This window comes from Chitinophaga sancti (assembly GCF_034087045.1).
Classification (GTDB): Bacteria; Bacteroidota; Bacteroidia; order Chitinophagales; family Chitinophagaceae; genus Chitinophaga; species Chitinophaga sancti_B.
The window spans coordinates 3,738,670-3,854,012 of sequence record NZ_CP139247.1 but is presented as its reverse complement, the minus strand read 5'-3'; the positions used below and the strand labels follow the sequence as shown (position 1 = coordinate 3,854,012).

Below are 115,343 nucleotides of genomic sequence, written 5' to 3'. Positions count from 1 at the left end.
CCATGGCACTACTTCAAAAACCATCCTGGTAAAAGTCGATTCTCTTTTACAACTCACACCTCCCATGGGCTGGAATAGCTGGAACTGCTGGGGCCTGAGCGTAAGCGAAGACAAAGTAAAAAGCGCTGCACAGGCATTGATTGACAAAGGCCTCGCAGATCATGGCTGGTCTTATATCAACATTGACGATGGCTGGCAGGCAGCAACACGTAATACAGATGGGAGTCTATCACCCAATGAAAAGTTTGGAGATATGAAAGGACTCGGTGACTGGCTACACAATCAAGGCTTGAAATTCGGTATCTACTCCTCCCCCGGCCCACTGACCTGTGGTGGTTATCTGGGTTCATATCAACATGAATTAGCCGATGCAAATGCCTATGATGCATGGGGAGTCGATTATTTAAAATATGACTGGTGTAGTTATGTACAAACAGATACGTCGCAGGCAGCTTATATCTATCCGTTCAAAATCATGCAACAGGCATTGGCGTCGCAAAACAGGGATATTGTGTACAATCTCTGCCAATACGGAATGAAACGTGTATGGGAATGGGGACCTTCAGTAGGTGCACAAAGCTGGCGTACGACAGAAGATATCGATGATACATGGGAGAGCTTATATAATATCGGGTTTAGCCAGGGACCACTGGCATCGTATGCAGGACCAGGTAAATGGAATGATCCGGATATGATGATCGTAGGTCAGGTAGGTTGGGGAGAAAGCCTACATCCATCCAGACTAACACCTGATGAGCAATATACCCATGTAAGTTTGTGGAGTTTGTTATCCGCACCGTTGTTGATTGGTTGTGATATTCGCAAACTGGATAGCTTTACGTTGAATTTATTGACGAATGATGAAGTGATTGCCATAGATCAGGATACATTAGGGAAGCAGGCGATACGGGTGAAAGTTAATATATGGGTGAAGGAATTATCTGATGGTAGCAAAGCAATTGGAATATTTAATTTGGATACCGTATATCGTGATATCACCTTATCATTTAAAGATGTAGGACTGCCATCAAAAGTATTATTACATAATGTATGGAGACAGCGTGATGAAAGATTTTGCACAGATAGCTTTCATACTAGAATACCACCGCATGGGGTAAAATTGCTAAAAGCCATTCCTGTTATACAAAGTACAATTGAGATTAAAAGTGTACGCTCTAAAGATACGATCCCGTCTACCTTACATGGCATCTTTTTTGAGGAAATCAGTCATGCAGGAGAAGGGGGATTATATGCAGAAATGATTCAGAACAGGGGATTTGAAGAGAGTCGGATACCAGCGGGGACTAAACTGGTAAATGGCATGTTGGAAGCGCCGCCTACAGCATGGAAAATGGAATGGCCGTATAAGAATGACTGGCCGGCGTGGTCTGTGAAAAGGGATAGTCATGACGACAAGTTAGTATCCGGGACTGATTCAAAATTAATTTCACCCAATGTTTCCCTGACTGTAGATCACCCTTTATCAGCTGCTACACCACACTCATTAAAACTACAAGGCCCTGCCACCTTAATCAATGAAGGCTTTTGGGGTATCGCTGTAAAAGCTGGTGAAAGCTATCAACTATCATTCTATTTAAGAGGGTATAAAGGTACTGTCACAGCGGGTATATCATCCCACGATCATATTATCGCTTCACATCAATTTGATATTGCTGCTAATGATGACTGGCAAAAATACGAATGTGTACTTGTGCCTGACAGCACTGTTGACAAAGCAAAATTTGTTTTAAACTTTGGCTCGAAAGGCACCGCATATGTAGATTTCGTGTCGCTATTCCCTATCAACACCTTTCACAACAGACCTAATGGTTTACGCAATGATATTGCTACCCTCATCGACAGTCTGCATCCATCCTTTGTAAGATGGCCGGGGGGCTGCTTCGTAGAAGGCATCACCATCGAAAGTGCGCCTAACTGGAAAAACACCATCGGTAAATTAGAAAATCGCCCTGGTACATTTAGTCCCTGGGGATATTGGAGCAGTGATGGATTTGGTTACCATGAATACCTGCAATTCTGTGAAGATATCCATGCAGATGCATTGTTTGTGTTCAACGCAGGTACATCCTGCGAATACCGTAGCGGCACATCAGTACCAGATTCATTATTACAACCCTACATCCAGGATGCACTGGATGCAATAGAATATGCCACCGGCCCGGTTACTTCCAAATGGGGAGCATTAAGGGCTTCCAACGGGCACCCCGCTCCTTTTCCATTGAAATATGTAGAAGTGGGCAATGAACAACATGGCCCTGTTTATGCAAAGCGATATAATCGTTTTTATGATGCCATACATGCAAAGTATCCAAACATTACCATTTTAGCCAGCATGGGCATTGGTGATGTAAACAGGCATACCTTAGACAGTATGCAACATGTACAACGGGTAGATGAACATGCTTACAAAGATGCTTATTGGAGTATGCGGAATTTCGATCACTTTGATAAATACAAACGTGGTGACTGGGATATGTACGTAGGCGAATACGCTACTAATGCAGGCGTAGGCACAGGTAATATGCAGGCAGCGATAAGTGATGCGATTTATGTACTCAGCATGGAGAAGAATGCAGACCTGGTAAAAATGTCATCCTACGCTCCGTTATTAGTAAATGAAAACGATGTAGACTGGCCGGTAAACCTGATCCATTTTGATGCAGCGAATAGTTATGCGCGTATTTCTTATTATGCTATTAAATTACTCGCAGATAATAAAGCGGATTTCAATTTACCTACCTCAGTTACTGTTGCTGCTGATAATGACGCCCCACTTTATTCAGGAGGTATTGGTGCAGGCACCTGGGATACAGAAGCTGAATTCAAAGATATCAAAGTAAATGGTCAGGCATTTGAGCTTTCAGAATGGTCATTCCCAAGAGGCACCTGGAAAGTTACTGATTCTTCTATTGCGCAAACTGCGGAAGGTGCTCAGCAACTGGCAGTATTAAAAAACCACGCTTTCGATAGTTACACATTAACACTGAAGGCACGCAAAACAGGTGGGGTCAATGCGTTCATGATCCCGTTTGCAGTATTGGATAGTAATACTTATTTACGGGCACATATTGGTTCCTGGTGGAATAGTCATTGTGTATTTGAAAGTGTTACGAATGGGTATGATGTGGCTGGTATTTCAGATCAAAAGAAAATGACTCCTTTGGAAACCGGGCGTTGGTATGATGTAAAATTGGACGTGGGCAAGGATACGGTGAAGTGCTTTTTAAATGATACATTGATTATGCAATATATCCCGCCGCAGAAATTCTATAGTATAGCGGGGAAGGCGAAGAATGGGGATGTTATTGTAAAAGCGGTAAATGGGTATGCTTCATCAGTAATGGCGGATATTAAACTGGAAACAGCGGGGAAGCATGTTTTATTAATTAGTTCCTTATCGGCTCCTGCGAATGCGGAGAATAGTATGGAAGCGCCGTTGGAATATGTACCGGAGACGGTGGTGGGAGATTCTTTGCGAGTGGTATTAAAGCCGAATTCGGTGAATGTAATCAGGATATTACATTAGTCAAGACTGGTACTATCCTGTGCTTATAAGAAATCTTCCGCCATAATTATATGGAATCAAAATAATTAAAGCCTCGCCGAACAGCGGGGCTTTAATTATAATATATTATCCACCTTAATACTGGCAAGCGTAAATACTTTCGCCTGCGACCTTAGCAACACTATTTAACCTTTAGTAACTCCACCGGCACAGGATTGTTCTTCATGAACTCCTTTGCCTTCTCAAACTGTTTAATAAAAAACGGGCACTTCTGTGGATCGGCAAGAGCTATCTCCTTTTGAGGGGATAAAGATTCGTCCGCTTTTATATAAGAAGATTTCTCTGTATTCATAGTATTACAAATGTAGGATTACTAATAATCTGTTCCTTATTCATTTTCATTCATTATGGTGAGGAACCTGTTGGAATTGGGTTAATAAAATTTGTATCTTTGTGCCATATACCTATGCATATTGACTCCACTCTTCAAATAGGCGCTTATCATTTACAACACTGCGAAGATTATTTATTCCATGATCATATCGGTACCGACAGATTGCTATGTGCAGTCATGGATGGATGCACGATGGGTACGGATAGTTATTTCATTTCTACTTTAGTAGGGAAATTGCTACGTAAGATTGTAAAAGAACGACATTATCTTGAGTTTTTTCAGCCATCACAATTGTCTTTGCGTTTACAATTAAAAAGTATTGTACAGCAATTATTTAATGAGCTGAAATTATTGAAGAATCAATTGCAATTGTCGAAAGAGGAAATGTTGACAACACTTATTATTGTCCTGGTGGACCCGGATGATGGAGTAGGTTTGGTGGTTGGCGATGGAGTGGTGAGTATAGATGGTCAGGTAACTGAATTTGAGCAGGATAATAAGCCGGATTATTTAGGTTATCATTTGCAGGAAGATTTTGATGGCTGGTATGGTAAGCAGGCGTTTTTATCAATTACTAACTGGCAGGATATCAGCATCTCCACAGATGGTATCAGTTCTTTTATGGCATTAGAAGGCGGAGAGACGGATCTGGATCCCGTTTCTTATTTATTATCTGATACCAGGTTGTTGGAGAAGAAATTGAAATACCTCGAACATGAGGCAGGATTGAGACCTACGGATGATCTGGCAATCATTAGAGTGCGCAATTCTCGTGATAGTCTACCAGCTGAATAGGTTTGGATAAAATCAGATCCGACTAACTCCTTGAAATGGTCCAGCCATCATCAAAGTGCGCAATTCTCATGATAATTTACCAGCTGAATAGGTTTGTTTTCAAATTCAAATCCCTTATAAGCAACCAGTATTTCATCCAATACCAGCTCTATTTCTTCGTGAATAATGGATGATACCAACCGCTTGCGCAACTCCTGAAAATCCGGCAACCCTTTCAAATAAGTAGCCATGTGTTTCCGCATGGCAAATACCCCCATTTGCGGCCCTCTCCATTCGATGGATTTACGTAACTGAAGCTTACAGGCGGCGATTCTTTCTGCGAGATCCGGACCGGGTAGTAATTCGCCCGTGTTAATATAGTGCTTTACCTCTCTGAAAATCCATGGATACCCGATGGCCGCACGGCCAATCATTATCCCATCAATTCCATAGCGATTTTTATATTCCAATGCTTTCTGCGGACTATCAATATCCCCGTTTCCAAAGATCGGGATCCTGATCCGTGGGTTATTTTTCACCTTGCCAATCAGTTCCCAGTTGGCCTCCCCTTTATACAACTGACACCGAGTCCTGCCATGAATGGCGAGGGCTTTCACCCCTACATCCTGCAGGCGTTCCGCCACTTCCTCAATATTTTTTGAATCTTCATCCCATCCAAGGCGGGTCTTTACCGTTACCGGCAGATGGGTGGCTTTTACACAAGCTTCCGTGAGGCGCACCATAAGGTCGATATTTTTTAATACCCCTGATCCTGCTCCCCTGTTCACAATCCCCTTGATCGGACAGCCAAAGTTGATATCCAGCAGGTCTGGCTGGGTCATATCGACGATTTTAGCCGCCATAGCGAGCTTGTCCTCATCCCCCCCAAAGATCTGTACGCCAACCGGTCTTTCCTCTCCAAATATGGCCAGCCGACGACGGCATTTCTCGGTATCCTTTACCAGCCCTTCGCTGGAAATGAATTCCGTGTACATCAGGTCGGCACCATTCTCTTTACACACCACGCGAAATGGCGGGTCGCTCACGTCTTCCATAGGCGCAAGAAGCAAAGGGAAATCGGGCAGCACTATTTGATCGATCTTAACCATAGGGTGCAAAGGTACAAAATACGTCGTGACTATAATACCAAAACGACATCATAAGGTCATTACAAGTACATCTATATATCGATTCGATATTGAGGTGAACATTTAGTGATGTATTAGTACTCATTTGGTATTATAGTCTCACTATAGATCCAGCCTATGTATTAATATTGTTCTTATAATCCCAAAATTGTTTGTTATGGCACTTGTAAAAGACAACATACTCCTCCAACTCGTGCGAGGCACGCTCGGCGATCAAATCACGATTTACGAAAGGAACGGGCAGATAATCATGGCGAAGAAACGAGGCCCGTCAAAGAAAAAGCCAACGAAAAAACAGCTGGAAGCAAGGTATAAGATGACAATTGCGGCGGCTTATGCCAAGGTAATCCTGCAGGATCCGGCGCTAAAGGCTTATTATCAATCGCTTGCAGGACCTGGCCAGAATGCTTATAATATGGCTGTGAAGGATGCTTTCCGGTCTCCGGAGATTCAGAATATCCGCCTGGAAGAGATGGATGTGGTGGTGACGGCGAAGGATGAATTCAGGGTGGCGGAAGTGGAGGTACGGGTACTCGATGCTGCAGGCAGCATATCAGAAGGAGGCAAGGCGGTATTGGGCCGGAATGGCGTGGATTGGTATTATAAAACGACGGGGTTACCGCCTGGTGGTAAGGTGGTAGTAGTAGCAGTGGATCTGCCGGGAAATGGTACGGTCAGGGAGCTGTTGCTTGAATAATGCGGGTGAATGCGGACGATGGTGATCACCACTACAATAAGAGAAGACTATTTTATTAGCCATCTCATTTCGACACCGTAGATCCATCTATCCTTTTCCACGCCCCCGTCTTCACATCTATCGTCCAGGGCTGAGGCTCCGGCAGGAATAGCTTTCCATCACCTATCTGCAATGGCATCCAAAGGTAAGCGGAATTCCATTGTTCTTTAGGCTTCCAGATATCTCCCATAAATATCACCGTGGTATCTACTTTCAATAACATCGTAGATTGTGAGCCGTACGTTTTCTTTTCTGGTGGTGCGATGTCTTTAAACTCCGTCCACGGACCTTCCAGGGTCGGTGCAGTAGCGTATTTATTGGGATTAGGGTCCCAGCCTGTGAGCCGTGAACCAATGGAATAATACAGTCCTTTATAATGTACAATCGCCCCACCTTCCATTGGTGCTTTCACCAGGCTCATATCCTTCTCCACATCCATGTAATCATCCGACAACTTCGCAATGTGAAAGCCATTCGGCCTGTCTTCAAACACTATATACGCCGTACCATCATCATCGATGAACTGCCCGATATCACGACTTTCGAAACCCAGCGGGCGAAAGCTCTTTACGTAAGTATAATTGCCATCGGGTTTATTGCTCACCGCAATTCCCACACGGGCGAATTTATAACTACGATCATCGAGGTGAAAGTACATGACGTACTTTTTAGATTTCTTATTGTAATATACTTTCGGTCTTTCCAATACCCAATGATGTCCGAGGTGCTCAGGATCAGACAATTTTAACACATCCCCTTTGGAAGTCCAGTGCATCAGGTCTTTACTTGCATAACAACTCACATAACGATGCCCGGTATCCAGTCCCTGCCGCCTTTCTTCGCCATACCAATAGTAAGTATCTTTGATCCTGATAATACCACCACCATGTGCCTGAATATGATTGCCATTGTTATCCGGCCATGGAGCAGCAGGGTGGATCTGTGCATGCAATGATGTTGTCAGCGTGAGGAGGATACAGGTAAATAAATGTCTCATGGATTATAATTGTCAGTAAGACAAATATACCACAAATAAAATTCACACCATAGTGCTTCACCCAATATAAAAAATTTCACAAGGTAAAAAACACCGCACTATCTATAAAAAACCAGGATAACCACCCATCCACCAATTCCCCTGTGGCACTGGTTTTCATCACCTGAAGAGATAAAGAAAATGATACTACATGATGCCCATAGTTTGTAAAACAGATTGCCCGTATTTTAGCTGAATCTTCTTAAAATTTGATAAATATAAACAAGGAAGCTTTGCTTTTATTATTTTTATATAAGCAAAAGACGCACTAATTTTTTTATCCAACTATAGTACCTGAACTATTGAACTTATCATTTGATTAAAACGTAAATGTCAACCAAACCGGCGAAATGATGATCCTGTTATTTTGTTATTCAATCACATGTGAATGATGTCTTGGCTATACCCATGCTGACCGGGTATAAGCAAATTTGTATTTAAAAGATTGCAAAACAACTATTGAAAGTGACGCGGCAACGCGCCTTATTGTGATGCTTATTAGCTACCGCGATTCCCACTCTGAATCGCGGAGAGGAACTTATTGCCAACACCTACTCAGGTTCTTTTTTTAAACCAAAATCTAAATTCAGACAATTATGAAAGGAAAATTACCCGCGCTCCTTTTGATCTTTCTATTGAAGATCAGTCTCCTCGTGGCCCAGGACACCAGAAAAATTACCGGAAAGGTCGTCGGTATTGATGATGAACCTATACCGGGAGTTACCGTCGGTGTAGTCGGAACATCCTTTGGTACCGTCACCGGTCCGGATGGCACATTCTCCATCAGTGTGCCTTCTAAAGCTAAAACACTGGTATTACGCAGTGTTGGTTTTAAAACGGAAAATATCCAGATCACAGCAACTGCACAACTCAATGTTGTGATGAAGCCCGCTGCCAGCGATTTGTCAGAGATCCTTGTATCGGGAGCTTATGGCACACAACAATCTAAACGGTCTACTTCCTACAATGCACAGGTAGTAACCGGTGAACAGATTAATACTATCCGGCAAAGCGATTTTAGCAATGCACTAGCCGGTAAAGTAGCTGGGTTGCAGGTCAGGAGCCAGTCTGCCGCCAAACTGGGATCTAATGCTTCTATCCGGTTAAGAGGTGTTACCGGCTTTTCAACCGGTTCAGACAATTCACCCATTTACATTGTGGATGGTACAATTATTTCAAACATCAATAGTATCAACCAGGATGAGATACAGGATGTGAGCATTCTGCAAGGCCCTGCAGCCGGTGCATTGTACGGTTCAAGAGGTGCGAATGGTGCGGTAGTGATCACTATGAAAAAAGGCGCTAAAGGTAATGGAGTGGGTGTACAGGTGAATATGGGGATCCAGGTAGACAATGTTATGAACTTGCCGCGTTATCAGAATGAATATGCCGGTGGATCTTCTGATACACTTATTCAATACCATTATACAACAGGGCAACCGGAAGCATGGCAGGCGCTGGATGGCAAGTATTATCATGACTATGCAGATGATGCCAGCTGGGGTCCGAAGATGAGCGGGCAGGAATATATTCCCTGGTATGCATGGTATGGTGGCACTAAATACTCCTACAAGACAGCCGCCCTTACACCACAGCCGAACAATGCAAAGAACTTTTTTAACAAAGGGATTACTGCCAATAACAGTGTATCATTTTCGAACAACAGTGATAAGCTGAACTTTAAACTGGCTTATCAAAACCAGTACATCAAAGGTATGGTACCTACGCAATATCAAAAGCGCAACAACCTGAATGCGACTGGTACCTATGCCATTAATAACCACTTTTCGGTAGCTGCAAATATTACCTATGATAATACTTTTCTTTTTGGCGAAGTGAGTGATGGTTATGCCAATGCAACGACGGGAAGTTTTAACCAGTGGTTTCACAGGGACCTGGATATTGGTATTATGAAGGAACTGCAAAACCTGAAAACTGATAACGGGGTATATGCCAGCTGGAACCACCTGAATCCAACATCTTACAGTGCTTCAGATCCGGATAATTTCTATTCAGGCAACTACTGGTATAACCCTTATACCTATCTGAAAAATGTCAACTATAATAAAAATACTGATCGCATTTTTGGGAATGCTTCCTTTACTTATGAAGTAAATAAGGACCTGAAATTCACAGCTACCTACCGCAAACAACAAGAGATACTTTGGATAGAAAATATGCGTAGCTCAGACCTGGCTATGAGTGGTGGACAGACGGGAGAGGTCGGTTATTATTATACCTATAGCGAAAATAATAACAGGCGCAATATCGAATTGCAGGGTAGTTACAATAAAAAGATCCATGATTTCTCTATCAATGCGATGGCGGGTGCTGACTTTTACAAGTACCTCATTAAAACAAACTATGCTGCTACGAATGGAGGATTATCCATTTATAATCTATACACGATCAGCAACTCTGTCAACACGGCATCATCCGGCAATGGCAGATCAGAAGAAAAATACCGTGCTTTTTTCGGCAACCTGAACCTGGGGTATAAGAACTTCCTGTTTTTGAATGCGACTGCCAGAAACGACTATTTCAGTACACTACCTGCTGATGATAATAGTGTATTCTCTAAATCAATCGGGGGCTCATTTGTATTTTCTGAATTTACTAAAAGCGCGTTGCCATTCCTTAACTATGGTAAGGTAAGAGCCTCCTGGGGTGAAGTACCCAAAGCATTAGGCACTACCAGTGAAACATTTGGTGCTTACAGGTATCCGGGATCACTATATGGTATTCTGAATAACAAATGGAATGGTAACCTGCTCATGTATACGAACGCAGCATTGGTAGATTCAAAGATTCACGGGGCTGCTTCGCAATCATTTGAAGTGGGCATGGATCTGGGTTTCCTCAAAGACAGGATCACCGTTGCCGCTACTTATTTCAAAACAAAGGATAAGGACTTTCCTTATACAGTGACCATCAATGGCGCCAGCGGATATGTATCTATGTTGACGAATATAGGCGCTGTTGAACGTAGCGGGATGGAATTTAGTTTGAATGTGATACCCGTGTCTACAAAGAATTTAAAATGGTACCTGACATCTAACTGGTCTCCACTTATTAAGAACGATGTGGTGGAAATCAGTAAGGAATACAATATTAATCAAACGGCGAGTCAGGGTACGATATGGAGTACCAGTTTCCCTTCACTGTACCATGTGGCGGGTAAGCGCTGGGGACAACTGATTGGCGGTGGTAAAGCGTATGATGCCAAAGGCCGCCCGTTGGTAAATGCCAGTGGAACGTCATTTGTAAATAATTCTACCTACAATTATGGAAGTGTTTTGCCTACACATACAGGGGGTGTACAGAACTCATTTACGATCATGAAAAACTTTACGCTCAGTTTTAATATAGACTGGCAATTGGGTGGCAAATTCGTTTCCTTATCTGAAGTGTGGGGTACGTTCAGTGGTTTGACGGCAAGAACTGCCGGGCTGAATGACAGGGGAAAGGCTAAAAGAGATGCGGTGGAAGATGGCGGAGGCATGCATCTGAAAGGGTATACAGCTGATGGAACCGAAGTAGATACTTATGTAGATACACATACCTACTATCAGAACATGTTCAATAATAAAATCTTTAATGAATTTGTATACGACCTGACGTTTGTGAAGCTGCGTGAAATTTCTGTTGGTTATAATGTACCCTTGAAAAAGCTGGGACTAGACAAAGTATTTAACAGCGCCAATGTATCGCTGGTGGCACGTAACTTATGGTTGCTGTATAGCAAGACAGGTGGTGACTTTGATCCTTCAGAGATTGCCAATGTGTATGGGGAAACAGCTAACCTGCCTGGCAGCAGAAGTTATGGAATGAATGTGACACTGAACTTTTAATTCAAAATCGACAACAATGACAAAGTATATATATTGTTTTTTGATAGCCGGTTTGTTTTCCTGTAGTAAAGTAAAAGACTTCGGAGATACGAACGAAAACCCAACGGCGGTGAATACAGGAGATGCGGGAGGTTTTCTGACCTATACGCTGGCATATACTGCATCGACTAATACTACTCCGGGGATTTATGTGCAGTATGCCATGGAGTCACAATACCCGGGTACTTGTTATTATTCAGACAACTCTTCTTCTTTCACCGGGTATTATTCTGCTTACCTGAATTATTTGCAGCAGATTATCCGAATGGGGTATGCTGGCAAAACGACTAATAATATGGTGCAGGTCGCTAAGATCATGCAACAGTATTATTATTTGAATATTACGAATTACTGGGGGGATGTACCGTATAGTGAAGCATTGCAGGGGGATGCGAATACTAAGCCGGCTTACGATAAGCAGGAGGATATTTATAGCGGTATTATCAGTACGATCAGAGGTGCGGTAGATTCTATTGATGCATCGACCATTGATGGGGACATTGCATTTGATGGTGATCCTGATGCATGGAAGCGGGTCGGTAATTCTATTATTATGCTGGCAACGATACAATTATCGAAGCGCTACCCGGAAGCAAGTGGGGTGGCCGCGACAGCTTTTAATACAGCGCTTGGCAATGCAGGTGGGTATATATCTGCAAATGATGAGAATTTCAGAATTGTTTATCCGGGAGATGCTTATCAGAATATTTGGTACCAGGCATATTATTCCCGTTCAGATTATGGGGAGAGTGAAACGATGACAGACCTGATGGCATCGTTAGGAGATACGCGTCAGCATGCTTTTGGTGGTGCGACGACGACTGCGGGGGATACGACATCGTCTGCTTTGGGATTGCCTTATGGTGTAACGAGGACGGAGATTGTGAACTGGACGGCGGCGCATACGGGTTATGCGAGGATATTACGGGGAGATCTGCGATTGCAGACAAGTCCGATAGTATTGATATCAGCGGCATACATCACGCTGGTTCGGGCAGAAGCAGCGAATCTGGGTTGGACGACAGAGAGTGCGGGGGCTTTATATGCTGCGGGGATACAGTTGTCTTTTGATGATTGGGGGGAGGATATGCCGGGTGAGTATTTATTGCAGGAAGGAGTTGCATGGGGCACTGATAATGTGAAAAAGATAGCGATACAGCAGTTTATAGCGGTGTATCCGAATGGTTTGTATGCGTGGAATATATGGCGGAAGACGGGGTACCCGGTGTTGACACCTTCGGTCAATGCATCGAATGAGAGTGGGGAGATACCGAGGCGGATTAAGTATGCGACATCAGAGGCGACGACGAATCCGGATAATCTGGCAATTGCGGTGGAGCGGTTGGATGGCGGGAATACGGATGTAGCGAGGATGTGGTGGGATAAAGAATAACGCAGTACGATTTAGATAAAATGACGAAAATGGAATCAGTCCTGCCAGTCGTGGCGGGACTTTTTTTGGGGTTATTCAGGGTCACCACTTGCCAAAGTAGCATTCGTGTTTATTTATATTTATCGTGCAGACCGATACCTTGTGCTATGAGTGTGGCTACTTTTTCTAATCTTGCCTGTTTGGTTTTTTCTTGTTTTGCGGTGGCGATGTGTTCTGCGAAATCCCGTTGATTGGTTTTATTTAGTTTTTCAAATTTCTCCTTTAGTGTGGGGTTTGTGTTTAACAGGTCTTGCAGTTCTTTTGGAATAATCAGCGGCTTGTTTTTATCAGCAGTTATTTTGATGCCTTTGGCTTCATTGGTCACTGCTTCGGCTACGTAATCTTTGATCAGTTTTTCATCAATTTCTTTTACGGAGGCGAAGCGCATGGAGCGCATGGCTTTGGTACCTTCCTGGGCGTTGATCAATACATTTGCTTTGTCTGCTAATAAGGCTCCCTGGAAAAACCAGAGTCCGCAGTAGGATTTGAAGTCGCTGATGCCTACGATGTTTTTGCCATTGGAAGTGTAGGTAGGTTTGCCCCATTTGAAGGTTTCTTCCAGGCCGGTTTTGAGTAGGATCCTGCGTAGGGTGAGCAGTTCATCTTTCCATTGGGAGAGGTGTGCGAAGAATTCATCAGGGGTGTTGATGGACATGACAAGATATTTATGTAAATATAAAAATATTTTTGTGTTGATATTTATAGTACCTACAGGAAGCCAATCTTTTCTGAGCTGGCCAAATTTGCGTAGCATAACTACCATATAACTAATGCGACTAATAGTATTATTAAAATTTTCCTCAAACTACCATTAGGTTTCAAACCTAGATCTTAGTTTTGCAAATTCGATAAATTCAATTGAATTGGTAGGTGGTGGGGTTTCTACCGTCATACAGGTGATGGTAGTGTTGAGGAAGGACTTTATGTCATAATGAATTCTAAGATTCTCTCTCAGATCATGATAATTGCCAATTGCAGAGATACCCAATACCATTTTAGCATCATCCGTGTAAGATAAAATAGCGTGGGTAATGAGGGAATTTACATCCAGATTTGTTAAATAAATAATTTCCTTTTCATTTGGATAATGTTCGTAGAATTTTAGAACGATTTCAATATCTTTTCCATCGATATTGTTTATTGAGGGGATGAAATAATCGGCGCTTGTAGGTTCCCTTTCCGGCAGGTACCTGTCCAGAAATTGGGTAACGAATAGAGCGTCGCGTCTATCTACTAAAAAATATTGATCTATTAATTCGGGCATTAGAATAAAATCAGATCTAAATTACATAGAACTTTATTGAGGAAAAAACCTATTTGTTTTCCATTGAGGGCTTGAGAAATTCCGTGAGGCAATGCATATCGATGGTATCCAGATTGGTGAACATAGTTGGATAATGGGGTGAGTTAATTGAATCCTGTAACTGCGGGGACGTATATGGGTGTACTACGTAGATAAACTCAATGGCTTTTGTATGGAAACTATTGGAGTTATCCTGATATATGTTCATACTTTTTTTGGAAAGTACTTACAGACTCTTGCTCAGCAGTGGATGTATTTGTACTGCTGGCAGGAAGTGATAAACAAAAAGCTGCTAAATCCGGCTATAGAGTTGGGTCATATACAAAACAAATGGTACACTGTTAGCGTACCATTTTTATATATTTCATTCTGAAAATCAATTTATTTTCTCAGCATCCCTAATTTAATATCTTCTCGGCGATCCACTTCAGATCTGCATCTTCTTCTCTCTGCGTCGGGTTATCCCTCATTCTCCTGATCACCATTTCCAGTTCCTCATCCAGTTTAATAGGCGCCTGTTTTATCAAGCCGGCCATAATACTAAACTTCCATTCATCATCATTGGTCGAAAAGACCTGCAATATTTCATCTTTGATCTCATTCACATGTGGCGCCAGATATTCTCCAATTGGTCTTGATACATGCCAGCGAAGATCCTGCACCCATTCCAGTAGTCTTGTTACGTCCATGCGGACAACTTCAAATGGTAACTCTTCCAAAATGCTAACGGCCTGAAGGTCATCTTTTGCCTTAGGAATATAACTTTTCATGATTGGGTTATTTTTTATTCCAATGTCTTTTACTGGTTATAGTATAAGAGCGTCGACAACGAGAATGCTTAGAAAGCGATTCCGATCAGAAGGAGGGTGTACTTTCCTCCTTCTGTGAATTTTTCTTCGGCAATAGGTTTAGTATGACAAATACTATTGTAACCCGGTAAAAGAAACATCACAAAAATAACAAGGATATTAGTGGGGGAAAAAGTACTTAGTAATGGTATGGTATGATTCTCGTCATGAAAATATTCAAAATTTTGATAATCAGGAATCAGATGTCAATAAGGCCCCATTATTGTGGTACTCCCTCGGGTAAAAATGACCTTTAATAATTAAAAATGCTGTGAGGATAAGATTACGGACTTACCTGGCATCGGATTGAAAGGAAAACAGTCATATCATATCTATACGATTTTGTACTTAAGGTACACATATGTGTGTGTTTAGTTACTCCATTTACTATTATCATAGTCAATGCTATACCGCGTCCCTCCAGGAGCAATCCCTTTCAGGAGAAGATACTTCCCTTCTACCCGCTCGATTTTATTACCTACTACTTTCAGGATCCCTAAGGTATCCATTCCGTGGTCGTTTTCAAATATATTCAGCAGGCAGAGTGCGTTATCACCTGTATATTCACCAAAGGCATTCGGTGATGTACATTTTGTATATCCCAGGCAAAAAGGGATAATATTTTCTTTATTGGTAATGTCAAAAAGATACAACAGCTCACAGTATTCAGTATGATTTCCGTAGAATGAGTTGCCTAAAAGGGTTACGACGTAGCGCTTATCATTTTTGCAGGTAAGGGAGTAAAAACTGACAGATTCAATGAAGATCGGATTTGATGAAGAGGTCAATTCCCTGCCATAGTAAAGGCTATCCGGATTAAACCTGAAGGCACCTATTCCTATGTACTTGCGCTGCCCCTCCTCATCGTAGGGACGAAGGACTATAGGTATATCATACTTATATGTCAGGACTGGTCCGCCTGGTTGGTTATGAAAATTGTTTGCCGTATCTACTTTAATTGTATCTACTTTAATTGAACCATGAGAGAAGATCTTATTATTGATATCATAGGTAATGAAGAGCGTATCCTCATTCTGATTGTGAATCTTATTGCGCTCACAGGCAACAAAAGGAATGAGTAAAATGATTAATAATTCTTTCATGTACTAATTTGTATAGATCATTCATAATGCACTATAATCTTTGTTTCTATAGACTATTTTTCATGTAAAGTAACCCTTTCTTGAATAAATCAATATAATGCTCTATCGGCTCAGCCGTACCTACCCCCAAACCTTTCCGCTTACTCTATCAACAATATAAGCAGTATTACCAATTATCAGATCGGAATAATCACGTGATTCATAAAACTTTTTTGAGTTATAAGAAAAGGGGATTGCGGTGTTTCCTCTTTATTATTTGATCAGGTTATTCATCATAGAAGTCGCTTATAGGCATTACTACAAATTTCCCCACACTGCTTTCCATTCTTTGAACTGCGAAGGCCGGATCCAATAACGGGCAAAATTCCCGTCATGCAGCGATAGTAATTCTGTATCGACAGTTTCTACAAACTTTTCCCGATCTCCTTGCAGAAGTCTGGCCGCTCTTTCATTAATTAAAATTCGTGCTTTTTCAGGCGGCAGTGCGTTCACAACTATATCACTCACCAGGCCACGGATATCATCACGATATTTAAGTCTGAATGTATCGGGTTCACCTAAAGACTGGCGTAAAGCCGCATAACGAAGCGCAGAACGTTCATAGGCCCACATAAATACATCCTTTAACAGCTCCACCCGATTCAGTTCATACACTCCCAGCGTGCCCTGTATATAAAGCTCATTGGGTACATCCACAAACGCCAGTGGAGATAAATTATGTTTATTCAATGGTAAGTTAGCAGTAAGACGCGAAACGCGTTTATTTACATCGTCAAAAGGTTGGAGATAAGGTAAGTGTACCATGATGAAGAATGCCTGTTCAAAAGGATTCTCAATTGCATCTGCCTTTTTAAGAATCGCTTCTAACATCTCTTCAATTTGCTGTGGAATACCCAGCGGAGTAAAAACAGAATGCCCAATAGCTACACTATTTTTCTACTTTAGCCTTCGGATATATTCAAATCATAGAACTACTATGCGTCTTGATTCTAAATACAGAGCCACAATGCCAGACATATTTCTGAACCGATGTTTGTCGGCCATGGATACGTTCTTGTGACCATGACCTATAAATGCCACTCAAAAATTTGTATCTTATTTCCTGTAACCCTTCTTAATATTTCTATTGCCTTCAAAACATCCTTTTTAAAAATTTGTGTCATTAATATTTTTTCGGTTCCATCTTTAAGTTTAAATCGAATAGTATTCGTTACTGTGTACCTTACAAACAAGCTACCAATCATCTCTATCAATATGAAATTAGCGCCATCTCTTTTAAGATCCATTTCAATAGATTCTATATCACTAAACAATATTGAAGTCCTATGGGAAAACAGATCAACAGGATGTTTAAAAGTATGTTCACTACTATCTCTATTGACCCTTATTTGAGAATAACTATTATTATAAAAAGCAATTAAAAAAACTAAGAGAACTATAGTTATTAGAACCGGATTCGCACTAAAATCTTTGCCGACATAAATAGTTGCCCATAATATTATAGTGTAGTTTAAAAAGGTTTTTAATTTATCTAAAGATGATTCAATGAAAAAAAGTGGTTCTCTATTTTCTGACATTTATTGTAGTTTTTGTGTTATCTGTTTTAGCGTTCTGATTATTATTCATTTGACTCGTCAAATTTAATGATTGAGCCTTAAGATCGTTACCATTAACAAAAAGAAAATTAAACTATTTATCACATCTGTTTTAAGTTGGCTCGTTGCTAAGTTTACCATCGCATCATTATGTCCTGAAACAGAAGCATCGCCAGTAGGTACGGCATTAAGCACATATCCAAGTAACCCAGCTATCTTTGGCAAGCCAGCTTTAAGGCTAACTCCCAAAACTGCAATTCTATTACCGTTCCTGTGTATTCCAGCACAATTTTCACATCGAAATGTGGATCATATTAAAGCTACCAATTCGCAATTCGCGCTCTTTTAACTTCTTGACTTCTTTCAATGGATACAAATAGATCATATCATTAGAACAATAATAACCGTTTATTTCTAGAACTGATTTCATAAATACAATTAAGATTTTTTTGAGATCTTTATGGCATGTCAAACCGCGAAAACATAACTGATGATCAATGATCTTTAATAAGTCCGCTTACACCAGTTTCACAGATACGCGAAGATGGTAAGGACATCCACGTATACACAGTTGTCTGGAGGTTATCAATGGTATCCTATGGATACCTAGAACCAGAGCCTCATGGATTGATCTACCAGAACGTTTTCAATCTTCGTCTACCTGCTTCAGGCGTTTCAGCCACTGGAGTAAGACTGGCGTATTTCGAAAGATCCTCGAAACGCTGGCACAGGATCTTGAATCTCGAGGAGGAATCAACTTATCAGAATGTTTTGAGATGGCACCTTTGCAGGTAAACATTCGATCTGGAGTGTCTTCCCAAAGTGTTTAATAGATGCTACATTTGCATCCAGCGACACCCAATTTTCCTATCTGAAACAGTAGCGAGAACATTACCCAAGTGGTTCGTTAACTCAAAGAACTTCTTACTTCTTCTAAATGTGATATTTTTCACATACCTACCCCAATGATACTAGTTGTCGGTGATGGTATTGCATCTTGTACATTAGATACCAATGTTGGCATCCCTAGGCTGCTTGAACTATTCCATTATTAAAAGAAAGAAAAAGGGGAAGGCATTCATTTTATTTATGAGACGCCTTCTTGTTAATTTTTAATCATTTAATTCCTTGAATTACCTGACTAAATGGTATTTCACCCGTCGTTTCAATTCCTTTTTGGGAAATGACATGGGAAGTAGTATCAAGTTCTAAAAGTAAGTTATACCAATAATCACCTCCCATACTTGACACTAGATTCATTTTTATTAAAAGAAAAGTTCGGTCTGATTTTTTAAAAATCCCAAGACTAGTAGGTAACATTAAATCTCTATCGGTTATCTTCGAGGCCAACTTAACATTAGACCCATTTACTATCAATATTTCCTTATCATCCTCATTTTTAAATAGGTTCAAAAAATTAATTGGCTTTCTTGTAGAATCAACTACATCAATTTCACTTTTAATGTATAAACTACAAAAGTTGCCATGAATTGAATCTTCAAAATACAGCACCTCACTTGTATCATTTAAAGGATATACGGCAGGGTACAATTTTTTTTCGGTGTATGACTTATCATACGTACCACTTTTTGTAGTATCTGGCATTTCTACATCAGTATTAGCACCCTTAGAATTGCTATTAACATCCGTAGTATCAACTATAATGCTATCTTTTGAATTCATGTCTGAACTTTGTCTATTGCCAGAACAAGAAATAATGCCAATAAAACATCCCAATAAACTGATAATAAAGCGTATCCTCATAATTTACCTGTTGGACTAATTGATAATGAATAGTTTGTCGACTTATAAAATAATGTAAAGCCAAGATAGTATTCCTGGGCAGAAGTAATAACCGGATTATAACTGCTCATACTTGAAGTATCGAGTGACATTCCTATTTTCCTGTCCGAACCTTTAGCAAGAACGTTACCCAAGTGGTTAGTTAACTCAAAGAATTTCTTTCCTCTTGTAAATGTAATATTTTCTCTATAACCTAACCCAATGATACTGTTTGTAGGTAATGGTTTTGCATCCTGTAAATTAGTTGCCATCCCTAAACGGCTTGAACCATAGGGATTAGCTTGTATCTAAGTGAATTGCCATTATTAAATGATGTATCACGATAAGTATAGGTAATCAGTATATTTCCCGTAGCGCCACGTAAATAGAAATTTTGAACTGAAGCTTTCGTTTGCTGATCACTGAATTACTGATCCAATTTCCAGATGTATCATAGGCATAGACGATAGAAGTGGTGTCATGCTTATATTTTGGGCCTATTTTACCATATACATTCTACTTAATACGATCGCCCCGGCACGGATATCAGGAACCATTACCAATATTGGGGTACTTATAAATGCCTTTACCTCTTAAGTTTACGCAGTTCCTTTACGTGGTACTTCAGTTCAGGAAACTTTTTCACCAAGGTTAAGATCAGAAAGAGGGTTTAATAAAACGGTTCCACATCTATTACATTTACACATTTCAAAGTCAGGAAGCTCCTCCCTCCAAACATTTTCACATATTGGACATTCTAATTCAAACTCTTCTTTTAAAAATGCTATAGCTTATCCGGGAACACCAGATTAGTGCTCTCTAAGCCTTTATCAATAAACGGTTACATTGTCTTATGCGCCTGACTCCATAAATACTGGCAACTGCATTTCGTTTTCCAGTAAATACCGGCAATTGCTACCCCATTTCTTGAATACCCAGTTTTTGATTCCGCCCTGGTATATGCATAATCATTAGGAATTTGTACTATAAATACACTGGCAATGTTATTTTTACAGGTACTAACCTATCTCTACACCTTCCGGATTTCCATTTAGGCATTTTACATACCACCTTTAACAACTCCTTTTCTGCCAATGTTAAGTCACTTTGCTTTTTGCCTTTAATTCGGGCAGCAATTATCGAACCTTGTTTATTGACTACAAATTGAATTTGGAAAGAACCCTGAAAATCATCTTGATTGGGGTAATGAAAATTCTTTGCTATAAATTTCATTAATTCAGGGGAACCTCCAGGATATTCGGGCTCTTTATCTACATAGGTATAAACAATCATCTTTGCTAAACTATCGTACTCGTGTGGGCAAGCTATCGCTCTTTGCTTTTCATGGCTATTATCGAACATATTATCCGATATAAATAACGGTAATAAGAAAATAATGCATAATTCTTTCATATAGACTATTCATTTTTTGTTTGGTACAGCCTCTCCAGGCGAATTATACCAATAATTATCTTAATATTTTCCAGCTTGCTTCAGATTTTCTTCCATCAAAGTGAGTTTGGACGTCAGGTTATGCCCAGTATAGAACAGATTGTGCGTGCAGCGATTTATAATGAGATGAAAGGCTTGGATTACCGGGAATTGGGAATATGCACAAAGCGATTCACGTATTTGCGAGCAGTTTGTAAAGCTTGATTACCAACAAGGATTCCTTATTTGTTTCCATACTTTTTGCCGGATTGCAATGTTTATTCTCTATGATTTGCTCGGGTTATTCATCATAGAAGTCGCTTATAGGCATTACTACAAATTTCCCCACACTGCTTTCCATTCTTTGAACTGCGAAGGCCGGATCAAATAACGGGCAAAATTCCCGTCATGCAGCGACAGTAATTCTGTATCGACAGTTTCTACAAACTTTTCCCGATCTCCTTGTGGAAGTCTGGCCGCTCTTTCATTAATTAAAATTCGTGCTTTTTCAGGCGGCAGTGCGTTCACTACTATATCACTGACCAGGCCCCGGATATCATCACGATATTTAAGTCTGTTCACCTAAAGACTGGCGTAAAGCCGCATCACGAAGTGCTGAACGTTCATAGGCCCTCATAAATACATCCTTTAGCAGCTCCACCCGATTCAGCTCATACACATCCAGCGTGCCCTGTATATAAAGCTCATTGGGTACATCCACAAACGCCAGTGGAGATAAATTATGTTTATTCAATGGTAAGTTAGCAGTAAGACGCGAAACGCGTGTATTTACATCGTCAAAAGGTTGGAGATAAGGTAAGTGTACCATGATGAAAAATGCCTGTTCATAAGGATTCTCAATTGCATCTGCCTTTTTAAGAATCGCCTCAAACATCTCTTCAATTTGCTGTGGGTATGAATTACGACAAATTTACGACATTCTAGGACTAAATGTGTCGTAAAACAGGTTTATACGACAATTCTTCTTCCTAAATTGTCGTATAAAGCTTGCTTTCGGAACGCTTATTATTAATAATATTAATATTTGGCGTAAATTAAAGGAGACCATAGCGAATGCTATGGTCTCCTTATATGCTTGAAAGCCCCTCTCTTGTCCTTCGTATCCTTATCAAATGTGATCCTGTTTACCATTTCCCGCATCCGGCTTCTCACTTCTTTCCCGTATTTTTTTTCAATCGCATCAGGATTTAACGACGATGTGATATGGGTAAAGGTACCGTAGCGTGTGAACAACTCATGTCTTCCTAACAGGATCTTTTTCATTACCTCGCAGGTAATACGATAGTAATGTCCGGGTTCTTCCATGCCCAGATCATCGAAGCAGCATATACGGTGGTTATAACTATCTTTTCTTTCAGGGTCACCGATGTATTTGTCCAGGATAACAGGACCTTGTCTATTAAATGCGGCACTGACCCTGTCGCAGTTTTGTAATTCGTAGTTTAGCGGCGCCGGAACCAGGAGTTGCATTAAGCGCATGATGTGTGTTTTGCCTACTCCTACCGGCCCACCTAGAAAGATGCCTTTATGCAGGTCGATGTTAAATTCGTTGGCCACTTCTTCATCACGGAGCATCCAGGCGATGATGGGTATCAATACAGGGAGGTCTTCGTTGTTTATATGGAAGTGTTTCCCGAATTGTTCCCTGCCTTTTTCAGCCAGCAGGTGCAGGATTTGTTTGTAGTTAAAAAGACTGGTCGTAATCCTCATTGTTGTTGTTAGATTTTGAGACGTTTAACATCCATTTATGCGCGAGTGGTTGCCAGTGTTGCACCGGGGTATTGCCGGTGAGCCAGCTGGTGGCTTCATGGTGATACCAGAATTTTAGTGCCTCTTCTCTCGGATAATTGTGTGTCGAGAAAAACTTCAGTACTTCTTCCAGATTGGGAAGACCATTTGACACATCATTTGATATAGTTTTTATATTAGTTTGTAATAAGTGTCCTTCCAGAGAGACCATAGCATTCTCCATTTTCGTGTTTTGTGGTCTGTTTAACAGTTCTGTGAGTCCATCTAATGGAATCATGGATATAGTGGCCGGGCATTGTCTTTGCGCAGACGGATAATAGACCAGGTATTGATGTGCATGCAGTTCCTTGATGCAGCGGTAATAGGTAGATTTTGCTTTGATCTTTGCTGCGGACATTATTTCGTCGCGCCGGATGTGAAATGTTTTTCTAAACCCCAGTTTATTCCAGGTGTTAAAGAGTGCCATGTAAAGGGAATAGTGGTATGATACCATCCATTTCTCCTTTGCGGCCTTATCTAAAAAGGCATTGAGATGAATGATGTAATTCATGGGATGTATGTTGATGGTTTTAGGATTGCAGTTCTTCCAGTTGGCCTTGCAGCCAGCGTCGTAGCATTTTAGTGATGGGTGGATTTCCCGGATCAAAGATCACGTCGTTTCTGACCAGGATATCTTTTGTTGTGCTCTCCATATTTTTCAGAATCTTTATTTTTTCATCTGTCAACACCGTACTTTCAATCTCTGCCGTGATGGAGGAGGTGAGGTGGTGCATAAAAGTGATTTCATTAAAATTGAGGTAAAACAAAAGCCCGTATACCTGATCTTTATGCAGGTTTTCTCCCTGTGTGTTAATGAGAGCCATTAGTTGGGTAACCAGGTTCCAGATATAGTCATGTTCGTGATAACTAAATCGGGTATTCACCTGATTCCATAATTTGCAGATGGCGGCATACATAATGCGCCATAGTTTTTGTAAGTGTTTTCCTTTCTCTTCCATCCATTGTGCGATGAGGAGCACCTTGTGGTGATACATTGATTTTTCAATTTCTATATAGATCAATGGTGGTGCACTGGTTTTGTCGAAATGGGATGGATATTGAAGCTGCATTTCCTTTAGCAGGCGAAAACATTCATAGCATACATTCTTATTTCTGGCAGCAGGGTCATCATATGCAGATGGTTCTTGTGGATCCAGATCACCGAGCCATGATAGTGGGACCTGGTCGAATATTTGTCTGACCTGCTCCTGCCAGGTACGCATGTATCTTCTTAATACAGCATCATCTTTAGCGGATAGCATAAAGTCGGCTATTGCGTCTTGCATAAATGTGAGCGTCTCCTGGAGATTATCATATGCTGCGTCTTTGAGTTCATCGGACTCACAGAGGTATTCTTCCACACTGACGCGTAAGTCGTGGAGGGGGAAAAATGGAAAATTCATGGTGTTTGTGTTTGTGTATAAGTTTGGGGTTGGGTTTAAATTTGGGCATTCGTTTGCGCTTGAATTTGTGTTTGTGTTTTAGGGTTTGCGTTTTCTACATGAATGATTTTTACGGACTGACAGTATACCGGGATACCTGGTTCTGCTATTTCTCCATTTATGAATGAGAGGCCAAGCAGGATAACGATGGGTTCTCCAACAGGTTGGGGCATTGGTATTGTCAGATTAAAAGCATTTACAGGATCGCGGTTCAATGGAATAAGCGAAGACTGTGTTGATTGCATGTAGGCTGAATAGCTATAAAAATCCAATGCTGCAGCTACCGCTATTATTCTGCAATGTGTAGCATTGGTGGGAATTATTACCTGTGCGGCCGGAATAAAAGACGATATGTCAATCATAATTTTTGTGTAGTCCTGCACATTAATTGTATAATAGACATCAAAAAAATCTGACAGGGCATACTGCGGATCCAGGTCATAGCCTATCAAAGGACGCAGGCCTGACATACTTATATGTCGTTTTCCTGAAGTATTGGACGAATCATTTTTGAGTACTTCCCGGTAAAGAAATCTTTGAAGTAATCTAAATCTGCTGCGGTCAGGTTGCATATAGACAGGGCCGCAATAACATACGGTGAGAATGAGTTTGGATGCACGGGCAATGTGAATCAATTCTCTATTCATTTTTCTTTTTTTGGATACACGTTTCCCCTTACGCCTGTTGAGGCGTTGATCGTTTTTTAGCATAGCGTAATTGTAAATTTTTGTGATTTAAAAAAGTTGTGATATGAGGTGTATTGAATTATCCGGACAGTGTATTTGTTTAGGTTAAAGTATTAGATTAATTCTATAGAATAGAGAAACATGTTTTGATGCTATGCCTACACAAACCTAATAAAAAAGATTCATGCGCGCAGCGCATACCTATTTTTCTTTTTTTTGCTTCTTTTTTTTCTTAAAACCACAACGCCTTAGAAACACTTATCCACATTGGCTTTTAGCCATTATTACATAGATGCTTTTGTAGGATAAATCATTATCTTTGTTTTGCCGGAAAGAAGCGGAATCAGGCGCTGCAGAGGTGCAACCTGCCAGGAATATTTCCGGACATCGGAGCATTATAGTTCTTTGAATAACAGACATAGCCGCCAGCAAAAAGAGCATTACGTTAACTATCTGTATAATTATCGTTATTAAGTGCATATCGCCGATATATTAGCTTTATCGTCATTAATTTCATGTTGCTAGTTTTTGTTCAAATACATTTGGTGATAAATATCCAAGTGACGAGTGCAATCGTTTGGGATTGTAATACATTTCGATATACTCGAAAATTTCGGTACGGGAATCTTCAGCAGATTCAAATGCACCACCTTCCATTAGTTCTGCCTTAAATCGGCCAAAATAGGATTCCATGTGGGCATTATCATACGGGTTATCAGCATCACTCATACTTTGGATGAGTTTATGTTTATTGATAAGCTGACGAAATTTAGTCCCGGCATATTGACCACCCCGATCAGAGTGTATGATCATTCCTTCGGGAATCGGTCGTCCTTTAAGGGCCTTTTTTAGCGATGTGATTACCAGAGACTCTTTCATGTGGTCCTGCTCTTCCCAGCCCACTATTTTACGTGAGTATAAGTCCATCCATACAGACAAGTAACGGAAGCTTCCATCTGCCATCGGAATGTAGGTAATGTCACCAACCCAGGTTTCATTTATCTTACCTGGGAAGCCTCGTTGTTTATATACGTTCGGACTTATTAAGTAAGGATGACGACTATCGGTGGTTTTAGGCACAAAAGATCGCGGTTGAATTGCTTTTAATCCGTTCTTCAACATTGTCTTTCTGATCTTAAAAACGCTCGTTTTAACGCCTTCCTGGTTAAGAGCTTTGAGGATTCTTCGAGTGCCGTATCGACGCCTGTTTTCTTTAAAAACACTTACTATCTGCTCCTCTAACCTCTTGCTGTCAGGGTTTGGTTGATAGGTCTTCTCTTTCTTCCATTCGTAATAACAACTTCGGCTTATTGACAACACATCGCAGAGCAATTGAAGTGGATATTGGCCTTTTAAAGTATCAATAAACGCATAGATCTTTACTGATTCCCCCGGCTGAAAATTCCCAAGGCTTTTTTTAGAATATCGCGCTCCTGTTCAGCGCGACGTAGCTCTGCTTTCAATCGCTCATTTTCCGATAATAAGTCTGGTTGGCCTGATACCTCGTTGCCGCCCTCTCTGGGCGTTTGACGGGTGGCCTTCTCTGCATTCTTCCATTGATAGACCAGGTTCTCCCCAATACCCATGGCTTGGGCTACATCAGAAACTGAACGTCCTGAGGATACCATTTTGATCACTTCTGCCTTGAAGGTGGCATCATACTTCCTACGCGTCTTTTTTGTCTTTTTCGTTGTCATTGCTTCGTAAAGTTAAGCAAATTGACTGTCCGGTTTTACTGGTGCATCTCAATAAGGTCATTTATTTTTATATTTGTGCTGCCACGTAAATTAAACCCTAAATAAAAATAAGCATGAAAATTAAGAACTATTGCAAAGTGGCGTTAATGTCGCAATTGTCGTTAATGACGAAATTGCACGTATAATAGATTCAGCGATACATCCTTGTGATATCGCAAAATTAACTGATCAATCTCTTCGTAATGCGCAAAGGCTATTCAAGGATTATCGTGACGGCAATCATAAACCGAAGAAGTATAAACCTACTTTACGCGAGTACTGTAATTTTTATACTGAGCATGACCCGGCTTATCTTGCTTATCGATTGCTGATGCTTAATTCGAAGAGATAAAAACCCCCATTTATTTATGACTGTAGATTTATTTGTTCGCAAAAGTAAAGGGCTTTTCACGAAGGTGAGTAGCCAAGTCGTCATACTGGTAGAGGCCAGTGGCGGATGTTCCAGGATCATTACAAGAGAGGGTACTTACCTGGTAAGTAGTAACCTCAGCCAACTGGAGGAACAGCTACCCGTGGCACTCTTTTGCCGTGTACATCGTAGTTACATTGTGGCATTAAAGTCTATCACCAGTGTGACTGAAAATAGTGTTAAAGTTCTTGACAGGGAAATTCCCCTGTCAAGAACTTATGCGGAACAGTTATTTAGCCGTTTGTTGATTATTTTGTAACGCCCTCCTTTCGTTTAACTCCTCTTTCTATAATTGCCAACTGTTAATTTTCCCTTCGTCAAAAGATTTTTCATTTTGGTGTGGATTGTCGTGTTAATATTGTTGTCGTAAGGCGATAGTGATCCAGGCTGTGCCCGGGATGAAGGAGAGGCACCTTTTGTTCCACTGGATGACTGTTCGTCGAACAAGCATCGAAGAAGCGTCGAAGACGTGTCGAAGGATGATCGAAGAAAGGTCGAAGAACATTCGAAGCGCATTCGAAGAATGGCCTTTCATTATTGTTGAACCTCAAAAAAAATTTTATGGCAAAGACAGATAACCTCTTATTGAAGGAGTCTTCCGGATCTATTGGGAAGATTATGACGATCACACAGAAAAAATCAGGTAAGATGCTGATAGGGAAACACAGAGGGAGCAGCTCTGTGCCACCTTCGGAAAAGCAGCTGGGAGTGCAGGCAAAGTTTAAGGAAGGTATCATCTACGGTAAAGCGGTGATGGCGGATCCGGCTTTGAAAGCACTGTATGCGGCAGCGGTGAAGGGTGATCAGTCAGCGTATAATCTTGCAGTGAGGGATGCTTATAAAGCACCGGAGATCACGAAGATTAGTACGGATCTGTATACAGGTTTGATTGGGTCTACTATCACGGTACGTGCAGTAGATGATTTTAAGGTGGCAAGTGTGAGAGTGGCGATTTATTCTGCTGTGGGTGATTTGATGGAGCAGGGTGATGCGGTGTTGGAGGCGAATGGGTTGGATTGGTTGTATACGGCGACAGTGGCGAATGATGCGATAGCAGGGTGTAGAGTGAGAGCGGTAGCGAAGGATCTGCCGGCGAACGAGGCGGTGTATGATGTGACGGTGGAGTAAATAGGAAAGGCGTCTCGCTGGTGCGAGACGCCTTCCTTATTTCCAAAAATAATTAGCAATATTCCATCTAATTTTATTTCCCTGCTATTATAGAATCAAATGCTATTTAGAACTAATTTCATAAATGGTATTTAGATTTTTGAGATCTTTATATCATGTCAAGACGGGAAAATTTAACTGATGATCAATGGGCTTTAATAAAGCCTCTTATTCCAATAGTAGCAGTACGTGAAGATGGGAAAGGCCGTCCTCGTATACATAGCGACAGAGAGGTTCTGAATGGAATCCTTTGGATTCTAAGAACTGGGGCTTCATGGATTGATCTGCCAGGACGATTCCCTTCTGGTTCAACTTGTTTCAGGCGATTTAGTAGCTGGAGTAAAAATGGATTATTTCGACTAATCCTTGAAACCCTGGCCCAGGACCTTGAAACAAGAGGAGGAATCGATTTATCAGAATGTTTTATAGATGGCACCTTTGCGGTGGCAAAAAAGGGGGCCCAGGTGTTGGAAAGACCAAGCGCGGCAAAGGTACGAAGCTCATGGTTATTACTGACGCTAATGGTCTTCCACTCGCCGTGCACACGACTTCTGCTAGCCCACATGAAGTCACCCTTGTCGAAGCTACCATCAATGAAACTTTTACGGTGGGACAGCCCACAAGAATTATCGGGGATCGTGCCTATGACAGTGATCCGCTCGATGAAAAACTTGCATTGAAAGGTATTGAGCTGATTGCACCACATAAAGATAACAGAGTCAAACCTGCAACCCAGGATGGGCGGCAACTTAGAAGATATAAAAGAAGATGGAAAATTGAACGATTCTTTGCCTGGTTGAATAAATTCAAGAGAGTTATTACTCGATATGATAGAGCTATTGAACATTACGAATCCTTTGTCCATATAGCTTTCATTAAAATTATTCTAAGAAGGTATTTATGAAATTAGTTCTATTTATTCGAATCTGATCAAATAGAGTTAAATGGAATAACTATTACTTGAATACTTTTCACAGGTTTTCCATTCATTAATGCAGCCCGCCTGGGTTTTATTTTATTTACAAGGTCTATTGCAGATGTGGTGCATTCAGGACAAACGTCAATAGCTTTTATTACCCTTTTTTCAATGATATTCCCTGTCTCATCAATGTACATTGCAATAAAGATCTTCCCCATTATATCCTTATTTGTTTTCCATATTAGGTTCTCATCCAAAAAATATAAGAATTCCTTCTTCTCTTCAAAGAGTAACGCCTGCTTTTCTGGCGCTTTACATACTTCAATCTTGTTTCCTAGCGAATCAATATAAAAAACAGCCTTCAGCTTTCCCTCCTTTAAACAGTTTATCATATACACATTTTCATAAATATCCTTCATTTCCTGACAAACCGATGCGTCAGATTTATTCTGAGCATTACAGGAAAATGCAAACAAACACATCAGGATAAAACTACTTTTGATGCAGGTCGTAATTTCGTTCAGCTTCATTTTCCCTATTTTTAATTTGAATTTCAAGCATCTTGTTATTTTCAGGTGAATCAGACTTCAGGGATTTTATACTTCCATGAGAATGCGGTAACTTTCTGATCTTGAAAAGAGTATGTCCATATGCTTCGTGAGCAAAAGTAGAGGCCATCTTTTTGGGTGCTTTTTTCTCATCAACTGCCGTTACATCATTTACAACAACCTGCACATGGCCATTTACCGAAGTACCCTGTACGTCTGCCCCTTCATCTGGATATAATGTCACTCCGAACCACCCACTCCATTCCTTTTCAGTGGAATAGGAAGGATATGCTTTTGCAACTTGCTCCTTTGTCACTCCTTTACCCATAATCTCATATATCTGTTCAAACTCACTTTGATACGTTGCTATACCCATATCCTTTATTCCTCTGGATGTTTCAAAGGTACGACTTACTATTACGTCAATAATTCTTTCATCATTTACCAACTCTATCAGGGAAGAATAATTTCCTCCTACAGTTCCCAGTTTTTCCATCCCTTGTTTCAAATAAGCACCATCGATAAATCCTTTATCATTCAGTCTGACAAAACCAGCTTCTTTAGGAGTAAGTCCTGTAACAATTATATTTAATGCAGCTTTATTAGCAGGTTTGACTTCCTTTCCATCCGGGTCAACGAAAGCCATAGGAATTTAAACAAAATGTGTAAGGTGAAACAGAACTGTATTTCTCAACTAATGGATCTACACTCAAAAACTTCCCTATCCTCGGATCATATCCCCTGGCTCCAAAATCTAACTGATTCCCTTCTCCCTTAACCTCATTATCATTCTCCTTGCCATTAAACCCATACCTATACCCCTTCGCTGCTATACCATAACTTATTCCACTTTCAGTTCCAGGATCGGCACTTGTCTGATCTACAAACAGCGTAGTAAACTCATCACTAGTTCCACTTGCAAACTCCCCTTCAAAACTTATCACCTGCGTAGCCATATAAGTTCCGGGAGTATTATTTGTCCGCTGAGTGACTGTCAGGGTCGCAGGGATGGTATCTCCATTCATTACAACAGTACTACCCGCAACATTCTTTCCTGTGCCTATATGCCCGCCTCTACCAGGCATCAACATACCAAAAGGATAGTATTCCTGGGCAGAAGAAATAACCGGGTTATAATTACTTATTCTGGAACTATCAAGGGACAATCCAATCTTCCTGTCAGAAACAGTAGCGAGAACGTTACCCAGGTGGTTAGTTAACTCAAAGAACTTCTTGCCTCTTGTAAATGTAATATTTTCCCCATAACCTAACCCTATGATACTAGTTGTCGGTGTTGGTGTTGCATCCTGTACATTAGTTGCCAAGGTTGTCATCCCTAAACGGCTGGAACCATACAGATTGGCTTCTATCTGACTTAACTGGCCACTATTAACTGATGTATCCCGATAAGTATACGTACTCAGTATATTGCCCGTAGCGTCACGTATATAAAATGTCTGGACAGTATCTTGCGTTTTGCTGATTACTGACTTACTGATCCGGTTTCCAGCTGCATCATAGGCATAGACAATAGAAGTAGCATCATGCTTATATTTTGGCTATTTTACCATACACATTCCACTTGATACTATCCACCCCGGCGCGAACATCAGAAACCATATTACCAATACTATCGTACTTGTAATTACCAATTGACTGATTGGCTTCTATCTGACTTAACTGGCCACTATTAACTGATGTATCCCGATAAGCGTAGGTACTCTGTATATTTCCCGTAGCGTCACGTATATATAATGTCTGGACAGTATCTTGCGTCTTGCTGATTACTGACTTACTGATCCGATTTCCAGCTGCATCATAGGCATAGACTATAGAAGTGGTATCATGCTTATATATTTTGGCTATTTTACCATATAAATTCCAGAACAGTTCATCATTTGATAATGATAAACAAAATGCATTCATCGCAATATAGTTCCCGCTAGCATCGGCTTAAAACAAAAGAGTGTAATTGCCTTATTCAAAAGGCCATGGTGAATATGTCACCGTGACCCGTCCACAAAAATTGCAACTAATGACATTTCCTGACCCAGTTTAAACTATCCGGAAACGGCATATTTATTTGCTGAAAATTTTCTGGCACCAGTAATAATTCACAATTGGAGGGATTTTCTTTTTCATAAATTACAGGAAAGGTTTTTCCTACAAAATCATCCGCATATGCTCTATTTACCTCACGTACAACCTGTGAAAAACTATATTTTACCCCACCAACATAAAAGCGACAAATAAAATTGGTAGCTGACGACCTGGCAACCATTGTGTAGTCGTAAATTTCACCTGTCGTAAATATTTTATTATTAAATAACCGTTTTCTGTCCTGCTGCACATAATAATAAGCTATAGCACCCAATAATACTATAACTACTACAGGAAAAATTTTTCCCGGACGTCCATGGTTTATTTTATCAATAAATTTCAAAAAGCCCATATATTCGTGGATTTGATTTGCCACCTCAATACCCTTCCTTATATCCAGTTTAGGTTTGTAGGTTCGAACTTTTGCCGCCGGCTTCTTTCAGATTCTACCTCACGGTGGACACCCTTGCCATGGGCTAACACTTCCTACTGTAAACCGTGTTCGGAACTTCCACCATAGAGCTGACAAACATGCCTAACACAAAAAATAAGCGCCCCGCTGTGGCGAGGCGCTCTACAGGTTAAATCGGTTAACTAAATTTAGCATTCATTATCCGATCTTTATACTCTATCTAAATACTTATTTAGGCTTCAGAAGCAGCTATTTACTCTAAAGATGTCATTTAAATGTACAAGCAAACTGTTTAAACAGCAAATCATCGTAATTATCCCAATAAATAAAAGGACTATTCCAGCTCCACTTCCTCTTATTATATATTCTTTATCTCTAGCCGCACGGGCAATTTCGGAATTAACAAAATACCTTACTAACCTAATCTTTCTATAAAGAATTAATTTTTCAGGTTTTACCTTAAAAACATGGATCATTGCTAAAATCCATCCAGCGAATAAACAACTTGTCGCGAATAAGATAAAAATAAAAATATCATTCCATTTTAAGGGAATTATTGACCATTCTTTCATAGATAAGCATCTATACGAGAAGCAGGGTTTTTCTTGGCCGTAAACCAGCTGCCCTCCGCTGCATTAAATGTTATAGCATCTCTGCCTGTTTATCGCGCATAATAATACCATTGGCCTTCAAGACTCTTATAAGGTGTAGATGCTATGAAAGCACTGTCTATTGGTTGAAATAGATATGCAAAATAAAAATTCCTTTTTTTAAAAATAATTCCATTTAAAGAAGGTGAATAAGCCACATAATCAACTTTTAATTTAAAATAAGCTTTTACAACATCAAAACCATTTATTGAGGGAAAATATGCATCATCTACATCCTGCAAAAGCTTAATCTTATCCAGCCCATTTCGTGATATTGTTCTCACGAAAATGTTATTTCCTTCTTCGTAACTGATAAAGTCGTATAAAACTCTATTAGAATAAATGTAATGGAAACTTACTGAGTTAGAACGGTCTGTATTGGCAATCTCCCAATCTCTGAATAATAATGGATTGGTCACTTTAATTCTATTATAGACTTCATTCAAGTTCTCTTTTGATCTAATTTGACTACATGAGTAAATAAACCCAATAAGACAAAAAATGTATTTACATTTTTTCATAGGAAAAGATTTATTTTTTCTTGGGCCATTCGAATCCTAAATGGATAGAAAATTGATCGTCATCAGAATCCAATTCAAACCCATGTGTAAGTATATTATTAGCATTTGCTCCAAACTTAGCCATCCTTTCACCGAACCCTAACTTATTCGCACCCGCGCCCCAAAGGAAGTTACCAAAATTGAATCTATTATGTGCGTAAGTCCCTGTTTGAGTACTTGTTATATATAAATAGCCATCTCGTAACCTACTCAATACCGGTTTCCCATCGTCCTGGAAATGAACCTTTGCTGATACAGAATAGTCCGTCGTGCTTCCTTTTGAGCCAGCACCATTACTTTGTTCCCGCATATAAGAATACTTTCTATCTTGGTTTGCCTTATTGTAAACACCTGATTCTTTAAGTATCTCAAAAATATCCTTATCAGGTACGATGATTACCAATGTTATGTTTCGCGCCAATATGTCACCAGGATCATGTTCTGGATCAGCAAATTTAAAATTTAATGGATTTTCATAATACGTTTTCCCATTTTTAGTATATTCTTTTCTATATATAAGTCCGGTGTTCTCCCTTTTTCCATCATCTGCAATTCTTAAAAGAGTGCCATTCGGCTTGAATCGAAAGCTTGTATCCCCCAAAGGATCACCAAGTAAAACAGGGTTATTAAAAAATGTGACATAGCTACTTACGGATATGTCTGGCTTAGGGTCCAAATTCCATCTTCTTGCAATCCTCGGATCATACTCCCAAAACTCGGCTGTATAGCTATTCCCTTCTCCTTTCATCTCATCACTTCTTTCTTGCCCATTGAACCCATACCGATACCCCTTCGCTACTATACCATAACTTATTCCACTCTCAGTCCCAGGATCAGCACTCGTCTGATCCACAAACAGCGTAGTAAACTCATCACCAGTCCCACTTGCAAACTCCCCTTCAAAACTTATCACCTGCGTAGCCATATAGGTTCCCGGAGTATTATTTGTCCGCTGAGTGACTGTCAGTGTCGCAGGGATGGTATCCCCATTCATTACTACAGTACTACCCGCAACATTCCTTCCTGTCCCTATATGACCTCCTCTTCCAGGCATCAGCATACCGAAAGGATAGTATTCCTGAGCAGAAGTAATAACGGGATTATAACTACTTATACTGGAACTATCAAGGGACACCCCAATCTTCCTGTCCGAAACAGTTGCAAGGACATTACCCAAATGGTTCGTTAACTCAAAGAACTTCTTTCCTCTTGTAAATGTAATATTTTCTCCATAACCTAAACCTATAATACTCGTAGTCGGTGTTGTTGTTGCATCCTGTACATTAGTTGCCAATGTTGTCATCCCTAAACGGCTGGAACCATACAAATTGGCTTCTATCTGACTTAACTGGCCACTATTAACTGATGTATCCCGATAAGTATACGTACTCAGTATATTGCCCGTAGCGTCACGTATATAGAATGTCTGAACAGTATCTTGCGTCTTGCTGATTACTGACTTACTGATCCGGTTTCCTGCTGCATCATAGGCATAGACGATAGAAGTGGTATCATGCTTATATATTTTGGCTATTTTACCATATACATTCCACTTAATACTATCCACACCGGCACGAACATCAGAAACCATATTACCAATACTATCGTACTTGTAATTACCAACGGACTGATTATCAATATCATTTCCATAATTAGCTCCTCTTACTAAGTCTGTTACATAAGAAAGCTTATTTGTACCAGGACGATAATGATAAGTCAGGCTATCCATTCCTAAAGGCGAACCTGCAAAGGTTTTATTACCATTACGATTATAAGTCAGGATATTACCATTTCCATCATAGGTAACCGCTTCTTTGAAATCTGAAAGCGCTGTGAAGGCATTGGTCCAGGAGTTGTTTAAACTATCCAGCCCTTTATTGGCGACCATACCTGTAAGGCGGTTGAGGACGTCGTAGGAATAAGTATATTCCAACGGGGTGCCAAGTGTTGAAATGCTTTGGCTGATAGCAGAGATATTACCATTGAATAACGGACTATTGCCAACTGCCGCAGCAAATGGCTTAACGGAGGTACTAACAGGTGTATATTCTCTATTACCAAAGTAGTGGATACCGAATCCAAATGCATCCTTCGCTACCAGGCTACCACTGGCACCGTCACCTCCTATATCAAATGTTGGTGTGAGCGCGGTACTGTTTATCCCTTTCAGCCACCCTTGTAATGTATATGCATAATCAATACCCTGTACCTGTTGCTGACCTATCACTGCACGAGCCAGCGGACCATGCTTATAGTATTCATACCAGGCGTCATTTTCCCAATAGATACTATCATGACTGGTTTCAACATTGGTCAGGCGGTTTTCCGCATCATAGCTATAACGATGATAAAAGGCATCCTTCTTCCCTGGCTCATACGCTACAAAATTAACCTTACCACTAATTAAATCATACTCATAATTAATAGTCTTGAAGCGGTTACCATTTATAAGCATATTTCCATGCTTGTAGTCCTGTAACAGGGACTTCACATTACCATGGATATCATAACTATAGAATGTACCATTCGAATAATCTAATCCATCTGTAGTATTCAGAGATGCAGCATCATCAAACATGGCCATCCACGAAACCCTGTTTCTGAGATTATCCTGCACCAGCACGGTATCAGATGCATAATAAGCAATATCATAAACCGTTTTTGTAATCTGCTTACGGGTAGCTGCCGCAGCGTTCAACCAGCTTGCTAAACTTTGCTCACTTCGGCTAATTGTACTAGTCATGGCTGTAGCACTCGTTAGCTCTCCTACCTCAATCGGCCTACCCAGTGCATCAAAGTTTGTATAACTATAGTTTTTTGCTAAAGATTGTTTCGCATTCTGAGAAACAACCGCTCTACCTAATTTATCATACCAGTAATTAGTAATACTATCATCAGGTGTTTTCTTTGAGGCAATCTGATTCAACGTATTATACCTATACTCCGTCGCCATCTGATGCGCAGGCACGAACCGTGTACCCGCCCTTCTTGCCGCTGCCAGATTTGCCTTCCATGTCGCACTCCGATCTATCACCACACCCGCTGGCGGAATTGTCCTCGTCAGGTTCCCCGCCTGGTCATAATAATACAAAGTATACTGATACTCACTGGTACCATATCCTAATGTAAACAACTCACGCAGCCCGCCAGCAATCGCCGTATCACGATAAATCTTATCAAAATTATTCTTCAGGACATCCTTGTAATTATTGTATAGATCATACCCCTTGCTATATACCAGGAATGCACTATCAGAACAATTGTTGATTGTATCCTTGACTGTTGTAAAGATAGTCACTGACTTTCCACATAATAATATAGTATCAGCAACTGGATCAGAGACATTAGAAACCCTTGCTATGACAGTACCTCCGCCGCCTGTCGTATCACTGATCTGGCACTGGTTAGTCCTGAAGTCCATATACTCCCAATAATGCTTATTAAAGCCCAGTCTCACGTTCATATAGTTTTCGAACAACTGGTTCTTCTTCATCTGCACGCTATCTGTTGTCTCTCTTACTGGGGCATTACCCGGATATTTGGCTATATAACTATTATACATTGTATCAATTACCTTACAACCTATACAGATATCTCCCGTATAGCACTGTAATGCCGGTGGAATAGTAACAGGAGAGGTAAGGCTGATGCACGTGCGGGTACCATTACATGAGCTCAACAAGGAATCCAGGTTCGCCTGGGTCATATGGATACCTCTCGTAGCCGTCAGGTAAGCTGCAAATGTGAGGTTTGTTCCTTTTGCTGTGTATTCACTCTTCAGCGCATTCAACTTAGTACACTGACAATCGGCTGGTTTGCTGTATAAGGTGATGTCGTAATAAGCGGGCTGCTGATCGTAAGGTGCCGGTGAGGTAATCTGGTAAGCATTGCAGGTATAAGCAGGGAGGTTTTTACCCGCATAATAGGCATCCAATACTGCCTGGAAACTTTTGTATGTATTACACCTAAAATTCTATGATTTTCTCATTTTAAGTTGGCTCAATTTTTAGTATCATTGGATTGAAATACAATAATGACATTAAACTCAAAATATGCTCAATTACAAATTCATTTTAAAACTCTCTCTCTTTCCATTAATAATGCTCTATGCTTGTGGGGGCGTTTTAGGACACATTGAAAGATATAAATTTGAAAACATTTCACCTTCACGACTACAAACGGTTGTTGCTAACTACCTGTCTATTCATAAAGAATATTCAAGTGATAAATTTAAATCTGTTGAAATTGTACCCGATACTTACGAATATTACATTACTATCAGGGATGGCTCATCAGTATACAAAATGGCTTATATCTTTCCCAAATATGATCCTCCTTATGACACAATAGCAGAAATAACATTAACAACTGCAGGACCAATAGATAAACCACTTAAACTATCCGGGGATTTGGGATTTTTCGAAAAAAGAAAGTATCAAAAATTATTTAAAGAGTACTTTATTGAAAAAATAAAAAGAGAGTTATAAAAAGGGGCAGATTATTCAATCTGCCCCTTTTTATTTTTGCCATTTTATGGAACTAAATTCATAGATGATCGAAGTATTCTGTCCTGCTCGCTGGCTGGCATTTTAGGAACGTCTCCTTTAAAGATCCACCAACTATTAATCATCCCAAAGAACGTAGATACTTTTGAAGCCCGACCAGCAGTTCTCTCTGTTACTGGTTTTCCAGTAACATCATCTGTTTGGCCACTTTTTTGCTTTTCCACTACTTTATTCGAACTATTTATCAGTTTTCGGTCTGCGCTTTTAACATTCATATTAAAAAATGCATCCGGGGCTCCGGCAGCACCAGCTTTGTCATAATTCACATCATGCTCCAAAGCAGCTGCATCAGTTTCATCACTAGGTTCTCTACGATAATCAGGATACTCATTTCCATCAGCTCCTATATATTTAGGGTTCGTGCCCCCTATGTAAATTGAACCAAAAAGGTTTTTATAAAAAATAGGCATAAATTCATTATCTCCTTTTACATACGCCCCTGTATAATCCCTGCGAATATCCAGTCGATTTCCTTTTTCATCAAAATACTGGTATTGCACCATTCCTTTATCTTTTGGAGACATTAATTTATTAGTCCTCTTATCATAGATCTGTACTTTAAATGGAGTTTGACCATTCTTCTCCGAATTTGAAGAATATTGCAAGACCATCTGTTTATTATCAATAAGTTTTAAGAAAGTGGCATGTCCATTTTCAAATTTGTATTGTATAATCAATTCTTCTAAACCATCAAGATCTGTAGCCCAAATTGGCTTATTACCTGCAAACTGATAGGGTGTATAAAATGGATATTCTTTAATGAGTGGATCCTGGCTAAGGAATTTACCTATCCTTGTATCATAAATTCTCATCCCATAATCCTGTTCATTTCCTTCACCCTTGACCTCATTATCATTCTCCTTCCCATTAAACCCATACCGATACCCCTTCGCAGCTATACCATAACTTATTCCACTTTCAGTACCAGGATCCGCACTCGTCTGATCTACAAAAAGCGTCGTAAACTCATCACCAGTTCCACTTGCAAACTCTCCTTCAAAACTTATCACCTGCGTAGCCATATAGGTTCCGGGAGTATTATTTGTCCGCTGAGTGACTGTCAGTGTCGCAGGGATGGTATCTCCATTCATTACAACAGTACTACCCGCAACATTCTTTCCTGTCCCTATATGACCTCCTCTTCCAGGCATCAGCATACCGAAAGGATAGTATTCCTGGGCAGAAGAAATAACCGGGTTATAATGACTTATTCTGGAACTATCAAGGGACAATCCAATCTTCCTATCTGAAACAGTAGCGAGAACGTTACCCAGGTGGTTCGTTAACTCAAAGAACTTCTTTCCTATTGTAAATGTAATGTTTTCTCCATAACCTAACCCTATGATACTAGTTGTCGGTGTTGGTGTTGCATCCTGTACATTAGTTGCCAGGGTTGTCATCCCCAGACGGCTGGAACCATACAAATTGGCTTCTATCTGACTTAACTGGCCACTATTTACGGATGTATCCCGATAAGTATACGTACTCAGTATATTGCCCGTAGCGTCACGTACATAGAATGTCTGGACAGTATCTTGCGTCTTGCTGATCACTGACTTACTGATCCGGTTTCCAACTGCATCATAGGCATAGACTATAGAAGTGGTATCATGTTTATATATTTTGGCTATTTTACCATATACATTCCACTTGATGCTATCCACACCGGCACGAACATCAGAAACCATATTACCAATACTATCGTACTTGTAATTACCAACGGACTGATTATCAATATCATTTCCATAATTAGCTCCTCTTACTAAGTCTGTTACATAAGAAAGCTTATTTGTACCAGGACGATAATGATAAGTCAGGCTATCCATTCCTAAAGGCGAACCTGCAAAGGTTTTATTACATTTGTAGTCTGAGCAGTACTATCGCACAGCGCATTACAGGCATCGATGGCTGCTTCATAAGCCGTCCATGCAGCACCCCGGCTGGCGGCAGTATCCTGGATCTGACCAATGCTCATATAATTAGCCCGGAAGTTATCCCAGCTACCAATACTTACAAAACATGCCTGGCAGGATGGTAAACATTCCGTTGTAGACTGCAATGCTCTTTGATCATTGATAAAATCATCCAGCGTTTTACATAGGGATTTGGCCATGTAAATATTGTCCCGGTAATAAGCAAGTGCATCACTGTTCACTACAAGACGCTTCGTGATCAGGTAAGATCCCGAAGTCAACGCCAATGAATCAGTTACATCGATATTTTGTACTGTTGAATTTGCAGTGGGATCTGTACCTGCTGTATAGTTACGGAATACTCTTTCATAGGCTTTTTTACCAGGTAAACGCTGGTTATTTGCGTCGTCCGTGATAGTAATATACAGATCGTATCGTACAGGATAGTTAACGATGACACCATTGCAATCCGGCATCTTTACAGAAGGTGTGTTCAAATTGTAGTGGAACGTATAAGTAGCATCAACTGATACTACCTTGCTCTCAACTATTTCAAGTGCCAGGTCTTTGAGTTGATTACTACCCTGACGTGACAATGTATCCAGGTAAGTCAGCGGTGTAACACCTGGCAATGCGGAAAGATTTGCACTATCCGGACTTCCTGCCAGCGCTGTTGCAATTGTTCGGCCATGCATGTCAACATACGTTATTGCAACATTTTTGTGAATGTCAAGGACCATTATAAAATCTGAGAGGCTAACTAAATAGCTAGCCTCTTTTCCCTAAAAAAAACTTGTAATATTATAGTTTTATCATTCCGATTTACCCTTCAAACTATCTAACCATTTGATATAATATGCATGTTGCTCATCAACTGTAGCTACAATACTTACATCATCAACCGGATCAAATATTTTACATATATTTTCCTTAGTTACAGGCTTACCCAACACAAGTTTGTATGCATTTATACCTATCATCATACCACTTGAAGGATAAACATCTAACCTAGCGCCATTGCACATCAATTTTATTTCTAGCAATTCTAATTCTCGCCTCAATTTTATCAATGCTAAAAAAGGGTAATATTCATGTGTTCTGATATTAAAATCTTTTGATTTAAATGTCAATTCCACCTGTTGATTAACATTGGAAAAAAATAAATTAGATTCAAAAAAATCTTTTCCATTAAAGTATTTAATTGAATAGTATTTCATATAATTATTCAAGTAGCATATTAGCTAATACCAGGATCAACAACTGGATCTAAATTCCATCGTCTTGCTACCCTTGGATCATATTCCCAAAATTGTGCAGTGTAACTATTTCCCTCTCCTTTTATATCATCATCTTTTTCCGGCCCATTAAATCCATACCGATAACCCTTCGCTGCTATACCATAACTTATTCCACTTTCAGTCCCTGGATCGGCACTCGTCTGATCTACAAAAAGCGTCGTAAACTCATCACCAGTTCCACTTGCAATCTCCCCTTCAAAACTTATTACCTGCGTAGCCATATAGGTTCCAGGAGTATTATTCGTCCGCTGAGTGACTGTCAGTGTCGCAAGGATGGTTTCTCCATTCATTACAACGGTACTACCCGCAACATTCCTTCCTGTACCTATATGCCCGCCTCTACCAGGCATCAACATACCGAAAGGATAGTATTCCTGCGCAGAAGTAATAACCGGATTATAACTGATTATACTGGAACTATCAAGTGACACTCCAATTTTCCTGTCCGAAACAGTTGCAAGGACATTACCCAGATGTTTCGGATCAATGATAATGGGTTAGAAATCCAGCCTATATCCTTCTGCCTCATCTCATGTCCATCACTATCCTTCTAAAATATTTTGTAGGAAACGCCAGCTTTGTTCAGTTCCAATATACTAACGAAAAAATTGGTAGTCCAGAATTTCATATTGTCCTTTATCTGGCCAAATTGCAATACAGACACTATTATTATATTTCTGAATTTGTAAATCGTAACAGCAAGCATCAGTAAGGTTTTGCCATAAACCGGCTCCTGAAAATCAATAAACATTTTATTACCGCTGGCAATGCCCCTGATAGCGGTGGTATCCTCACGTTTTACTGCCCTGGCTAATTCCGAGGCAGGTGTATCCTTAAACAACCTGTAATCCGAACCCAACAGCGTACCGGAAGCATCCCAACAAGCTGACAACATAGAAATTAATATTGTTAAAGCAAATAATCCTTTTACCATTGTAATGCATTACACTTAACCTTGAAGAAATCACAAGCTATTAAATAGCATTCTAAGACAACTGACAAATCAATTTATCCAGGTACTTATTAACACCCACATCTTTCCATTCACCACGCTCTTTGAGATTCACCAATTTTAATATAAATTCCTCTCTATCTTTCCAATAGGGTAAATTCATTTTATCAATATGGGCAAAGTTCATCTTGTGTAAGTATTCATTTACATCTGAAGTCAAATAATCGATAAAAATATGATTCTCATACTTAGTGATAAGATTACCTCCTATTATACAAACTCTGTTTAATGGCTTAATACTTTCCATAAACAAATTTGCATATTTTACAGCAATCCCTCCCCCCTTTGTATTCTCCAAACATCGTAGGTGAAAACTCGCATCACTAAAACCATAAAGTGGATCATTAACATTAATTACAAAAGCTGGAAATGAATAAGCCTCATTTTCGCTTTCTATTTCAAGATTACAAATAGGACACCTAGTTGTGCCCGGGATCAATATACTCATTCTTCATTATTTTATTTTGGTCTTACAACACTTATTTCTCCTCCATGATAAACATATTGTTTAGTTTGGCCTAATTCTGTTAAAGCTGTGGCGTCGGTACTACTTGGTGGAGCAGAAGTAGGATGGGTATGTCCAAATAATAATTTAACCTCGCTGCGCTTAAATATTATACCACCAGGTCCACCACTTACTAAAGCACGTTCTCCATTTGTCAATGTGACAACAGCATGTTCATTTCCTGTAGTCCAGGTAAGACCCTTTGCTTCATTAACAATATCTTCTAATTTTTCTCCTCGTTTAATGATTCTCTCAATACTCATAGGAGCGCTCTTCCCTCCTGCGGCACTTGCTACTGAAACAGAGGCTTCAATACCACTAACTTTTGAAAAGCTAAAAACTTTCAGAAGTCCGGCACTACGAAATAAACCATATCCGCCCTCAATAACTGCGGCAGTAGCAGTAGCTGTATTAACTCCATCCTCCAATTTAGAAAACGCATTTCTAACATTCACATACTTTTCTAACTCATAATCAGCTTTGTTACCACTGACAGAAAGAAAGGGAACTATTGATGGATTGCGTTGAACAAACTTTGCTAATGTAGTAGCATCAACATCACGAACATCACCTAAAAGCCCCATATCTGTTCTCGTCAATCCACTATGCGACTTTGGGTTATGAGGAAAAAATTCACGATGAACTTCTTCAAGTTTATGATTATTAATTTGATAAATTGTAACAAAGTAACGATTTCTACCTGGTGCAGGTTTATATACCCAATTACTCGTCAATAAATTAAAATAAATTTCATCATTTCCATCAGCATCTATATTAATTATAGGATCGTTTTTCCCATATTGATACGGCGATAAATCCGATTTTACAACCTTATCTACGGAAAACCATTTTCCTATCCGTGGATCATATACTCTTGCGCCAAAGTTTAACTGGTTCCCCTCTCCCTTCACCTCATTATCATTCTCCTTGCCATTAAATCCATATCGATATCCTTTAGATGCTATACCATAACTTATTCCACTCTCAGTCCCAGGATCGGCACTCGTCTGATCTACAAACAGCGTAGTTAACTCATCACCAGCCCCACTTGCAAACTCCCCTTCAAAACTTATCACCTGCGTAGCCATATAGGTTCCCGGAGTATTATTCGTCCGCTGAGTGACTGTCAGTGTCGCAGGGATGGTATCTCCATTCATTACTACAGTACTACCCGCAACATTCCTTCCTGTCCCTATATGCCCTCCTCTACCAGGCATCAACATACCGAAAGGATAGTATTCCTGGGCAAAAGTAATAACCGGGTTATAATGACTTATTCTGGAACTATCAAGGGACAATCCAATCTTCCTATCTGAAACAGTAGCGAGAACGTTACCCAGGTGGTTCGTTAACTCAAAGAACTTCTTTCCTCTTGTAAATGTAATGTTTTCTCCATAACCTAACCCTATGATACTAGTTGTCGGTGTTGGTGTTGCATCCTGTACATTAGTTGCCAAGGTTGTCATCCCTAAACGGCTGGAACCATACAAATTGGCTTCTATCTGACTTAACTGGCCACTATTTACGGATGTATCCCGATAAGTATACGTACTCAGTATATTGCCCGTAGCGTCACGTACATAGAATGTCTGGACAGTATCTTGCGTTTTGCTGATTACTGACTTACTGATCCGGTTTCCAGCGGCATCATAGGCATAAACGATAGAAGTGGTGTCATGCTTGTATATCCTGGCTATTTTACCATATACATTCCACTTGATACTATCCACACCGGCACGAACATCAGAAACCATATTACCAATACTATCGTACTTGTAATTGCCAATTGACTGATTATCAATATCATTTCCATAATTAGCGCCTCTGACCAGGTCTGTTACATAGGAAAGCTTATTTGTACCAAAACGATAATGATAAGTCAGGCTATCCATTCCTAAAGGTGAGCCTGCAAAGGTTTTATTACCATTACGATTATAAGTCAGGATATTACCATTTCCATCATAGGTAACCGCTTCTTTGAAATCTGAAAGCGCTGTGAAGGCATTGGTCCAGGAGTTATTTATACTATCCAACCCTTTATTGGCGACCATACCTGTAAGGCGGTTAAGGACGTCGTAGGAATAAGTGTATTCCAACGGGGTGCCAAGCGTTGAAATGCTTTGGCTGATAGCAGAGATATTACCATTGAATAACGGGCTATTGCCAACTGCCGCAGCAAATGGCTTAACGGAAGTATTAACAGGTGTATATTCTCTATTTTAAGATTATCCTGCACCAGCACGGTATCAGATGCATAATAAGCAATATCATAAACCGTTTTTATAATTTGTGTACGGGTAGCCGCTGCTGCATTCAACCAGCTTGCTAAACTTAGCTCACTTCGGCTAATTTGATATAATAGCTTATGGATAAAATGGCTAAAACATATACTCTTACCCATTTTATCTTTAATAGTAATAAAAAAATTTAGTTCTTAACGATTAGGTTGTCATGGCTTATAAATTTCCTCCATAAAAAATTCGATTTCAGCTAAATTTAATTCACCATCATATTTAAATATTGCTATGCACTTGTCAGTCGTGAAGAGATGATCTACCTTCTGATAATTACCTATGGCAATATATACGTGACATTGAAACCCAGCTTGCAGATCATCAACTACCCTATAAGTATATATTGTCAGTTTTTCATTTGGAGAAACAATATAAGGCTCCTTTTTCTGCAGACTATTGTTATAAGCCCAAACCTCATACTTAGCTCCCACTTTAATCAAATTTAATCCATCTTCCTTTAATGATAGATATTCAATTAGGTCACTTTTCATTTTATCAATCTCAAAAGTCTCTTTCAAAATATGCTGAATTACTTCAAAATGCTGTAGCATACTAACAATAATTGATTTAATTCCTTTTTAAAAAAGTATCAGGAATGCAAAAACAATCCTGATACAAAATATTATTAAGTTATTGAGATATTAGACTGTATCGAAATTAAGATTTATAACATTCATGAATTGTAAATACAACATCATACAAACTTAAATCGTCATTAAATTTAAATAGTGCTAAGCATTTGTCAATGGTAAATCCAAAATCATTTTCTTTAAAATGACCAATAGCGACATGGATATGGTAGTAAAAATCGATATCATATTCATAGAGAGCTTTATACTGAAAAATCGTGAAATTATCATCTAACGAAATTTTGAATATTTCGTTTTGCTGAGAAGTTAAATTATAAGCTAGCAATTCATAATCCATATCGACTTTTAAAATTGCATAATCATCTTCCATCTTCGATAAATATTCAAACAACATACGTTTCAAATTATTTACCTCAAATTTTTCTCTAATAACTTTTTGAATTATTTTAAGATTCTCTTTCATAGTTACCAATGAGTCATTCTACTCCCCTAAATACAATAATCGGTATTTCTTTGCCATTTTCAACATAAGTTTCCAAATTTCCATAAAGACGATAGTCCATCCAGACAGACAAATAATGGAAGCTCCCATCAGCCATCGGAATGTAGGTAATGTTGCCCACCCAGGTTTCATTTAACTTCTCTGGGAAGCCGCGTTGTTTATGTAGGTTTGGACTTATTAAGTATGGATGACGGCTATCAGTAGTTTTAGGTACGAAAGACTTAGGCTGAATTGCCTTCAATCCATTTTTTAACAATGTTTTCCTGACCTTATAACCGCTCGTTTTAATCACCTGATGGTGGAGGGCCTTAACCACCCTTCGAGTGCCAAATCGACGCCTGTTTTCCTTAAAAATGCCTACGATCTGTTCTTCTATCGTCTTTCTGCCAGGATTGGATTGATATGTCTTGTTATTTTTCCAATTATAATGGCAGCTACGGCTAACCGACAATACGTCGCATAGAATTTGAACAGGATATTCGCTTTTCAGGTTATCAATGAACGAATAAATTCTCACTGATTCCCGCGGCTGAAAATTCCCAAGGCTTTTTTTAAGATCTCGCGTTCTTGCTCTGTACGACGTAGTTCTGCCCTCAGACGTTCATTTTTCTGATAATAAATCTAATTGGGTAGGTCCATCGTTGATAACATTAATTGTAGCTTGCCTGGAAGCCTTATCTGCATTCTTCCATTGATATACTAGGTTTTCCCCAATACCCATGGCCTCGGCGATTTCAGATACTGAACGGCCGGAAGCTACCACTTTCATTACTTCTGCTTTGAAGGTCGCGTCATACTTCCTGCGTATCTGTTTTGTTCTTTTTGTCGTCATTGCTTTGTAAAGTTAAGCAAATTGACTGTCTGGTTTTACTGTTGCATCTCATCCATCGAATACTGAACTGTCAATTCTTTTCTTGGAAACTGAGCTAACAATACTATTATTTTCCTTTTCTCACCTTGCTTATCATTTGTATTCCAATGACCAACACAATGTAATGAGGCATACCTATGTATTTAATGGTAAAAATAACTCCTCAAAAATACTACACCTCTCAACGCTATTATATTTTACCAATGGGGAAATCTGCACATCTTATTAACAGCCTATACAACTTTTTTTGGAATAAATGACCTCTGAGGAATATGGGGATGCCCGAAGGTTTACGTACATAGAATGTCTGAACAGTATCTTGCGTCTTGCTGATCACTGACTTACTGATCCGGTTTCCAGCTGCATCATAGGCATAGACGATAGAAGTAGTGTCATGCTTATATATTTTAGCTATTTTCACAATACATTCCACCCGGAAAGGTGTCAAAAAAATGGACCATGCCAATTAAAAATTGGTGCATGGTCCTGAATCAGTTGCTAATTATATTTGGGGATAGAGTAAAAACCTAAATGAGTCTATAACCTCGATTTTGAAATTTACACATTTAATAAAATAATCCTTCTCTTTATATCACTATGCTAGTTCAATTACTTTGTTATTGTCGTTTGTTTGTAAAGACAGCACATTGCCCTTAATACTAAAATCGTCTATCAGGTCAAATAGTTCGCTCTTTAGAATCTGACCTCTGTAATCTATCACTCGCATATAGGCTTCTTCTAATAAAAGTAACCTTTCATCGTTAATTAAATAAAGCCCGACTAACGATGTGGTAATCTCGAAAGAAGTCTTAATGCTAAGATTTTCATCTATTAAATAAATATTCCTACCTGTATCCAATACAATCATACTATTCCAAAACAGGAAATTTAAATTATCTTCACTCTTATCACTACTAAAAGATAAAACAAACTGCTTTTCCCTCGTTAGTGAATGACAGCAAACATAACAGTAATAATTATCACCAGACCCGTCCTCAATAGATAAACTTCTTTCAACTTTTTGGTTATTATAAAAGGTTGTGGCTTCTTCGACAGAGGAAAATCCAAACGCTTTTAAATATCTATTTTCAATGATTTGTTTCATATTATTTCCCGCCAATTAATTTAACAGTTATTAATTTATTTCCATCCCATATACTTTCTACTAAAATACCTCCGCGGGGGCCCATTAATAAAGATTCTCGCAAGTAACGACCATTAGCTTGAAGTATTGCTTTACTACTATAATAAGCTCCTTGTAAATGGGCATTCAGTAAAGACCGTCCTGCTGCATTATCAAAAACACCTATACTTTCAAGTTGTCGTAACATCCCTGTTGAACGTTCAATATTATGTGCATTCCCTGTTGCCTTACCAAATACGTATTCTAACTTCGTTCCTATCTGTGCTTCCGTATTAGAGTAAACACCTGCAGGTGCAGCAAAATCCTTTGTAAATTGCCATGCACCAATAATAGCCTGTCCTCTTCTATGTCCACCAGCTCTAATATCTTCTCCCCAGTCTTTCAAAGAAGTAATTATTCCTGTCCCTATGAAACCCGCAACTCCATACCCACCACCATTATCTTTATATTGCTGATAGTTTTCCCGGGTATCTTTAAGCGGAGTTCCATCTAAAACGTTTTTTGCTGCCTCCGACATTGGTTTTCCTGTACTACTTGAAACCCAACCATAAATGTCAAAAATAAAATTTTGGCTATACTCTGCTCCTTTAGAGTTTAAATACCATTTCTTATCATTATCCCATGTATAGGCACCATCTTTATTTTTAAACCCAGATATTACCCAATTAGGCTGCCCATCATTTCCAGTATTAGTATAGTTCAATGTCGCCCCTTTTCCAGCGAGAACAAAACCACCTGTTGGCGTAGTTCCGCCTATATCTACTTCACTATGAGTATCTCCTGGCTTTCCATTTTTAGGGCAGGTTGCACAATCCCCATTAGGATCACTCATTGTAATAGGATTACTGTTAAAAGTAGCATATTGGCTAATACCAGGATCAACAACTGGATCTAAATTCCATCGTCTTGCTACCCTTGGATCATATTCCCAAAATTGTGCAGTGTAACTATTTCCCTCTCCTTTTATATCATCATCTTTTTCCTGCCCATTAAATCCATACCTATACCCCTTCGCAGCTATACCATAACTCACTCCCGTTTCAGTACCAGGATCCGTATTTGTCTGATCTACAAACAAAGTTGTAAATTCATCTGCTGTCCCACTTGCAAACTCCCCTTCAAAACTTATCACCTGCGTAGCCATATAGGTTCCCGGAGTATTATTCGTCCGCTGAGTGACTGTCAGTGTCGCAGGGATGGTATCTCCATTCATTACAACAGTACTACCCGCAACATTCTTTCCTGTGCCTATATGACCACCTCTACCAGGCATCAACATACCGAATGGATAGTATTCCTGGGCAGAAGTAATAACAGGATTATAACTACTTATTCTGGAACTATCAAGGGACACCCCCGTTTTCCTGTCCGAAACAGTTGCAAGGACATTTCCCAGATGGTTCGTTAACTCAAAGAACTTCTTTCCTCTTGTAAATGTAATGTTTTTCCCATAACCTAAACCAATGATACTAGTTGTCGGTGTTGGTGTTGCATCCTGTACATTAGTTGCCAATGTTGTCATCCCTAAACGGCTGGAACCATACAGATTGGCTTCTATCTGACTTAACTGACCACTATTTACGGATGTATCCCGATAAGTATACGTACTCAGTATATTGCCCGTAGCGTCACGTACATAGAATGTCTGAACAGTATCTTGCGTCTTGCTGATCACTGACTTACTGATCCGGTTTCCTGCTGCATCATAGGCATAGACTATAGAAGTGGTATCATGCTTATATATTTTGGCTATTTTACCATATACATTCCACTTAATACTATCCACACCGGCACGGACATCAGAAACCATATTACCAATACTATCGTACTTGTAATTACCAATTGACTGATTATCAATATCATTTCCATAATTAGCACCTCTTACCAGGTCTGTTACATAAGAAAGCTTATTTGTACCAGGACGGTAATGATAAGTCAGGCTATCCATTCCTAAAGGCGAACCTGCAAAGGTTTTATTACCATTACGATTGTAAGTCAGGATATTACCATTTCCATCATAGGTAACTGCTTCTTTGAAATCTGAAAGCGCGGTGAAGGCATTGGTCCAGGAGTTGTTTAAACTATCCAGCCCCTTATTGGCGACCATACCTGTAAGGCGGTTGAGGACATCGTAGGAATAAGTGTATTCCAGCGGGGTGCCAAGCGTTGAAATGCTTTGGCTGATAGCAGAGATATTACCATTGAATAACGGACTATTGCCAACTGCCGCAGCAAATGGCTTAACGGAGGTACTGACAGGTGTATATTCTCTATTACCAAAATAGTGGATACCGAATCCAAATGCATCTTTTGCTACCAGGCTACCACTGGCACCGTCTCCTCCCATATCAAATGATGGTGTGAGCGCGGTACTGTTTATCCCTTTCAGCCACCCTTGTAAGGTATATGCATAATCAATACCCTGTACCTGTTGCTGACCTATCACTGCACGAGCCAGCGGACCATGCTTATAGTATTCATACCAGGCATCATTCTCCCAATAGATACTATCGTGACTGGTTTCAACGTTGGTCAGGCGGTTTTCAGCATCATAGCTATAACGATGATAAAAGGCATCCTTCTTCCCTGGCTCATACGCTACAAAATTAACCTTACCACTAATTAAATCATATTGATAATTAATAGTCTTGAAGCGGTTACCATTTATAAGCATATTTCCATGCTTGTAGTCCTGTAACAAGGACTTAACATTACCATGGATATCATAACTATAGAATGTACCACTCGAATAATCCAATCCATCTGTAGTATTTAGCGACGCAGCAGCATCAAACATGGCCATCCACGAAACCCTGTTTCTGAGATTATCCTGCACCAGCACGGTATCAGATGCATAATAAGCAATATCATAAACCGTTTTTGTAATCTGCGTACGGGTAGCTGCCGCAGCGTTCAACCAGCTTGCTAAACTTTGCTCACTTCGGCTAATTGTACTAGCCATCGCTGTAGCACTCGTTAGCTCTCCTACCTCAATCGGCCTGCCCAGTGCATCAAAGTTTGTATAACTATAGTTTTTAGCTAATGATTGTTTCACATTCTGAGAAACAACCGCCCTACCTAATTTATCATACCAGTAATTTGTAATACTATCATCCGGCGTTTTCTTTGATACAACCATACCCAGCGTATTATACCTATACTCCGTCGCCATCTGATGTCCCGGCACGAACCGTGTACCCGCTCTTCTCGCTGCTGCCAGATTCGCCTTCCAGGTTGCACTCCGATCTATCACCACTCCCGCTGGCGGAATCGTCCTGGTCAGGTTCCCCGCCTGATCATAATAATACAAAGTATACTGATACTCACTGGTCCCATATCCTAATGTAAACAACTCACGCAGCCCGCCTGCAATCGCCGTATCACGATACACCTTATCAAAATTATTCTTCAGCACATCCTTGTAATTATTGTATAGATCATACCCCTTACTATATACCAGGAATGAACTATCAGAACAATTGTTGATTGTATCCTTGACTGTTGTAAAGATAGTCACTGACTTTCCACATAATAATATAGTATCAGCAACTGGATCAGAAACATTTGAAACCCTCGCTATGACAGTACCTCCGCCGCCTGTCGTATCACTGATCTGGCATTGGTTAGTCCTGAAGTCCATATACTCCCAATAATGCTTATTAAAGCCCAGTCTCACATTCATATAGTTTTCGAACAACTGGTTCTTCTTCATCTGCACGCTATCTGTTGTCTCTCTTACTGGGGCATTACCCGGATATTTGGCTATATAACTATTATACATTGTATCAATTACCTTACAACCTATACAGATATCGCCCGTATAGCACTGTAATGCCGGTGGAATAGTAATAGGAGATGTAAGGCTGACACACGTGCTATTACCATTACATGAGCTCAACAAGGAATCCAGGTTCGCCTGGGTCATATGGATACCTCTCGTAGCCGTCAGGTAAGCAGCAAATGTGAGGCTTGTTCCTTTCGCTGTGTATTCGCTCTTCAGCGCATTCAACTTAGTACACTGACAATCGTCTGGTTTGCTGTATAATGTGATGTCGTAATAAGCCGGCTGCTGATCGTAAAGAGATTGTATATGATGTAAAGGTTGGATAAGGAAATAAGGCGCCTCGTAGGTTGCGAGTCGCCTTAAAAAAGATAATAAGACCTGATTAATTGGGTTTTATTATCTATAAGTTATTATTTTTTATCTCGGAAATCAATTCAACCGTTTAACAACAAGACTATCAATTGCAATTTTCTTGATGTAGTTACTTGTTTTTTATCGTATGTTTCAACAAATAAACATTTCTCTATTCTGAAAGATTATTTCAAGCGGATTTTTATTCCCTGTACTTTCCTATGATATGGCCATATCATAGGAAATAGATTTAATTTCCTTCAGAAACCAAATTGGATGATAAAAGCCTTCCTTGATCATATTCATCTATTTTCATGAGCTTACCATGACTATCATAATATTTCCATATACCTGTTTTTATAGGTTTAAATTCTCCTCTTTTTATCAGTCTACGATCCAATGTTACAGGATCGGTGGCCCAAACATCAATCGTATCCTGCTTTATTGCGTCCTGATAATACCCACTAAAAACAATTTTTTCGCTTGCCTTTCTATATCTCTCAAGATACATAGCACCCTTACAACTTTTTACAACTACTTTTATGTAATAGGCTTCTCCTTCTTCTATAATAGCTGTATCTAAAGACGTTTCTAACTTAAAATCACTGCCGATTTCTTCAAGAAGTATATGTTGCGAACAAGGCTTAACATTAGTTTGAGCCATTGATATATTAACAAATCCAAATAAAAATAAAAACTTTCCCATAATTTAAAGATAAAACATTAATAATATGAAACCAGGAATATTGCATACAAATATAATATCCTCCGCTTACGGATCTCCATCCACTTAAAAAATCATCAATTTGATTTTTGGATCCATCATAAGAATCTAACTAGTTAAATGTCACACTATATCCTCCTCCTTTAGGCGATGATCGAATCCGAGTTGTATATCCAGGAAGCTGTATGTGGCTTAGTAATAAGAACACTCTTATAAATTTGCATCTCTTATTGGAATAATAAAAGCAGGTTCCAAGGAACCTGCCTTATTGATAATTAATATTCAATTTTTTAGTCTATGCCGGAATCCATGTTAATTTATTACCTGCAGCAGCCTTTAATTCTGCGTATCTATTCTTCGCAGTAGCAGCATCTAAATTAGCCTTTTTTAATGTTTGCTGAATTTCTCCTTTAGCCAATAAAGCGAATTAAGTAAAAAATCAATAATCTTTATTAAAAAACTAAAGTCCGTCACATGTACTGGTGTCGGCAGGATTGTTTTCGATGAATTTTTAAGCCAAGTAAGTACAAGCAAAATTTGATGCTTATTATTCCAGTAACTTATTTCAAACCAATCTTATTGAATCAAATTCCTCTGCTACAATATAAGTTTTTCCTATAAACATTACGGTAAGAGGAGATAAATTCAGTTCCCGGTTAGACAATATATTTGTTTTAACACTATGCTTTTCTAGTAACTCCGCATATTTTGACATAAGCCGTTGAGGCCCTTTCGCAAAAAGTCCTGCGCCTGATTTCAATAACTCATCGAAGTTTACATTTTGATGATTTAAAAACCTATCTACCTCCACATAATTTTCAAATAATTCATTATGTACCAGTGTCAAATCCCAATACAACTTAAATACATCTGCCGGCACTCCACTAAAATATAAATTCGAAAGTGGATCCTGATGTTCCCACAGTAATGCATGTTCTGTTTCAAATCCAACATTAATAGAGGTCTCTGCTGAAACAATGGCTACCTTAAATCCTTTCAAATTTACTTGCCATCTCTGATCTACCCAATCCTTCTCATCAATGTAGTTGACGTATTTAAATCGAATGATCACATAAGGTATCTCTGCTTTAAAATCAACTTCCTCTATAAATATGGTCCTATCATCAGGATAGTATTTATTTAACTCATTTAATAATTCCATTTTCTTTTATTTTCCATAGTTAGGCAATTTGGATTGTGGATCATATAACCACTAACCACCAACTGTTTTCTTTACAATTATTGCGATCTTTGCTAACTGATATTTTTTATTTACCCCATGAATCACCCAATAGCAAAGATGTAGTACTTCCTGCCATAGACTCTATAAACTAAAGTGTTGATAGATAAAACAAGGAAGCAAAGTGCTATGGGCGTAATCAAAGAACAATACATTACAGTAGCGGTGAAAGTAAATGGGATAATAATGGAGCGACTGAAACTCAGACGTGTAATTTACAAATCTAAAGACAGGAAAGTATATGTATATATTACTAATGATTTTACGTTACCAGCCTCTAAAATCGCCACCATTTATAAAAATCGCTGGATGATAGAATTGTTATTCAAACAGATTAAGCAAAACTTTCCGCTACGATATTTCTGGGGTGAAAGCGATAATGCCATAAAAACTCAGGTATACTGTGTACTGATCGCTCAATTGCTGATGATCGTAATCAGAAAGAAAGCGGCAACGAAAAAGTCATTTGCTAATATGATTACAGTTATCAGATTGCATCTGATGAGCTATGTAGAGCTGTTGGATTTTATTAAGGATACCTACAAAGCGTGGAGAAAAACGCACAGTGCATCGCTAGTCTTTTCTCCATAGTAAAATCTGGGGGGAGCTCCCCTTTGTTTTGAAACATTCAATTTTTAACCTGCAACCTTTGTTGATAAAGGGATCCGGATTATTTTAACCCGACTTTAGTCGGACAATAATGATTAATAATTAATAATATAAAACTAATCTAACCTTTCAAATATCTACTTCCAAAATACTATTATTGTCTAAAAGTAGCAGTGATTTTTTGTGCGGTATGCGCTTTTCTCTGGGGAACGGTTGTCTTTATCTGGCTAGACTTAACACCATTCGCTATAAGCCTTTGCTTTATATATTCCGCTCGCCTTCTAGCCAATTCCCCATATGTAATATTTGTCAATGGAACAATATCCGTAAGTTTATCATTCGGTCCCATTAAAGCATAGCCTTTAATCTCAATTCTTATATTTGTCCCGGAAATTTGTCTGGCAATATTGAATGCTATGGTTTATGACTGATTAAAGTTTACACCTGCCGCTCTAATCCTTTCTTCTTTTAATGCCTGAGAAGTTTTGTCTGCTGTCAGACTGGAGCTTTCCGCGACAATGACCAAACTTATTTCGTAACCTTAATATCAGCCCTTAAAATATCAAGCATTCCGTCGCAAGTATTTGACAACGGGAAATCAATACTAGAATCGTAAAAATCTTTTAGCACATAATGAATAAAATAGAGATTTCTGTTGGGTAACTTTAAATAAGGTTGCCATGTAGTGTTATCACTTGCCAACTCCATTACCCAAATAGCTTTTTCATGTGTAACAAAATATTCCCCCACAACGGCGATAAAACAAAGAAAGTAATTATCAAAAAAATCCTGATTCCTATTTTTTCTTATCACCTTGTCAACCTCCATAATCAAAGCCTTTCCATCAAGATTATCACTAATACCAAATCTGTGCTTAAAATCCAATACTAAGCTATTAACATGTTCAGGAAATCTATCTCCATATGGGTTTTTATCAGATAACAATTCTTTGGAAGTTGACATCCCTATTTTTGAAATTGTATATAGCAATAGAGCTTTATCCGGATAAATCGCATAATTTCCAGATTGAGCCACAACAATCCTACTATCAGAAAGTTGATATGTTACCAGATTATATTGTTCATAAATTTCTTTCACAAATCCTTCAGATTGACTATTAGTTAAAGAATCAAATTGTTCTTTACTAATAGGAAAAACCTCATAGAAATTACCATCAGCACCTTTAATTTTAAATGGCTTTTTTTTCATAATAGATTCTTTTTTACTTCTCATCTCTTTTAACCCTGTTTGATTTACACTTCCATTGCATCCCAAAAATATCATAATTACACAAAAAAGAATCGATGATTTACAAATCATAATTTTACAATTTTTTCCAATTTACATTAACAGCCTTTCCATCAAAGTCATCATCTCCGAATAACTTCCTATCGGGATCCAAACTAGGAACTAAACTTTTGGGTTTGTACAAATGGATAGATTGAGTCACTTTAAGAGTTATATCATTTGGATTCGTAAGTCCCATATTCGTATCGGTATCAACAGTAAACCTTTGAGAAACAGCTACATTCTTTGATTTCGCATAATTTATTATATCTTTAGAAATTACTACATCCCAAGGTGTAACAAGTACCAGCTTTGCGGCACCATAGTCTGCTGCTTTTCTTCCAGTTGGCCTTCCATTCAATGTTACACCACCTACTTCAGAAAGAAAATCGATAAATCCAACTATCTGATCGTCATTGAATTCGGGTTTTAAAGAAATTCTACCTGTGGTTGTATATTTAATATCCGTAATCACAGAATTAGGAAATTCATACACATCCTTATCATACATAGAGTTGTCAACATAAGCTATCTGGCCATCAATTGCATCTGGTACAAAATATTTATCTGGTGCTGTAATAAGGTATGGATATATCTTTTTGGATTTTCCCGCCAAATCTAATGACCTTAGTGCTGCATCTTCAAATATTCTTCCAAGCCGAGGTAAATAATTTGGATTGACATTATTATCCTTTGCTACCCGCCTAAACTCTTCGCTAGTTACTGACCCATTCCCATACAATGTTAACTCCTTCAATGCCAGCCAAAACGGAGGATAGTCCGGTGCCATTCCATCAACATCGACAAATATCACGGGGCTATTAGCAGCGAATGAATATGGTGTATTATGGTACTTCTGAGACAGAGGGTCCACACTTAAGAAGCGTCCGATCCTCGGATCATAAATTCTTGCTCCGAAGTCCTGCTCATTCCCCTCACCCTTCACCTCATTATCATTCTCCTTCCCATTAAACCCATACCTATACCCCTTCGCAGCTATACCATAACTTATTCCAGTCTCACTCCCTGGATCCGCACTCGTCTGATCTACAAACAGCGTAGTAAACTCATCACCAGTCCCACTTGCAAACTCCCCTTCAAAACTTATCACCTGCGTAGCCATATAAGTTCCCGGAGTATTATTTGTCCGCTGAGTGACTGTCAGTGTCGCAGGGATAGTATCTCCATTCATTACAACGCTATTACCCACAACATTCCTTCCTGTCCCTATATGCCCGCCTCTACCAGGCATCAACATACCGAATGGATAGTATTCCTGGGCAAAAGTAATAACCGGGTTATAATTACTTATTCTGGAACTATCAAGGGACACCCCAATTTTCCTGTCCGAAACAGTAGCGAGAACGTTACCCAAATGATTCGTTAACTCAAAGAACTTCTTTCCTCTTGTAAATGTAATATTTTCTCCATAACCTAACCCTATGATACTAGTTGTCGGTGATGGTGTTGCATCCTGTACATTAGTTGCCAAGGTTGTCATCCCTAAACGGCTGGAACCATACAAATTGGCTTCTATCTGACTTAACTGGCCACTATTAACGGATGTATCCCGATAAGTATAGGTACTCAGTATATTTCCCGTAGCGTCACGTATATAGAATGTCTGGACAGTATCTTGCGTTTTGCTGATTACTGACTTACTGATCCGGTTTCCAGCTGCATCATAGGCATAGACAATAGAAGTGGTGTCATGCTTATATATTTTGGCTATTTTACCATATACATTCCACTTGATACTATCCACACCGGCACGGACATCAGAAACTATATTACCAATACTGTCGTACTTGTAATTACCAATTGACTGATTATCAATATCATTTCCATAATTAGCGCCTCTGACCAGGTCTGTCACATAGGAAAGCTTATTGGTACCAGGACGGTAATGATAAGTCAGGCTATCCATTCCCAAAGGTGAGCCTGCAAAGGTTTTATTACCATTACGATTATAAGTCAGGATGTTACCATTTCCATCATAGGTAACCGCTTCTTTGAAATCTGAAAGCGCTGTGAAGGCATTGGTCCAGGAGTTGGTTAAACTATCCAACCCCTTATTGGCGACCATACCTGTAAGGCGGTTGAGGACATCGTAGGAATAAGTATATTCCAGCGGGGTGCCAAGCGTTGAAATGCTTTGGCTGATAGCAGAGATATTACCATTGAATAACGGGCTATTGCCAACTGCCGCAGCAAATGGCTTAACAGAGGCACTGACAGGTGTATATTCTCTATTACCAAAATAGTGGATACCGAATCCAAATGCATCTTTCGCTACCTGGCTACCACTGGCACCGTCACCTCCTATATCAAATGTTGGTGTAAGCGCGGTACTGTTTACCCCTTTCAGCCACCCTTGTAAGGTATATGCATAATCAATACCCTGTACCTGTTGCTGACCTATCACTGCACGAGCCAGCGGACCATGCTTATAGTATTCATACCAGGCATCATTCTCCCAATAGATACTATCATGACTGGTTTCAACGTTGGTCAGGCGGTTTTCCGCATCATAGCTATAACGATGATAAAAGGCATCCTTCTTCCCTGGCTCATACGATACAAAATTAACCTTACCACTAATTAAATCATATTGATAATTAATAGTCTTGAAGCGGTTACCATTTATAAGCATATTTCCATGCTTGTAGTCCTGTAACAGGGACTTAACATTACCATGGATATCATAACTATAGAATGTACCACTCGAATAATCTAATCCATCTGTAGTATTCAGAGATGCAGCATCATCAAACATTGCCATCCACGAAACCCTGTTTCTAAGATTATCCTGCACCAGCACGGTATCAGATGCATAATAAGCAATATCATAAACCGTTTTTGTAATCTGCGTACGGGTAGCTGCCGCCGCATTCAACCAGCTTGCTAAACTTTGCTCACTTCGGCTAATTGTACTAGTCATGGCTGTAGCACTTGTTAGCTCTCCTACCTCAATCGGCCTACCCAGTGCATCAAAGTTTGTATAACTATAGTTTTTAGCTAATGATTGTTTCACATTCTGAGAAACAACCGCCCTACCTAATTTATCATACCAGTAATTAGTAATACTATCATCAGGTGTTTTCTTTGAGGCTATCTGATTCAGCGTATTATACCTATACTCCGTCGCCATCTGATGCGCCGGCACGAACCGTGTACCCGCCCTTCTTGCCGCTGCCAGATTCGCCTTCCACGTTGCACTTCGATCTATCACCACTCCCGCTGGCGGAATTGTCCTCGTCAGGTTCCCCGCCTGGTCATAATAATACAAAGTATACTGATACTCACTGGTGCCATACCCTAATGTAAACAACTCACGCAGCCCACCAGCAATCGCCGTATCACGATAAATCTTATCAAAATTATTCTTCAGGACATCCTTGTAATTATTGTATAAGTCATACCCCTGACTATATACCAGGAAGGCACTATCAGAACAATTGTTGATTGTATCCTTGACTGTAGTAAAGATAGTCACTGACTTTCCACATAACAATATAGTATCAGCAACAGGATCAGAGACATTAGAAACCCTCGCTATAACAGTACCTCCGCCGCCTGTCGTATCACTGATCTGGCACTGGTAAGTCCTGAAGTCCATATACTCCCAATAATGCTTATTAAAGCCCAGTCTCACGTTCATATAGTTTTCGAACAACTGGTTCTTCTTCATCTGCACACTATCTGTTGTCTCTCTTACTGGTGCATTACCCGGATATTTGGAAATATAACTATTATACAATGTATCAATTACCTTACAACCTATACAGATATCGCCCGTATAGCACTGTAATGCCGGTGGAATAGTAATAGGAGATGTAAGGCTGACACACGTGCTATTACCATTACATGAGCTCAACAAGGAATCCAGGTTCGCCTGGGTCATATGGATACCTCTCGTAGCCGTCAGATAAGCAGCAAATGTGAGGCTTGTTCCTTTTGCTGTGTATTCGCTCTTCAGCGCATTCAACTTAGTACACTGACAATCGTCTGGTTTGCTGTATAATGTGATGTCGTAATAAGCCGGCTGCTGATCGTAAGGTGCCGGAGAGGTAATCTGGTAAGCATTGCAGGTATAAGCCGGGAGGTTTTTACCAGCATAATATGCATCCAATACTGCCTGGAAACTTTTGTATGTATAAGTGCTACCTGGTGCTACTGTACTCGAGCCAAATGGATGGGATATATCAGAACCCTGTTTACATACTTCTACTAACCTTGGTAAGATCACGTTAGTAAGAGTAGCTGAATCAATACAACCAATCAATTTACTATACCAATCTGCAATGTAAGCTCTACAATTCTGGGCATAAGATGAATCCATAGACACACGTACTGAATCTGAACCCTGATTTTGATTCAGGTAAGAAGGACCCTGCTCGCTGACTGCCTTATCTGCTACATAAAAAACTGGTTGGAATCCTGATGCAATGAGTGTAGCAGATGATATCTTTGGGGTACCGGAACAGGAAGCTGCATCAATCACTGCATCAATCAGGTTATGCTTTTCTGTCTTATAGCTCTCCCTGAATGCACGCCATGCCATATCCAGATCTGCAGTACAGGTCAGCAAACCAAAAGCAGTTGTTGGATGAATACCGGTCTGATAACACGTTCCATCGGAAGGACACTTCACACGAACCATCGCCATAGTATACATGCTTACAGCAGCGGGATTGCTCTTCATGTAGTTTTGCATCCGGCTATTCAAACCATCCTTAATACTGGTATATTTTATCGGATCGACATTAGCGGTAACGATTGTAAAATTACCGGTAGAGGAGTCTCCCAATGGGTTCAGGTATCCCGCTGCTACTGCATCCGCATAGGTATCTATTTTTGAAACTTTATCATCCCAGTCATAACTTGACTTATACTTAATATAAGTAAGGTATTTACAATATTCAGGGTGATATTTCAATAATGAATTTGCCCAGGAAGACTTAAACTTACTTCCAAACTGTGTGGCAGTCAGTTTTTGCGGAATTACCCATGCTCCTGTCTGTTCATCATATACTGTATCCTTTTTACCATTCTCATCCAGATATACAATCAGGGTATCCTGGTATGGAGGCAGTTTAACATCGGAATCACTATAGAAGATGGAGTAGATATTTTCACTCTTTTCCGGCACTGCATATTGTCCTGACGGTGCTGTTACATCCAGCAACATCTGCTTCAATACATTTGTAGTCTGAGCAGTACTATCGCACAGCGCATTACAGGCATCGATGGCTGCTTCATAAGCCGTCCATGCAGCACCCCGGCTGGCGGCAGTATCCTGGATCTGGCCAATGCTCATATAATTAGCCCGGAAGTTATCCCAGCTACCAATGCTTACAAAACATGCCTGGCAGGATGGTAAACATTCCGTTGTAGACTGCAATGCTCTTTGATCATTGATAAAGTCATCCAGTGTTTTACACAGGGATTGGGCCATGTAAATATTGTCCCGGTAATAAGCAAGTGCATCACTGTTCACGACAAGACGTTTCGTGATCAGGTAAGATCCTGAAGTCAACGCCAATGAATCAGTTACATCGATATTTTGTACTGTTGAATTTGCAGTGGGATCTGTACCTGCTGTATAGTTACGGAATACCCTTTCATAGGCTTTTTTACCAGGTAAACGCTGGTTATTTGCGTCGTCCGTGATAGTAATATACAGATCGTATCGTACAGGATAGTTAACGATGACACCATTACAATCCGGCATCTTTACAGAAGGTGTGTTCAAATTGTAGTGGAACGTATAAGTAGCATCAACAGATACTACCTTGCTCTCAACTGTTTCAAGTGTCAGGTCTTTGATTTGATTACTACCCTGACGTGACAATGTATCCAGGTAAGTCAGCGGTGTAACACCCGGCAATGCGGAAAGATTTGCACTATCCGGACTTCCTGCCAGTGCTGTTGCAATTGTTCGGCCATGCATGTCAACATACGTTATTGCAACCTGGCCATTTGCATCCTTTACGGAATTTTTAAAATAGTGTGTTTTATCTCCTACATCCGTACCAAATAATAAATCCAGTTCCTCCTGGCTTGGGCTGCCGTATTGGTAACGGGTCTCATGATTGCTACCCAATTTAAATACATCGCCTACCCCGCTCTGCCTGCTGATCCTGCCTGTATTATCCTGTGTATATTCTGTCTGGGTAAATGCATATCCATTCGAGTTTGGCAGGTAACGGTTCACGCCCTGGTTGCTCTCAGGGTTGTTTGCAGAATAATACTGGTTAGCACCTGATAAAGAAGACATCGCTGCTGCACCGCCAGTCAGATAGTCACTGGCGCTAGCCAGGGAATCATATTGGTTCTTGTCATACTCAGCTCCATTTGCAGCGTTATTAAAACTCCTGAAATATTTTACTGCATTACTTAATGTAGGTGCAGGCATTACCTGGATAGCAGGCCGCCCCTGGTAATCATACATTGTCTCTGCTACGATAGCCGTATTCGTACTATTATCTTTGGTAACCGTCTGACGACTGTGTAAGCTACCATCATAATAATTGACTACGACCTTACGTTTTCCTTCTTCTGCAAAGCTGATGGCAGATTGCCAGTTGAGAGAGCGTTCGTGTCCGCTATAACCAAATTTTCCGAATCCAGCACTGTATTTGGAACTCCATACAGTTTCCATTCTCACGTTATTGGATCTTTCCTGCACAGACCTTACCCTATAAAATATAATACCCGGCTCGTCGAACATGAGTGGTATATTATAGCTGGTGCCTGAAATGGTCACACGGGTAGCGTTGTTACGGAATACCGCCTCTGTATCCAGTGGTGTACCATATCTGAACAATGCGGTAGAATCAATATGGGTCCATTCCAGGTCATAAGCATCTGCTCCTTCCACTGCTGACCATTGCACCGTCAGCTCATCACTGGTATCCACCAACTGGGCGCCATTATTTGAAACACTGGTGACCGCATCCGTACAAGCCAGTTTATATACGGGGCGAACGTACATCTCATTTTCCAGTGTCAATGCAGGAAGAATGTCCTTCTCCGCAGTAATAGTTACACTCAATACCTCCACCTTTACCTTATGCGCATTGCTGAATACAAAGCTGGACCTGCTGGTATAAGCATCGGTAGATTTGTAGTTAATGGTCAGCGTCTGTGAAAGGGTATCGGTTTTAAAGTCTGGTTTGGTATATGTAATCCTCACCTTCACAGAAGCTGTAAACTCCGAAGGAAGGTAAAGTTTTGAATATTCATTGATCTTTAAGGTAACGACGTTTTTTACGCTATAAGGCGTATCTAGTTTTGGTAGTTTAGTTACGTCGAAATATGTGGCATCTGTCACCACAATGCTATCATTCACAGCGATCTTGTTGCTATCCAGTGTTTGCCGGAGCACGGTGACTGACTGGGCATGGCTATCCATTGCTGTGATCAGCAATAATAGTAGCACGCTAAAGATGCCGGTATATTTTTGCAATAATTGTCGCATAGGGCTATTCTTTTAACAGGGCGTTTCTGCTTTCTGAAATTGTTTTTATTCCTCTTTCCGTTTCTTTCTTTTGACGAATCAATGTACCATCATCATCATACTCAAAGAAGGTTGCATAGTTATTTTCGTCCAGTTCGGCCATCAGCCTTAAATTACCCGGATCGTATGCAAAGGATTTCATGTTCGCATTGTATGGGTGAATGCGGAGGTCATCCAGGTATACGACTGTACTATTCAACGATTTCAAATAGATGGATAAGGTGGTACTTCCGGCAGGCAGGGATACGACCTGCTCATAACGCTGCCAACCTTCGATGATAGCGCCTTTAGGAATAGCAGTATAAGTAGTATCACTATTGCCGGCACGTTTTACTACAATGGAAAGGCGATTGTTCACATAGGTCTCGCCAGTACATGGTTGTGCTTCTTTTACCCAGCAACTTACTACGATCTGTTTGCCTGCTATTGGTGAGAAGATTGGCAACAGGGCATCCTGGGTCGCCTTTACACTTTTTAAAATATTCGTACTGGTGCAGAGATTCGTGCCTGTATTAAAAGTCAGTCCAAGGGAAGTACTATCGGCCTGTTCAACGGAGGCACTGATACCAATTGTTGAGTCTTTGGGTATACGTATGCTGTATTTGCCGGTATGTGGCGCTTCGGTAGTGATATATGATTTATACCCCGAAAAGTCCAGGTTACGACCTATGCTACAGCCTTCATCACAAGCAGGTACTCCATAATAATAGTCTTCAAAGCCTTCGTAGGTGGCTTCTCTGTAGCGCGCATTTTGAGTAGCGGCAATGATCATGGCGTCCTGGTAACCGTACAGGCCAGCGGTATATCTGTTTAAAGGATCTCTTGTTTCCAGTTCCAGCCCTTTTTTGTTATAGAGGGTTGTCTGGCTATTCCACACCCAACGGGTAGTATCCTGCTGAGCAGTCAATTTTTTGTTAACGACTTTCCAGAATGGAGCAAAGGCAGATATAGTTCCCCCGGTTCTGAGCACTACTTCGGTTGTTGTATTTGTTTCAGCACGATTACCATAGTAGACATAGCTTTTGGAGGGACGCCAGTTACCTGCCAGCCCATAAGTATACGCATTCACACTGGTGTCGGTGACAGCACTGTAACAGAGGGCGGAAGCGGCTGTTGTGCAGGTGTAACAATTGCCAATGGATAGTGTAGCGATGGTGGTAGTACTACCGGAAAGATGGTAGGTCACTGTTTCGCCGGTGCCGGTGCAGGCATTACTTAGCAGATTATTGAAAGTTACAGAGCTGGTAGCGTTAATATTGACTTCACAATCACCTATTCTGGCATTATAAGTGGTGCCGGAAGTAGCTGTAGAGGTAGCGTAGAAGTACTTATTAATGTTCTTATATAGGATTGCACACCTGGTATAAGAGACATCGTAACCAGCAAGCCTTGCATCTCTGAGGAGAGATGCAAGGATGATGTGGTCCGTTTCTTTTGTTTGGAGACGGTTGGATGCGATCAGATAGTCGAACAGTGGCTTGAGGCATTCGCAGGTACAGGAGGATTGTCCGTACAGGTTGGTGCCTGCCAGTATTAAACAACTATAGATCAGTATGAGAATATATCGTTTCATATGTTTAATCAGGAGTGTTAAGAATTTAATTACGGATTCCAAATTTCAATGGTAATTGGCGGGCCGGTGATATGCCATGTTTTCCCATTACTATCAAAAGTTTCCGTAGCACCTCCATTTATAGATACATTTGAAGTACCAGACATAGTTTTCAGGGTAATTGTCCACATCGCCTGACTAAGAGGAATAGTTAATTGAACATCGTCAAAAATCTTCGTAGTCGCAGTCCCTCCTTCGGTTTGATAAGTGATACTGCTATAAGTTGAAGTACTATTCGCCTTTGTTCTCATTACCAGATGTGTTGCATCCAGACATATCCCCTGCGCATTCGCTGTGGCTTGCAAAGCGCTCAAAGAACTGGCACCTGCTTTATCCTGAGCATCTAACTGAGACACATAAGAATAAGCCAGATTTGCAGCTATCTGTTTTGAAACTGTTGATCCTACATAGCCTGAATCACAGCCCTGTTTGGTGGCATAGAGCGAAAATGCATTGTTATATATCCGTCCATTCCTTGACACTGCTATATTTATTGGCGTCGTCGTCGTAAATGATGAATCGGTAGTACCACTGGTAAGTGTATGTTGTACAGAATCCTTCGTAAATGCATAACATTGTTCCATGGCAGACATATACACGGTGTAAGATCCCTCAGGAATTGCCTTACATATTGGGAACTGTGTCACCTGTTCACCACCACCTAAAGTATAAGACACACCTGTTTGATTGTTTCTAGCAATCATCTGGAATGATGGCATATCCTCAGAATCCGGCTTCTTATTTACAAAGAAGTTACAAGTCAGGCAGTTTCCATGTGCATTTGCATAAGCCTGTCCATTCGCGGCCGTATCAGCTGCAGCATCTGCATCAGCCTGCGCCTGGGTAGTTTCACGATACGTATCATACGCCACTGTATAAGTGGTTGTATCCGGTACTGTACCTGAAGGACAATTATTCCTCACATAGTTTCTGCTCATAGCGGCATTCGGATACAAACATGGACTAAACCTGGAAGCATACACAGGGCCAAGAGAATCCAGTGCTTTCTTTGCAGAATCATTTGCAGCCTGCTGACTAACGGTAGAAGAATACATATCACGGTCGATATGATAGTATACATAATTGGACACTCTACCAGTGGCACACTGTGCCTTGTACCACGCGCCGGTACTATCGTTACCGTATACATGTACGCCACAGGAATCCTTACTATACAATGCATAAGATTGCGTTATACAACTTGTAACTGAGTCCTTTTTCTTTTTATCCGCCACTTTCCAGAACTGACTGAATTCCGTAGCAGTTGCATTTAACACACCAGCGTTAGCATTAATGACCAATGCAGTATCACCAACGATTGGATTATTCAGCATCGTTATTTCTCCTGCTACTGCAGCGATATTCCTTCTGCCGGAACGGGTCACTTTCATCGTTACTTTGTTGCCGGTAAATGGTGCTCCATCCTTCGTTACAAAGTAAAGATCCGGCGTACCACCGCTTATCGCATTTGCATCAACAGCATAGAGTCTGCTTAAAGCGGGCCATGTTGCGATTTCAGGATCACAATCCGTACCACCTGTCTTTTGACGGGTATATACCAGGATCTCATCACCTGCTGCAAAATATTTGACAATAGTTGTATCAGGTAACCCGGATACGATTTTACCCTCGCGGATAGTTACGTTATCGGCGGTAGCACCAATATTCTTATAGGCGCCACTCATACCATCATACGCCCAACCCGCAGGAACTGAAAAATGATATACCGGATCATTAAATTCATTTTGTGAACTTGTCAATACCACATCACCCGTTTCGCCATCATAAACAAGATTGCGGCTTACGACCCGGCTTCCCTTGTCTTTTACAACCACACTATCCAGCAGGCCATGTCGGTTCACTATTTTTGTGGTACCGAGTACACGGAAGATCGTTTCTTCCCGTTGAGCGATATTGAGTAAGCTCGGTATTATAGCAAAGAAAGCTCCTACCAACCAGCCGTCGGAGTTAATATTCAAATTGTAGGCATTGGTAACTGAACGTTGCTGACGCATACTCATCATGAGCTCCACATCTTTACCTACAGATGCAGAAGCATCAATAAAACCCGTATCATTAATGACCTTTACGGTATTATTTAAATGCTTGAAAGTTGCTGACTGATCATCTACATGATAATAATTCTCAGTGTAGGAAATTTCGTGATCAGGGTCAGCTTCACCATACACTGCCTGAGATTTTATCTTACCCTTCATGTCATTCAACTCAACTTTGAAACCCTGACTGACACCCATATAGTGCTTGGCATCAATTTTCAATAAGTTGGCCAATGTTGGCTTAAACCTCTTCTTATTATCTCCTATTGGCGTCTTATCTGTGAGAGTCGGGAAATCGTAACTGGTATAGAAACGGGTTTCCGCATACCCATTAGCTGAACGTTTATTTTTGGTGTTGATAGACCGTACTCTTACTTTACTATAACCTACAGCAGGAGCAGGGAAAAAAGATTCGCCCAGTGGCCTTTCTACATATCCGCTGCTCACAGGCGCTAATACTGCCGCCTGTTCCTTGTATTGCATAGGTAAGCGCCATGGGTTTTCCTCACTACCAATTGAAGGCTCCCAGGTGGCTACACCACTACTGATAGTCACTGAATCGCCAACTCCCCTAATAGACCGGGTAGTTGTATAGATATATTCCTGTCCATACACTGCCTCTTTTTGTTTGGTCATCGCATTCCAGTTGTCAAAGATGGAGACTCTCTTTACACGCAGGCCACCTCCATATTTCTTCAGATACGGGTTAGCCAGGCGAATAAAGGATCTGGAAGTATCAAAAGATTTCGCCCAACCTTTTATTCTTGCATCTGTATCAAAACCTGTGAGCATCTCTGTGAGATTAGTCACCTGTGACAGTAACATTTTGGCCCCATCCAATGGCGTCAGGTTATCACCTGTCTGAGAGCCAGGATATGCTTTGGATGGGAGGTTCAGACGAAGGAACTGCATAGCGGCTTTTGCTACCGGATTATAACCACCAGACACTACTTCCCCTGCTTTGTTGACTGTTTGCAGCTTCAACCAAATGGAGAACCCATTATTATAATAGCCATAATTACCTGGCTCTATCGTAGCATAACAGTTTACGTATTCACTACCACTACCAAATTTATCGGTAGGCATTTTTACAAATACCTTAAAGAACAATGTATCCATTCCTTCCAGGTAGCGGCTATATAGTTCCTGATTACTGCTCACTGGTTTGGGAACGTTGATTCCTACATATGTAGGTTCATTGGTAAGACTATACAATTCATTTTTCAGACTGCTCTGGGAGCCTGGTATACCAGCACTGAAACCTGCAATCCGGAATAACTGAGCGGCACGCCTGTTCTGAACAAATGCATAATCGTCACTTTCGTAATCAACTTTCATTGTTGCACCAGAAGGAAGCTTGATCTGATCCAGTGTCCACGCAGCAGCATTTGTAGCAGCCTGTGTACTGTCCTGCAGTGCATACGGATATTCTGCATTATTGAGTGCCCCGGGATTCTGGGAAGGATTTTTATAGTTCCCCCAGCGATCGTAATAGTTAGTCTGATAGGCCGGATTATTGGAATTATACTTAAATACATAAGCATTTTTATCCTTTCGCTGATTACCATTATAGGTAAACCATAAACTATCAAGTGTTAGTTTCCCATTGGCATTATTGGGGTTCACGCCTTTACAAAGGGAATAACTATACCTGAAGTGTACCGTTTTGATAGCTAATGCATTGTTGCCATAGCTCAGGTAATCTGATTTAGAATATAACTTGATAGAATCTAATTTCTTATGCTGACCAACTGCCTGCACATTTCCATTCTCATCCATACCCGGCAGGTCTTCGCGATTAGACACCCAAAAAATAGCCATCATATTCTTGGACTCAATAGAGTTCAGATACCACAATTCTTTCTCACCATATAAATAGCTACCCTTATCATCCCTGTTATCTGTTTGTAAACCCTGGTTATAATTTGCTTTATTATTATAAGGTATACGCCATTTTTCAGGGTTATTCTTATCGGCTATTTTCGTATAGTTAAAGCGAATGGCATCTCCCGGGTCATCAGGTGTAATGCCATCTCCGGTAAGGTCGACATAATCAGGTGAGAGGATCGCTGATAGCAGGAAGCTATGTGGATAAGCAGGCATTTCTTCCTTACTGAAGTAATTATCATTACCATTCGGATTGCCGACTGCATTATCTACATTAGGTACATAACCTACCAAACCAGATGCCTTATCCCCTTTGTTTGCATCTACAGAAAAAGTGACGTCCTTTTGCAGGAAATTGTATACAGGTACACCATATATATAACGGCGGCCATCTGCATTTAGCACATCTATTTCGGAGATATGATTTTTCTTGCGGAAAGTATTTACACGTTTTTCTCTTACTATGGCACCATCACTGGTTGGGAAAGAAGTCTTCGTCGATTCCAGGTATAAATTCGGCGTTGGAATAGCCTGTGTAGCCTGGCCAGCAAATCTCCATTGCAATCTGGCAATTGCTTTCTCCTTCTTCTGGAAATATTCCATTACTAACTTGTAGTTTTCCCCTGCTACCAGGTTTACTACAGCGGTATCTTCATAGTCAGCAGGTTTACCTGTCCAGTTCTTAATGATGAGAGAGTCATTGAGGTATAAGCGAATCCCATCATCAGTCCTGGTAGAAAACACATATCTGCCTGTGACATCTGTTTTCAATCTGCCGGTCCAGCGAACAGAGAAATTAGTATTTACTTTAGGTGCTCCTGTAGGTTCTGACGCCTGAAACTCGATGGTTGAACCATAGTTGACAATCTTATCAGTTTTGGAGAATAAAAAACGTTCAAAACCTTGTCCGCTGTAGTAGTCTCCTCTCAATCCCTGTGAATCAAGATCAGAAGGATAGGTCATATCGCAACTCTGCAGCGGGAACTTGTTTTCACCGTAGTTATCAATATATTTAGATAATCCTGCAGTACTGGCTTCTTCGGCTGTCAGGTAAGAAATAACCTGTGTACGTTTATCACGTACTGCTCTACTGGAAGAACGGCTGGTTACAGTAACTGTTTCTTTCAGAGAATCGTTCCTGTATTTATCCAGCAGATTTTTTGCGTAAATATCAGGATCACTTTTGCTGGATTGGTATAATCTGGTCACGACTACATCATCCCCACCTAATGCATTCTGCCAGCTCTTATCGTTTACTGTAGTTTCACCCGGGTTTCTGAAATAAGAAGCTTCGTATAATCCGTTTGAATTTTTAAATGGGGCAACGGCTGCCATCGCATTCAACGCCGTCCATGGACCATTTTCAGAGTTGGCACGTGTAAGGTTAAAATCGGCTCCCCAGTGGAATGTTTGTCCAAAACCAAGATCGATGCTACCACTGATGGACCCATCCTTTGTTTTCATCTGGTGATCATACACATAACCGATATCACCTCTATATGCGCGGAACATTCCACCTGTGCCCTCCCCGGAAATGGCAAATACATCATATGTGTAAGCTGGAATACCAATGGTCGGAATTGCCGGCTTTTCACGATAAGGCATTTCCTTTTCGATGTTATAATCCAGGAGTGAGCTGGGTTTACCATTAGCATTCTGATAGTTCAGGTAACCGAATGCGGGCAATATAAGGGCAGTATCTGCACCTGCAATTTCCTGCTTAGCATGGTTATAGGCTGCACGGATATATGGGTGATATGATATTGCTACAGAACCCACCTTTGCGGTAAAACTAAAGGCAGTACTTGTATAAGGGAAAGTAATTTGTGGGGTGTATGCCTGACGGGCAAAAGATATACTTGACTGAAAAGCGCCACTGGTACCTTTAGTAGGATTATTTTTACCGGTTGTGCGGTATAACCTGTCTCCTACGGAAAATTGCAGGTCTTTTAACCCTGCACGGGTATTATAAGACCCAGATACGGAGGCTGTCGCAGCAGCACCGGTATTCGTTTGGCTTGCCTCTTTTACACCTTGCTGATAGAACAGAGATACCCCTGATGTAAGACCATCTGTAGAGCTATTCGTCAGGGATAATCCCCCTGACAGTCCGGGGAATGTCTTTGAACCCGCGTTCAATCCGGGGGAAATAGAAGATTCTATTCCATATCCCCTATAGTTGTTATAAGTAAAGGCTATGCCGAAATCCAAAGTTCCAATAGATGAAGCGTCACTGGCTGACCTGGCTTGATCACTAGGTGTTCCAAATAATTCATACCCTGCTCCCAGGTTTACACCCCAGGATTCTGTTTCCTTCATATATTGTACTTTTCGAACACTATCGGCACCGTTAAATTCATCCGGTAATCCACGCATGTTACGTGTGATAGTACCTGGATTGACGTTCCAGCCCAATCCAACCCAACTTGGTTCCTGGTCCATGGAGATGCCACTGTTATATCCCAGTGCTATCGGGTAACCGCCTACATCCATCAAAGGCACCTTGTAGGAGAAATCGCCGGAAAAGAGATCTACTAAATTATCTCCATTCACAGAGGTGAATGCCTGGGTTTCAGGTTGGCCGGGACCGCCGATATCTTCAGGTTTAGGTTGCAAACCTTCTGAACGTGGTTGCATTCCTTCTGCCTTCGGTTCAAGGACTTTTGAATTTGTCTGAATGATCGCCGGGTGGTGTGGGGCATTATTAACGACCACCGGCATTAACTTCTTATTGGCCTTGTCGGGAACAGGGACAATGGCTCTGACAGGGTACCCACTTCTTACCGCCGCCAGTGCATTCATTGGCAGTACTGTCTCAATGTACAGCAGGGCCAGCATGACTGCAGCAAATGTCTTTTTCCCCCTTGCAGCTACTTCCAGAATCATGATTGATAATTATTTCTTAGGTATAGTATTTTAAAATTTATAGTCCAGGTGTGCCTACGAAAATGCTATAGTCTTCATATTCAGGCGTCACTTTAAATGCATCCCCATCTTTATAAAAGAAAGCCTTCTCATCAAAACGGCTGCTATTCAATGGTATGTCTTTATAATTAAAGAAGCTCGCTTTCACCTGTGCATATTCCTCATATCCTTCCGGCACTTCATTCTTCATCTCGTCACCCATCAACAAGGTTGTTTTCAGGATATACTGCATGGATAACAATCTTTGTGAGACGGTATCTATTGTTATAGATAACTGTTTGCAATTGCCTCCGGCAGGAAACGAAACATTGATAATTGTATTTCGTTTCTGATAACTGAATGTACTATTAGTCGCTCCTTTCAGTAATGCATTCAATGTCTCCAGCGGATCAGCAGGAGAAGCTGATTTACTGTTCGCGGCCAGGTACATGAGCTTATCCTCTTTAAATAGTACAATGCTATATTTAGCATTCCGAATCGTCTCAGTATTATCCAGCGTACTACGATAGTTCTCTCCGCTTATCTCTATCTTTCCCTTCAGACTATCCAGCAATGTTCCGGGTGTAGACTCATTGGAATAAGTATAATTCACTTCAAAACTTACCGGTTGTTGCTGGCTTTTGGCCTGCACCCGACGAAAGATATTGATCGCTTTCGCAATAGCTGCAGTATCCTGTGCCTGTACAGACAGAGCAGCAGCTATACTAATAATTAGTGTAAGGAAGTACCTCATTTATAAACAAATTTTATCTGCCAGTATTCACGTCTGCCGTTCTTTAAACGGAACAGGTAGGACTGACCAGTGGTGAGACTTACTTTTTTCAGGTCTACTTTTAAGTTGTTCATACCACGGTCTAATGAGAGAGTGGCTGTCTTCACAACACGCTGACCTGCATCTAAGGAAATGATTTCATATGTCACGGTAGTATCGCCGGCATCGTTGCTATAGCCGAACTGTAATGCGCCGGAGCAGGCTACACTTGAGCCATCCAGTTCCCTTTTCAGTTGTACATAGGCATCCTGCGTCACTACTATTTTTTCATTGGGTACACCCTTGATCTTAAATGTCCAGATGTCCGTTTGCGCGGCGAACTGTGTGTTGTTCTTTACAACCACTGTCCAGGCATAGTTCTTCGCTGTATCCAGTGCTATGGCGGAAGCAGGGTAGTTTAAGAACTGATCTTTTAAATGAGTGGTGTGGTACACCGGAATATTTGATTGGATCGCCTCGGCAGGAGATTGACCATTCCTTAATTCTACGATCGTGAAATCGTAGTTCAGATCACTGAAGATCGTGATTGGAGCAGGAGGTATCCAGGTGAACTGGGGTAAATTCCCTTCTACTACACTTTGGTCTGCCGGATTATTCAACAACGGCGGACTTACCGGTTCCACGGCGAATGGCAGACAATCCTCTGCAATCAGGGAATATGCATCACCTGATACCAGGAATACACTGTAACAGGCGGTGTAAGTGCCTGCCATGAGCAGACCATTCGCATTTCTGTCAGCAGTAGGTGACAGGTATTCGTAGGTAACAGGCGTTACATCTGCTACCTGTAATTGTTTGGCACCTTTGTTTAACATTATATTACGGCTTACACCTGTCAATACCGGTTGGTTGGACTGGGCGTCTGTGACACGTAATTCAACACGCACCCAGATGGATGAAGAGGAAGCAGATACCAGTAAGATATTCCATAACTGTGCTTTTTGCATCACACCGGTTGGGGGTAACTGCACTGTCATGTTTACCTGAGCGGTTGCCTGAAGAGATAGCAACACCAGGGCTATCAGGATAAAATGTCTCATTTAAAATGTTTTAGTATAGGTGATTCGACCAGTATTATTTGAAACCAATCGCTTTTCAGCTCCTGGGATAAATCCTTTATCTGCCATGACCTCTATCTGTCCGAAATATGGGATAGCGACACGAGCCGTACCGGTATAGCCCACATTCCTGAGTTCATAGGTTGTTTGATAACTATATTTCAAGCCTGCGCCAATGTCCAGCCAGCTTTTGACTTTATACAACACAGTACCATCCGCACCATACAGGTCATAGTCGCCATTCATAGCCGCTGAACCAGTGCCCTGTACGGTAAATTTGCCCATGAACATCGTATGATTCAGCAACAGGTTCTTTGTGTTGTAGTATACATAGCTGCTATCATCCTGCTTGTTGTAGAAGCGGGTGTAGGAGAGCATTGTATTCATCATGACACTATGTACCTTGTAGAAATGGCTCATTGTTCCAACCATCGTGTAGAAAGTACTTTCTATATAAGTACCGTCACTGAGTTTTGTCAGCTGAGAGGTGGGATAATATCCCACACTCACTACAGGGTAGTGTTTGATCCTTAATGTAGCCTGTATGCTTTTGAAAATGGTATTGCTTTTATAATCGGCCTGCTGGTACTGACTCGTATAATCATTTCTGCGTACAGAGGCGGTGACTAACAATTGCTGTTTAAAGAAAGGCTGATCTACACGCACGGTCCATGCGATTTGTTTGGAGCCTGTTGTATAAAGGCTGAAGGACTGAAACCCTGCTCCCATTACCTTGTATACACCGGTGAGTTTAGTACCTGTCTTTGTTATCAGTGAATTCGCGCTCAGGGAATAAGCTTCATTGGTATGATCACTGAACATACTATGGCCGGATTGCTGATAATAGGGTAAAGAAGACTTTGCCACTTCTCCGGTCATATAGGTGTGCTTCGTGATCTGCCAGCGGCCTTCTACAGCAACACCCATGATATGATAGTTAGGAGTGCTCGTACTATCTGCACTGGTATTCAGGTTGTAGAGTTGCTTTTTACCCATGTAATAGGTAAAGAACAGGTGATTGCCTTCTTTCATGCCGTAACCGGCTCTTATCAAAGCCAGGTATTGACGGGGAGCACCGCTATTTACAACGTAATTTCTGAAACGATAATCGATCGTACCAGCAGCAACTGCCACATAATAAGATGGGTTGAACTCTGCCTGCACACCGGTGATACTAATGCCTTTGGCAGTTAGTTCAGAGTAGTCAGCCATGGTACGGCCGAGGCCTATAGAGCGAATCGCCAATAAAGTCTTGTAGCCTTTAGGCAACACGGTGTCTGGCAGGTTCATTTCTTTCAGACGTTGAGAAAGTTCCGCATTGTTTTTACTGCTCATCAGCTTTTCAATCACATCTCCTTTGAGGTTACCTGCCTGTGCCTCGTGAGCATGATAAGTGCTATCCATGATGCGCAGGCGGTTCTGCAGGGAATCTAACTGACGTTGGCGGGCTGCGTAATAGTTTTCAAAACTTGAGTCGGAAGGCAGATGGTTAGTGGCGCTGTCTTTCGTATCCAGGCGGCCCTTATAACGAAGCAGTACATCCCAGGAAGGTGCTTCCGGCAATGAAGGCACCTTTGGAAGGGAATCCAACCCAGGTGTGGGCAGGGTATCTCTTCTTCCGTATAACTTCCGCTCGCGTGCTTCTACTAACCGTTGTAACTGGGCAGGAGAAGATAGCCAGTCTTTTAACTGGTACAATTCCAGGGATTTTGCATTCAGCTGTTCCTTTTCTAATTGTAATTGTTGCAACTGGCTTATTTGGGAGGCATCCCATTTTTGCAGTTTATCATACAACAGGTTCTTGAAATCCCGGTTAGTGTATTGCATATTCACGCCTGTGATATTGCGGAACAGGGTAGAATTGCCCCTGGCAGTGGTAAATGCAACACGCACGGGGTATTGATCCCTGATAGTGAGGTCCAGATAGGTCTGTACAGTATGCTGGTAAATATCTTTTTGCTGATATGGGGTATCAACGCCGGATTGGTAGTAATAGTCATACATAACATTCCCATGCACCTTCAGGAAAGGCTTGCGGGGTGGTAGCGACCGGGTGGTGGTGTCATAGTGTTTATTACCATATAAGGGTATCAGGTTAACATTGCCACCGGTGTCAGTTGCCATTATATAAGACACTTCGCCGGAAGATTGTTTAATACCACGGGGGAAAGCAACTATGGGTCCTTTACCTGGAGCTCCGGGCAGACTGGTACTACGTTGTAATTGAGCATAAGTTACCAGGCTCCCTGCCGTGAGGAAGAATAATATAAGGTATAGTAATTTCAACTTGTTTACTTAAACAGTTGTGATTGGGAATACGAACATATAGGTATTCTTAAATCAGAATGGGTATTAATGCGTTCTCGATTGGGTAAAAATTATGACATAGATATTTTTTTGGATTAAAAAATGGGTTAAGTAATTCACTGACAGATAAAGGTTAAAATGGAATGCTGTGTGACAAAATTAGAGAATAAATGGAGAATACAAAATTTATTGGGAGGAATTTTATTAATGATTGATGGTGGGGGCCGGAAGTGGAGAGTTTTACTTATAATAGTGTGCACGCAAAGCATACACACTATTATAAGTATTATATTGTAATGACATTACCTTTGAATCAATTTTTTCAATTCATCTATTGTTTTTTGCTGTTCTATCAGATACAAGGTTAGTTCCTCCACCTTCTGTAACAACAGCATATTCATTTCACCCACATCAACTCCATTTTCCTTTACCTCTTTTTCGGTAGGGATTTCCGGCAGGTGGCGATTTTCTTTTATGTACCTGTCTACTTCATACAAATTGGGTAACTGATAATTAGGAGCAAATACGAAATCAGCCCATGCTCCCTGTGTAACTTGCAATTTTCTGGCACCAATCGCACCTTCTACTGTCAATTTGTATTGGCCTAAAGTAGTAGTGCCAGTACCAATTCCCAGATTACCACTTGCATCCAGCCGCATTTTCTCGGTTCCATCGTTCGTACTGAATGTCATAAAACCACCCTGTACGGAATTTCCTCTGCAAAAGTTAATAGCACTGTTTTTATACCCATAAAAATAATGTTCAATCGCAAAAGAAGAACTATAATGAGGTGTAGAGTTTACAGCATGCACACCTAACATTGTCCCCCGGCCGTAGTAATGTCCTTCAGGTAACCTGGAAAGAACTGCTGTAATAGTATCTGCGATTGTAGTACTGACATCCAATGGGGCCCGGGGAGTTAATGTACTGATCCCAAATTTTCCTTCGGGAAGAGCTGTTATACTATCAGGAAGATACACCGTTCCATCGAATTTATTAACATAAGGAACGGTTTTAATACTGGTTGCCTCACTAAATAATGTTGTATCTGCCCATGTCCAGCCAGCGAAGTTGGCAGCAGTTTCAGATGCAAGTCCAGACCCCCAGGCACTGACATGGAAACGTTGGTAGTTAATTTTTGAATCAATAAAAATAACCACTTTACCATTCTCCTGTGCCAACGTGATAGGCGGACTATAAGTACCACTGTTAGAGGCTTTAGGGTATGTAAAAGTGTTACTGTTGAAATAAAAGGTCAGCTGAATATTAATAGTAGCTGCATTGCCGAACCCAAATCCCTGGATGAATAAAGTGGGCATCATATTGGCACCGGCACTCGGCAGATTCGTCATTATTTTCACTCCATTTTTGGGAATAGCAACTGCCGAATAATTCAAACAGTCATACATTTGCGCTTTCGCAAATACATTAACAAGACAAAGGGATAAAATTAATAATAGTGATCGCATGTAATTTGGATTAAAAATGAAGTTATTATTGTCCCAGGTTAAATAAGCCTTTAAAATTGTTTATTACAATAGAAGAGAATATCAATTAAGCGAATAGTCAAACCTTTTGTACAGCTGAAACTTACTGTATATTCAAATACACGATTCAGCCTATAATGCTTTACAAAGCAACAGGAAGTCTGCTGGTTATCGGAATATCTGGTCATGCAGACCAACCTATTTGTTTTTTCGTATGGGCCATATTGCTTATGGTTGGGCAATAAATGGAGTTCCTTACATAAACGTTGATAGGCATATCAAACCAGCGCATTGGATTGTGAATGCGAATATTTAGGGATTTTTAAATAAAACGGGTGTTAATGCTTTCTCGATGGCAACATCATGACATAGGTAATTGTTTGAATTAAAAAATTGCTATGGGTCGTTCGCTGACAGATAAGGTTAAACAGAATGCTGAAGGGAAAATTAGATAATAAAACCAGATTACAAAATTTTTCACCGGGATTCCAGATTACTAATTAAAGGATTCCCTAAATTCCAACGGAGACATATTCGTCTTGGATTTAAAAAACTTTCTGAAGGATTGAGGATGTTCAAATCCTAATTCATAAGCGACTTCATTTACAGATAAACTGGTGGTAGAGAGCTTTTGTTTGGCTACTTCAATCAGTTTGTTTTGTATATGTTGCTGGGTACTTTGGCCAGTAAGGTTTTTAAGCAGGCTACTCAGGTAGTTGGGAGAGATGTTTAAATTTTCGGAAATTAATTGTACAGTGGGGATACCATTAGCTAATAGTTTTTCACTTTGAAAACAGGTATTGAGCAATTGCTCTAATTTATCGAGGATCTGGTGGTTGGTGATTTTTCTCGTGATGAATTGACGATTGTAAAACCTATCCGCATAATTCAGGAGTGTCCCGATGTGAGATACGATGATTTGCTGGGTGAATTTATCGATGTTAGCATGATATTCCTGCCGGATATTATGAATGATGTTTATGATAGTTGTTTCTTCTTTATCAGATAAGAAGAGCGCTTCGTGCGCAGCATAACCGAAATATTCGTATTGTTTGATATTCTTTGCCAGAGCAGTATTCCAAAAGAAATCCGGGTGAATAAGTAGCATCTATCCGGATTTATTAGGCTGCTTTTCAGTTGGGACTTCGATATTGAAGACCTGACCGGGAGCGATGAAATACATGATGCCTTTGTTGGCGCCGGTGATCAATACATGTTTCATGATGGGCGATTTTGATATGGCAAAGGTCTGGGTTTAGATTTTGATGGCTATCGCCGGGTCTATGATTATTGAAGCCGAATCTCTTAAAGGATGGTGGCGGCTACTATATTTCATTTTCTTAGGGAATGGAGCAAAGATAGTTCGCTTGCGCATAAAAAACCAACAATCAGCATTCATGTACTGTCCATTAATTATCCAGTTAACAGACTTTCCATTTATTAAAGACCGCTCTGAGTTCTACCATTTATTGACTCCATTATATAAATAGCTATCAATTATATCCTTTTTCATATCGTAGGCAAAGCTTGCAGTGTGCTTCTTTCCCTTTAATCCCACCTTTCTATATAAATTAATTCGTCCATTACTCTTACTCATTCTAAAATCAGCCACCCCTTCAAATATTTTGTACGGCCTGGATGCAGTGCACCCCTCCCCTTTTTCCCAGTGAAATAATAACGCTACTGTATCACATTTTTTAGTTTTATACAAGACTTCCGCAAAAGTATTATCGTATGCTGAAAAGGCCTTTATCCTGATCATCGTACCATCAATGCTACATCCAGCCGTAATATCTGATTTTATCGTACTTATATTTTTATTCTGAATGGTGGACTTGGTTTTGGGAATATCAACAAGTTTTGTTGTTCCTGGCAGCGCCATTATATCACAAAGAGAAATGGTTTTCTTTATCCGCCTGGTCTTTACAACACTTCCCCATTTGCTATGACCATCTTCTACAGACCGATGAATCATTTTCTGATGCTCATCATATTGAAACTTTGCTGTAACACGCCCCTTGTTGTCCTTCTTTATTCTCCGATACAGGGAAATATTACCCTGGGATTTTTCCCATCGGAAATCGAACACGCCGTCCTGTAACCTGTAAGGGTCTGAGTAAAATAACCTTTTCTTTTTGTCAAAAAGATACAATATAGCCAGTGTATCACATTTCTTACTTTTATAAAGCGCTTCTGCATACGTATTCCCTTCTATCAAAAATGCATTCATGCTCACAAATGTCCCATTGATTTCAAATTTCTTTCGGATCTGCTCTTTCAGCGCATTTAAATTTTTATTATTTACAGTACAAGCCGCATTGGGTATTCGAAATTCTTTCGCTACAACGTAGAACCGGGTTGAAGCACAAAGGTTAATTTTCTTTTGCTGTGCACATACATTAAAAACACTGTGAAAATATAGACAAAGGATAAAAAGATGTTTCATTATGTTCTGCTGATCTTATAGGGATAAGATGCAATATAATAATTACGGTTATCAAAATATGTGAAATTCATGGGTTATGGATGCTAAACTTTTTCACCAATCCATCAAAATCCAGCCAGTTTCGCCATGCCCATTGTATTGCACGTGCGCTTTCGATGGCTTCGCCGGTGAGGGTACGTTCCTCTCCTTCATCGGTTGATAATCTTTCGGGGGAGAAAGGAACAAATGTGTGAAAGAATTCAAGGTAATTGGGGATTTTCAGGGATTCCTTTTTAAAGTTAACAGTACAACCCATTTTCATTTTGCTTGTTTTAATTCACGCCCGGAGACGGCTTCGCTCTCCCATTTTTGCTGGATCTGGTATAGCATGGAAAAATATGGGGCCAGTACCAATGCCATGACACCCAGGTATATACCGTAACCATTGCCGGTTACATAATCAACGACTCCCATGAGGGTCCAATAGACCAATACCGCCCAGTTGAACCGGATCGCCCACTTCCACTCCATCCATAATGACAGGATGGTAGCTATCATGACAATAACACCCAGCACGCTTCGAAGGATCATCAGGAAAAAACTTATTTCACTGAGACCCAGCAGCCCGGTTTGACGGTAGAAATAGGAATACTTATAAATAAAGTAACACCTGGCGACAACCTGATAAACACAGAATAGTGCGAAGGTGACAAGATAGATCTTGAGGAACAGTGGCATCAGGGCACGGCGGCGTTGTTTTAAGCCCGTTTCGAAAGAGTCGTCAAATATGGAGGGTTGTTCAGGCATATTTTTTCAGGTTGAAGAACCACTTTGAATTTACGGGATTTATGGCATAAAATTCATCCAGGCAGATATCTAATTTTCATCTTCAGGTCAAACAATTATACTGGATAAAAACCATTTGATAATTTTTTATAGCCCTCTTTGAAGTCGGGTTTGCTTTGTTTAAAAGTATAACTTTATATCTATGAAAATATTGTTAACTGCTTTTTTCATTTTATTTTCCCAGGAGTTGAGTTTTACCTGGCACCAGCAGGAATATGATGCGATCATTGTAGATCCTACAAAGGAGGTGATTCGTATGCATTGGCTGGATGATAAGGGCATCCCTTATAAAAATATTGCTGCCGTGAAGCAGGCATCAGGAAAAGATATTTTAATGATCACCAACGGAGGGATGTTCCAACCCGGGAATGTACCCGTAGGATTGTATATAGAAAATGGGAAGACGATCCGGCCATTGGATACCGCACAGAACAAACCGGGTAATTTTTACCTGTTACCGAATGGGGTATTTTATACAGATAAAGAAGGTGCGCATGTATCGACTACATCTTCCTTTAAAAACAAGGATATCAGCTATGCGACACAGTCAGGACCGATGCTGGTGATTGATGGAAATATTCATCCGCTGTTTAAGCAGGGATCAGAAAATGTAAACCTGAGAAGTGGTGTTGGGATTATGCCAGATGGGAAAGTGGTGTTTATTATTTCGAAGAGTAACCAGACGAATTTTTATGAATTTGCCAGCATCTTTAAGGAGAAGTTTGAGTGTAAGAATGCGTTATATTTAGATGGGGTGATTTCTAAGATGTATTTAAAGGGGAATAGAAAGGAAGATGTAGGAGGAGATTTTGGGGTGATGATTGCCGTGTCAGCTCAATAAAAGATGAGTGCGTTTTCCTGATACTTCCAGCAATAACAGGCTATCCCTAAAATAAAAGCCGGCTCTCAAAAAAGAGCCGGCTCAATATAATTTTACAATACTGCTTTTCTCTTCTTCACCACATGCGTCGCATCCTTCTGTATCATCAACTCCAGCAACTCATACCCGCCATTCGCCTTTCTATGCGCAAACTCCCGCTCCTTCTGCGTAACCGGACTCGCCCAGAACAGATTCACCTTATCTCCATACATCTCCGGCAGTTCTATCGCTTCGCCATTATACAATGCTGATGACAACACCATACTCTCATAAGGCTCCGGCAATTTGGAAGAACCAATCGTATGCCCCTCTCCCAACCAGCTAATATGCCTCCATGGAATATCGGCCATAGTTGCAATGCTCTCCGCCATCTTCATGATCTCTTCTTCAGAGAATTCATTCTTGTCTACTGCCAGCGCCAGCTCCATCCTGCGGTAAGCTTCGGAAGTATCGTTGTACAGATAAGACACCCATGGCATAGGACGAATACTCGCTCCCATGGTTAAAAAATATACAATATTATCCTTTTCAAATTTCCCCATCGCCATTGGTGGCCATTCATTGTTATCTATCGCAAAGTATTGCAGCATCTTTCCAAACCGCTGCTCATAGCTATTAATAAAATTCTCCTGTATCACCGGCCATGCGGGAGCCTCCACACTACTCCACTGATTACGGAATGCCACCGCCTCTCCTACACGGGCAAACTGCTGATTCGTACCCGGATCACCTAACGGCAATACCAGGAAATCTTCACCTTCCACACCTATACAATCCGCAGCATAAGATACTGCTTCATCTACATACAGGCTCCATCCGGGAATCACACCGAGTATTTCACCCTCATATAATACGGCCGCACCGTCATCTTCAGGCAACCATACAATCTCTAACAATTCTGCTTTCAACGGTTCCTTACCATCCGGGTGGTTACAGTACTTGCGCTGTAACATCGGCGCTGTACCATTGTGCATTGCTGCCACGTCCTTTACTTCCGGCGCGGGCAACAAATTGCGTAGCCAGCAGGCACGCATCTTATACTTTTTACTCTGTAATTCCGCAGGGAACAGGTACAAATAAGCTGTACGATCATCCTGCTCTACCGATGCATACATGGTATGCCTTCCATTCGGTTGTTCTATCAATACCTGAGGTTCCTTATTCATAATTGCAAGATATATACTTATCTCCAAACATGTTACATTTGCCGTATGGATAACCCTTTCTTTGTATCTACTGACAAATCGCAACTGGATCTCCCTATGATCCATGAATTTTTAAGTAAACGTTCCTATTGGGCCAAAGATCGTACCATTGATGCCATACAACGATCTGTTGACAATTCTCTTTGCTTTGGTGTATACACCGGTTCCGGCAAACAAGTGGGTTTTGCCAGGGTTGTAACTGATTATACTATTTTCGGCTGGCTGATGGATGTGTTTATCACAGAAACACATAGAGGACACGGTCTAGGTAAGATGCTGCTGCAAGCGGTTATGTCTCACCCGGAATTACAGACACTGAAAAGATGGGGATTGGTGACGAAAGATGCACACAGCTTGTATGAAAAGGCGGGATTTGTAGTGGTAGAAAACCCGGAGAGAATGATGGAAAAACTGGGATAAGAAGAAAAAGAAGCGGTAGAAGAATGATGGTAAAAACAGGATAAGAAGGAAAAGAAACAGTAGTCAAATCATGTAAAAACTGGGATAAGAAAAGAAAGAAGCGGTAGAAAAATGATGGTAAAAACAGGATAAGAAGTAAAAGAAACAGGAGTCTAATCATGTAAAAACTGGGATAAGAAGAAAAAGAAGCGGTAGAAGAATGATGGTAAAATCAGGATAAGAAGTAAAAGAAACAGTAACAAAATCATGGAAAAACTAATCTGAGAAGCGCATGTTTCAATAAGAATGCTGCCCAGGAAAACCAAAAGAAATCATAAAATATCTGCGCTAAGGGATATTTAAATTAAGACCTGACAAGCATTTAAATAATTTACCGTACCTTTGCATTACTTTTATTCTCTTCCTCTATAGGTTTGCGAGTAAGGCGGGTAACGTATCAACTGCAATGATAGCCTTACCAAAACATTTATCATTAAAAATATAAGATTTTGTCATTCGAACAATTAAGGCTCATTGAGCCCGTGCTGAAGGCGTTGAAAGAAGAAGGATACTCTGAGCCAACTCCTATACAGCAACAATCCATTCCATATGTATTGGACAAAAGAGATCTGTTGGGTTGTGCCCAGACCGGTACCGGTAAAACAGCCGCTTTTGCCATTCCATTGTTACAGCTGCTGTCAGAAACGACGCCCGCTGTACAAAAAGGCCCAAGACCCATCCGCGCTTTAATCCTCACTCCTACCCGCGAACTCGCGATACAGATCCAGGAAAGCCTGCAGGCTTATGGTAAATACCTTCCCCTGAAACATCAGGTGATCTTTGGTGGCGTATCACAGGTACCACAGGTAGATGCACTACGCAGAGGCATAGATATTTTAGTAGCGACCCCTGGTCGTCTGCTTGACCTGATTAGTCAGAATATTGTCACACTCAGAGATGTTAAGTTCTTCGTGCTGGATGAAGCTGACCGTATGCTCGATATGGGATTTGTACACGATGTACAACGCGTGATCATCAAATTGCCTGAGAACAGACAGACTTTGTTCTTCTCTGCAACTATGCCGCCGGAAATTCAGAAACTGGCCGCCATGATCCTGAAAAATCCTGCGAAAGTAGAAGTAACACCCGTATCTTCTACTGCTGAAACTATCACACAATCTTTATATTATGTAAAGAAACAGGATAAACGCCACCTGCTCCAACACATCCTGAAAGATGATGCGATCAAAACACTGCTCGTATTTGCCCGTACAAAACATGGCGCGGACAGAGTGGTGAAAGACCTCGTTAGATTAGGTGTGACTGCTGAAGCTATCCATGGTAATAAATCACAGAATGCGAGACAACGTGCATTGAGTAATTTCAAGAACCGTCAGACCCGTGTACTGGTGGCTACCGACATCGCTGCCAGGGGGATTGATATCGACGACCTCACGCATGTGGTAAACTTTGAATTGCCGAATGTACCTGAAACCTATGTACACCGCATTGGCCGTACCGGTCGTGCAGGTGCGAACGGTATCGCGATTTCATTCTGTGAAGAAGAAGAAAAACCATTCCTGAAAGATATCCTGAAACTGATCAACAGAGAGATCCCTTTAGTAACGGATCAACCTTTTCATGATCCGTTAGTAGGGATGCAGGCTGTGAAAGCACCCATTCAGCAAAACAGACCAAAGAAGCCACAAGGTGGTGGTGGCGGTTTCCACAGAAACAGGCAGGGTAGTGTAAATGCTCCTAAGAAACATAGACCAAAGCCTCAGGCTGCGAGATAATATTATTTTCAGAGGTTCGCCATGGCGAACCTCTGAAATATCTTTTTAACAGTTGGTATCTCAAAGTCTTTCTAACAGCTGGAACCTCTGAAATATCTTTTTAACAGCTGGTATCTCAAAGCCTCTTTCTAACAGCTGGAACCTCAGAAATATCTTTTTAACAGCTGGTATCTCAAAGTCTCTCTCTAACAGCTGGAACCTCAGAAATATTTCTCCAGCGTTAACCCATATGTAAATATTAAGTTCTCCCTTCCCGTTCGCGTTACCTTATTATATGTCATCGACGCAGTGATCGCTATCCACTTTCGCAAAGCAAAGGCTATATTATTCACCGATTTCAGGTTATAATCACTTATATCAGTAATATCTGGCTGAAAAAACTGTGTCCCATCTATCGTGATCATATTGGCAAAAACAAATTTGTAAGATATACGAACTGAGTTGCGTACGGCATCGTATACATCATGCAATGTATCGTCTATAAAGAGATCCCCCTTTTCCCATATGAAACCATCACTTAATGAGAGATAAGCGGTTTTCCTGTCAAGGAAATTATAGGCTATACCCGCACCCGACTGAAAACGATCGTTTATTTTCAACGAGAAACTTTTATCATAGTTCGCAAGTCCCCAGTAATAAATTTGTTTCACCGCACGAAAGAGACTGAAGTCAAGCGATGTAGAGAAATCATTGTTCGTGAGTTCACGGTTCGACTCTCCATACACCCAGCTGCCAAACCCGTTCATTACAATCTTTTTCCTGCTCACACCGACCTTGAACATGTTGCTCAACAGGTAAGAATTGCCTTCGTTGGTCTTGTTGATAGAACCCGTAGAAGCAAACTTCCCATAGTAGTGTACCGAATCGCTAAACTGTGCAAAAGCAGTTCCGCATAAAAATATAGTGAATATTGTGATGATTATCCTTCTCATAAAACGATGCCTTACGCACAATTAATATGCCTAAAATCAATACCTTATATTAATCCAATGCGCTTGGAATGGTCTATACCTTCTTCACTGTGTTCGAAATAACATACAGCGATCCCCTTGTCCTGCATGGCCTGCACGATTTCGCGGGTAGCAATGGCTTTGCTGTTCCGCACTTTGCGCAGGTATACAGCAATGATCTGTGTACCAAAGTGATCTACCAGTGCTTTGTAAATATTGGGATCTTCCTGCGTATCGTCGCCGAGTAAAACGAATCTCATATCAGGATAATGCTTGAGGATACGGGTGATGCGGGTGAACTTTGTTTTGTGTTTGTTTTGTCCGCTCTTTAATAATTGCCGGAGAGGTTTTAACTGGTTTAATAAAAATACACCACCTGGTAAACCATTAAAGCGGATGAATTCTCTTATATATGCATACAGGTTCCATTCACTACTGGATACATAAAAGAAAGGATTGGTGGCATGGCTTAGTAACTGGTAATGTCGTACCACTCCTTCAAAAGGTTTGCGGGTACGGGCATTGCGGGTAAACAATACCTGCAGGCGCTTCACAATCTTTGCAGAGTGGGAAACCAGGAAAGTATCGTCGATATCAGAGATGCAGCCAAACTGTGTGTAATGTGGAATAATAACTACACCGGTGGTCTCCGAAACAGGAGAATCCACTACATCTACCATCCTTACCTGTACATTGTATATTCCTGCTTCCGGCATGCGGGCAGGCCGCCATTGTAGATGGAAGAACCCATCTTTCTCCGTTATGGCCGTGACTGCTACCCCTTCCCATTCCAGCATGACTTTGATGCCTGCCACAGGCCTTACCCAGAAGAGGCGTAACAACGCAAACATATTGACCGGAAAGAACCGGCTGTAGCGTGTAACAGGCCTCGGACCAATGCCAAGTACATGACCGAATATTTCGAGGTATTCTGCCCCTCCAAATCCATTGTATACCCTGATATGAGGACGTGTCTCCATACCGAGCCTATGTAGAATTTTATTCCATACTGTCATTCAGGCGCTGATTTTGTAATGATAGCATATAAATGGCAACCTATGCGGCTACTCTTTGTGATCAATCCTGTTTCGGGCGGCAAAAAGAAGGCCGATCATGCTACATTGATAAGGAATTTTTTTAACGAACGGGCAGAAACGATTGAAATATGCATATTAGACGGCCCTGCATCGGAGCAGGAGCTGAAAAAAACAATTCAATACTGGCATCCGGATCGTGTAGTGGCTGTGGGTGGTGATGGTACAGTGAAAGCAGTAGCCTCGCATTTATTACATACACAGATCCCTATGGGTATCATTCCTGCCGGCTCTGCCAATGGCATGGCTGCGGAACTGTCTATACCCACGGAGTTCGAAAAGGCGATGGTGGTGGTATTGGAAGGAAAGGTACAGGTCATTGATGTGATCCGCATCAATCAACAGGAGATCTGTATACACCTGGGAGATTTAGGGCTAAATGCCCTGCTGGTAAAGAACTTTGAACAGAGAGGTATTCGTGGCAAACTGGGCTATGCGCTGTCTTCGATTAAGACCTTATGGCAAAAGCAGTCTTTGCAGGTACAAATCAGGAATGCAGAGGTACACCTGTCGAGGGTGGCCTTTATGATTGTGCTGGCAAATGCGAGAAGGTATGGAACAGGGGTGAATATAAATCCGGATGGCAATCTCAGCGATGGGTTGTTTGAGGTGGTGATCATCAGGAGACTTTCTTTGTGGGAGTTATTTAAGATGATCAGAAGATTTAAGCCTTTTGATCCGAAGAAGACGGAGGTGATACAGGCAGACCAGGTGACGATTATGACGCGTAGAAAAGCGCATTTTCAGGTGGATGGGGAATATTTAGGGAAGACCAGTTCTGTGAAAGCGGAGATAATGGCAAAAGCACTGCACGTATTGGTACCGGCATAATACTTTTGCAGTGCCGGATAATACATTTGCGGCGCTGCATTATACATTTCAGGCACCAGCAAATTACTTTAGGGACGCCGCATATTCCCTTTGTAGCGCCTGCATAACTCCCTTTCGGCGCCACATCTTACCCTTGTATCGCCCACATAACGCCCCAATATTACCGCTCTTCAAATTACACCCATATCGGGCAAAATACTACGTGCATTTCTTCCCTCCACTTTCTATTTTGTTTGCATAAATCAATTTTATGCGGCGATTATTTTTAGCCCTGGCAATATTGGCAGGGAACTCCCTCTTTGCACAGGATGGTTATGTATTTAAGGAGGGATTTAGGAGTGGCGCCTGTCATCAGTATGGCAGAACGGCTTTGTTTACGGATCAATTGGCATACGCCATGAGCAATGGCCCCCTGCAGGCACCAACGAATGGCAGTCAGTCATTTGATGGAGAGAAATGGCAGACAGTGACTGCCGGTGAGGATGGCGCCTTTTCCGGAAAGGCGCTGACAAATGGATATATCTATGTAAAGTACAATTCTCCGAAAGCACAGACAGCGATTTTAAACATCACCGGCCACCAGATGGTGTATGTGAATGGTGTGCCACATGCGGGTGATATGTACCGCTATGGATGGATGTTTACACCCGTGCAGTTAAAGCAGGGGGTAAATGAGTTCTACATTCGTACCAGCCGTGGCTGGGGGCGTCAGGGAATGCGTGCACAGCTCACTTTCCCAAAACAACCTGTGTATATCAGTGTGGCCGATTCTACGATGCCGTTTGTGGTGAAGGGTAAAGATAATAGTGGTTTGTGGGGTGCAGTTGTGGTGATCAACACGTCGGACAAAGCACTGAAAGGCCTACAGATAAAGGCGACAATACAGGGCAAGACCCTCACCACTACCCTGCCTGAAATCGCCCCACTGGCCACACGTAAAGTAGGATTTATGATGGATGCTTCTGCTGCGGGTAATGATAATAACAGTGTGGCACTGACGCTGAGCAGTCAGAATAAAGTGATTGACAGTAAAAACATGGCATTGAAGACCGTGAGTGCAAGCGAACATTATAGCAGCACATTCGTAAGTGGAATTGATGGTAGTGTTCAATATTATGCGGTATCTCCACAACTGAACCCGACGGGGAAAGCACCGGCTTTGTTCCTATCTGTACATGGTGCAGAAGTGCAGGCGATCAACCAGGCGAGAGCATATAAATATAAAGACTGGGGTGTATTGGCTGCGCCTACAAACAGGCGTCCACGCGGTTTTAACTGGGAAGACTGGGGCAGACTGGATGCACTGGAAGTGTTGAATATTGCAACCGCAGAATTCAAACCGGATCCTGAAAGGATCTATCTGACAGGGCACTCTATGGGTGGTCATGGTACGTGGATCTTAGGGGCTACTTTCCCTGGAAAGTGGGCGGCAATTGCACCATGTTCAGGGTATCCGACTTTGATGGGATATGGTTCTGCAGATGGATTGATTCCTGATTCACCGAAGAATAACACGGAGCAGATCCTGCTGAGAGCGAGCAATCCAAGTAATACTTTTAAGTTAGCGAATAACTATAAGGCTGGTGGTGTGTATATTTTGCATGGGGATAGTGATCGCGTAGTGTCTGTAGATTATGCCAGACAAATGAAAAAGATACTGGCAGATTTTCATCCTGATTTTAGTTATTATGAATATCCGGGTGGTGAGCATTGGTATGGGGATACCTGTGTGGATTGGGGTCCGTTGTTTTCTTATTTTAAATGGCATACGATTCCGGCAGATAGCAGTGTGAAGGTGGTAGATTTTACTACGGCAAGTACCGCGATCTCTTCTAAGTATCATTGGGTGCAGGTATTACAGCAGCAGCATGCGTTGGAATATAGCAGGGTACAGTTGCGTCGTGCAGGAAACAATATCAGTGGAACCACCAGTAATGTGGAAGTGCTGGCATTGGATCTGAAAGGATTTGATGGTGAAATTGTATTGGATGGACAGACAATAAAATATGCTTCTCATGGAGAGATATTGTATTTGCAGCATGGATCTCAGTGGACCATCGGAAAGGCACCAGCAGAAACAGATAAAGGTATTGTAAGAAATGGTACGCTGAAAGAAGCATTTAACCACAGGATGGTATTTGTATATGGCACAGCAGGTACGCCTGAGGAAAATGCATGGTCTTTGAATAAAGCGAGGTATGATGCAGAGACGTGGTATTACAGAGGAAATGGTGCAATAGATATAGTGGCGGATAAAGATTTTAAGGCTGCGGATTATGCTGATAGAGGGGTGATCATTTATGGGAATGCGACTACGAATAAAGCATATGGATTGCTGTTGAAAAATTCCCCTGTGCAGATGAGCAGAGGTAAAGTGACTGTGGGTGAGAAGAGTTATACAGGCGATGCATTGGCAGGGTATTTTATGTATCCCAGAATGGATAGTAAGGTGGCTGCTGTGGCGGTGATAGGCGGTACTGGTCTGAAAGGTATGAAAGCGGCGGAAGCGAATCAGTATTTTGCGGGAGGAAGTGGATTTCCGGATTATATGATCTTCTCTGCGGAGTTGCTGAAGGGGAAAGAGACAGAGGTGAAGACAGCAGGGTTTTATGATAATGAGTGGAAGTTGAGTGTGAAAGATGAAATAACAAACTAAATAAAAACATTCAGGAAAGAGGGAATTCAACAACGAAGAAGAAAACCATTTTCAGAAAAAAAGGGGATATATCATAATAACAGGAAGGCCATGAGAATGGCATGTACGAAATTCCCGCCTTCAGGTACCAAAAAAAGGGTCGTCTCAAAGTTTTTAAGACGACCCTTTTTTATTACCGCAATGGCCTGCGGCCGGCTATGTAATTCTCTTAAATTCCCACAATCTGCCTATTCCATCTACCGGCATACAGGATACTGACAATGTATTTCCAGGTATCTCCCACTTCATGTCCTTCATTTTACTATCCGGAGATGTAAACAGCAGCAAAGCTTCTTTATTGATCACCTCCTTATTCTCCGCACTATTTATCAACTTGCCCATTACGGTCGATAATACATGAGGTGGCTGTTCGCCGGAACTATCCAGATCGAGCAGACTTGCAGCAGCTGTATTCACCCAACCGGAATGGCCATCGTTACTAATAAATACCAGCGCCTGTGGAATGGTATGCATAATAGCAGTGAAGCGGGACATAGTAATATTAACTATACGCTGGGTATGCGATTGCTGAAGAATTTCCTTAAACCGGCACCGAATAATTTCCAGGCATTCCCGGGCACTGGCATCGAATGATTGCGGCTCACTCCACCCAAAGAGGATAAGCGCATTCACACCCGGCTCTTTTACAGGCAAAATAACGGCAGAAGAGAGCGCCTGTAATAAATCATCGAGGGCATTCCTTTCAGGGATCTGTGACCAGTATATTGCCTTATAATGATGTTGTTCCAACAATGCTGTGAGCGGATCAGGGTTCAGTATCAGATCATTCAGGTAAGACGGGCTCGCTGCCTTTACTTTGGCAGTATAGGCATCCTCGAAATCAAGTTGCAGTGAGATATAGGCCCCCAACAACTCCCGTAACAATGATATGCTGAAGGGAAGGAATGAAGTCGTATCCAGGTTCCTGTCCCAATCACTCGTCTGACTAATAAATGTAAGCGCAGTTCTTTCCCAGCGTGTCACTATAAAAGGCTGTTTATATAAAGGACTTAATAATATTGATCACCTCATCCGGTGCACTCACATGGGGAAAATGCCCTTTGGTATGCACAATGGCCAGCTGGCTGTTAGGTATATGCTTTAACATATAGTCCCCTACTTCACTGGGCACAGCCGGATCGTCTGAACTCTGTACGATCAGGGCAGGTATGCTGGATTTACCCAGGTCACTCCTGTGATCCATCTCAAAGATAACTTTTGCTACAGACAATGCAATATCTGCACGAATGGAGGATAAGCTTTTGGCAAAATTTGCGGCCAGCTCTGGTCTGTCCTGGTTTTGCACCACGAGCTGGGCAAAACCACTGGCCCAGGCGTAGTAATTGGTACTCATAGCGTGGTATAATTGTTCCAGCGCTTCCATGTTAAAACCGCCTACATAGCCGGTTTCAGGCTCATTCAGGTAACGGGGGCTGCTGCCCAGCAGCACCAGTTTATTAAAGTAAGATGGATATTTTATAGCGGAGAGCAGGCCAATCATACCGTTTACAGAGTGGCCTACATAGATCACGTTTTCCAGTTTTAACTCCCGGAGCAGGTCTCCCATATCAGTTACATACCCCTGAATAGAGCTGTAGCGGGAAGGGCTGAAGGCATTGATATCTGCCTGACCCCCACCTACATTGTCGAAGAGCACGATCTTATAATCCGCTTCAAATGCCTTGAACAGTGGCGCAAACACTGTCTGGTCAGAACCAAAACCATGACCGAAGATGATGGTTTGTGCGGCATCTGTTTTACCAATAACGTGAACGTTATTCTTCTCCTTTACTGTGTGCATATAATAATAACGGGGGGTTGCATCCGGTTAGCTAAAATAAGGAATTATATGGTTAAACAGCTTTACATGCTTTGAGGAATTCTACTACAAGATGTGTAAAAAAGCCCATAATGATTATTGCTAAAGCCTTGTTAAATCACATGGCATAGTTTATGTTTTTTTAGGTGCAGAGTCAACTTATATTTTCATTTTAAAAAAAAAGACCGAATATGATTATGCTGAACCATGCCAGCAGCCGTTTGTTAGCCGCGTTTGCATTTGCAGGACTTGTAGCTTTTTCTTCCTGTAGCAAAGATGACGACGATACTGCGATTGAACCTGATGCAACTGTTAAGATTGTGAATGTTTTCCCCGATGCAGGTAGTGTAGATGTGTACAATGGATCCAGTAAGATTAATTCTTCTGCTATTGCTTACAATGCATCTACTGCTTATCTGAATGTAGCGAAAGGCGATGCTACTTATGATTTTAAGAATACCGTTAGTGGAAATGCGGTATTGTCTCTGCCTGTTAAATTTGAGAGTGGCAGTTATTCACTGTTTGCAACTGGTAAAACCAGCGATAACAGTACGACTGGTATTCTGACGAAAGATGATCTGGGTACGCCGGCATCTGGTAAGGCAAAGATCCGTTTTGTGCATGCGAGTACAAATGCTGCACCGGAGAACTTTTTTGTGAGCGACAGTTTGTTGTTTAACAATGTGGCTTATAAGTCTGTGAGTGAATTTAAAGAGATGGCAGCCGGAACTTATACTATTAAACTGTCTAACGCAACGAGTGGCGAAACAACGATTAGTAAGAGTGATGTGGTGCTGACAGCCGGAAAGATCTATACAGTAGCGGCGATTGGGTTGGTGAATAATAATGTACTGACCGAACAGCCGCTGGCGATAAGTGTGATCGAGAATAATTAAAAGAGCGTGCAAAACAAAAAAAGCTCACACCGGTGGTGTGAGCTTTTTTTATTAAGTCAGGTCTATTACCATTGCAGGTCAAAGCTGCTGCCACCTGTGATAGTGAATACAGCTTTATTGCTACCCTTGTACACAATCGTACCTTCATAGCTAAATGATTTACCGGTAGTAGTTATACCAGTGATCTTCACCGCAGCAGTACCAGAAATGATCTGCAGGGTGGTTTTGCTAACTGTTACATCAGTAGCAGAATATTTCAGTGTGCTATAGAAAGAATTACCGCTACCATCTTTTGAGATCAGGGAAGCCTTATTGTCAAACGCCTGATTGAATACCAGATTTTTACTTGCATCATCCAGACCGGTGATAGCGAAAGTAGCAGCTGAAGTATCAGCCACAGAGATCTTGGAAGTGCCCAGTGATGTCTTTGCTGCAAATGTAAAGTTGAATGACTGGTACTGATCAGCAGCACAGGTGATCACAAATTTGTAAGTGTAATCAATGCTGAAAGTGGTAGACGCATTTGCATCAGAAGAGAATTGGAAAGAATCCTCGTCGGTATAACCGCAATCATCACCTGTTGTCTTTGCACTTTTACGTGCACCCAGATAGAGAGATGCAGTTGTAGCTGCAGCTGAAGTCTGAGCTGCTACACCACCATTGGTTACTGCAGAATTTACTACAGTTGCTACTTCTGCCTGGCTTACCGCTGGCTGGCTGCTTTCTTTGTCGTCCTTTTTACAAGATGGCATTACTACAGACATTCCGGCTGCTACACACATGAATAACAGGGCAGCTTTACTGCGCAACAAGGGGTTGCTCATTCTTTTCATAGATGAATTTTGTTTAGTTTAGAATATAGTAAAAAGGAGTAAGTAATTTTTATGTCCCCCTTTTTGCATGCTAATATATAGTAAAATATTAATATAAACGACTGATATTGATCCTTTATTGTGTATGTGAAGAAATAAAGAACTGCTTATCAAATAGTAAGCATAAAAAAGCCTCCACCAGAAGGCGAAGGCTGATTGTATACTTTTGTCACAAATGTTTATTCTTTGATCCAGGACACGGTGTACTTCGTATCGTTCAGTACCAGTGATGCCGCATCATTACCTGAGAATGTCAGTGTACCTGACAGGGCGAATGATTTACCACTGGAGCTTTCACCTTTGATATTTACTGTAGCAGTACCAGATACGATTCTCAGTGTTGATTTATTAATATACATATTGGTAGATGTAACTGTCACTGTGCTGGTGAACTTGTGCATCTTCCCAATTTTGGACTGCTGTGTACCTGTACGGATATATGTCTGACTCGCCTTGTAGAAGGTACTGTCGTCTGACAGGCCGGTTACTACAATTTTGTTACTCACGCTATCATCAGAAGACATGCGTGGGAAATCATACAGTGCTCTACCAGCAGCCTTGAATTCATATTGTGTAGGTACACCTTCTGTACAGGCCAATACCCAGCTCCACGTAATGCCATAACTCCATGTATAATAGGTAGCCGTATCTGAATTAGCGCTTGTCAGCGTTTTTGAATACGGAATATCACACTGGTCTGACAGTTTGCCTGCCTTGCGCTCACCGTTTGCGGCAGATACAACACTCAGGGCTGTATTCGTCTGCACAACCAGACCGCCACCTGAACTGCTGAAAGACTGGCTGACAGCTTCTGCCATTTCATCGGAAGTGATGACGCCATCATCTTCATCCTTCTTACAGGAAAAAACCATTATGGCCAAACCCGAGAGCATTAAAAGGGAAAGGACCGTTTTACGCACGCGTCGTGTTTTCATAGAATCACATTTTAATAGGGAATTATAAATAGGTACTGCTAGATAGTCATTATTTTCTTAATATAAAAGCATTTACCGTCAATAAATTGGAAATATTTTATTATATGTTAGCTTCTATTTTGCAAATGATTGAGAATCACACATTCATCCAATTTTTAAATTCAGGCACCCGTGCCTTACTGATTAAGATCTGTTCTTTTGGCGCTGGATGGACCTTTAGGGTCAATCTGCCATTGAAATAAAATTCAACTTCCTGGATAGCACCACGTTGTACAATAAACTGCCTGTTGGCACGGAAAAATACCGCAGGATCCAACTGTTGTTGCAACTGTTCCATCGTAAAGTCGATGATGTATTGTTTATTATCAACTGTGCCGGCATACACCAGTTCATTTGCCGTGTAAAACCAGGCGATGTTGCCCGCAGACAAGGGAATGAGCTTATCCCTGTTGTGAACAAGAAAGGATTGTTTGTAGGATTTGAATTGTGCCGCCAGTTGCTGCATCTTACTATTATCGCGCAGGCGATTGTATTTCTGTAAGCTTTGTCTTAACTCACTTTCATCAAATGGTTTGAGGATGTAATCAATACCGTTTGCCTTGAAAGCCTGTAGGGCATAGTCATCGTAAGCGGTCACAAAGATCACAGGGAGCGTTACGTTCACCTGGCTAAAGATGTCGAAGGACAGGCCATCGCTGAGACGAACATCCATAAACAGGAGTTCGCATTGCTGCATGTTGTCATTCAACCAGGCCACGGATTCAGCTACACCCGGCAGGATAGTCAATACGTCTATTTCCGGTGCAATGTCCTGGAGCATGTGCCGCAGATTGCGGGCAGTGGCTGGTTCGTCTTCTATGATCGCTACGCGTAATGCCATATGTTTATTGCAAAGGAAGTGTTACGATAAATGCCGTGGCTGTTTTCTCGATACTGATTTCCTGCTGAAGGAGGATCTTATATCGTTCGTTTAAATTCGATAAACCTATGCCTGTTCCGGGTTCAGGAAAATGAACCGGTTGTAGGTTATTCTTTACTATCAGCTCGTTTTCTTTGAATATAATTTCCAGCAGTAATGGTATCTTATTATGCTTGAGGGCATTTTCTACCAATGGCTGAAGTGACATGTGAGGAAGAAGGCGTTGAAGCTGTTCTTCCGGTATATTTATATTGAGTTGAAAACCTTCTTCATGACGCATTTTCAGCAACGCAGCGTAGGCGTTGATAGCGCTGATCTCTTCTTTTAAAGGTACTAAACCAGTATCTTCTTTTTGCAATGAATAGCGAAAAAAACGGGATAACTGGTTGATGTAATATTGTGCCTTGACAGGGTTTTCACGGACTACCCCGGAAAGACTGCTAAGGGCATTGAAAAAGAAATGCGGTTGGAGTTGACCTTTGAGTAAACTCAGTTCGGCTTTGAGGTAAGCATTGCGAAGCCGGTCATTTTCCAGTTCTTTGAAACGGGATTGACGCAGGATGTTGACTACGCGGACCTCTATCAACACTAAAATAAGTGTAAGTGTCAATTTAATGCCTAAGCCACGACCGGGCAGGAAAAAGCCGGCGCCGTACAGGTGCTTTTGAAGGGTAAGACCGATGGTGAAAAAGAAGAGTAATGCTAACAGGTTTAATAAGTGTGTGATGACTTTGTTGATCTTAAAAGTATCACTGATGTAAAAAATAACGAGACAAAAGATAAGGTTAAAACCAGTTTGGAAAATAACTTCAGATAAGTTGAAGGGTACAAAGCGGGAAATGGGTGTGTTTTCTCTTAGTGTGAAGAGTTTAGGTATGTTGAGTGCCAGTGTAATGAACAGTGAGCTGTATATGTAGAGTTGTCTTCTCATTGATGGCAAAATTGCAGTATCGCCCTGCTAAAATTATAGAAATAAAGGTGAAGCTGCAAAATTGAGGGGTGGACTAAAAAAAGAGGGTGTATCTGATTTATGATACACCCTCTTATAAATTTACAATTCTCTGATCCAGATGTTCCTGAAGCTTAAAGGCTCGCTCTTATCGCCATGTGCCTGTAATTTGATCGGACAAGCACCATGTGATTTTTCGTAAGAAGCCTTGCCTATGTACTTAGTTGGGCCTTGCAACGCTGTATTATTTTGTACCAGTATACCGTTGAAGAACACGGTCACACGGGCAGGACTTTGAACAGAGCCATCACTATTGAACTTTGGCGCTGTCCAGATCACATCGTAGGTCTGCCATTCACCTGGCTTTTTGTTCGCATTTGCCAGTGGAGGCGTTTGCTTGTAGATACTACCTGCCTGACCATTTACATAGGTCTTATTGTTGTAGTTATCCAGGATCTGCAACTCATATCCATCATCACCAGGGCCTGTGGATGCTAAAAACAGTCCGCTGTTTCCCCTACCCTGTCCGGTACCTGTTATATCCTTTGGTACCCGCCATTCAATATGCAGTTGGTAATTCGTAAAAGACCTTTTCGTTTGTATATTTCCGGTATTCTTTTCCACAGTCAGGATACCTCCGGATACCTTCCAGCCTGCAGGCTGGGAAGGATCTTTGACAGAAACCCACTGGTCCAGGGTTTTGCCATCAAACAAAATAATTGCGTCGGAAGGTGCGTCTGTGTTAATCTTACCGGGGGTTACTACAGCAGGGACTGGTTCCCACACTTCTGTGTCTTCGGGTTTGGTCTGCGCAAATAACGTGGCTGAAAGCGCAACAGCCGCTACTGTTGCTAGCGTTTTCTTATGCATGATCACTAAAATTTAATTCTCTAAATTAAAAAAGCTATCGACAAATTACAATCCGGCTATCATATTTCTTGTAAAGTAGCTATCTCCTTAGTATCTTCATTAAATATTATATGAATAGGGTACAATGTCGACATGGAATTAACTGAATTCATATCGGGCCTAATCAACGAAGGTAATGTATCTGTGGCCGCTGATCTGCTGACTTTCGGGGAAGCCGACCTGCGCACAGCTGCTATTCACCTGCAACAATATTATGAAGACGACTGCCGCGAGATGCCTCATACCGCACCCGACCTGGATATGGATGCTGCACTCTGGGCCGCAGGCCACCTGTACACAATCGTACAGTTCATTCTATTGCGTAACCTGGATGCCGCTCTCCTCGAAACCCATTTACCTGCATATACTGGTGAAAGAACCCCCGCAGCTATTTATTCGGCAGACCTGACCCTTCGTTATCTGCCAGATCTGTTCCTGCTGGCTAAAGGACTTTCGCCCACTGACCCATTGATCACCCGGTTTTACCAAACCGCTCATCAATGGCCATTTTCAGCAGCCGCCATTCCTTTACATGAACAGGTAGACCTGTCTGCCATTAATGACCATCCATCCTTAAGGCAGGCATATACAGACAGGATCATCCAGGCAAGAAACCTGTCTCAATGCCGTCTTCCTGAAAACCTGCCATTTGTACAAGCAGCCCTGGGATCACATGCTGCCTTACTCTGGCCTCAGTTCGATACAGTTTTTAATGAAATTATATTATGACCTTACCCACAACCCCGCTGGTAGATAAGCTCAACGATGTCCTACAGCACCTGAAGAAGACTTTTGTTGGAAAAGACGACATCATCGATCTGATGGGCATCTGTCTCACCGGCAGGGAGAATTTATTCTTATTAGGCCCTCCGGGTACTGCTAAAAGTGCCATGGTGCGCGCCCTTGCCAACTTACTGGAAGGTAAAACTTTTGAATACCTGCTCACCCGTTTCACCGAACCAAATGAGCTCTTTGGTCCTTTTGACATCCGCAAACTGAGAGAAGGCGACCTCGTGACTAACACAGAAGGTATGCTCCCCGAAGCGAACCTGATATTCCTGGACGAACTCCTGAATGCCAACAGTGCTATTCTCAACAGCCTCCTCATGGCGCTTAACGAAAAGATCTTCAGAAGAGGAAAAGAAACCAAAGCCCTCCCTGCCCTGCTCTTTATCGGCGCCAGCAACCACCTGCCTGAAGACGAAGCATTGCAGGCACTTTTTGACAGGTTCCTGCTGCGGGTACATTGTGACAACGTAGATCCTGCTGACCTGGAAAAGGTATTGCAGGCCGGCTGGCAGCTGGAACAGGCAGACTATGCTACCCCCGCAAAAATCAGTGCGGAGGAAATAAGGGAACTGCAAAATATTACGATCGCCATAGACCTGTCTGCCATCAGAGGGTCCTATATTACATTGATACAACAACTACGCAATGCAGGCATCCAGATCTCTGACAGAAGAGCGGTAAAACTACAACGCCTCATTGCTGCCAGCGCTGTGCTCTGCAAAAGAGACACCGCTATCCTTTCGGACCTGTGGGTGCTGCGCTATATCTGGGATACGGAAGAACAACAGGAAATCATCGCTGCCATCGTCAATGCGGCACTGGCAGTTGCGGAGGAACCGCACACCTCCACTCACCCAAGAGCCACTATCAACAGCGCTCCCGACGCAGATGCCATTTACAGGGAAGTTCAGCAAATGACCACACAATGGGAAGCTGCCGACACCTCTCCTGCCGAAAGAGCACTGATCAAAGACAGGCTCCGCTACCTGAATGACCGTTGTGAATGGATCAACAACGATACGCAGAAAAACTTTGTTTTAGCGCCGATAGATCATTTGTGGGAAAAGATCATGCAGACTAACTGATGACTGAAAGTGTAATTACATTAGCACCAGCCGACGTAAAGGTATTGGCCCAACTGCGCACCAGAGTTGACCTGGTCGCAGCATGGCACAAGGACCAGATATGGGTAAAAGGCATGGCTGACAATGCTTTTCGCCAGCTGCCCGCATTGCGCACCTGGAAACTGGATGCTGTGAACCGCCTCTTTGCCCCCGGGGCAATGACGCCGGATGAGACTTTGCCTGTACTGGAATGGCAACCCCTGACCGATTTTATTGCCGTGCGTCTGCCGGCTTCCGGGTTGCCCGCTTTTGCTACTACCAAACAGCTTGTAAAATTAGCTCCCTGTACCACTACAGATGAGAGCTTCGCTATACTGACAGAGATGCGTACCCTGGAAACATATGTATCCACAGCACCACAGATCAGACTACGACACCTGCGCTTTGCAGCTTCTGCACGCGGACAGGTGCTGGTAGCCGGTGTGCCGTTGCCTTCTGTACCAGGTACTTCATATACACTGAAAGACAGGATACTGATGCCGGCAGGTTACGATTTCGATCCACCTGTTATCCGGCCATTGGTGGCCGGGAAACTGGAAGGATCAAGGACGCATTTTTTGCTCTTTCATGTGAATGGACAATATGAAATGATCCCGGATACATCCTTTGTTCACGTCACCCGCAGCGCCGTCAGGCTTACTGCCGAAACCCTGACCCATGTATTATAAACAAACCCTTGAAACCACCGCCTACTTCAAATCGGCCGACGATTACTTCTGGCATTGGGCAGATGAGGGGGAAGTGATTGAATGGCAGGATGGACGTACACTGATTTACAGATCATCGCTGACAGAAATACTGGCGGAGTTGAAAGATTGTTTTCCTCCACTGGGAGCTTTGTTGCTCTTGCTGAATGCAGGCAAAGAAGATAAAGCCCGTCTATGGCAAACATTACATAACATTTATCAAAAAATACACCTCCATGTCAAGGATGAATATGCCTGGATAAATGATGCTTATAACCTGCTGGATATACTGGGCAGTCTACCTGACCTTAACTGGCTTGGAAACAAAAAAATCCACTTATTACAAACATTATGTTCTGCTGTTGCACCCACTGTAAGCAGTGACGTAGCGGGGAATATCCTGGATAATTTCAACAGTGGTAACCTGGATAAAAATATCCTGATTCCTGTGCCACTCAGCAAGTTTATTGTGGAAGCAGACCTGCAATACCTGGCAGCTATCTACAAAGCAATCGGCAACAGGGAAGAATTGCTCCTGAAGTTGCAGACAAGTGTGAGCGAACTGCCCAAACCATTGCCGGTATTGATTCCAGAACCACCACAGACAGATCTCCTGTCTGAATTGGCCAGCGATCCGGCTACAGCAGGTTTTACAAAACTCACCAGGCAAATGATTGCCGCACTACATATTCCCATGCATGTACAGGGTAGTAGTGACCAGTTGTTTGGCGGTGTGTCTGATATCAGTAACAGGGGGAATTTTGACAGGTTATTAATCAGCGAATTAGCCCATGATGAGCTGTCGCTGATGGTGCGACTCGCGAATAATGAAGCCTTGTATTTACGCAGGGAACAACTCCCTGCCGACTATCAGCCGGAACGTTTCTTACTGGTAGATACCAGTATCCGCATGTGGGGGACTCCCCGCTTGCTGGCCATGGCTGCAGCATTGGCGTGTTCGCTTCAAAATAAAAAAGGAGAACTGCCCGCTTATGCTCTGACAGGATATGACTATACTCCTATACAACTGAGCACCAAAACAGGTGTAGCCAGTGCACTGGAATTGTTATCGCCTGAACTGCATAGTGCAACAGGGTTAACAGCTTTTGCAAAAAATGTTTTGCAAAAACAACAACAGGAGTTTTTCTTAATTACTGATGAAACGCTGTTTCACGCAGCACCGTTCCAGGAAGCCTTTGCAGCGATCCGTAAATTCAATGGTTACCTGATACTGGTAAACCGTGAAGGCAGGGTACAACTCTTTCATTACAATAAAGGGCACCGGCATTTGTTGAATCATGCCATGTACGACCTGGAATCTATTTTTACTGCGACAGACATGTTGCCTGCCAACTATAGCCTGCCGGCATTTTTACATCAGCAGGAAGCGCCTTTGTATTTTCCATTCAGCACCATGCAACTGCATTATTATTACTATAATGCTATGCAGTTTGGCGGTGTTGTAGTTACAGAAGACCAGCGGTTACTCTACTGGAAATCTATTGCATTCGGGGCAAATGAAATATTCAGAGATCTTCCGAAAGCCGGCACCTATGCCTTCGGGCATAGTGAGCAGGGTACTATTTATGTATTGCTCTATCACAACGAAGCGCTGTATTTATACTACCTGAATACAACCATCCAGGCCGGCTCACATCATATTATCGGTCAGCGGCTCACAGGTACTATCGTGATCGCTTATGAAGATAAAACCTTCTACATCACAGATGCAAATGATACGTATACACTCTCTGTAGATACGCTGTTTATTAAAGCTATAGGCAGATGGGATGGCAACATGGTGCTTTCTGCCAGAGCTGATCATTTACGTGCTTTGAAGAAGATCATCAACTGCGGGTACAATATGTACAGACAGGTGAAGAGTATCAAAGTAAGTCCTTCGGGCAGACTGGCCATCAACCACATGGAGCTGCGGCACAATGCAAATAAACTGTCGCTGGAAAGCTGGACCACGGTGAACAATGTTATTCCCAACCTCAACGGCCAGGAGAGTACCATTCCCGGCACGCAGATCCGCATTACCAGGTATGTGCTGAATACGGGTATTGAAGCATGGATGGATTCAAGGGGATTATTGCACCTCCGTAGTCAGGATCCAAATGTGCGTGAGATCACGCTGGTCGTGATACAAAATAAACCGACTGCCTGCTGGGCGGCTGATGGCGCGTATTGCGGGTACCGGTATTTTATTGGTGACAACCACGACCGGCAGGTGCCCGCACATACTTTTTACGAATCATATATACAACCATACATAGATCATCTGAAATGATTTTGCAGCTAACATATGATCCATCCGTTTGTCATCCTGTACTCGGAGCTTACATCAGGGGGAATACCCCTGCGGAGTGGTTTGGGGAAATTCAGCGATGGGATGTACCTCCCGGCTCACTGACCTGCATGCTACTGCCGGAAAACAAATCCAGCATGGAGCCTGCGGGTATGATGGTCGTATTTCATCCCAAACATATTCCGCATCTTAGTCAAATCGCACATCCCTATACGATTATCGGAAAGAAGCTGCTGATACCTGTTCATGCTAAGTTACTGCCCACCCTCAGCCTTAGTGAGATGGCGGATCTACTGGTGTGGGAATGGCAGGTGATGCACCCGAATCTTGGTTTCTTTGGCTTTACGACGGCAGACCTTGTATCACTCAGCGATCTGCTGCAAATGCCGGCTGTCATTGACCATTCATGGGATATGGCACATCCGGGTATGCCTGCCATGGCGTCTCTGCGCATGATCAATGTAAAGCGGAAGGAAGATGATACACCCCTGATAGATATGCTGAAAAGCAGTGTAGATATAAAGCCCCTGAATGAAATACCCATGGCGGCACCACCGCTGAAAGGTTTCAAAAAAATAAAAGCATTCCTGCTCAAAGCATTCATGTCGCTGTTAGGTAAGCGGGGTAATAAGGGGCAAAGCAGTATGTACCAGTGGATGCAAAACCAGCTGGAACACCTGCAGGAAAAGAGGGACAAAGAAGTGGAACGCCTGCTCAATATGTTCGACGAGAACCTGGGCGAAGCGTTGCAATACGCCATACCGTTAGGCTCGCAACATGCCAGCAGAGGTGTAGCGCCCCCATCGGCCTCGCTCTCGAAAAGGAATACGCATTTCAGCCTTGGCAACCTGGCTGGTGGCGGTGGCCCGGTAGATGCATGGAACGTAAACAGGTACTATGAACAGCTGCATAAAAAATACATGCGTGCAGCACTGCAGGCATTAGAAAATAAAGACTACAAACAGGCAGCTTACATCTATGCACACCTCCTGCAGGATTACAATCTGGCGGCAAAGGCATTGGTACAGGGCGGATTTTTCAGAGAAGCCGCCGCCCTGTACAGGGATTACCTGAACAGGCATTTGCCCGCAGCAGAATGCCTGGTACAGGGAGGATTACTGCTGGAAGCTATCGAAATTTACAAAGAACTGGAAATGTTTGAGAAGGTGGGAGATCTGTATGGAAAACTCGAACAAATGGACCTGGCCAGGACCTATTACAGGAAGAGTGTGCAGCTGGCCCAGCAACAAAATGAATTGCTGAAAGCGGCCGAGATCCTGGAAGATAAACTGAATGCTCCTGACGAGGCTTTGCGATTATTGTACAGGGGATGGAATGGCTATAACCGTGCCGCTGACCACCTGGAACAATACTTTGAGGTGGTGAGCAGACATACGCCGGAGCAACTGCCTTTGCACATCAGAAAAGTGTATCAGAAGAGTAACCCGGAGCAACTGACCTTGTTCCTGCAGGTGATGCTTTTTGTAAACAATAAACACAGCAATCCTGCTGTAAAACAAACTGCCACCGATCTGAGCATGCACATCATCAGTGACCAGGTGAAACAGGGTAATACCAGGCACCTGTTTTTGCTAAAACAATTCTTACCGGAGGATAAGCAATTGCCTGCGGACCTGTTCCGATACAAGAGTACAGTGGCTGCACAGCCAAAGAAAAAGGTGAACAGCAGACGGATCAACCTGCCTACAGGGATTACCTGGGCAGGGATGATACGGCATAACCAGCAATTGTTCATCATCGGCATCAATGCACATTCGTTTTACCTGCTCAGGATCAGTCCTGACTTTGAAATAGAGCAATATTCATGGACTACCATGCAGATGCTCCCCATGTTTGATTATATCGTGAGTGGATTTCCGGAAACAAACCGCCTGATGATCTACCTGAGCATGGAAAATGACTTTGAAGATCAACCGAAAATACTACCCGCGAACCTGCATTTCAAATATGGCATGAGTGTAAGCTTCCCGAACTTCCTGCAGCAACATGTAGTAGGGTTTGTGGTCAAGATAGCAGGGGCTGTGACGCAGTTTGGCCTGAATGAACGGGTATTGAGCATCTGGCATTTTTCGGGAGATGGGGAACTGGACAGGCAGTATACCTGTACCATGGATGATTCAACCATCCTCTGCGATGACAGACCTTACCCTACCCCGGTCTATCAATGGAATGATTTCTATTATTTCCTGCTGGAGGGGGTATTGTACTGCTCGGATGACCTTGGTAACTGTACCAGGCTACAATCGGCGCCACCCGTAAACCTGCTGGCTGCGGTACCAATGGTATCGACAATACTGTTTGGGCTGACTAAAATGGGGATTGTGACCATCCAGATCAATAAACAGCAAATGTCCATCGCTGGTGCACCGGTGCCCGTATCTCACAGGGTGGTGGCCATGGCGTTTATCCCGGGAGGACACCTGGTGGCAGTAGGTGATCAGCTGGCGAGTGTGTTTAAAGTGGAGGGGGCCATGTTGACCCTGGAGCACGAAGTAGCGCTGGAAGAAGAACCAGAATCTGTGATTGAGGGAAGTGTAAGAGGTGAATTTATCCTGTTGGGAAAAAATAAGGTGCTGAGTGTCATGGACGTAAACAATCTGTAAGATATTAACAATTCATATAAGCTTTCTATCGTAAATTTGAAATACCTGCTTTGGAGGCATTTTTGGACAATTTAAACCCTGAATTATGGAAAATAAACTCATTCGCGAAGCCTATAAAAACTACTGGCTTGAAAACGGGAAAAAACCGGTTTCTGTCTACCTGTTCTGTCAGCAATTAGGTCTTTCCGAAAGCACTTTTTACGACAGCTATGCATCCTTCGATGCCGTTGAAAAAGACATCTGGTTATCCTTCTTTACAGATACACTCGAAAAACTAAAAGCAGACGATACCTATCTCGGCTATTCTGCCCGCGAAAAGCTGCTCACCTTCTACTTCCTCTGGGTACAGAAGCTGAAAGAAGACAGAAGCTACATTTTGCAGCAGAAAGAACAATTCCATATCCCTGGCTATCATGAAAACAGGCTGGAAAAGTTCAAAGATGCGTTTTATGAATACGCGACAGACCTGATCAAAGAAGGCTATCAGTCTGGCGAAGTAAAAGAAAGAAAATTCATTTCCAGTCAATACGTACACGGTTTCTGGGTACAGGCACTCTTTGTGCTCAACTACTGGATCAAGGATGATTCAGAAAAATTTGAGCTGACAGATGCTGCGATTGAAAAAGCTGTAAATCTCAGTTTCCAGATTATCAGCTCGGGCACGATTGATAGTCTGCTGGACTTCGGCAAATTTATGTTCACCAGGAAATAGAGGAGATAAAAGGTAATGAAAGAGCAAACTAATATTCCTACGGGAAAAGTGGAAAGAGCGAGTCGTTTTGTGACCACAGGATTGAAAGTTGGAACCAATTACCTGAAGCACTATACCAAAAAACTCATTGATCCCAATATCAGCAGGGAAGAACTGCATGCAGACAATGCAGAAGACATTTACGATACCCTCAGCAACCTGAAAGGCAGTGCACTGAAAGTAGCGCAGATGTTAAGTATGGACAAGGGCATGCTGCCCAAAGCCTATACCGAGAAGTTCGCCATGTCGCAGTACAGCGCCCCACCCCTTTCTGGTCCGCTGGTGATCAATACCTTCGTTAAGACATTAGGCAAAACCCCCGCACAGTTGTTCGATACTTTCGATATCAAGGCAGCTAATGCCGCCAGCATCGGGCAGGTACATAAAGCCACCAAATGGGGCAGGGAACTGGCCATCAAAATCCAGTACCCCGGGGTAGCGAACAGTGTGAAGTCTGACCTCCGCATCGTAAAGCCATTTGCCATGCGCATCGTAGGCATGAACGAGGTGGATATGGACAAGTACTTTGAAGAGATTGAGACAAAACTGCTGGAAGAAACGGATTATAAACTGGAACTGCACCGCTCTGTAGAAGTATCTACCTTGTGCGCACATATTCCGAACCTGGTATTCCCGAAGTATTACCCGGAACTCTCCAGCGATAAGATCATTACAATGGACTGGCTACGCGGCTACCACCTGAAGGAGTTCCTGTTAAAGAACCCATCTCAGGAAGTTAGAAATAGCATCGGTCAGGCACTGTGGGACTTCTACCAATTCCAGGTACATAAGCTGAAAAAGGTGCATGCTGATCCACATCCGGGCAATTTCCTCATGAGGGAAGACGGTACGATCGGCATCTTTGACTTTGGTTGTATCAAGGAAATACCGGAAGATTTTTATGTCAACTACTTCTTATTGACAGATAAAGAAGTATTGAAAGATGATGTGCGACGTAATCAGATCTATACCAGCCTTGAAATGATACATCCTTCGGATTCGGAAAAGGAGATTACATTTTTCTCCACCCTGTTCCAGAAGATGATCGACATGCTCACACTGCCATTTACCTTACCTGAATTTGATTTTGGCGATGAACGTTATTTCGGGGAGATATATGCTTACATGGATTATGTAGCTAACCTAAAAGAGGTGAAAGAGTCGAAAGTTGCGCGAGGGTCAAGGCATAGCCTGTATGTGAACAGAACCTACTTCGGCTTGTATTCTATTCTAAGCGATCTCAAAGCGAATATTAAAACGGGGCTTCCTGCGCTATAAGCAGGGCCCCATTTTTTTTCGTACCTTTTAATTATGAACATTCTTATCATCGAAGACGAGCAGGCGCTACAAGAATCAATCACACAATACTTAGGCAAACAGGGCTACATTTGTGAAGTAGCTACAAACTTCAGAGAGGGCATTCAGAAGGTCAACGATGCCGAATATGAATGTATAATTGCCGATATCAGCCTTCCTTATGGCAGCGGATTAGATATCGTAAAGGAACTAAAACAGATCCGCTCCGATGCGGGTATTATCATTATCTCCGCCAAAGATTCATTGGAAGATAAACTCCAAGGTCTGGGCCTTGGCGCCGACGATTATCTCACCAAACCTTTTCATTTATCAGAACTGAGTGCACGGGTCAATGCCCTGCTACGCCGCAAACATTTTGGCGGCAATACCAGTATTATCTTCCAGGATATACAGGTAATTCCAGCTTCGAAAACGGTGCTGGTGCACCAGAAACCGGTGGACCTGACAGCGAAGGAATACCAGCTTCTCGTGTACTTTATTGCCAACCAAAAACGTGTCATTACCAAGTCCGCCCTGGCATCTCACCTGTGGGGCGATGAATATGACATGGCAGGTTCTTATGATTTCATATATTCACATATCAAAAACCTCCGCCGCAAACTGATGGATGCCGGTGCACCAGATCATATCAAGACGGTGTATGGCACAGGTTACCGGTTCGAATAATATGAAACTACTTACCAAAAATACCATCTGGTTTTTACTGATCATGCTGCCCCTGCTGACGACCGGCGGCATTTATCTCTATCATCAGTTTGATAAGGAACTGGAGAAAGAGATGGATGAGGAACTGGTAAATGATAAGATTCAATGGGAGGTCTATTTTAAGTCGATTCCTGATAACAGTCCTGTATTTGGTATCACAACACCGGAGTTCAGTATTCATCCTGCAAATGGGCCTGCAAATGCACAACCGGTACTCCAATCAATTATGCAGTACCAGGAGATCGAGCATAAAAAGGTACCGTATCGCCAGCTGGAACAGGTGATCAGTATACGGGGTAAATTTTACCTGCTCACGATCAGAAAATCACTGATTGAAAAAGACGACCTGATTAAAAATATTGCGCTGGTAATGGCACTGGCTTTTATTGGGTTATTATTGTTTACCATATTGGTGAACAGGTTGATCAGCCGCAGCATCTGGCGGCCATTTTACCTGTCGTTGGATAAGATGGAAAAGCTGCAATTGGAACAGATGCACCACCTTTCTTTTCCGGATACTTCTGTGACTGAATTCAACAGGTTAAATGAAGTGTTGATAAATGCTACCTCCCGCATCTACCATGATTTTGTGATCATGAAAGAACTGACAGAAGATGCTGCACATGAAATGCAGACACCGCTGGCGATTGCGCAAAACAAGCTGGAACTGCTATTGCAGGATGAAGACTTACAACCGGCGCAGCTAAAATCTATCGCACAAACGCATGAGGCTTTGCAACGGTTGTCGCACCTGAATCATGGCCTGTTATTCATGGCTAAGATCGGGAACAAACAATTTGTGGCAACCAGCGAGATCAGCATCAGAACAGTGCTGGAGAAACACCTGCGCTTTTTTGACGAACTGATACGGGATAAAGAATTGCTGGTAAGTACAGATATTTCAAACGATCTTTTACTATTACTACATCCGTTACTGGCAGATACCCTCATCAGTAATTTACTGGGCAATGCCATAAAATATAATTACCCCAAAGGCCAGATCACCATACAGCTGAATGAAAAACAGTTCAGCATCTGCAATACCAGTGAATACCCCCCTATTCCCTCCACTCAATTATTCCAACGATTTAAGAAGAATGCATCCAACCTGGAAAACAGTAACGGATTGGGATTGGCCATTGTGAAAAAGATCACGGATACAAATAACCTGAAGATATATTACCTGCATAAAGGGCAGGAACACCATTTTATTCTTCGCCCGGACAGGCATCATCATTAATCCAGATTTTCCACAGGATCGCTCCTTTTCTTTGTTTCATGAAGGTCACAGGGTTTATTTTATTACTGGCCACGGGTCCATTATTCGCACAGGACACGACTAAAGTTGTACAGATTCACGAGATAGTCGTGCACTCTACCCGTACCAATAGCCGTATCGGGGACCTGCCTATGAAAGTGGAAGTATTAGGCCTGGAGGATATGCAGGAAGAAAGCGGTATTAAGCCAGCAAATGTGGCCAGTTTGCTGGGCGATCTATCTGTGATCCATATACAAAACACATCGGCAATCAGTGGAAATAATGCCATCCGCATGCAGGGGATGGATGGAAAATACACCCAGCTATTGAGGGATGGCCTTCCCCTGTACGAAGGGTTAAGCGGCAATTTTGGCGTACTGGCCATCCCCCCGCTGGATCTGAAACAGATTGAGATTATAAAAGGATCTGTGTCTACGCTGTATGGGGGTGGCGCGATTGCGGGGATGATCAATTTTATTTCCAAGACCCCGGGCGACAAACCATTATTGAATATTTTATTGAATCGCAGCACGCTCAAAGAGAACAATGCCAATTTATATTATTCACAGAAATGGCAAAAAACAGGTTTCACATTTTTTGGAGGTGTTACGCATCAGAATGCGACAGATGTGAACAAGGATGGATTCAGTGATGTGCCACAGTTAAGACAGTACCTGGTGCATCCGAAATTCTTCTGGTATATCCATCCAAAAACGACCTTTACTGCGGGGTACCAGGGAACATTTGAGCAACGCTCCGGTGGTGGTGCCTACTACACAGAAAAGAATAATAGTAATCGTAATAGCTTAGACCTACAACTGACCCACAAGGCGTTCACCATTAAAAGCAACGCCAGTCTCTATCATCTGCTGCATACAGAGGGAAATTTCCTCCTGCAGGGCAAACAATTGAATACCTATACAGAAGCCAGTTATAAATGGCATGGTGTAGTGCTTGGTATAAACAATACCAGCGAAGCCTATACCAGGGATAACCACGACAGCAGCCGTATTAGTAATTATACCTACAATACTGTCGGCTTCTTTGCACAGGATGAGATTCAACTCACAAAGCAGCTGATGATAGAAGGTGGGCTACGCGCAGATCACCACAATGTATATGGCTGGTTCCTATTGCCAAGACTGGCCATAGTGTACAAACCCATTCATGATCTCTCTGTTCGCCTGAGCGCAGGTACGGGGTATAAGACCGCCGCAATCTTTACAACACAAACACAATTGCTGGGGTATAAGACGCTCGCCGCTTTGCCGGATGGGTTGAAAACAGAGAGAAGCAAAGGACTGAACTTCGATGCGAACTATCATACTACCCTTGGTGAACTGGACCTGACATTGAACCAGGCCTTCTATTATTCTCATGTGCAACATCCAATACTACCTGTATTAAGAAGTGATAATTTATATGAACTGCAAACCCAGGCCGACCCGCTACATAGTGCAGGAACGGATACATATGTGAGATTGGAAATGGATCATGTGGAATTGTACATGGGGTATAATCATACCATTTCAAAAATTAGTACAATGTACGTGCCTTTTGCACCACAGGATAAATTTGCGACTACACTCGCCTATGAGATCGAAGATAAATGGCGCATGGGGATAGAGAATAGCTGGAACGGGCATCAGTATTTATACAACAATGAGAAGGCGCCGAATTACTGGTTCTGGGCAGCCATGGTATCAAGACAAATAGGTGATCATGTCACACTGGTGCTGAACGGAGAAAACCTCTTTGATGTAAGACAAGGTAAACATACCCCATTATATACCGGAACAGTGAATGATCCTTCTTTTGTACCGTTGTGGGGGCCTGTAGATGGCAGGCAAATAAATGTATCTGTTAAATGGAACCTGTAAAAAACAAAAGGCCGTCTCACAAGTGAGACGGCCTTTTACAATAAAATACAATGCTCATTACTTCACTGGTACTTCCACATGGGTTTCATCCCACTCTACGATCATCTTACCAGCAGGCAAAGTGATAGTCAGTTTTTCAACCGGTGCAGCTGTTTTAGTCACCTTAGCTTTTGCTTCCAGCACGTTGTGTACTTTGATAGAATCATACTTGTAAGCACCCCATTGTTTCAGTTCGCTGTTCAGTACAAATGTCCACTCTGTTTGAGTTGGGATAGCGAACAGGGTGTAAGTACCTGCTTTTACGGCTTTGCCACCGAAGCTACCATCTTTAGCAAATGTGATTTCAGTTGCTTCGTTAGCACCCAGGCGCCATACTTTATCATAAGGAACCAGGTCTCCAAAGATCACTCTACCTTTTTTAGAAGGTTGACCATAAGCAACTTTTACATTTTTTCCTTCTGCAGTTACCCGAGGGCTTGCAACTGCCTTTTTTTCCTGTGCAGATACAAGGCTGCCAGTACCGGCCAGCAATGCAAAGAATAAGAGGAATTGTTTCATAAATAGTAAAAAATTTATGGAAAATTAATGTATAATGCGGGAGCGGTTGTTACCGCCTGTGTATTATTTACCGCTTTCGCAAATTGTCTTCAACTGTGTCAACCCCGCTTCCAGCTGTGGCCCTGTGAGCCTGTCTGCCAGGAAACCACGCAGTTTCCACCATGGCCAGTAACCCAGGTGTGTTTCTAAGCGCCACATGATAGCAGTTGCTTTTCCATCAGCCGCAGGCTTGATTTCGAAATAAGCATTTACCGGGCGCATGGCATTGAAGGTCATGAGGTATTTGATACCACTGTCAGGACGACTTTCTTCAATACTTACCTTTCCGGTTATACGATCTTCATGTTGCATACCGCTAAAAGTAAAGTAGGCGCCCTTACCTGCAGGAGGGGTTGAATATTGCTTATCCTGTGCAGTTTCATCGGCAGCCCATGGATTCCAGGCCGACCATTTACTCAGGTCATTTAATTGCGCATACACAGTAGACATTGGTGCATCTATGACACCAGAACGTTCTACAATCGCTTTAGAAGGTAATAATAAGGATAGCAAGAAAAGCAGCACGCCGAAGCAAACTGCGCTAATCACGGCTAGTTTAATTAATCGCATATGAACAATTCCAGACTGTTAAGGTTGCAAATCTCGTTCTATTTTGGCAAAAGGAGGAGAATTATCTTAATACCGAATCGAGTTTGGCCAGTCCTTTTTCAAAATCCCTTCCTACCCATTTGTCCATCAGGAGTCCCATGAACTTTTTGAAGGGGTTACGCCCCAGTTCTGCCGTCATGGTCCAGGTCACACTGGTACCACCGGGTACCGGTTCCAGTTTAAAGGTAGCTTTGGCCAGTCCCTGCTCCATAAAGTGCATATCTGTGGCAATGAACTCATCCAACCGGGAATTGGTGATCATCATGGCCCCCTTGCCGATCTGCCGGTTTTGGCTTTCCCAGCTGTAGGCTGCACCTATCCCACTCTCAGTATCGGTGTACAGGAGTTTCATATGAGGATCTGCCTGGTGCCAGGGAGACCAGTTTTCCCAGTTACGGACAGTATTGATCTGTTGAAATACAGCAGCAGGAGTGGCGGAAATGACCCTGACACGCACAACCTTCACAGTAGCCGGTAAAAACAGGCTAACTATGAAACACCCAGGGATGATCACAGCCAGAGCGCCCAGGAGAATAAAAAAGGCTTGCATCCCTAAAAGTTACCAAAAAAAAATGACTATTCCCACCGGAAAACTCTCACCGCCACAGCGTAAATAATCACACCCCATAGTGTAATCACACCCAGCTCGAGGCCCAGGTTCCAGAGGTGCTGTCCTTCAAAGGCCACTTTCCGGAAAGCATCGTTCAGGTAAGTTAGTGGCATAATGCGGCAGATGACCTGCAACCAGGTAGGAAATACATCGACAGAAACAAAGGTACCTGCCAGGAGGAACTGGGGCAGGGTAATGATATTGGCAAACAGCGGAATCGTGCTCTCGCTATTGGCGAGACCGCTCACGACAAAGCCAAAGCCCATGAACACCACCACACCCAGCGCAGTCAGGATCAGCATTTCAAAAAAGGTACTCCACCCGTTTACCAGCGTGAAGCCAAAAAAGAAATAACCGATCGCAATGATCAGGATCGCGCCGGAGATCTGGAATACCAGGCGGGCCAGGGATTCACCCAATACTATATGTAAGCGCCGGATCGGCGTAGCGAAGAAACGTTTTAATACCAGCGTCTGTCTTAAACCGAAAAACAGGAAAGCAGTGCTGAATACGGCTGCACTGAGCAGGGAGAAGCTCAGCAAACCAGGCAATATGAAATCGATAGTAGTATATCTACGGCCAGGCAGCGTGATCATGGGTTCAACCCTGGCTACAGAAGCATGGCTGTAATATTTGGCATCTGCATTACGGATCACACCATTCAGGATAGCATTGAATACCCCGATCTTTTCAACAGCAGCGGTAGAGGTATAGACCTGGATAGAGTTGGACGGTTTATTGTCTACAGCAGGTAGGTCCTTTACTTTCAGAATAGCGGTGACATGCCCTTTTTTCAGCTCTGCCTGCAATTCTGCATTCGTCTTGTCTGTTACCAGTTTCAGGCTCTTCTCCTTCAATAATTGCTGGTACAGGTAACTATGGGTATCCGTCGCACTGTCCACACCTACTTTTACAGATACAGTGCTATCCCCGATAAAGCCAAAACAAAGTAAGATCACCAAGGGAAAACCTAAGCTGAATACTACAGCCGAGGGGCTTCTCAATATTGCTTTCAAACTTGCTTTTGCCATGGCCAGCAGAGCTGTCCCTTGACTGTATTTCACCGCCATACGCCTATTTAGTTGCTAGAAAATCGCGTAAAACTACTATTGTTTTACCTAAGTTGTATAAAAAAACCTGCCACAACGGGCAGGTTTTAAGTAAATTTTAAGTGCCGATACTATTTGATCTCAATATCATAGGGAATTCTGGCCTGTACCTGGCCACTCATTTCTTTGATCCTCTTCACCTGCTCGTACAGGCTATAGTTCTCACCCAGTTCATTCTTTACCATCCGGGATTGCATATCGCCACCCAGACTTCTCACTACCTTTTCAAGGCCTCCCTGTGGTTCAGGATATTCCTTTACATTGAAAGAACCGGCATGCACCATCTTCGCAGCACATGCAATGGCGTCCTGAATACCACCGATACGGTCTACCAGACCTAATTCTTTTGCCTGTACACCACTCCATACACGTCCCTGTGCAATGCTGTCTACCACTGCACCACTCAGTTTACGGCCATTGACCACCCGGGTCTTGAATACCATGTAAGTCGTATCAACGCCATTCTGGATGAAACGTTTTTCATCGTCTGTCATAGCACGGCTGGCAGTACCGAGATCAGCATACTGTGCGGTTTTCACACCGTCGAAAGTGACACCCAGTTTATTCTTAAAGAAATTTCCCAGATTTGGGATCACGGCAAATACACCAATAGAACCTGTGAGGGTATTGGGCTCTGCAAAGATGGAATCGGCCATGCAGGAGATGTAATAGCCACCGGAAGCGGCATAGTCGCCCATAGATACGATCACTGGTTTATCTTTCTTAGCCAGGGTCAGTTCTCGCCAGATGCTTTCTGAAGCAAGTGCGCTCCCACCCGGG

The 115,343-nt window shown here is 41.7% G+C and carries 97 protein-coding genes and 1 pseudogene (2 of these 98 only partly in view); 28 read left to right on the top strand and 70 right to left on the bottom strand.

All coding sequences use genetic code 11. The annotated features are described in order from the left end of the window. A protein-coding gene (locus tag SIO70_RS15865; protein WP_320581830.1) for an alpha-L-arabinofuranosidase C-terminal domain-containing protein crosses the window boundary here: on the top strand, positions 1–3,547 show its 3' portion. The gene continues 1,049 nt to the left of window position 1, outside the view; the window shows 3,547 of its 4,596 coding nt (coding positions 1,050–4,596); its start codon lies off the left edge, out of view; it ends in the stop codon at positions 3,545–3,547. Positions 3,548–3,707: 160 nt separating this feature from the next. Here the strand turns inward: SIO70_RS15865 and SIO70_RS15860 are convergent, their stop codons facing one another. After that, a complete protein-coding gene (locus tag SIO70_RS15860; RefSeq protein WP_320581829.1) occupies positions 3,708–3,878 on the bottom strand; it encodes a hypothetical protein in 171 nt (56 codons plus the stop codon). 114 nt (positions 3,879–3,992) lie between these two features. Here SIO70_RS15860 and SIO70_RS15855 point away from each other — a divergent pair, with 114 nt between their 5' ends. Then, entirely contained in the window at positions 3,993–4,715 is a 723-nt protein-coding gene (locus SIO70_RS15855; RefSeq protein WP_320581828.1) for a protein phosphatase 2C domain-containing protein, read from the top strand. 50 nt (positions 4,716–4,765) lie between these two features. Here the strand turns inward: SIO70_RS15855 and dusB are convergent, their stop codons facing one another. After that, positions 4,766–5,803 carry a tRNA dihydrouridine synthase DusB gene (dusB, locus tag SIO70_RS15850; RefSeq protein WP_320581827.1) on the bottom strand — a complete coding sequence of 346 codons (1,038 nt, stop codon included), beginning with the start codon at positions 5,801–5,803 and terminating at the stop codon, positions 4,766–4,768. Between the two features lie 196 nt (positions 5,804–5,999). On the opposite strand from dusB, the gene SIO70_RS15845 reads away from it, so the two are divergent. After that, positions 6,000–6,539: a hypothetical protein gene (locus SIO70_RS15845; protein WP_320581826.1), complete on the top strand. Its 540-nt coding sequence runs from the start codon at positions 6,000–6,002 to the stop codon at positions 6,537–6,539. Positions 6,540–6,603: 64 nt separating this feature from the next. On the opposite strand, the gene SIO70_RS15840 is transcribed toward SIO70_RS15845, so the two are convergent. Next, positions 6,604–7,575 carry a family 43 glycosylhydrolase gene (locus tag SIO70_RS15840; protein ID WP_320581825.1) on the bottom strand — a complete coding sequence of 324 codons (972 nt, stop codon included), beginning with the start codon at positions 7,573–7,575 and terminating at the stop codon, positions 6,604–6,606. A 635-nt stretch (positions 7,576–8,210) separates the two neighbouring features. Between SIO70_RS15840 and SIO70_RS15835 the strand changes: the two genes are divergently transcribed. Together SIO70_RS15835 and SIO70_RS15830 are read left to right on the top strand one after the other, a co-directional pair. Continuing rightward, positions 8,211–11,465 (top strand): SusC/RagA family TonB-linked outer membrane protein, encoded by a 3,255-nt coding sequence (locus SIO70_RS15835; protein ID WP_320581824.1) that lies wholly within the window; start codon positions 8,211–8,213, stop codon positions 11,463–11,465. Between the two features lie 16 nt (positions 11,466–11,481). After that, positions 11,482–12,897 carry a SusD/RagB family nutrient-binding outer membrane lipoprotein gene (locus SIO70_RS15830; protein WP_320581823.1) on the top strand — a complete coding sequence of 472 codons (1,416 nt, stop codon included), beginning with the start codon at positions 11,482–11,484 and terminating at the stop codon, positions 12,895–12,897. Between the two features lie 109 nt (positions 12,898–13,006). On the opposite strand, the gene SIO70_RS15825 is transcribed toward SIO70_RS15830, so the two are convergent. The 6 genes from SIO70_RS15825 to SIO70_RS15800 all read right to left on the bottom strand — a co-directional run bounded on the left by SIO70_RS15825 (position 13,007) and on the right by SIO70_RS15800 (position 17,767). After that, complete coding sequence (locus SIO70_RS15825) at positions 13,007–13,591, bottom strand: YdeI/OmpD-associated family protein (RefSeq protein WP_320581822.1); 585 nt, start codon at positions 13,589–13,591, stop codon at positions 13,007–13,009. Positions 13,592–13,747: 156 nt separating this feature from the next. Continuing rightward, positions 13,748–14,200 (bottom strand): hypothetical protein, encoded by a 453-nt coding sequence (locus SIO70_RS15820; RefSeq protein ID WP_320581821.1) that lies wholly within the window; start codon positions 14,198–14,200, stop codon positions 13,748–13,750. 437 nt (positions 14,201–14,637) lie between these two features. Further along, the gene (locus tag SIO70_RS15815) at positions 14,638–15,009 is read right to left on the bottom strand and encodes a DUF5071 domain-containing protein (RefSeq protein WP_320581820.1); all 372 of its coding nucleotides are present in this window, start codon (positions 15,007–15,009) and stop codon (positions 14,638–14,640) included. A 449-nt stretch (positions 15,010–15,458) separates the two neighbouring features. Next, positions 15,459–16,190, bottom strand: coding sequence for a hypothetical protein (locus tag SIO70_RS15810; protein WP_320581819.1), 732 nt, complete (start codon positions 16,188–16,190; stop codon positions 15,459–15,461). Positions 16,191–16,487: 297 nt separating this feature from the next. Continuing rightward, positions 16,488–17,060, bottom strand: a complete 573-nt coding sequence (locus SIO70_RS15805; protein WP_320581818.1) for a Fic family protein — start codon at positions 17,058–17,060, stop codon at positions 16,488–16,490. A 197-nt stretch (positions 17,061–17,257) separates the two neighbouring features. Beyond that, entirely contained in the window at positions 17,258–17,767 is a 510-nt protein-coding gene (locus tag SIO70_RS15800; protein ID WP_320581817.1) for a hypothetical protein, read from the bottom strand. A 581-nt stretch (positions 17,768–18,348) separates the two neighbouring features. Here SIO70_RS15800 and SIO70_RS33420 point away from each other — a divergent pair. Beyond that, positions 18,349–18,615: a transposase gene (locus tag SIO70_RS33420; protein WP_414017928.1), complete on the top strand. Its 267-nt coding sequence runs from the start codon at positions 18,349–18,351 to the stop codon at positions 18,613–18,615. 286 nt (positions 18,616–18,901) lie between these two features. On the opposite strand, the gene SIO70_RS15795 is transcribed toward SIO70_RS33420, so the two are convergent. The 3 genes from SIO70_RS15795 to SIO70_RS15785 all read right to left on the bottom strand — a co-directional run bounded on the left by SIO70_RS15795 (position 18,902) and on the right by SIO70_RS15785 (position 20,980). Continuing rightward, the gene (locus SIO70_RS15795; RefSeq protein ID WP_320581816.1) at positions 18,902–19,549 is read right to left on the bottom strand and encodes a hypothetical protein; all 648 of its coding nucleotides are present in this window, start codon (positions 19,547–19,549) and stop codon (positions 18,902–18,904) included. Further along, positions 19,546–19,839: a hypothetical protein gene (locus SIO70_RS15790; protein WP_320581815.1), complete on the bottom strand. Its 294-nt coding sequence runs from the start codon at positions 19,837–19,839 to the stop codon at positions 19,546–19,548. The genes SIO70_RS15795 and SIO70_RS15790 overlap by 4 nt, the downstream gene beginning before the upstream one ends. A 712-nt stretch (positions 19,840–20,551) precedes the next feature. Then, positions 20,552–20,980, bottom strand: a complete 429-nt coding sequence (locus SIO70_RS15785; RefSeq protein WP_320581814.1) for a hypothetical protein — start codon at positions 20,978–20,980, stop codon at positions 20,552–20,554. Between the two features lie 99 nt (positions 20,981–21,079). Here SIO70_RS15785 and SIO70_RS15780 point away from each other — a divergent pair. Then, positions 21,080–21,225 (top strand): annotated as a pseudogene (locus SIO70_RS15780) (ISNCY family transposase); the annotation flags it as partial. Positions 21,226–21,331: 106 nt separating this feature from the next. On the opposite strand, the gene SIO70_RS15775 reads toward SIO70_RS15780, so the two are convergent. From SIO70_RS15775 to SIO70_RS15740, 8 genes are all read right to left on the bottom strand, one after another. Next, the gene (locus SIO70_RS15775; RefSeq protein ID WP_320582088.1) at positions 21,332–21,580 is read right to left on the bottom strand and encodes a hypothetical protein; all 249 of its coding nucleotides are present in this window, start codon (positions 21,578–21,580) and stop codon (positions 21,332–21,334) included. Beyond that, the gene (locus tag SIO70_RS15770) at positions 21,567–21,893 is read right to left on the bottom strand and encodes a hypothetical protein (RefSeq protein WP_320581813.1); all 327 of its coding nucleotides are present in this window, start codon (positions 21,891–21,893) and stop codon (positions 21,567–21,569) included. Before SIO70_RS15770 ends, SIO70_RS15775 begins: the two co-directional genes overlap by 14 nt. A gap of 182 nt (positions 21,894–22,075) precedes the next feature. Next, complete coding sequence (locus SIO70_RS15765; protein WP_320581812.1) at positions 22,076–22,729, bottom strand: hypothetical protein; 654 nt, start codon at positions 22,727–22,729, stop codon at positions 22,076–22,078. Then, on the bottom strand, positions 22,704–23,318 hold the full coding sequence (locus tag SIO70_RS15760) for a hypothetical protein (protein WP_320581811.1): 615 nt from the start codon (positions 23,316–23,318) through the stop codon (positions 22,704–22,706). The genes SIO70_RS15765 and SIO70_RS15760 overlap by 26 nt, the downstream gene beginning before the upstream one ends. A gap of 19 nt (positions 23,319–23,337) precedes the next feature. Beyond that, a complete protein-coding gene (locus SIO70_RS15755) occupies positions 23,338–24,210 on the bottom strand; it encodes a hypothetical protein (protein ID WP_320581810.1) in 873 nt (290 codons plus the stop codon). 35 nt (positions 24,211–24,245) lie between these two features. After that, the gene (locus SIO70_RS15750) at positions 24,246–24,896 is read right to left on the bottom strand and encodes a hypothetical protein (RefSeq protein ID WP_320581809.1); all 651 of its coding nucleotides are present in this window, start codon (positions 24,894–24,896) and stop codon (positions 24,246–24,248) included. A 552-nt stretch (positions 24,897–25,448) separates the two neighbouring features. Beyond that, positions 25,449–26,300 (bottom strand): IS3 family transposase, encoded by an 852-nt coding sequence (locus SIO70_RS15745; RefSeq protein ID WP_320582066.1) that lies wholly within the window; start codon positions 26,298–26,300, stop codon positions 25,449–25,451. A 14-nt stretch (positions 26,301–26,314) separates the two neighbouring features. Further along, positions 26,315–26,632 (bottom strand): transposase, encoded by a 318-nt coding sequence (locus SIO70_RS15740; RefSeq protein ID WP_083730656.1) that lies wholly within the window; start codon positions 26,630–26,632, stop codon positions 26,315–26,317. A 407-nt stretch (positions 26,633–27,039) separates the two neighbouring features. Here SIO70_RS15740 and SIO70_RS15735 point away from each other — a divergent pair, with 407 nt between their 5' ends. The 3 genes from SIO70_RS15735 to SIO70_RS15725 all read left to right on the top strand — a co-directional run bounded on the left by SIO70_RS15735 (position 27,040) and on the right by SIO70_RS15725 (position 29,172). Beyond that, positions 27,040–27,360 (top strand): LytTR family DNA-binding domain-containing protein, encoded by a 321-nt coding sequence (locus SIO70_RS15735; protein WP_320581808.1) that lies wholly within the window; start codon positions 27,040–27,042, stop codon positions 27,358–27,360. 302 nt (positions 27,361–27,662) lie between these two features. Further along, positions 27,663–28,229 carry a hypothetical protein gene (locus SIO70_RS15730; protein ID WP_320581807.1) on the top strand — a complete coding sequence of 189 codons (567 nt, stop codon included), beginning with the start codon at positions 27,663–27,665 and terminating at the stop codon, positions 28,227–28,229. A 155-nt stretch (positions 28,230–28,384) separates the two neighbouring features. After that, a protein-coding gene (locus SIO70_RS15725) for an IS5 family transposase (protein ID WP_320581806.1) occupies positions 28,385–29,172 on the top strand; the annotation gives its coding sequence in 2 pieces (ribosomal slippage) (positions 28,385–28,736 and positions 28,736–29,172; 789 coding nt in all). Positions 29,173–29,198: 26 nt separating this feature from the next. Here the strand turns inward: SIO70_RS15725 and SIO70_RS15720 are convergent. From SIO70_RS15720 to SIO70_RS15690, 7 genes are all read right to left on the bottom strand, one after another. After that, positions 29,199–29,717 (bottom strand): hypothetical protein, encoded by a 519-nt coding sequence (locus SIO70_RS15720; protein ID WP_320581805.1) that lies wholly within the window; start codon positions 29,715–29,717, stop codon positions 29,199–29,201. Continuing rightward, positions 29,680–30,381, bottom strand: coding sequence for a hypothetical protein (locus SIO70_RS15715; RefSeq protein ID WP_320581804.1), 702 nt, complete (start codon positions 30,379–30,381; stop codon positions 29,680–29,682). The genes SIO70_RS15720 and SIO70_RS15715 overlap by 38 nt, the downstream gene beginning before the upstream one ends. Continuing rightward, the gene (locus SIO70_RS15710; protein ID WP_320581803.1) at positions 30,368–31,060 is read right to left on the bottom strand and encodes an RHS repeat-associated core domain-containing protein; all 693 of its coding nucleotides are present in this window, start codon (positions 31,058–31,060) and stop codon (positions 30,368–30,370) included. The genes SIO70_RS15715 and SIO70_RS15710 overlap by 14 nt, the downstream gene beginning before the upstream one ends. Positions 31,061–31,283: 223 nt before the next feature. After that, positions 31,284–31,661, bottom strand: coding sequence for a hypothetical protein (locus tag SIO70_RS15705; protein WP_320581802.1), 378 nt, complete (start codon positions 31,659–31,661; stop codon positions 31,284–31,286). 106 nt (positions 31,662–31,767) lie between these two features. Further along, positions 31,768–32,187, bottom strand: a complete 420-nt coding sequence (locus SIO70_RS15700) for a hypothetical protein (protein WP_320581801.1) — start codon at positions 32,185–32,187, stop codon at positions 31,768–31,770. Positions 32,188–32,908: 721 nt separating this feature from the next. Further along, positions 32,909–33,418 carry a hypothetical protein gene (locus SIO70_RS15695; RefSeq protein WP_320581800.1) on the bottom strand — a complete coding sequence of 170 codons (510 nt, stop codon included), beginning with the start codon at positions 33,416–33,418 and terminating at the stop codon, positions 32,909–32,911. Between the two features lie 10 nt (positions 33,419–33,428). Next, on the bottom strand, positions 33,429–37,391 hold the full coding sequence (locus tag SIO70_RS15690) for a hypothetical protein (RefSeq protein WP_320581799.1): 3,963 nt from the start codon (positions 37,389–37,391) through the stop codon (positions 33,429–33,431). A gap of 118 nt (positions 37,392–37,509) precedes the next feature. On the opposite strand from SIO70_RS15690, the gene SIO70_RS15685 reads away from it, so the two are divergent. Next, the gene (locus SIO70_RS15685; RefSeq protein WP_320581798.1) at positions 37,510–37,944 is read left to right on the top strand and encodes a hypothetical protein; all 435 of its coding nucleotides are present in this window, start codon (positions 37,510–37,512) and stop codon (positions 37,942–37,944) included. A 44-nt stretch (positions 37,945–37,988) separates the two neighbouring features. Here SIO70_RS15685 and SIO70_RS15680 read toward each other — a convergent pair whose 3' ends face one another. The 16 genes from SIO70_RS15680 to SIO70_RS15605 all read right to left on the bottom strand — a co-directional run bounded on the left by SIO70_RS15680 (position 37,989) and on the right by SIO70_RS15605 (position 54,172). Continuing rightward, positions 37,989–39,848 carry an RHS repeat-associated core domain-containing protein gene (locus tag SIO70_RS15680; RefSeq protein WP_320581797.1) on the bottom strand — a complete coding sequence of 620 codons (1,860 nt, stop codon included), beginning with the start codon at positions 39,846–39,848 and terminating at the stop codon, positions 37,989–37,991. Between the two features lie 2 nt (positions 39,849–39,850). After that, positions 39,851–40,630 (bottom strand): hypothetical protein, encoded by a 780-nt coding sequence (locus tag SIO70_RS15675; RefSeq protein ID WP_320581796.1) that lies wholly within the window; start codon positions 40,628–40,630, stop codon positions 39,851–39,853. A gap of 117 nt (positions 40,631–40,747) precedes the next feature. Further along, complete coding sequence (locus tag SIO70_RS15670) at positions 40,748–41,152, bottom strand: hypothetical protein (RefSeq protein WP_320581795.1); 405 nt, start codon at positions 41,150–41,152, stop codon at positions 40,748–40,750. Between the two features lie 20 nt (positions 41,153–41,172). Beyond that, positions 41,173–41,664 carry a hypothetical protein gene (locus SIO70_RS15665; RefSeq protein ID WP_320581794.1) on the bottom strand — a complete coding sequence of 164 codons (492 nt, stop codon included), beginning with the start codon at positions 41,662–41,664 and terminating at the stop codon, positions 41,173–41,175. Between the two features lie 119 nt (positions 41,665–41,783). Then, entirely contained in the window at positions 41,784–42,128 is a 345-nt protein-coding gene (locus tag SIO70_RS15660) for a hypothetical protein (protein ID WP_320581793.1), read from the bottom strand. Between the two features lie 91 nt (positions 42,129–42,219). Then, positions 42,220–42,693, bottom strand: coding sequence for a hypothetical protein (locus SIO70_RS15655; protein WP_320581792.1), 474 nt, complete (start codon positions 42,691–42,693; stop codon positions 42,220–42,222). Positions 42,694–42,704: 11 nt separating this feature from the next. Next, positions 42,705–44,801, bottom strand: coding sequence for an RHS repeat-associated core domain-containing protein (locus SIO70_RS15650; RefSeq protein WP_320581791.1), 2,097 nt, complete (start codon positions 44,799–44,801; stop codon positions 42,705–42,707). Positions 44,802–45,199: 398 nt separating this feature from the next. Then, on the bottom strand, positions 45,200–45,595 hold the full coding sequence (locus SIO70_RS15645) for a hypothetical protein (RefSeq protein ID WP_320581790.1): 396 nt from the start codon (positions 45,593–45,595) through the stop codon (positions 45,200–45,202). A 106-nt stretch (positions 45,596–45,701) separates the two neighbouring features. Beyond that, on the bottom strand, positions 45,702–46,097 hold the full coding sequence (locus SIO70_RS15640; protein ID WP_320581789.1) for a hypothetical protein: 396 nt from the start codon (positions 46,095–46,097) through the stop codon (positions 45,702–45,704). A gap of 13 nt (positions 46,098–46,110) precedes the next feature. After that, a complete protein-coding gene (locus tag SIO70_RS15635; protein ID WP_320581788.1) occupies positions 46,111–46,653 on the bottom strand; it encodes an IS3 family transposase in 543 nt (180 codons plus the stop codon). Positions 46,654–46,737: 84 nt separating this feature from the next. Beyond that, a complete protein-coding gene (locus SIO70_RS15630; RefSeq protein ID WP_320581787.1) occupies positions 46,738–46,968 on the bottom strand; it encodes a transposase in 231 nt (76 codons plus the stop codon). A 634-nt stretch (positions 46,969–47,602) separates the two neighbouring features. Continuing rightward, on the bottom strand, positions 47,603–48,112 hold the full coding sequence (locus tag SIO70_RS15625) for a hypothetical protein (RefSeq protein WP_320581786.1): 510 nt from the start codon (positions 48,110–48,112) through the stop codon (positions 47,603–47,605). A 1-nt stretch (position 48,113) separates the two neighbouring features. Next, complete coding sequence (locus SIO70_RS15620; RefSeq protein WP_320581785.1) at positions 48,114–52,160, bottom strand: hypothetical protein; 4,047 nt, start codon at positions 52,158–52,160, stop codon at positions 48,114–48,116. A 376-nt stretch (positions 52,161–52,536) separates the two neighbouring features. Beyond that, complete coding sequence (locus SIO70_RS15615) at positions 52,537–52,992, bottom strand: hypothetical protein (protein WP_320581784.1); 456 nt, start codon at positions 52,990–52,992, stop codon at positions 52,537–52,539. 313 nt (positions 52,993–53,305) lie between these two features. Continuing rightward, on the bottom strand, positions 53,306–53,428 hold the full coding sequence (locus SIO70_RS15610) for a hypothetical protein (protein ID WP_320581783.1): 123 nt from the start codon (positions 53,426–53,428) through the stop codon (positions 53,306–53,308). Positions 53,429–53,575: 147 nt separating this feature from the next. Further along, the gene (locus tag SIO70_RS15605) at positions 53,576–54,172 is read right to left on the bottom strand and encodes a hypothetical protein (RefSeq protein WP_320581782.1); all 597 of its coding nucleotides are present in this window, start codon (positions 54,170–54,172) and stop codon (positions 53,576–53,578) included. 207 nt (positions 54,173–54,379) lie between these two features. On the opposite strand from SIO70_RS15605, the gene SIO70_RS15600 reads away from it, so the two are divergent. Then, entirely contained in the window at positions 54,380–54,841 is a 462-nt protein-coding gene (locus SIO70_RS15600; RefSeq protein ID WP_320581781.1) for a transposase, read from the top strand. A gap of 546 nt (positions 54,842–55,387) precedes the next feature. On the opposite strand, the gene SIO70_RS15595 is transcribed toward SIO70_RS15600, so the two are convergent. The 12 genes from SIO70_RS15595 to SIO70_RS15540 form a co-directional block, all read right to left on the bottom strand. After that, complete coding sequence (locus SIO70_RS15595) at positions 55,388–56,179, bottom strand: hypothetical protein (RefSeq protein WP_320581780.1); 792 nt, start codon at positions 56,177–56,179, stop codon at positions 55,388–55,390. 4 nt (positions 56,180–56,183) lie between these two features. Next, positions 56,184–63,629 carry an RHS repeat-associated core domain-containing protein gene (locus SIO70_RS15590; protein ID WP_320581779.1) on the bottom strand — a complete coding sequence of 2,482 codons (7,446 nt, stop codon included), beginning with the start codon at positions 63,627–63,629 and terminating at the stop codon, positions 56,184–56,186. Between the two features lie 4 nt (positions 63,630–63,633). Further along, complete coding sequence (locus tag SIO70_RS15585; RefSeq protein ID WP_320581778.1) at positions 63,634–65,241, bottom strand: hypothetical protein; 1,608 nt, start codon at positions 65,239–65,241, stop codon at positions 63,634–63,636. A 29-nt stretch (positions 65,242–65,270) separates the two neighbouring features. After that, on the bottom strand, positions 65,271–72,110 hold the full coding sequence (locus SIO70_RS15580) for a DUF5977 domain-containing protein (RefSeq protein ID WP_320581777.1): 6,840 nt from the start codon (positions 72,108–72,110) through the stop codon (positions 65,271–65,273). Between the two features lie 37 nt (positions 72,111–72,147). After that, positions 72,148–72,882 carry a hypothetical protein gene (locus tag SIO70_RS15575; protein WP_320581776.1) on the bottom strand — a complete coding sequence of 245 codons (735 nt, stop codon included), beginning with the start codon at positions 72,880–72,882 and terminating at the stop codon, positions 72,148–72,150. Further along, positions 72,879–73,961, bottom strand: coding sequence for a hypothetical protein (locus SIO70_RS15570; RefSeq protein ID WP_320581775.1), 1,083 nt, complete (start codon positions 73,959–73,961; stop codon positions 72,879–72,881). Before SIO70_RS15570 ends, SIO70_RS15575 begins: the two co-directional genes overlap by 4 nt. Next, positions 73,962–76,265 carry a hypothetical protein gene (locus SIO70_RS15565; RefSeq protein ID WP_320581774.1) on the bottom strand — a complete coding sequence of 768 codons (2,304 nt, stop codon included), beginning with the start codon at positions 76,263–76,265 and terminating at the stop codon, positions 73,962–73,964. A 323-nt stretch (positions 76,266–76,588) separates the two neighbouring features. Then, on the bottom strand, positions 76,589–77,755 hold the full coding sequence (locus tag SIO70_RS15560) for a hypothetical protein (protein ID WP_320581773.1): 1,167 nt from the start codon (positions 77,753–77,755) through the stop codon (positions 76,589–76,591). 514 nt (positions 77,756–78,269) lie between these two features. Continuing rightward, positions 78,270–78,881, bottom strand: a complete 612-nt coding sequence (locus SIO70_RS15555) for a helix-turn-helix transcriptional regulator (protein WP_320581772.1) — start codon at positions 78,879–78,881, stop codon at positions 78,270–78,272. A gap of 351 nt (positions 78,882–79,232) precedes the next feature. Then, positions 79,233–80,219: a hypothetical protein gene (locus SIO70_RS15550; protein ID WP_320581771.1), complete on the bottom strand. Its 987-nt coding sequence runs from the start codon at positions 80,217–80,219 to the stop codon at positions 79,233–79,235. Positions 80,220–80,286: 67 nt separating this feature from the next. Further along, the gene (locus tag SIO70_RS15545; RefSeq protein ID WP_320581770.1) at positions 80,287–80,520 is read right to left on the bottom strand and encodes a hypothetical protein; all 234 of its coding nucleotides are present in this window, start codon (positions 80,518–80,520) and stop codon (positions 80,287–80,289) included. Continuing rightward, positions 80,517–81,005, bottom strand: coding sequence for a hypothetical protein (locus tag SIO70_RS15540; protein WP_320581769.1), 489 nt, complete (start codon positions 81,003–81,005; stop codon positions 80,517–80,519). Before SIO70_RS15540 ends, SIO70_RS15545 begins: the two co-directional genes overlap by 4 nt. 181 nt (positions 81,006–81,186) lie before the next feature. Here SIO70_RS15540 and SIO70_RS15535 point away from each other — a divergent pair, with 181 nt between their 5' ends. Next, positions 81,187–81,885, top strand: coding sequence for a phosphodiester glycosidase family protein (locus SIO70_RS15535; RefSeq protein ID WP_320581768.1), 699 nt, complete (start codon positions 81,187–81,189; stop codon positions 81,883–81,885). A 92-nt stretch (positions 81,886–81,977) separates the two neighbouring features. Here SIO70_RS15535 and SIO70_RS15530 read toward each other — a convergent pair whose 3' ends face one another. Next, positions 81,978–83,090 carry a suppressor of fused domain protein gene (locus SIO70_RS15530; RefSeq protein ID WP_320581767.1) on the bottom strand — a complete coding sequence of 371 codons (1,113 nt, stop codon included), beginning with the start codon at positions 83,088–83,090 and terminating at the stop codon, positions 81,978–81,980. A gap of 45 nt (positions 83,091–83,135) precedes the next feature. On the opposite strand from SIO70_RS15530, the gene SIO70_RS15525 reads away from it, so the two are divergent. Then, on the top strand, positions 83,136–83,549 hold the full coding sequence (locus SIO70_RS15525) for a GNAT family N-acetyltransferase (protein ID WP_320581766.1): 414 nt from the start codon (positions 83,136–83,138) through the stop codon (positions 83,547–83,549). A 488-nt stretch (positions 83,550–84,037) separates the two neighbouring features. Beyond that, on the top strand, positions 84,038–85,324 hold the full coding sequence (locus tag SIO70_RS15520; RefSeq protein WP_320581765.1) for a DEAD/DEAH box helicase: 1,287 nt from the start codon (positions 84,038–84,040) through the stop codon (positions 85,322–85,324). A gap of 200 nt (positions 85,325–85,524) precedes the next feature. On the opposite strand, the gene SIO70_RS15515 is transcribed toward SIO70_RS15520, so the two are convergent. Further along, a complete protein-coding gene (locus SIO70_RS15515; RefSeq protein WP_320581764.1) occupies positions 85,525–86,256 on the bottom strand; it encodes a DUF481 domain-containing protein in 732 nt (243 codons plus the stop codon). Between the two features lie 44 nt (positions 86,257–86,300). Next, a complete protein-coding gene (locus tag SIO70_RS15510) occupies positions 86,301–87,254 on the bottom strand; it encodes an App1 family protein (protein ID WP_320581763.1) in 954 nt (317 codons plus the stop codon). Positions 87,255–87,332: 78 nt separating this feature from the next. Here SIO70_RS15510 and SIO70_RS15505 point away from each other — a divergent pair, with 78 nt between their 5' ends. Then, positions 87,333–88,199 (top strand): diacylglycerol/lipid kinase family protein, encoded by an 867-nt coding sequence (locus SIO70_RS15505; protein ID WP_320581762.1) that lies wholly within the window; start codon positions 87,333–87,335, stop codon positions 88,197–88,199. Positions 88,200–88,449: 250 nt separating this feature from the next. After that, positions 88,450–90,855 carry an alpha/beta hydrolase-fold protein gene (locus SIO70_RS15500; RefSeq protein ID WP_320581761.1) on the top strand — a complete coding sequence of 802 codons (2,406 nt, stop codon included), beginning with the start codon at positions 88,450–88,452 and terminating at the stop codon, positions 90,853–90,855. Between the two features lie 195 nt (positions 90,856–91,050). Here the strand turns inward: SIO70_RS15500 and SIO70_RS15495 are convergent, their stop codons facing one another. Beyond that, a complete protein-coding gene (locus SIO70_RS15495; protein ID WP_320581760.1) occupies positions 91,051–91,878 on the bottom strand; it encodes a hypothetical protein in 828 nt (275 codons plus the stop codon). Positions 91,879–91,891: 13 nt separating this feature from the next. Continuing rightward, positions 91,892–92,695, bottom strand: a complete 804-nt coding sequence (locus SIO70_RS15490; RefSeq protein ID WP_320581759.1) for an alpha/beta hydrolase — start codon at positions 92,693–92,695, stop codon at positions 91,892–91,894. A 209-nt stretch (positions 92,696–92,904) separates the two neighbouring features. On the opposite strand from SIO70_RS15490, the gene SIO70_RS15485 reads away from it, so the two are divergent. Next, positions 92,905–93,609: a DUF4397 domain-containing protein gene (locus tag SIO70_RS15485; RefSeq protein WP_320581758.1), complete on the top strand. Its 705-nt coding sequence runs from the start codon at positions 92,905–92,907 to the stop codon at positions 93,607–93,609. Positions 93,610–93,674: 65 nt separating this feature from the next. On the opposite strand, the gene SIO70_RS15480 is transcribed toward SIO70_RS15485, so the two are convergent. The 5 genes from SIO70_RS15480 to SIO70_RS15460 all read right to left on the bottom strand — a co-directional run bounded on the left by SIO70_RS15480 (position 93,675) and on the right by SIO70_RS15460 (position 98,154). Next, positions 93,675–94,442, bottom strand: a complete 768-nt coding sequence (locus SIO70_RS15480; RefSeq protein ID WP_320581757.1) for a hypothetical protein — start codon at positions 94,440–94,442, stop codon at positions 93,675–93,677. A 218-nt stretch (positions 94,443–94,660) separates the two neighbouring features. Next, positions 94,661–95,416 (bottom strand): hypothetical protein, encoded by a 756-nt coding sequence (locus SIO70_RS15475; RefSeq protein WP_320581756.1) that lies wholly within the window; start codon positions 95,414–95,416, stop codon positions 94,661–94,663. A gap of 136 nt (positions 95,417–95,552) precedes the next feature. Next, a complete protein-coding gene (locus tag SIO70_RS15470; protein ID WP_320581755.1) occupies positions 95,553–96,296 on the bottom strand; it encodes a LytTR family DNA-binding domain-containing protein in 744 nt (247 codons plus the stop codon). A gap of 4 nt (positions 96,297–96,300) precedes the next feature. Next, positions 96,301–97,266, bottom strand: coding sequence for a sensor histidine kinase (locus tag SIO70_RS15465; RefSeq protein WP_320581754.1), 966 nt, complete (start codon positions 97,264–97,266; stop codon positions 96,301–96,303). Between the two features lie 120 nt (positions 97,267–97,386). Continuing rightward, positions 97,387–98,154 carry a DUF1080 domain-containing protein gene (locus SIO70_RS15460; protein WP_320581753.1) on the bottom strand — a complete coding sequence of 256 codons (768 nt, stop codon included), beginning with the start codon at positions 98,152–98,154 and terminating at the stop codon, positions 97,387–97,389. Positions 98,155–98,286: 132 nt separating this feature from the next. Between SIO70_RS15460 and SIO70_RS15455 the strand changes: the two genes are divergently transcribed. From SIO70_RS15455 to SIO70_RS15410, 10 genes are all read left to right on the top strand, one after another. After that, positions 98,287–98,922, top strand: coding sequence for a hypothetical protein (locus tag SIO70_RS15455; RefSeq protein WP_320581752.1), 636 nt, complete (start codon positions 98,287–98,289; stop codon positions 98,920–98,922). After that, positions 98,919–100,067, top strand: a complete 1,149-nt coding sequence (locus SIO70_RS15450) for an AAA family ATPase (protein ID WP_320581751.1) — start codon at positions 98,919–98,921, stop codon at positions 100,065–100,067. The genes SIO70_RS15455 and SIO70_RS15450 overlap by 4 nt, the downstream gene beginning before the upstream one ends. Next, positions 100,067–100,774: a hypothetical protein gene (locus SIO70_RS15445; RefSeq protein WP_320581750.1), complete on the top strand. Its 708-nt coding sequence runs from the start codon at positions 100,067–100,069 to the stop codon at positions 100,772–100,774. The genes SIO70_RS15450 and SIO70_RS15445 overlap by 1 nt, the downstream gene beginning before the upstream one ends. After that, complete coding sequence (locus SIO70_RS15440; RefSeq protein ID WP_320581749.1) at positions 100,764–103,085, top strand: hypothetical protein; 2,322 nt, start codon at positions 100,764–100,766, stop codon at positions 103,083–103,085. The genes SIO70_RS15445 and SIO70_RS15440 overlap by 11 nt, the downstream gene beginning before the upstream one ends. Continuing rightward, entirely contained in the window at positions 103,082–105,727 is a 2,646-nt protein-coding gene (locus SIO70_RS15435; protein WP_320581748.1) for a hypothetical protein, read from the top strand. The genes SIO70_RS15440 and SIO70_RS15435 overlap by 4 nt, the downstream gene beginning before the upstream one ends. 85 nt (positions 105,728–105,812) lie before the next feature. After that, positions 105,813–106,439: a TetR family transcriptional regulator C-terminal domain-containing protein gene (locus tag SIO70_RS15430; RefSeq protein ID WP_320581747.1), complete on the top strand. Its 627-nt coding sequence runs from the start codon at positions 105,813–105,815 to the stop codon at positions 106,437–106,439. A gap of 15 nt (positions 106,440–106,454) precedes the next feature. After that, positions 106,455–107,756: an AarF/ABC1/UbiB kinase family protein gene (locus SIO70_RS15425; protein ID WP_320581746.1), complete on the top strand. Its 1,302-nt coding sequence runs from the start codon at positions 106,455–106,457 to the stop codon at positions 107,754–107,756. Positions 107,757–107,789: 33 nt separating this feature from the next. After that, positions 107,790–108,461 (top strand): response regulator transcription factor, encoded by a 672-nt coding sequence (locus SIO70_RS15420; protein WP_320581745.1) that lies wholly within the window; start codon positions 107,790–107,792, stop codon positions 108,459–108,461. After that, complete coding sequence (locus SIO70_RS15415; protein ID WP_320581744.1) at positions 108,436–109,740, top strand: HAMP domain-containing sensor histidine kinase; 1,305 nt, start codon at positions 108,436–108,438, stop codon at positions 109,738–109,740. The genes SIO70_RS15420 and SIO70_RS15415 overlap by 26 nt, the downstream gene beginning before the upstream one ends. A 38-nt stretch (positions 109,741–109,778) precedes the next feature. After that, a complete protein-coding gene (locus tag SIO70_RS15410) occupies positions 109,779–111,638 on the top strand; it encodes a TonB-dependent receptor plug domain-containing protein (RefSeq protein WP_320581743.1) in 1,860 nt (619 codons plus the stop codon). 57 nt (positions 111,639–111,695) lie between these two features. Here the strand turns inward: SIO70_RS15410 and SIO70_RS15405 are convergent, their stop codons facing one another. The 5 genes from SIO70_RS15405 to sppA form a co-directional block, all read right to left on the bottom strand. Then, positions 111,696–112,196 (bottom strand): DUF2911 domain-containing protein, encoded by a 501-nt coding sequence (locus SIO70_RS15405; protein ID WP_320581742.1) that lies wholly within the window; start codon positions 112,194–112,196, stop codon positions 111,696–111,698. Between the two features lie 63 nt (positions 112,197–112,259). Beyond that, positions 112,260–112,805 (bottom strand): SRPBCC family protein, encoded by a 546-nt coding sequence (locus SIO70_RS15400; RefSeq protein WP_320581741.1) that lies wholly within the window; start codon positions 112,803–112,805, stop codon positions 112,260–112,262. Between the two features lie 61 nt (positions 112,806–112,866). Continuing rightward, on the bottom strand, positions 112,867–113,394 hold the full coding sequence (locus SIO70_RS15395) for an SRPBCC family protein (RefSeq protein WP_320581740.1): 528 nt from the start codon (positions 113,392–113,394) through the stop codon (positions 112,867–112,869). Positions 113,395–113,420: 26 nt separating this feature from the next. Next, positions 113,421–114,524: an ABC transporter permease gene (locus tag SIO70_RS15390; RefSeq protein WP_320581739.1), complete on the bottom strand. Its 1,104-nt coding sequence runs from the start codon at positions 114,522–114,524 to the stop codon at positions 113,421–113,423. A gap of 110 nt (positions 114,525–114,634) precedes the next feature. Next, positions 114,635–115,343, bottom strand: partial view of a signal peptide peptidase SppA gene (gene sppA, locus SIO70_RS15385; RefSeq protein ID WP_320581738.1) — the 3' portion only. 1,049 nt of this gene lie beyond the right edge of the window; the window shows 709 of its 1,758 coding nt (coding positions 1,050–1,758); its start codon lies off the right edge, out of view; its stop codon occupies positions 114,635–114,637.

Coding starts and splice junctions, on each gene's coding strand:
- SIO70_RS15860 (WP_320581829.1), bottom strand. CDS start 3,878: ATGAATACAGAGAAATCTTCTTATATAAAAGCGGACGAATCTTTATCC.
- SIO70_RS15855 (WP_320581828.1), top strand. CDS start 3,993: ATGCATATTGACTCCACTCTTCAAATAGGCGCTTATCATTTACAACAC.
- dusB (WP_320581827.1), bottom strand. CDS start 5,803: ATGGTTAAGATCGATCAAATAGTGCTGCCCGATTTCCCTTTGCTTCTT.
- SIO70_RS15845 (WP_320581826.1), top strand. CDS start 6,000: ATGGCACTTGTAAAAGACAACATACTCCTCCAACTCGTGCGAGGCACG.
- SIO70_RS15840 (WP_320581825.1), bottom strand. CDS start 7,575: ATGAGACATTTATTTACCTGTATCCTCCTCACGCTGACAACATCATTG.
- SIO70_RS15835 (WP_320581824.1), top strand. CDS start 8,211: ATGAAAGGAAAATTACCCGCGCTCCTTTTGATCTTTCTATTGAAGATC.
- SIO70_RS15830 (WP_320581823.1), top strand. CDS start 11,482: ATGACAAAGTATATATATTGTTTTTTGATAGCCGGTTTGTTTTCCTGT.
- SIO70_RS15825 (WP_320581822.1), bottom strand. CDS start 13,591: ATGTCCATCAACACCCCTGATGAATTCTTCGCACACCTCTCCCAATGG.
- SIO70_RS15820 (WP_320581821.1), bottom strand. CDS start 14,200: ATGCCCGAATTAATAGATCAATATTTTTTAGTAGATAGACGCGACGCT.
- SIO70_RS15815 (WP_320581820.1), bottom strand. CDS start 15,009: ATGAAAAGTTATATTCCTAAGGCAAAAGATGACCTTCAGGCCGTTAGC.
- SIO70_RS15810 (WP_320581819.1), bottom strand. CDS start 16,190: ATGAAAGAATTATTAATCATTTTACTCATTCCTTTTGTTGCCTGTGAG.
- SIO70_RS15805 (WP_320581818.1), bottom strand. CDS start 17,060: ATGTTAGAAGCGATTCTTAAAAAGGCAGATGCAATTGAGAATCCTTTT.
- SIO70_RS15800 (WP_320581817.1), bottom strand. CDS start 17,767: ATGTCAGAAAATAGAGAACCACTTTTTTTCATTGAATCATCTTTAGAT.
- SIO70_RS15795 (WP_320581816.1), bottom strand. CDS start 19,549: ATGAGGATACGCTTTATTATCAGTTTATTGGGATGTTTTATTGGCATT.
- SIO70_RS15790 (WP_320581815.1), bottom strand. CDS start 19,839: ATGGCAACTAATTTACAGGATGCAAAACCATTACCTACAAACAGTATC.
- SIO70_RS15785 (WP_320581814.1), bottom strand. CDS start 20,980: ATGAAAGAATTATGCATTATTTTCTTATTACCGTTATTTATATCGGAT.
- SIO70_RS15770 (WP_320581813.1), bottom strand. CDS start 21,893: ATGTTTGAGGCGATTCTTAAAAAGGCAGATGCAATTGAGAATCCTTAT.
- SIO70_RS15765 (WP_320581812.1), bottom strand. CDS start 22,729: ATGAGGATTACGACCAGTCTTTTTAACTACAAACAAATCCTGCACCTG.
- SIO70_RS15760 (WP_320581811.1), bottom strand. CDS start 23,318: ATGAATTACATCATTCATCTCAATGCCTTTTTAGATAAGGCCGCAAAG.
- SIO70_RS15755 (WP_320581810.1), bottom strand. CDS start 24,210: ATGAATTTTCCATTTTTCCCCCTCCACGACTTACGCGTCAGTGTGGAA.
- SIO70_RS15750 (WP_320581809.1), bottom strand. CDS start 24,896: ATGAATAGAGAATTGATTCACATTGCCCGTGCATCCAAACTCATTCTC.
- SIO70_RS15740 (WP_083730656.1), bottom strand. CDS start 26,632: ATGACAACGAAAAAGACAAAAAAGACGCGTAGGAAGTATGATGCCACC.
- SIO70_RS15735 (WP_320581808.1), top strand. CDS start 27,040: ATGACTGTAGATTTATTTGTTCGCAAAAGTAAAGGGCTTTTCACGAAG.
- SIO70_RS15730 (WP_320581807.1), top strand. CDS start 27,663: ATGGCAAAGACAGATAACCTCTTATTGAAGGAGTCTTCCGGATCTATT.
- SIO70_RS15720 (WP_320581805.1), bottom strand. CDS start 29,717: ATGAAGCTGAACGAAATTACGACCTGCATCAAAAGTAGTTTTATCCTG.
- SIO70_RS15715 (WP_320581804.1), bottom strand. CDS start 30,381: ATGGCTTTCGTTGACCCGGATGGAAAGGAAGTCAAACCTGCTAATAAA.
- SIO70_RS15705 (WP_320581802.1), bottom strand. CDS start 31,661: ATGAATGCATTTTGTTTATCATTATCAAATGATGAACTGTTCTGGAAT.
- SIO70_RS15700 (WP_320581801.1), bottom strand. CDS start 32,187: ATGGGCTTTTTGAAATTTATTGATAAAATAAACCATGGACGTCCGGGA.
- SIO70_RS15695 (WP_320581800.1), bottom strand. CDS start 33,418: ATGAAAAAATGTAAATACATTTTTTGTCTTATTGGGTTTATTTACTCA.
- SIO70_RS15685 (WP_320581798.1), top strand. CDS start 37,510: ATGCTCAATTACAAATTCATTTTAAAACTCTCTCTCTTTCCATTAATA.
- SIO70_RS15680 (WP_320581797.1), bottom strand. CDS start 39,848: ATGGATAGCCTGACTTATCATTATCGTCCTGGTACAAATAAGCTTTCT.
- SIO70_RS15675 (WP_320581796.1), bottom strand. CDS start 40,630: ATGCATGGCCGAACAATTGCAACAGCGCTGGCAGGAAGTCCGGATAGT.
- SIO70_RS15670 (WP_320581795.1), bottom strand. CDS start 41,152: ATGAAATACTATTCAATTAAATACTTTAATGGAAAAGATTTTTTTGAA.
- SIO70_RS15660 (WP_320581793.1), bottom strand. CDS start 42,128: ATGTTGTCAGCTTGTTGGGATGCTTCCGGTACGCTGTTGGGTTCGGAT.
- SIO70_RS15655 (WP_320581792.1), bottom strand. CDS start 42,693: ATGAGTATATTGATCCCGGGCACAACTAGGTGTCCTATTTGTAATCTT.
- SIO70_RS15650 (WP_320581791.1), bottom strand. CDS start 44,801: ATGGTCGCCAATAAAGGGTTGGATAGTATAAATAACTCCTGGACCAAT.
- SIO70_RS15645 (WP_320581790.1), bottom strand. CDS start 45,595: ATGCTACAGCATTTTGAAGTAATTCAGCATATTTTGAAAGAGACTTTT.
- SIO70_RS15640 (WP_320581789.1), bottom strand. CDS start 46,097: ATGAAAGAGAATCTTAAAATAATTCAAAAAGTTATTAGAGAAAAATTT.
- SIO70_RS15630 (WP_320581787.1), bottom strand. CDS start 46,968: ATGACGACAAAAAGAACAAAACAGATACGCAGGAAGTATGACGCGACC.
- SIO70_RS15625 (WP_320581786.1), bottom strand. CDS start 48,112: ATGAAACAAATCATTGAAAATAGATATTTAAAAGCGTTTGGATTTTCC.
- SIO70_RS15615 (WP_320581784.1), bottom strand. CDS start 52,992: ATGGGAAAGTTTTTATTTTTATTTGGATTTGTTAATATATCAATGGCT.
- SIO70_RS15605 (WP_320581782.1), bottom strand. CDS start 54,172: ATGGAATTATTAAATGAGTTAAATAAATACTATCCTGATGATAGGACC.
- SIO70_RS15600 (WP_320581781.1), top strand. CDS start 54,380: ATGGGCGTAATCAAAGAACAATACATTACAGTAGCGGTGAAAGTAAAT.
- SIO70_RS15595 (WP_320581780.1), bottom strand. CDS start 56,179: ATGATTTGTAAATCATCGATTCTTTTTTGTGTAATTATGATATTTTTG.
- SIO70_RS15590 (WP_320581779.1), bottom strand. CDS start 63,629: ATGCGACAATTATTGCAAAAATATACCGGCATCTTTAGCGTGCTACTA.
- SIO70_RS15585 (WP_320581778.1), bottom strand. CDS start 65,241: ATGAAACGATATATTCTCATACTGATCTATAGTTGTTTAATACTGGCA.
- SIO70_RS15580 (WP_320581777.1), bottom strand. CDS start 72,110: ATGATTCTGGAAGTAGCTGCAAGGGGGAAAAAGACATTTGCTGCAGTC.
- SIO70_RS15575 (WP_320581776.1), bottom strand. CDS start 72,882: ATGAGGTACTTCCTTACACTAATTATTAGTATAGCTGCTGCTCTGTCT.
- SIO70_RS15570 (WP_320581775.1), bottom strand. CDS start 73,961: ATGAGACATTTTATCCTGATAGCCCTGGTGTTGCTATCTCTTCAGGCA.
- SIO70_RS15560 (WP_320581773.1), bottom strand. CDS start 77,755: ATGCGATCACTATTATTAATTTTATCCCTTTGTCTTGTTAATGTATTT.
- SIO70_RS15555 (WP_320581772.1), bottom strand. CDS start 78,881: ATGCTACTTATTCACCCGGATTTCTTTTGGAATACTGCTCTGGCAAAG.
- SIO70_RS15550 (WP_320581771.1), bottom strand. CDS start 80,219: ATGAAACATCTTTTTATCCTTTGTCTATATTTTCACAGTGTTTTTAAT.
- SIO70_RS15545 (WP_320581770.1), bottom strand. CDS start 80,520: ATGAAAATGGGTTGTACTGTTAACTTTAAAAAGGAATCCCTGAAAATC.
- SIO70_RS15540 (WP_320581769.1), bottom strand. CDS start 81,005: ATGCCTGAACAACCCTCCATATTTGACGACTCTTTCGAAACGGGCTTA.
- SIO70_RS15535 (WP_320581768.1), top strand. CDS start 81,187: ATGAAAATATTGTTAACTGCTTTTTTCATTTTATTTTCCCAGGAGTTG.
- SIO70_RS15530 (WP_320581767.1), bottom strand. CDS start 83,090: ATGAATAAGGAACCTCAGGTATTGATAGAACAACCGAATGGAAGGCAT.
- SIO70_RS15525 (WP_320581766.1), top strand. CDS start 83,136: ATGGATAACCCTTTCTTTGTATCTACTGACAAATCGCAACTGGATCTC.
- SIO70_RS15515 (WP_320581764.1), bottom strand. CDS start 86,256: ATGAGAAGGATAATCATCACAATATTCACTATATTTTTATGCGGAACT.
- SIO70_RS15510 (WP_320581763.1), bottom strand. CDS start 87,254: ATGGAGACACGTCCTCATATCAGGGTATACAATGGATTTGGAGGGGCA.
- SIO70_RS15505 (WP_320581762.1), top strand. CDS start 87,333: ATGCGGCTACTCTTTGTGATCAATCCTGTTTCGGGCGGCAAAAAGAAG.
- SIO70_RS15500 (WP_320581761.1), top strand. CDS start 88,450: ATGCGGCGATTATTTTTAGCCCTGGCAATATTGGCAGGGAACTCCCTC.
- SIO70_RS15490 (WP_320581759.1), bottom strand. CDS start 92,695: ATGCACACAGTAAAGGAGAAGAATAACGTTCACGTTATTGGTAAAACA.
- SIO70_RS15485 (WP_320581758.1), top strand. CDS start 92,905: ATGATTATGCTGAACCATGCCAGCAGCCGTTTGTTAGCCGCGTTTGCA.
- SIO70_RS15480 (WP_320581757.1), bottom strand. CDS start 94,442: ATGAAAAGAATGAGCAACCCCTTGTTGCGCAGTAAAGCTGCCCTGTTA.
- SIO70_RS15475 (WP_320581756.1), bottom strand. CDS start 95,416: ATGAAAACACGACGCGTGCGTAAAACGGTCCTTTCCCTTTTAATGCTC.
- SIO70_RS15470 (WP_320581755.1), bottom strand. CDS start 96,296: ATGGCATTACGCGTAGCGATCATAGAAGACGAACCAGCCACTGCCCGC.
- SIO70_RS15465 (WP_320581754.1), bottom strand. CDS start 97,266: ATGAGAAGACAACTCTACATATACAGCTCACTGTTCATTACACTGGCA.
- SIO70_RS15460 (WP_320581753.1), bottom strand. CDS start 98,154: ATGCATAAGAAAACGCTAGCAACAGTAGCGGCTGTTGCGCTTTCAGCC.
- SIO70_RS15455 (WP_320581752.1), top strand. CDS start 98,287: ATGGAATTAACTGAATTCATATCGGGCCTAATCAACGAAGGTAATGTA.
- SIO70_RS15450 (WP_320581751.1), top strand. CDS start 98,919: ATGACCTTACCCACAACCCCGCTGGTAGATAAGCTCAACGATGTCCTA.
- SIO70_RS15445 (WP_320581750.1), top strand. CDS start 100,067: ATGACTGAAAGTGTAATTACATTAGCACCAGCCGACGTAAAGGTATTG.
- SIO70_RS15440 (WP_320581749.1), top strand. CDS start 100,764: ATGTATTATAAACAAACCCTTGAAACCACCGCCTACTTCAAATCGGCC.
- SIO70_RS15435 (WP_320581748.1), top strand. CDS start 103,082: ATGATTTTGCAGCTAACATATGATCCATCCGTTTGTCATCCTGTACTC.
- SIO70_RS15430 (WP_320581747.1), top strand. CDS start 105,813: ATGGAAAATAAACTCATTCGCGAAGCCTATAAAAACTACTGGCTTGAA.
- SIO70_RS15425 (WP_320581746.1), top strand. CDS start 106,455: ATGAAAGAGCAAACTAATATTCCTACGGGAAAAGTGGAAAGAGCGAGT.
- SIO70_RS15420 (WP_320581745.1), top strand. CDS start 107,790: ATGAACATTCTTATCATCGAAGACGAGCAGGCGCTACAAGAATCAATC.
- SIO70_RS15415 (WP_320581744.1), top strand. CDS start 108,436: ATGGCACAGGTTACCGGTTCGAATAATATGAAACTACTTACCAAAAAT.
- SIO70_RS15410 (WP_320581743.1), top strand. CDS start 109,779: ATGAAGGTCACAGGGTTTATTTTATTACTGGCCACGGGTCCATTATTC.
- SIO70_RS15405 (WP_320581742.1), bottom strand. CDS start 112,196: ATGAAACAATTCCTCTTATTCTTTGCATTGCTGGCCGGTACTGGCAGC.
- SIO70_RS15400 (WP_320581741.1), bottom strand. CDS start 112,805: ATGCGATTAATTAAACTAGCCGTGATTAGCGCAGTTTGCTTCGGCGTG.
- SIO70_RS15395 (WP_320581740.1), bottom strand. CDS start 113,394: ATGCAAGCCTTTTTTATTCTCCTGGGCGCTCTGGCTGTGATCATCCCT.
- SIO70_RS15390 (WP_320581739.1), bottom strand. CDS start 114,524: ATGGCGGTGAAATACAGTCAAGGGACAGCTCTGCTGGCCATGGCAAAA.